Genomic DNA, 86397 nt, shown 5'->3' on the forward strand with positions numbered 1-86397 from the left:
ACGCGCCATGGAAAGGAATAGCACCACATACTTGCCGGCACTATAGGTCTCAGGCATAAAAGAGTAGAGGTTATCGATATTGGCCCAGATGCCAACGAACAACAGCAAACCCACGATCATGTTGATGATGGTGATCTGCTTATAAAGCTGCTCCATCTTCACCATGTTCTGCTCTTTCCAGTACTCAGCCACCTGCGGGAAAGCGATCTTGAAAATGGACCTTGCCGGCGCCATGATCACGCTGGTCATGAAGAAAGCCGTAGTATAAATACCGTTGTCGCTAAGGCTGTAAGAGCCGATCATAACCTGGTCTACGGTGGTGATGATTGTTACAGAGATATTGCCCAGGAAGGTGAAAAAGCCATAGTATAGCATCTCACGCAGCGGTATCAGCTTCAATCCTGACCAGTCCGGAAGTATAAATAATTGCTTCAGCCAAAAAGTATAAGCAATCAGCACCACTGCAATCACGGAGTTAACGCCGATGTACAACTGCACAAACTCATGAAAATCTACCCAGCCAAAAGCATAGACCGAGATAAGCAGCGTAGTAAGCACCCTTAGCAGAAACTCCTGTACAAACGAAGAAATAATGGTCTTGAAAAGGGATCGCAGGTAGGCTGTGAACAGGTTAAATAGCAGCGTGAACAGCGACAGCGGGATGATGTAGTAATAGTAGTCGATCAGCAGCCTGGAGCCCTCGCCGTCGTAGTAGTCCATTACCAGCGGCTTGAACAACACAAACAGCCCAGAAACCACAGCAAAGCCCACCATGGGCACAGCCAACAGCAGAAACAGAAAGCCGTGGTGCTTTTGCTCTTTATTCCGGAAATAAGGGAAATAGCGCACGCTCATGTTCACAAACCCAAGGGCCGAGAACTGGGCAAACATCATCGAAATTGAAATGAGTAAACGCGTAAGACCCACCTGCTCTTCTTCCAGGAAATTAGGGAAAAGAAGTATGGTGTTGACATACCCTATTAGAATGCCGGCATAGGAGATAACCGTGTTCCAGATGCCTTCGCGCTGTAATGTTTTACTCATTGGCTAAGTTGAAACCGCAAATAAGTAAAAAGTTTAGAGTTTTATGGGGTAAAGGCATTTGTAAAGTGTACTTTGTTTTCGAATTGAGATTGGAATTGTACTTGTCATCCCCCTGCCCCCTTCAAAGGGGGACATTCTGCACGAGTAATTTTTATTGAAATACGATTGCTGATAAAGTCCCCCTTTGAAGGGGGCAGGGGGATGATTTACATATTCACGGTCAGAACCTGAAAATAAAAATGGATACAAGTTGATTAGGCACTATATATTCATACTTTCCTTGCCCAAACTTTCAATGGCTTTTACGGTGTCAGCTGCTTCCGAGCAGGTTAAGAAGGTTGAGCCTTCTGATTGCAACTTTGCCATGATCTGTTCCAGCACTTGGCGCCAGGTAGGAGCGCCTTTAGCCACCGGGTACTCGGAGTAAGCAGAGAAATTCTCGTTGTGCCAGAGTAAAGTAAACAAACCACTAAATTTAACCACTTCATCTATTACCGGGACCACCGCCTCAAAAGCCTTATCAGATTTCAAGCCCAGGTAATTTATACTATAGAGGGTGGTGTCCATGAGTATAAGTGGCAACTCTAAAAAGCTGGCTGCTTTTCTGGTGCTGAAGTCGAAAGGGTAAAATGGGTGGCAGAACGAGTTCCGGAAGCCGAAGTGCTCTGAAAAACCGAGGCTAGAATCATACTCCAGCCTGCTTTGCTGCAGCACCTGCTCTGTATTTTCGGGTTGGTAGCATAAGTAGTGAAAACGATTGCCTTTTACCTGAACCGGTATTTTCCGCTGGTCGGCCTTAAGCTGTACCAGGTCGTTAGAAGTGCCAAAGCTGCCATGCAGGGCAACCTCATGTTCCGTTTCTGCCAGTGCTTTGATCTGCTTTTGGTATTTTGGCTTGGTAATGTCGTAGTCAGCGTTTGGGTAACCGTTGTAGTATTGGTCGCTTGGCAAGAAAAACAGTGTTGCTTTTGCCCCATACTTTTCGGCAAAGGCTCTAACCTCTGCCAGGTTATTCCAGGCATCTTTTCCCACTGCTTTCTTTGCCAGCAAAGCAGCCACTGTTTTAAAGTCAGTTTCCTTAAAAGCCTGTTTACCTGCCACACGCCATGCGCTGTGCAGCCTGTCTATGTCGCTGGTAAGGCAGGTGGCAAACCTGTGCTGTCCCCAAAGCTTTTGGCTCAGGTCGGTGTTGTATACTTTCTCCAACACCTCTTTCAGGATATCAAAGTAATAATTAACGACAGGTTTTGTGATAAAGCCATACTTTGCCTGCACGCTGGCCTTGTAAGTATAGCGCCTGAATTTGTCGCGCTCCGGGCCATAATACTCCTGCCATCCGCTAAGCAGATAAAAGGCAGAGGCTATGATGTCGTAGTTTATACTTGCCGTTCCATCGGCGTGGTACGTGATAAGTTCCAGCTCGTTATCGGCATCAAAGAAGAATGGAATTTTCTCTCCTTTCCACTCGCGCCACACCACTTGTTGTGGCCTGGGGCGCTTCTGCTCAAAGAAACCGCCATCATACTTACGAATGCTCACGCGGCTCTTATGAATAAGGTCTTCCTGGGTACTATAATGGATGGGTAATTCCGTTGCCTTCGGGTGAAGAAGGTGAAAATGCCTGAGGATGTAATTTAACTGGTACAAAGCTATTTAATGACTTCGAGCAAACCCTTGCATTAAGTTAGGGAATGGCTGCTTATAAGTAAATAAAAGTGTTAGATCGGCTGGTACATTTTTGCAACAACCGGAGAGATAACGAGCTAATTGTCAAATAGATTTTAGTTTGGCCTTAAAAATTTTGAATTAGTGCGTAATGTGAAATTGAAAAGGAGAATATCACCACTTAGGCTTCTTTCCAATCTTAAAATGTGAAGCAAACCAATTTAGAATCCGGTTTTTTTTTAAGGCTTCTCGTTGAAGATAAACGCTTTGATCAACTTCAATGCCAGCTCACCGCTTTTTCCATCATACACGGTCCCAACAGTTGCGTTAAAGTATTTGGCACGCAAGTATACTTCTGGCTTACTGTGGAGATGCTGACGAATCAATTGGTGCAGATCATCAAACGTAACAGCCTCTTCTACCAGTCCCTTGTCAATAAAGCCATAGTAATCGTGCAGCTGCTGGTTGCGGTTCATGTTGAAGTAGATAGACCAAACATTAAGCAACACGGCCTCTAGATGAATGCCGGAGTTACCGCTGAGCAGAGCGTCTATACTTTTCAGAAACTCGAAAGTAGGTTCTTGGCGGCTATCCGAAAAGGTGATGTTGGGCAAAGCTGGAAGTAATGCCTTAAAGTCGCGTGTTTCGCGCGGGTGGGGACGAAGTATAAATGCTACCTCCGGGAAATCCTGTGCCAGCTGACCAACCGTGTGTACTACCTCTTCTGTGGCATCCATCAGGTTACAGCCTATGCCAATCCGTTGTATACGTTGGTTGTGGTTTCGGAAAGGCACAAAGGCATCGGCTTTGGGCATGCCCACCAGCTCAACACGACCTGTAATCGGACCACACAATTTATACTTGTCCAGCGCATCCTGTCCCTCTAGCAGGCTCAGGTCATACTCCAGTGGCGGAAAAATAGAGCTTACGCTGGCATGTTGGATGTAAGCGGTTTTAATGCCTAAGCTTTTTGCAGCCAGCAGCATGGCACGGGCATCGGCGTTGTGGTCGTTGGCAAAAACGATGGCGGCCGGTTTATACTTTTGTAGCTTGCTGCGGTATACTTCATAAAAGCCAATGGCATCGTAAAGTATATCTGTAAAACGCTTGGTACTGGCTTTTTTATATTTCAGAAACTCAAAATAGACCGGCAGGAATTTATAGTAATACAGAATTTTACGACGCAGCGAAATACGGTTTACCGCATGCTTATACTTGCCAATGTTTTTGCTCTGGCCGGCTACGAAAACGGTATCAGGTAAACCCTCTTTCAGGAAGTGCAGGCTATCGTAATTGTTCTGGCTTACCACATACAGCCATACTTTGCCTTTAAGTTTGTCCGGCTGCTCTACCTGCTTGAACAGGTTGCCCACGAGGCGCACCAACGTATAAACCACCATTCTGAGCAGGCGCTTACCAGGCGTAGCGGGGGACACGGCGGCTTTGGCACTTTCAGGTAGCTTAAGGAAGCCTTCCGAGAAGTGCAGGTGAAGGATGTTGCTATAGATGGCGTACCATTTGCCCATAGCTTATATCATGTCCCAGCTTAATGGCGTGCCGGCCTTTATACTTTTGGAGGCAGGTATGCCCAGAATCTCCTCGTAATGCTTCGGCGCAAGGCCAAGGCCCGGACGTATGACGCGGATGTTCTCTTTGGTGAACGGCTCACCTGCGGCGATGTCTTTGGCAGCGTACACGGAGCGCTTGAACAGGCGGCTCTTTTCCTCGGCCCGCTGCACCCCGTACTGCACATGCCCCAATGCCTGCCACGCCCTTTCCGACTCCACGACCAGGGACTTCAGCTCCTGCGGCTCCAGCGAGAAGGCCGAGTCAACGCCGCCATCGGCCCTTAAAAGGGTAAAGTGCTTCTCGATAACTGTTGCGCCCAAGGCCACCGCGGCCACGGCAGCACCCACGCCCATGGTGTGGTCCGAGAGGCCCACCTGCACGCCGAACAGCTCGCGCATGTGCGGGATGGTGGCCAGGTTGGTGTTCTCCGGTGTAGAAGGGTAGGTGCTGGTGCACTTCAAAAGTATAAACTGCTCACAACCGGCCTCGCGCAGCACGCGCACGGCCTCGTCCAGTTCGGTTAAAGTTGCGGCACCTGTGCTCATGATCACGGGCTTGCCTGTTGCGGCTACCTTGCGCAGCAGCGGGTGGTCGGTGTTCTCAAAAGAGGCGATCTTATACACCGGTGCATCCAGTTTCTCCAGAAAATCCACGGCGGTTTCATCGAAAGGGGAGGAGAAGGCGATCAGGCCCCTTTCCTTTGCTCTCTCGAATATCGGCTTGTGCCACTCCCATGGGGTATAGGCCTCCTTGTAGAGGTCGTACAGCTCACGGCCCTTCCACAGTGAGTTCTCATCCTCGATGGTGAAAGCGCCGGGCAGGGTCATGGTATCGGCAGTATAGGTCTGCAGCTTGATGGCGTCGGCACCCGCGTCGGCGGCGGCATCCACGATGGCCAGGGCACGCTCCAGCGAGTGGTTGTGGTTGCCCGACATCTCTGCGATGATAAACGGTTTATGCGTGGGGCCAACCAGTCGGCCCGCGATATTGATATCTTTGATCATGGTTTCTCTCTAAAGTTTTAAACAGCCAGCACAAAGCGGTAAGCCTGCGGGAATTTCGGGGCCGGTGTGTCCAGGCTGAAGCCAGCCTTCTCAAATGCCCGGACAGAGGCGATGTTTTCCCGCTGCACCAATCCCTCAATGAGTCTAACCGTAGGTTTCTGCCGTAGCAGCTTTGCTACCCCGCGCTGCAGGATAATGTGTCCCAGTCCCTTGCCCCTGAACCCGGCACCTATCAGGTAACTGATGATGGCCTTTCCGTCCTCTATCTCGAAGCGGATATGCGCAGCCGGAACCCCGTTGCTCTCTGCAATATACAGCTTTGCCTGCTCATCTTCCAGCTTTGTATGCAGCCAGCGGGTATGGCTTTGCAACAGGATGGGGTTTTGGTTGAAGGACTGTTTTCTTACATCCGGGTCGTTTGCCCAGTCGAATAGCAGCATCAGGTCGTCGGGGGTTGCTTCACGCATGCTTATGCTTGCCGCCAGGGCCATACTTTCAAACGCCTGCCGCAGCCTTTCCCCGGACTTGCCATCGAAGTAAATACGCTGGGCCTTTACCATTGCCTTGAAGCTGCCGCTAACATCAGATTGCAACACCTCTACCAGCTGCTCATACTTATATGCCACTCCGTTTTGGGTAAGAAAAGTATAAAGCCCGGCCTGGTTATCGGCGGTTTGCAGTACGAACGGCAGGCCACCTACGGAGGCATACTCGTAAGACACCCCACTGGCGGAAGTGACGGCCACGGCGCAGTTTTTCATGAGCTTGCTCAGCGCCTCTGCATCCAGGTTCTGGTGCAGTTTATACTTCTTCTTGCCAGCCATCCAATGCTCCAGTGCCTGGGTATGCTTGTAAGCACTGCCAACAACAATCTCCACCTTGTCTATCACAACGAACTTCTCCAGCTCTTTAGCGATTCGCAAGGTATGGTTGTCTGGGTCAGCGCCCCCAAGGTTCAGGAAGAGGTGCAGGCCACTTGCCGGAAACTCCCTTTTGGCCCTTGCGGCTTTTATAAACGGAGGGCGAAGCAATGCATACTTTGGGCCCAATAGCAGTTTGGTGTAAGGCGCGGTCTCATACTTTGCGGCATCCACGCCACCGGCCTGGTTCAGTACCACGTCGGCTGCGATGGGGAAGGCCTGCAGGTCGTCGATATAAAGCAACTGGCTGCCCCTGCGTTTAATGTTTTGCTGGTATTCAGTCTTGAAGTTGTATCCGTCTAGCACCACGATCACGTCCTCTGCGATATAGGCCTCCAGTTCATGGGCGAATCTTTCCTCGTCTGGACCGCAGGCTGGCAGCACGATCACCCCGTCGCAAACCTGCCGTATCTGCTCCTGCAGCTCTGGGCTGGGTGCCTGTATGGCAAACACGCATTCGTATTGCTGGCGCAGCATCTGGGCCAGAGCAAGCGAGCGGACCACGTGCCCAAGCCCGATACGGCTGTTGCCGTCGGCCCGGAAGACGATGCGCTGGCGTGCTGTATGTGCGGTTTGCTTAGTCAAGGTGATGCAATAATTTATACTTTAGCTCGGCAAGTTTCCAGTCGGTAAGGCTGTCGATGTCCTGTACGTAAAGCTCGTCAAGCTCGTATGCCCCGGAGTTGTCTGTGAACAGGCTTTGATTCTGCTTAAAGCTCTCTACCCTGAACCAGTAAAACTGTCCGGCATCGTGGAATGCAAGTGGCAGGTCCTGTGAGCGTTTGGTGAGGTTCTCGGGCCAGATCATGCTTGCCTTGCCCTCTTCCACTTTCAGGCTCCTCCAGATGGGGTAGCTATACTTTACCACCGGAAAAACCGTGTCGTATTCCTTTTCGAGTAACAGGCTCTGTGATTCCCGCAGTGTTTCAGGGCTTACGAAAGGGGCCGTTGGGTACAGGCAGCAGCCAAGGTCAAATGATTTACCCTGCTGCTCATACATGGCCAGCACCTCTTGGATAACCGCAGCCGTGGTGGCAAAATCCCCGGCGTTGTCCTCCGACCTGAAGAACGGAACACTGGCCCCATACGCACGGCTCACCTCAGCGATCTCGGCATCATCCGTGGACACCATCACCTCGGTAAATAGGCCGGAGTTTATTGCAGCCTCAATGGTATAGGCAATAATGGGTTTACCCAGGAAGGGTTTTATGTTTTTGCGTGGAATGCGCTTGCTGCCCCCTCGGGCCGGTATGATGGCGACTGACTTCACTAGCCCACAAACTCCTTTACTTTCTCGATCACGAACTCCTGCTCCTCCTGCGTAAGGGTTGGGTACATTGGCAGGCTCAGGCAGCCGGCATAGTAGCCCTCAGCCGCAGGGTAGTCGCCTTTTTTGTAGCCCAGGTTGCGGTAGTAGGGCATAGTATGCGCCGGGATGTAATGCACCTGTGCAAAGATATTGTGCTGGCGCAGGTAATCGTACAGGCCCTTGCGGTCTGCTACTTCAATCACGTACAGGTGATAAGCGTGGCCGGTTTCGTCGTCTGCGTTAAAGGCTTCGGGGCTGGTGCCCAGCACTTTTATACCTGCGTGGTTTTCGAAAGCCTTGTCGTATACTTTGGCGATGCCTCTGCGGCGGGCCAGGCCTGCCTCGGCGCGCTTCAGCTGCGAGATGCCCAGGGCGCATAGCATGTCCGGGATGCGGTAGTTGTAGCCAAGCTCCTGCATCTCCATGTACCAGCCGCCGTGGTTCTCGTGCATCAACTCCGGGTCGCGGGTAATGCCGTGTGTGCGCAGCTTCAGCAGTTCCTGGTATAGTTTCTCGTCGTTGGTGGTCACCATGCCGCCCTCGCCGGTGGCGATGTGCTTGACGGGGTGGAAGGAGAAGATGGCCAGGTCGGCGTAATTGCCGTTGCCGCAAAGCTGCTTCTCGCCCTTGCTATCTATAAAATAGCCGCCCGGCGCGTGGCAGGCGTCCTCTATTATCCAAAGCCCGTGCTCATCGGCCAATTCCCTGAACTCCTCCAAATTAACCGGATTACCGGCAAAGTCCACTGGTATGATGCCGGAGTAGTAGCCCCTGGGCTTGCTCTCGAGCATCTGGCGTACTTTCTCTATATCCAGCAGGGCAGTGGCAGGGTCGATGTCGGCGAATTCCACGGTGCCGCCGCAGTAGCGCACGCAGTTGGCCGAGGCCACGAACGTGATGGGCGTGGTGATCACCCTCGACTCCTCATTAACGCCCAGCGCCATGGTGCACAGGTGCAGCGCCGCCGTGCCGTTGGAGCAGGCCACGGCATACTTGGCACCCACGTACTTGGCAAAGGCCTTCTCAAACTCGGCCACCTTCGGCCCCTGCGTCAGGAAATCCGACTGAAGCGTCTCCACCACCGCGGCAATGTCTTCGTCGGTGATGTGCTGGCGTCCGTAGGGGATGGGGCGATTTTGCTGTTCTTTATGCTTAGCTTCTGACACAAGCGTTTTTAGTTAAGAGTTAAAAGTTAAGAGTTATGAGTGGTGCCAATTTTGCATGAGTGATTGAGTGAATGAGTGAATTATAAATTGCTGCAACAGCAAATGTAGAAGTTGAATATTATACTACTTGTACTTTCACTTAACGATCAACGAGTAACGAACAACTAATAACAAAATTCACATATTCACTCATTCAAAATTTAAACACCAAAGTGTTTATCTACGTGCTGGCGAATCTGGTCGCGTAATTGGTCAACCGTTAGCCACTCGGTGTTGGTGCCGGAGTTATACTTGAAGCCTAGCTCGGTCATTTTGCCGTTGTGGGCTTTTAAGAACTCGTCGGTGCTCCAGATTGGCGTAGACGGAAGTATAACGTAGTACTTGTCCAGCTCTACTGTATTTAACGAGTCGGTTTCGGTGATCATCTCCTCGTGCAGTTTCTCACCCGGACGGATACCCACAATCTGCTGCTCGCAGTTTGGACCGATGGCCTCTGCCACGTCGGTAATGCGGTAAGAAGGAATCTTCGGCACGAAGATCTCACCACCCCAATGATGCTCCAGCGCATGGAAAACCAGTTCCACGCCCTCCTCTAGGGAAATGTTGAAGCGTGTCATGTCGGGGTGAGTAATCGGTAATACGCCTTCTTCGCGCTTTTTAAGGAAGAATGGCACCACAGAACCTCTTGAGCCAATCACGTTGCCGTAACGCACCACCGAGAACTTAATATCGCGCTTGCCGCGCATGTTGTTGGCCGCCACAAACAGCTTATCAGAGCAAAGTTTGGTAGCGCCGTACAGGTTTATCGGGGCAGCAGCCTTGTCCGTAGACAGCGCCACCACATCCTTCACACCACAGTCAAGGGCAGCATTGATGATGTTTTCGGCACCCAATACGTTGGTTTTGATGCACTCCATCGGGTTATATTCGGCAGCCGGCACTTGCTTCATGGCAGCAGCGTGTATAATGATGTCGATTCCCTCGCAGGCACGCTTAAAACGCTCGGCATCGCGCACATCGCCGATAAAATAACGGATAGAGTTATACTTGCTGTGCGGAAACGTCTGCGACATCTCAAACTGCTTCAGTTCGTCGCGTGAGTAAATTACCAGTCGCTTCACGTTCGGGAAACGCTGGTATACCATCTCCACAAACTTTTTACCAAACGAGCCCGTACCGCCCGTAACCAATATAGCCTTGTTGTTAAGGTCTAATGCCATTCCGAAATTTTATGCTTTATACCATAGGTGCGCATTCGTCACCCATTCTGCTGCAAGTTAAATATTATATTGTTTAATTGTTGGATTGTTAAATTGTTGATCGGTGAATGTGGGAAGTAATCTGAGATGTGATTGCAAGTGTAAACCCACCCCTAACCCCTCAAGGAGCAGGGCCGTTAAGTTCTTTATTTTGCTGGCGCGGATCTGTGATCCGTGACTTTTTATACAGTTGGATTTGCAATTAGGAGTGTTCGTAAGTTGACCTAATTTAGAATGAGTACTCTTTTAAGATGATCAATGTGAGTCTAAAAGATAAACAACTATCTACATTAAGTTACTTAGGCTCTTCTTCCGACCACTCGTAATTTGCAATCCAACTGGGCCGGAGGCCCAGCTATAGCCCGACACGAGCGAGGACGCTCGCGCCATAATCCTGTAATTTGCTAGAAAGAAACGATCCTATTCCGAGGAAGGGAATCAGAAGGTTTGAATTTGTTGGAATATTTGAGCCTGTGTACTTCTATTCTGTTGCAATGTAGTATCACCTTTGAAACTGAGCGATAGGGAAATTTTTAACAACTATACTTTCTGCTTACCCAATAAGCCAGTTACAAACTGGCATCATACTTAACCACCAGTTACCGCTGCGCTCAAACTGGCGGTATGCTCATTACAATTAAACCATTTAACAATCAACAATCAACAATCACTCATCCACTCATCCAAACTCTTTAACTTTTTAACTCAAAAACCCCTATCTTTCCGGCTATTCTTGCTTACAGAGATGCTAAAGAACTTGCTTTTTAAGCTGCTACATGGGGCTGGCTATTACTTTCGGTATACTTCGGTGCTGCACCACCCTGGCAAGCAGGTGATGGCGCCGAGCCTGGTATTGCAGTTCGATGAAAAAGAGCGGGAGTTTCTGGAGCAGTCGGCGGAGAGCTTTAACTATAGCATAGATTACAGCCTGGGCTACCGAACCAAGGCGCAGTACCTGGTGCACCTGCGCGATGTTGTGTTTTTAGGTAATTCAGGGGCGGTTGCACAAGAGGGTAAAGTTGTGGTAGAGTCGGTGTTTGATGTGAGCCGGCTGGCGAAGTCTCCGGCTTTTAAGACACCAGCCTTGCTGCTGCCAAAGTATAAAAAAGGACTTTACACGTCGGTGCTGCACCTGCCCTGGGCCGAGAATAACAATTACCACTGGTTTTTCGACTGCCTGCCGCGTTTATACTTCCTTTTAAACACGGTGCAGGAGAATTTCAAGGTGATCACACGCCCAGATCTGCCGCCATACCAGCTGCAAACACTCCAGTTTATACTTTCCGCTTACCCGCAGGCAGAGGTGGTTTTTATAGGCAAGCATAAGAAGTGGCACTTGGATGAGTTTATACTTCCATCGTTTATGTCTAACCCACAGAGCGGTTACCTGCCTCAGCCGGTTAATAACTGGTTGTGCGAAAAGATCTGGCAGGGCTATGGCATTGTTCAGGGTAATCCGAAAAAGCGTATTTACATCAGCAGGGCCAGGGCCAAAACCCGCCGTGTGCTAAACGAAGCAGAGCTATTGCCTATACTTGCCAAGTATGGTTTTGAAGTAGTTCGCCCCGAGGAAATGACTTACCAACAGCAGGTACAGCTATTTTTCGATACCGAAGCGGTTGTTGCCCCACATGGTGCCGGTTTAACCAATGTACTTTTCTCGGAGCAGTGCAAGGTATTAGAGCTGCATCCGGCCAACCTCATCAAAACGCATTATTTTCTATTGTGCAAAGGCCTTGGGTTTGAGTATGATGCGGTTATGGGTAGTGCTGGCGATAGGCTGGAAAATTATATTGTGGATGTGCAGGAGGTAGAGAGGTGGCTAGGTTATTTTGATAAATGAAATCGTATATTTAACTATAATTTGCTGGTATAGAAACAGCATTAATAACTTCGCACATAGTACTCATAACCGTATGTTTACGCTTTCCCGGTAGTTGTGGTGCATTAAAACTATAGAATGATTAGAATACTGCTGGTTTTAAGTTTGGTCATCATTGCCTTTAGTGAAGGCTATGCCCAAGAGTATAAACTAAAAGGTAAGATTGTTCATGGGCAGTATTTTGCTCCTATAGGTGGGGTTTACGTAGGCTTCGACTCTACCAGTATGACTCAAACAGATTTAAATGGTCAATTTGAAGTAGTAGCTGATAAACAGCAAATCAACGATACATTAAAAATATTCTTTTTGAGCCATAACAATATTAGGATAATTAACCTCCCTAAAGACAGGGAAATTGACTTAGGTACTATTCCAATCTATGAATACTATTTTGGAATACCTATGGTACATTTTGATTGCGGTGCTTTAGACTTAGCTTGTAAAAGGAAACAGAAGAAGTTTTGGAAAAACTATGAAAAAGAGCGGAAATCATATTTTGACAAAATGGATACTATAATCGGACATTATAGGCTGTCATTAAACGGTAAGCTTTATAAAATAGAAACACCCATTCAATTGATTGATTTAGGAAAACCTGTTGAAAAATAACAATACCACAACACAACCATTACCGTAGCTACGCCACGGCAAAGCCAAGCCCGTTACCCTCACTACCTCCCTCAAATCCCATAGTTCACTAATATCTAGAACCTCAGTACTAAATTATTCCTCCATTATTTCCTGAAAGGCCTTTCATTTAGATCGTCTTACGTAATGCTTTAATGTTTCCGTTTTATACACAGCGTAACCTTAAAGCGATATGGCCCAGAAAAAGATTATTACCGTGTTTGGCGCAACCGGTGCCCAGGGAGGCGGCGTTGCCCGTGCCATTCTAAACGACCCAAACAGTGAGTTTGCAGTGCGAGCCGTTACCAGAAACCCCGATTCTGAAAAAGCCAAAGAGCTGCAAAAATTGGGCGCAGAGGTAGTAGCCGCCGACATAGACGATAAGGAAAGTATGAAACGCGCGCTGCAAGGTGCCTATGGTGCTTACTTCGTTACGTTTTTCTGGGCGCACATGTCGCCGGAGAGAGAGTATGCCGAAGCGAAAAGTATGGCCGAGGCAGCCAAAGATGCCGGCCTGAAACACGTGATCTGGTCTACGCTGGAGGACACTCGCCAATGGGTACGGCTGGATGATGACCGCATGCCCACCCTGCAAGGCAAGTATAAAGTGCCCCACTTCGATGCCAAAGGCGAAGCAGATCATTTCTTTAAAGATCTGAACGTGCCCACCACCTTTTTAAGAGCCTCGTTTTACTGGGATAATTTTATTCATTTCGGGATGGGGCCTAAAAAAGGGGAGGACGGCAAACTATACATTACCCTCCCGCTGGACAATAAAAAAATGGCAGGCATTGCCAGCGAAGACATCGGGAAGTGCGCCTACGGTATTTTTAAGCGTGGAGAAGAAATGATAGGAGAGACGGTAGGAGTGGCAGGAGAGCAGCTTACAGGGCAGGAGATGGCCGAAAAGTTCTCCAAGGCGCTGGGCAAGGTGGTGCACTACAACAACGTATCGCCGGAGACTTTCAGAAACTTTGGCTTTCCGGGAGCAGACGACCTGGGCAACATGTTCCAGTTCTACCGCGACTTCGACGATGTATGCAACAGCATACGCGACGTAAAGCGCTCAAAAGAACTGAACCCCGAACTCAAATCCTTTGATGCATGGCTAAAGGAAAACGCGGGTAAAATACCGGTTGGGTGATAGCTAAGCAGTTGGGCTAGTTCCGTATTCCTCTTGTGGTAAATCATAAATATCTGAAATTAAGGTACATGTCGCAAGTTTAGCGTTAGCGTAACTTGTGACTGTAAATATGCCAGTTTGTAACTGGCGTAAGTATATAAATTACAGGTACGCCAGTTACAAACTGGCATCATACACAACCACCAGTTACCGCTTCGCTCAAACTGGCGGTATAAATGAAGTCAGATTAACCTTTAACAGGCTGTACCAGCTTTTCAATCACATTTACCAACTCCTCTGTTAGCGCTTTTCTTGAAAAACGGCTGTGGTTGATCAATGGCAGGTCCAGGTTCGGGTTGATCTTCCATGCCTTGCTCATCAGGTTCATGTGGTCCAGCATCAGGTCGTAAGCGGTGTAGTGGAACAACCGGCCAGCTCCGCACTCGTCAATGATATGGTCCATGGCAGAGTGTACAGGTCCCAAGGCTACAATAGGCTTGTTGGCTGCCAGGTACTCGAACAGCTTGCCAGGCACATTGGCGTGTTCGGCGTCAGCCTCCGCAATAGACAGCAGCAGCATCGTGCTCTCCATCAGGTACTTGATCGCCTCTTGGTGCGGTACGTAAGGTATAAATTCTGTAATGCCCAGCACACCGGCTTTCCCGATGCGCTTCTTCACTCCATCCGATACCTTGCCCACAAAGCGCAGTTTATAGTTTATCTCGCTATGCGTAGACAGCAAATGCGCTATCACTTTCAGGAAAACATCGATGTTGTAGTTCTCGGTAATGGTGCCGGTATAAGTAATCAGAAACGTATCTTTCGGCGGTTTGGACTCAAAAACGAAATCATCTTCATCGTACCCGTTCGGGATCACATGAATTTTATCAGGGTCTATACTTGCTGGCTTATTCAGGAACAGGCGCTTGGTGTCTTCGCTGGTAACAAGTATGGCATCGGCCTGTTCCAGCACCTGCCGCTCATACTTTTCGTCGAGGCGCTTGGCTAGGGTTGTGTGGTAGAGTTGGTCGTAGTAGTGGATGTTGGTCCAGGGGTCGCGCAGGTCGGCTATCCAGGGCAGGTTATACTTTTGCTTTAGCTTCAAGCCAATTAGCTGGGTAGAGTGTGGCGGACTGGTGGTAAGTATAACTTTATACTTGCCAGACTGCAATAATTCCTCAGCTTTGGCAATAGCATGCTTGTTCCAGCCTACCCGGGCATCGGGTATGAACAGGTTGCCGCGTACAAATTTAAATACTTTGTCCAGCAGTGTATCCTTGGATTTCTGGTTGGCAAAACCGCTGTATGGGATTTCTTTTTTACCCGATAGCTTCTTGTAATACTCGAAAGGCTCTGTGGTTGCAGTGCGGTATACTTCCAGACCTTCGGGCACCTCGTTCTCAAACGTTTTGTCCAGCAGGGGGTAGGAGGCCTGTTTTTCGTCAACGGTAAGTACGGTAGGCTGAACCCCAAACTGGGGCAGGTATTTGCAAAACTTCAGGCCACGCTGCACACCCGGCCCCCCGGATGGTGGCCAGTAATAGGAGATGTAAAGTAAGTCGGTTTTCTTCAAAGCTATTCAGGCTTTCGTTTGTCCCAAATATAGGTATATTCTTACGGTATGCAGCGTATGGGGTTGATTTGGTTGATGGTTGTTGGTTGATGATTGCTAATTATTGATTGTTAATTGTTCATTAGAGGAGTATGCATATCGTAGCCAGCTTTTCGCCTCGCCGGCTAGGCCCTACTTTTTTTCTTGACAAAAAAAGTAGGCAAAAAAGTCAAGACGCTCCAAACTCGCTGAACGCTCAAACAGTGGAGCGTCGTAATGTGCACATGGCTATGGCATTTTGCTTTCAAGTAGAGCTTCTGTAAACGATTGACACACCCCTGCCCCTCTCAAGAGGGGATTTACTTCCCCCGGCCCATCCTTTTGTCGAGGGCCCCTTTCCCCAAAACAAGAGGGGGACTTCTGCTATACCGGGTCAAACCACCCCTGCCCCTCCTTGACCAAGGAGGGGAATTTGGATACTACTGTTTTATATTTTGCTTCCAGTTTCTGAGGTCGCCAGCCAAGAAGTGTCCTTCCCAGCCTTTGCGTTGAGTGCCTTGTGAGATCCGGTGCCACGTTAGTGGCAGCGCGCAAGCGCAGGAGGGAACACAGCGCGATGCGAAAAGGCGAGGCCACGCGGCCTTGAGCGCACCAAAGCCTGAGGTGAAACTGTAGGTATGTATGACTGAGGATTAACACTCGCTAGTTAGATCAGTATAAGTATAAGTATAAGTATAAGTATAAGTATAAGTATAAGTATGGGAATTATACTTTTGCCGCTACCGTTATTCCAATAGCAAAAACCACGAATCCTATTCGTAAATCATCAGTATAATCCTTATTTTTGTAGGTAAATCCAGAAAAAGAGATGTTTGATAATTTAAGTAACAAACTCGACCGCGCGTTTAAAACGCTTAAAGGTCAGGGAAGTATAACCGAGATCAACGTTGCGCAGACCATTAAAGAGGTGCGCCGTGCACTGGTAGACGCCGACGTAAACTATAAAGTAGCTAAAACTGTAACCGACAAGATCAAAGAAGAGGCCATGGGTCGCGATGTATTGATCGCCGTGTCGCCGGGGCAGTTGATGGTGAAGATCGTGCATGAGGAGCTTACTGCCCTGATGGGTGGTGAGAAGCAGGACATCAACCTGAAAGGTGATCCGGCTGTTATCCTGATCGCGGGTCTGCAGGGTTCTGGTAAAACAACCTTTACTGGCAAGCTGGCTAACCATATTAAAAAGCAAGGCCGCCAGGTAATGGTAGCTGCCTGCGACGTGTACCGTCCTGCTGCGATTAACCAGCTTAAAGTACTTGCCGAGCAGGTAGGAGTAGAGGCTTACGCTGAAATGGAGAATAAAAATCCGGTTCAGATTGCCTTGAACGCTATTGAGCACGCCAAGAAGACAAATAAGAAAGTAGTTATCATCGATACCGCCGGTCGTTTGGCCGTTGACGAGGCGATGATGAAAGAGATAGCCGAGATCAAAGCGGCCATCAAGCCAACAGAAACACTGTTCGTAGTTGACTCCATGACGGGTCAGGATGCGGTGAACACGGCCAAGACGTTCAACGACCGTATCAACTTCGATGGCGTTGTGCTTACCAAGCTCGACGGTGACTCGCGTGGTGGTGCGGCCCTTTCTATCCGTGCGGTTGTAGAGAAGCCGATCAAGTTTATCTCTACCGGTGAGAAAATGGAGGCGCTGGACCTGTTCTACCCAGACCGTATGGCACAGCGTATCTTGGGCATGGGTGACGTGATCTCACTTGTGGAGCGTGCCCAGCAGGCTTTTGATGAGGAAGAGGCGAAGCGCATCAACAAGAAGATCCGCAAGAACCAGTTCAACTTCGACGACTTCCTGACGCAGCTGGAGCAAATCAAGAAAATGGGTGATATCAAAGACCTGGTAGGTATGATACCTGGTGTTGGCAAGGCCCTGAAAGATGTTGAAATTGACGAGAACGCTTTCAAACCAATCGAGGCGATCATTAAATCGATGACACCAGAGGAACGTGAAAACCCGGATATGATCAGCGGCAGCCGCCGTGCCCGTATTGCGAAGGGTAGCGGAACGGATATCACGCAGGTAAACAACCTGATGAAGCAGTTTAACGACATGCGTAAAATGATGCGCTCGATGAACAAGATGGCCGGCAAGCGTGGCGGACTGGGCAACCTGGCTAATATGATGAAGCGCTAAGCAAGTAGCTTTTTAGAATAAAAGAGAGGGGCCATACTTTAAAAGTGTGGCCCCTCTCTTTTATTCTGCCAACTGTGTATTAGCGTATTCCTGTTGCAATAGCTCCACTAGTTCAGCACACTCGGCTATGGCTTGCAGGGCATAATGCTTTAGCAGCAAGACATCGTTTTCCTGGAGGGCGCTTGCCATGCGTTCAAAAGTAAATTGAAGTGGCTTGGCCGAAAGCACGGAGATACTGTCATATAACTCAGATAAAGCTGTTCTGGCTTCTGAAAGGTTTTCCGTTTCAATGAGCTGGTGAAGTTTTTCAAGGGCAGAAGGCGTGCTGTCGATATACATTTTAAGTACCTCCTGCAGGAAAAGGGCATTATTACCTGCCATACCCTTCAGGGCTTTGAAGTTAACGCTTACACCTTTATACTTTCCTTCCTTGTGTATGAGCTTCACAATGGCCCTGAACAGGTCATCAGGATCAAATGGTTTGGAGATGTAGGCGTTTGCCCCAATAGCCAGGCTCTTCCTGATCTCATCCTCTGACGTGTGGGCCGTGAGGGCAATAATCGGTACAGTTGTATTGTCTGTGTTCGATAGCCGTATTGTCTCAATAGCTTCATATCCGTCCATTTCCGGCATCTGCATGTCCATCAGGATCAGATCGTAAGGTCGTGCAAAAGCCTTTTCCAAAGCCTCCAGTCCATTGTTGGCAGTGTCTGTTACGGCGCCCCAGTTGGTAAGCACGGTGCGCGTAAGCAGCTGGTTAATTTCATTGTCTTCAACCAGCAGCACCTGCAACCCCGACAAGCGGTTCAGGAACGTGTCTTCTTCTTCCTCTTCAGGGGTTGGCACCAGGTCTTCCGGCTCTGCTGTTACTTTTTTGAACGGGATGGTAAAAGTAAACGAGCTGCCAACGTTTGGCTGGCTGCGCACGGCAATTGTGCCTCCCTGCATCTCCACAATGTTTTTGGAGATGGTTAGCCCCAGGCCTGTGCCTCCAAACTTGCGGGTAGTGTCGTTGCTACCCTGGTTAAAGCTCTCGAATACGGTATGTAGTTTCTCGGAGGGGATGCCAATGCCGCTGTCCTCTACAGTAAACTCCAACACCACTTCCTCCTTCCTGTCTTCAAGCAGGTTTACCATTAGGTGTACAGTACCATTTTCGGTAAACTTAATGGCGTTGCCAATGAGGTTAAGTATAACCTGCCTTAGCCTGAGCGGGTCACCGGCAATAATGGTTGGTACGCCAGGGCTGATGGCTGTTGTCAGTTGGTTATTGCGTTCCCTGGCCTTGTTATCCATCAGGTCCACAATGTCCTGCACAAGCTCCGGAAGGTCAAACTCAAGCTCCTCAAAGGTAAACTGGCTGGCGGATATTTTAGAGAAGTCCAGCAGGTCGTTGATGATTTGCATCAGGTTGTCTGCAGACTTACGGATAGCGGACAGGTACTTCTGCTGCTCCTGGTCGAGGCGGGTCTTGCGCAATACATTGGCAAGGCCGATGATACCGTTCATCGGTGTTCTGATCTCGTGGCTGATATTGGCCAGGAACTGTTCCTTTACGCGCACCGAGTTCTCTGCCAGGTCTTTTGCCTGGATAAGCTCACGCTCGTTCTTTATTCTTTCAGTAATGTCGATCGCAAACCCGGTAACACCGGCAATATTCCCGTCTTCGTCAAACACAGGCACATAATGCGATTTGAAGAAATGTCCGTTCGTTTCATCCACAGACTGCACTACTTCGCCTTTTAGAGTCCGGTTGAAACGGTCAATGATTCTTGGAAAATCCTTGAACACCTCATAAAGGCTTTTACCAAGTATAGCGGCTGGCTTAATTCCGATGATCTCAAAACCCAGGCCGTTGGCATACATAAAGTTACCGCTGCTGTCTGTGTTCCAGAAAGCGGTTGGTGTGTTGGATACCAGGAACTCCAGCTGCGACTGGCTGGTGCGAAGCCTTTCCTCGGTTTGCAGCTTCTGAAGCTCTGCCTGTTTCAGCCTGATGGCATTGCGCACACTGTGCGAGATACCCTCGGGGCTTAGAAGGCTTTTCGGAAGATAATCGGCAGCACCAATGCGTATGGCTTGCGCGGCAATACGTTCGTCGCCGTGGGAGGTAACGATCAGTACAGGCGTGGAAATACCCATGTGACTGATCCTTTCCATCACTTCAAGGCCATCCATGTCAGGTAACCTGAAGTCGACCAGGATACAGTCAAATTTCTCGTCGGCGAGCAATTTAATACCCTCACCGGCCGAGAAAGCCGTAACAATAGTCGCGTTCAGGTTTGTTTTACCCACAGAACGCCTGATAGCCATTTGGTCTACTTCATCATCATCGATAACAAGTAACCGGAGCTGTTCGGTAGCCATCTTTATAGTTGGTAGTATGCGTGTAATGCTTGAAAGTATAAACCTGTATACGCCTGCACTAGCTATAAGCCGGCAAGCCTAGGGCCGCTCACAGAGTTTCCAGTAATTGTTAAGCGTGGATACGGAGGCAATGAACTTCTCAAATGACAGGGGCTTTAGAATATAGCCGGCCACATTAAAGTTATAGGCATTTATTTTGTCGCTGTCCTCATTTGAGGTGGTCATCACAAAAACGCTGGCGCTCTTAAAGTCTTCATCGGCGCGTAGTTCCTTCAGAAACTCGATGCCGTTCATCTTGGGCATGTTAATGTCCAGGATGATAATATGCGGGAAAGGCACCTGGCCGGAGCGTAGCATCTCCAGTGCCTCTAAACCATTGCGTGCAATAAATAATGGGTTGCTGATGTTGTTTTTCTTGAATGCCCGCCGAACATTCATAATGTCAACCTCGTCATCCTCAACCAGCAGGATGTTCACCTGTTTTTCCATAAAAGCTTAATCTTGAGATATGTTTGTGGCGCTTACATGTTTTGGCCACGTAAATCTAACTGTAAGCCCGTTTTCATTGTTGTGTTCGGCACGGATTGAACCCTGCACAAATTGGATAATTTTTTTTGAAATCGCTAATCCTGCACCAACTGTATCGTGGGCATCTTTGGCAGATACGGTGTAGTATAAGTCAAATATTTTGTCCAGTGCCCCAGCCGGTACACCCTGCCCGTTGTCTGCAACTGAAAATTCGTAAAACTCCGGATCGTCGAAGTTGCAGGTAATCAAAACAGATGAATGTTCCTTTTTACTGAAGGTGGCTGTATTGGCTACCAAATTACGGAAAACATCGTGTAATTTCTTCTTATAAGTATAAAATTCCGGCAATTTTCCGGTGGCCTGTACGTTAACCTTGCCATCAAACTCTTTTGCCAGGCTGCGTATCAGTTCATTGGTGTCGGTTTGTTCCTGTTCAATGTCGTGCCTGCCCACCCTAGAGTAGCGCAACAGCGCCTCGATCATGTGCTCCAGCCTGCTGGCCCTGTTCCGGAGCAGGCGGATATTCTCTATGACGTCCTCGTTGGTATTATCTCCCAGATCCTCCTCGATCCAACTGGAAAGGTTGGAAATAGCGCGGATAGGGGCTTTAAAATCGTGCGATACGATGTAGGCAAACTCATCGAACTCTTTTTTGAGTTGCTCTAACTGTTCCGGGCAGTTCTGCTCACGCATCATGGTAGTGGTTTTATGATACTAACTGAGTGTGGGTACTGTAACGCTGGCTGGTCTCGGTTTCTGTGCCTTTTGGCCAGCAAAAGATAAAGGTGCTGCCTTCGCCCTCACCAGACTCCAAGCGTATGTAGCCACCCTTTTCCTCCAGGATCTTCTTTACAATGGCCAGCCCAATGCCTGTGCTCTCACGCTTATCCCTGGACTCCATGGTCTGGAAAATACCGAACACCTTCTGATGATACTCCTTCGGTATACCAGGGCCGTTGTCCTTAACCCAAAACTCATTGCCAGTAGCCTGGGGGGTAAATCCAATCTCTATTACTGGCTCAGGCTTGTCGTTGTACTTAATGGCATTGCTGATAAGGTTGGCAAACACCTGGTATATCAGGATCCGCTCAGCTACTACCTCCGGCAGGTCTGGCTGAACAATAATTTTAACATGCTCTTCCGGTGACAACGAATCAATGATCTCGTGTACAAGCTGTGTTGTGGCGAAGTGGTCCTGAGGTAGTTTTTTTCGGCCAATGCGTGAGTACTCAAGTATGCCGTTTATCAGGTTCTCCATGCGTAGCACACGTCCGCGCATCAGCTCCAGGTTATGCTTTACTTCCGGGTCAATGTCAGGCAGGTCTTCTTCTATCCACTCGGCCAGGCTGTTTATTGCCCTCAGCGGAGCCTTCAGGTCATGGGAAACCACATACGCGAACTGGTCCAGCTCATGGTTTTTCTTTTGCAGCGCGGCAAAGTTGTCGTTCAGGCGCATGGCCATGATGTTTAGCGAGTCCGAAACCTGGCTGATCTCATCCTGACGGCTGTCTTTTAACGCCACATCGAAATGGCCCATGGCGACTTCGTTTGCCATTTTAGACATCTCAGAGAGCCTGCCACGGATTGTTTTGGCAAGCAGTATCACCACTATGATGCCGATAAGTATACTTATCCCCGTTAAAATGACGGACAGGTTTCTTGTGCTGGCAATAGACTGGTTAAGATTGTTCATGCGGGCCTCACGCTGCAGCAGTTCCTGGTGCTCAAATTCCATAAACTGCTTCCTGATCTGATCGGTTATGCGTTTGCCAACACCTTTGCGTACCACGTTCTCTTTAAAGTCCAGGAACTCGGGCATGTGCTCCGGCGATGCAAGCGCCCTGCGCTGTACCCGGATAGACTGCTCTGCAAAAATACGCTGCCACTTGTTAAAATCGTCGTCAATGCTGTTGATGATCCTTAACTGATCTTCGTCTGTAACGAGTTTGAGGAGTTCTTTGCGCTTTAGCTCATAGGTATGCTTACCCCGGTAATAGGGAGCCAGGAAAGCCTCGTTATCAGATATCTGGAAACCACGGACACCGGTTTCGGCATCTATCACCGCTTTGTTCATACCCTCGGCTGCACGCAATGCCTCTGATGAGGTAAGGGCCAATTTGATGTTCTCCTCTACTTTCCCGGATTGCCTGACATAAGTAAAGGTCACGAAAGAGAAGATCAGCAGGATAGAGGCAAAGGCAAGGTAAATTTTGGGTACTAGCTTCATCAGGTTAAGTATAAATGCTCACAGATCGTGTTGATCGGAACACGTTACCTGATCTTGCAAAGTGTATGCAATATAGTGCAATTGCACAGTTTAGCAGCAAACACTACTTATTTACTTTTAGTTGCCATACTTTAAAAGCTGTTTTCGCTTCCTCAGGGAGCAACTGTTGCATGGAAATGTGGCGTTGGGTCAGGGGTAATTTTAGCTCCTGGTAGATAAAATCATCGTCGAAACCAATGGCAGCGGCATCCTGGCGTGTGTTGCCAAAGTATACCTGCTTAAGTCGGGCCCAGTAAACGGCACCCAGGCACATAGGGCAAGGCTCGCAGCTGGTGTATAATTCGCAGTCGGGTAGTTCAAATCTGCCCAGGGCCTGGCAGGCCTTTCTGATGGCGTCCACTTCGGCGTGTGCGGTGGGGTCGTTTGAGGAGAATACATTGTTGTAGCCCCTTGAGATTACCTGGCCGTTGCAAACCACAACGGCTCCAAACGGACCTCCGAAACCCGCCTTCATTTTCTCTTCGGACAGACGGATAGCCTCTCGCATAAATTTCTCATTTCCCATTCTATGCCAATACAAACATGATGATGCCTTGATAGATACACGTAAAATGCCACGGGGGTTTGAATGGGAAAGCTGTAAACAGGAAAAGCCCATACTACATTTGTGCTGTCACTGCATACTCGTAGAATGGGCTATTGCTATTTTCCAGGTCTTCAGGGTGATATGTAAATATAATAAAAATTATTTTGTTTTTAATAATTACGATGTTGTTTGTTGAGGGTTATGTTGTATTGAGTTGATTATCAGTGAGTATATGTGTTTTTGTCAGGGAATGATATCTTATGCCTAGCCTATGCGTAATAGAACTTAGTTAAACCAAAAGCTATAAAACTATGAGAAAAATATCCATGTGGTTAAGTATGCTGCTCTTAGTAGCCATGTTTAGCGGATGCTCCGGCACAAAAGAAGCCGAAATGGAAACAAAAGATGAACTGGCAGACTTCAGAAGTTGGGTTCGAAACACAACCTCTAACTTAGCGCAGAAAACCGAAGAGGACTGGAAACGTGCCAAGTCGGATTTTAAGATGCGCACAGACGAACTGGACCAGGTGCAGGATAATTTTACAGCAGAGGTAAAAGAAGAGTACAAACAGCTGAAGCAAGAGTTTAACGATGCTGACACGCGCTATATGGAAGCGCGCCATGAGAGCAGTATGGTAGAGTGGCAGAGTGCACTCCTGGGGCAGTATGCAGATCTTAGCACCATAACCAACACCAACGTGCGTGAGGCTTACATTACCTTTATGGAGAATGTGCGCAAAAACAAAGGCACTTGGTCTAACCAGGACTGGAAAATGGCCAAAATGGTGCTGGAGTCTTTAAATAACCGAAGAAAAGAACTGAATGATGTTTCCACGGAATCAGAAGTGAAGATAAAGGCCTTGCAGCTGGAGTTCACAACCCTGGAAACAGCTGCTGACGTGGGAGACGACAACTAAACTATAATTCGGCCCTCCCTGGCATCACCATAAAGAACCGATGTGCCCAGCGTATGCCGGTAACCGCTCAGCCAGGCAAGCAGGCTATCAAACTGGTGCCAGTTTGCAGGCAAATGGGCCAATGGAAAAGGCAACAAGTCCTGCAGTGCTTCTGTGAAAACAGGTAGTGCTGCAGGACTTTTTTTGTAGCCTTGCAAATGGCTGAACAATAGCTTGTTTAGTTGGCTGGGGTAGGTTTCCAGGACCGCAATACCTGTCTCTGCCAATCTGGCCCTGAACTGTATGGCCCTGGCGGTGAGCCCACCAATAAACATCGGCGACATGGCCTGCACTTCTCTGTCGCAGGCTCTGTAGAAGTACGCTGCTTCAGGAGTGAAAACACCCTGGCTGTATACTTTTGGCAGGCTTAAAGGCGCATCAATATATATGGCCTTTGGATGGAGGGTAGATGCAAGTTCGAGAATCCACGCATCCGCATCCTGGCCTCGCTGTGTTTGGCTTACCTGTAGCTTCCCGTCTTTCACAAATGCGGCGGCAGTGGTTCCGGCCAGTTTAGAACCATAGTCAATCCCGATGATCTGCGCTGCATCTTGCATGCTTTAACTATTTAAAACTACCTACCATGTTCTTGTAAAGTCTTGTGGAATCCCAGTAACCACTGGCAATTATACGCCTGATTGTGTAAAGTGGATCCTGTTCATCCCGTTTTGCTGCCAACTGGAAAGCGGCCGTCAGGCCATGGTTACGGAGTTCGGGTATGGCTTGCTGGTTCCAGAGGCCGAAGGGGTAGGCAAAGTATAAAACCGGCTTACCTGTTATCTCCTCCAACACACGCTTTGGTTTTGCCACTTGCGTTTCCCAGTCGTTGCCCTCGTATTTTTTTACGTTGTGGTGGTCCCAGGTATGGCTGCCGATCACGTGTCCCTTATCCGAAAGTTCCTTTACCTGCTCTCTGGTCATGTAGCGTGGCCTGTTAAGTGATACCGTCATGATAAAGAACACAGCCTTAAAGTCATGCTTTTCCAGCTCAGGCAAGGCGGTGGTATACTGGTCCAGATTGGTGTCGTCAAAAGTAAGCATGACGGGTTTTTCGGGTAGCGGGGCACCTGTGGTTAAGTAGGCTATCAGTTGGTCGGGTAGTATGGTCTGGTAACCGCTATCTGCAAGCATTTGCATCTGCGCTTTAAACCGCTCTGTCGGCACAATATAATCCCTGGCCTGTTTGGAGTCGGAGTCGCGCCAGTCGCGTACCTGGTGGTAGCAAAGTATAGGTACCTGCGGCCTGGCAAGTATAGTGGCGGCATCTGCGTTCAGGTTTATACTTTCCTCATTGTCAGGTTCAGGTGTTGGCTCAGCATGAGAAACCGTTACGGGTTGTAAAGTATCGGGCAGTGTGTCAGGAGTAGCTGCCTGCACTGTTTTCAGCTCATTTGTGCTTGCTTGTTCGCAGGACGAAAAAAGTATGGCCGAGCAGATGGAAAGACCAAGGCAGGCAATTGTATAAAAGGTACGCATACGAATGTAGTAAGAGCATCAATTTACTTATTTATACTTTGCCTGAGAAAAGGAGGGAGGTGTTTTTTTCTAAAATTTACAGGAGCTTCCGAAGCAGTAGCATTTCCAGGTTCACCTGCATAAAGTATAACCTGACTCCAGTGCTATTAAACGTAAACAAAGTATATTTTTTGTTGGGCAATGATGTACCCCACAGTAAATGATACTTTCACCAAAATGGCAAGTTCACCTTTGTCTGGCAGCTTGTGCAGCTTGTGAAACCTCAAACGGGTAAGTCAACTCGTAACCCGAACAAAGAAAAGCTTAATCAGCAGTATACTTCCCCTCCACGTTTTCCATGTACTTTTGGCCACTGCCCGTGTTCAGCAACAGGATATGCTCCTCTTTACCGATATCCCCGCATTTGATGAGCTTGCGGGTTGCCATCCAGAGCGCAGCACCTTCCGGGGCTACAAACAGGCCTTCGTTCTTCGCTAACTCACGCAGTCCTTCCAGCATTTCCTGTTCGGTTATGCCTATTGCCAAACCCTGCGACTGCTTTATTACTCGCAGCATCATTTGCTCACCGATGGGGCGCGGCACGGCAAGGCCGTTTGCAATGGTAGGCTTACCGGTATAGGTTTTACAGTTTTCCTGGTTGCCGAGGTACGTTTCTACAAGCGGCTGGCAGTTTGCGGCCTGCACGGCTATCATGCGGGGCAGTTTTATACTTTTGTGCAGCCAGCCCAATTGCCGCATTTCCTGAAAGGCCTTCCAGATGCCGATCAGGCCGGTTCCGCCGCCGGCAGGATAAAGTATAACATCGGGCAGGTACCAGTTCAGTTGCTCTGCAATTTCATAACCCATTGTTTTTTTGCCTTCCAGCCGGTATGGTTCCTTCAGCGTGGACACATCTAGTAAACTGCCTTTAGCGTTCAACTCTTTTGCACGGGCAGCACAGTCGTTTATCAGCCCATCCACTAGCTGTACATCGGCACCGTACCAGTAGCACTCTTCTTTAAAGGCTTTCGGCGTATGTCTTGGCATCACTACAACGGCTTTCATGCCGGCCCTGGCGCAGTAGGCAGCCATGGCAACACCCGCGTTTCCGGCAGTAGGTACAATACAGCCTTTCACGCCAAATTCTTTGGCTTTGGATATAGCCATACTTAGTCCCCTGCTTTTGAAGGAACCTGTGGGGTTCTGGCCTTCGTCTTTCAATTTTAAGCGGCTAAGGCCATACTTGCCTCCAAGGTTTTGCAGGTTTAGGATAGGTGTGAACCCTTCGCCAAGGCTAACGATATTTTCATCCGAGATAACGGGCAGCATTTCGCGGTAGCGCCACATGGTGGCTGGCCTGGAGCTTAGTACACTTTTATACAGTGGGTCCGAGTAATCAAATTTTGCTTCAAGCGGCAGCTGGCAACAGGTAGATACTAACTGAGGGTCTTCGGCGGCATGTTCGGAGCCACAGGCTGAGCAGGAAAGATGGGAGATGCGGCTAAGGGTGTGTACTGACGTGATCATGGCAATGTTTTTTTACTAACCTTTACGGCAAGTAAGTCTTTTGCTATGACTAAAATAAATGCAGATTCGGAATAGGCTATTCCATTTTGGAATACTGTCTTTTGATAAAACGGATAAACTTTTTCTGCAGCACATCGCTCTCGGTGCCTTTGCGCTGCAGAAAGTAAAAGGATCGCTTTACCTGCAGCCCGGACACAGGCACTTCCACCAACTCACCAGACTGAAGCTCTTTATGCACGGCTGGCCTTGGCAAAAAGGAAAGGCAGGTGTCAGCCCTTACAAAATTCTTTAAAGCTTCGGTGCCTCCCAGTCTTATCTTTACTGGCAGGTTGCTCAGCTTTACACCTTTCCTGCGCAGGGCATCCTCCAACGACTCCAACGTGCCTGATCCATGTTCGCGGAGGGCCAGGGGGAGTTCGTACAAATCCTTTAGCTGAAGTGTTTTGCCTGCCAGCGGGCTCTGCGACGAACATACGCCGATCACCTCATCGGTCATGAAAGGGGTGTACGTCACATTGCTCACCTTTGTCAGGCCCTCGCTGATGCCAAGGTCGATCTCGTGCTCCAGTAATGCCTTCAGGATGTTTTCGCTGTTACGGTTTTTAAGCGTTATCTGCACATTGGCGTCCTGGTCAAGGTACTTCGAAAGCAGGGGAGGCAACACATACAGCGATATAGTGGTGCTGGACCCGATAACCATGCGTGACTGTGGGCTGAAGTCTGAACTGACGCTTTTAATGTCTTCGTAGAGTTCGTGCTGCAGTTGGCGGGCCTTCAGAAGTTTCTGGTAAAGCAGTTTGCCGGCAGGCGTAAGGCTTACGGTGTTTCCGTGCCGCTCAAACAGGCCCACTTTATAGTGCTCTTCCAGTGCCTTAACATGCTTGCTTATGGCGGACTGGCTGATATACAGGCTTTGGCTGGCCCTGGTGAAGCTCAGCTCCCGGGCAACCTCAAAAAATATGTCATGGCGATGGGACAGCATGCGGTATTGGGAGTATAAAAGGGTTAGAGGCCTTATTGTACTAATTTACAAACTGTTTCCGGTTATAAGTTATACTTTCCTGGGTTTTTAGTTTTCTTTCTTATGATTACATCCCTTTGGTGCCGCTGTCCAAAAACCTCTGCAGGGGAGGGGCGTACCTAATAAAGTAGACCTGTGAGATTGCAGGTATAAAATCAAGGAATTAAAAGTATAAAGCTATGTCTGACAACAAGAATAAAAACAAGGAGCAAAAAGGAAACAAACCAGCAAGCAATGCCAACGCCACGCACGTGCCTAAAAACGCCTCAAACACGGCAAACTATAAAGGCGCCGTAGATTTGGGCACAAAAGGCACCAAGGCAACTGCCAGCCAACAGCAGGGGCAGGGCGCCTGGAACGCTAAAAACAAAGGCGAGCAAACCGACAAATAAGTATAACCATAAATAAACAGAAGCGGCGCTACAGTTAACTGCAGCGCCGCTTCTGTTTTTAAGATGTCAGCCTTAATCGTTGAAATGGTACAGGAACGTTACCACCCCTGTAAACGCAGGCTTTTTGTTGTCCTTTATCTCCATGGTAACCTCTATCTGGGCCTTGGCTATGCCGCGCAGGTTTTTAAGCGAAACCAGTTTGGCTTTTAACCTGATGGCACCGTCCACGATAACAGGCTGGTTAAAGCGCAGTTCTTCGATCCCATAGTTTACCTGCATTTTCAGGTTTTTGATCTCGATGATTTGAGACCACAGGTAAGGCAGCAGTGATACAGTTAAGTAGCCGTGGGCTATGGTGTTGCCAAAAGGCGATTCTGTTTTGGCGCGTTCCTGGTCCAGGTGTATCCACTGGTGGTCCAGGGTGGCATCGGCAAACTTCTGGATTTGCTCCTGGGTTATGGTATGGTATTCCGAAACGCCCAGTTCTTCCCCTTCATACTTCGCAAAATCGTCGAAGCTTGTGATGGTTAATTTATTCATACGTTAGTTCGTTTGTTGTTTGTGGCAGTGTAGATGGTACTATACTTGAATTAAAGTATAGGGTTTAAGCTATTTTGTAAAGTTAATGGCTTTTTGCTTTTCAGGAAGAGAAATTTAGGAATTATAAATGCACCCGGCGTTTTGGCCAGAACAAAGTCAGTCAGCTTCTTTGGTGTCCGGAAGTATAAAGTATAAACTTTTGAAAATTGGATATGCCACTGCAGCATGTGCCCGGGCATCGATGCACGAAATAGTATTTCTGTGTTAAGTGTAAGCCACTAAAGTATAGCTCAGCACTATGCTTACAGCGGTTAGATCAAACTGATTCAGGCTTATACTTTATGGCTATACTTACGAGGGGTTATTTCAGAAGCGATCTTCGGATTTGCTGTATCTGCCGTTCGTGGTGGTCGAAGTGGTCCTGCAGGAAGCTCAGCGTTTGGGTAAGTGATAAAGGGCCAACATAAGGATGCTTGAAAAGGCACTTGTCCATCAAGTGTGCCGGCACTTCGTTAAGTACATCCTCGAGTTTATAGCGGTTTGTGTCCCACTGCTGGCGAAGCTTGTGCAGCTGCACTTTATCAGGCACGGTGGCCACAGCAGCCGGGGCTTTATACTTTCTGCCAGAACGCAGGGCCAGTTTAAGCATCAAAGACTTTATCGTATTGGACAGGCCCGAAGCGCCAAGCGTTTCTTCTTTCTGAAGTTTGGATTGTATGTACGAGGTGGTCAGCTTTTCCGATTCTACCAGGTGGTACACGATCTGGTTGATGGACCATTTATCTGTGGCAGGAGCTGTGTTCAACAGTTCATCGTCGAGGCCCTCCAACTCATCAAGCAAGCGGTTCCGGGATTTTTCCAGGCTAAGGTACTTAATTTCCAGTTTCGGATTCATAAGTTCAATATGGCTGTAAGCTGCTGTATTCATGGGCACTTGGTTTACATACTACGGCTAAAGCTACTCATTTTTTCGATTAATGCAACAATGTTTAAAGTTGTTTTTATTGTAAGTGGTTGATATGTAAGGTTATTTGCAAGTATATAGTTTTAATAATAATTGGTTTTGTTCAAAATGGTATTTCTTAATACACAATTTGTGCGTTACTTTGCATTCAGAATTACCTAACAATATGAAAAATAACGATCCGATTGGGCTGGCAGTATCTGATTACATGGCAGGTGAGCAAAATGCAGTGATTATTGTAGAAAGTAACCTGGCAGAAGATGACCATATACCTGTAAACTATCTGTTTAGAGTACCTTCAGAAATGCCGGAAATGGAACAAGTGGCACTTGATAATTGTAAGGGCAGGGTGCTGGACATCGGGGCAGGCGCGGGCTGCCATGCGCTTGCTTTACAAGCGTTAGGCTTTGATGTTACGGCATTGGATATCTCAGAAGGCGCAGTTGCGGCCATGAAAGAGCAGGGAGTGAAACAGGTAGTCCGTCAGGATGTGTATGAGGTATCAGGATCTTACGACACACTTCTATTAATGATGAACGGCATTGGGGTTGCCGGCACCCTAAGTGGGTTGGATCGCTTTCTGGAGCACGCCAAAAAATTGCTGAACTCCTCCGGGCAAATTTTGCTGGAGTCATCTGATATCCTGTACATGTATGAAGATGAAGATGGCTCTGTAGTACTGGACCTGAATGCCGGCTATTATGGCGAGGTAAAGTATAACATGAAGTATAAAACGCAGGAAAGCGGCTGGTTCGACTGGTTGTTCATAGACCCCGCCATACTGGAAGATTATGCGGTTAAGCATGGCTATACGTTTGAAGTGCTGTTTGAAGGCGATGCAGGAAACTACCTGGCAAAACTTACCCTGACATAAGCAAAAGATGCAAATTCGCTATACTTTTAGTAGCTTTAGAAAGACTAAAAGTATAGCGAATGGCCACCACGTCTTACCCTTTTGTGCCTTACCACCCCAAACAGGTTTCTGAGGCAGAAAGCAAAGCAAATGCAACCTCTTTCTACGAGGCTATGGACATGCGCCGTTCTGTGCGCGATTTTTCTGACAAGCCTGTAAGCCGCGAGGTAATCGAAAAGCTTGTGCTCACGGCCTCCACTGCGCCCTCCGGGGCACACAAGCAACCCTGGACCTTTTGCATTGTGTCTAACCCGGAGCTAAAGAAACAGATACGCGAAGCCGCCGAAAAAGAGGAGTATGACAGCTACCATGGCCGCATGACGCCGGAGTGGCTCGAGGACCTGGCACCCTTGGGCACCGACTGGCAGAAACCATTCCTGGAAACGGCTCCCTGGCTTATCATCGTGTTTAAGAAGATTTACGATGTGAAGGAAGACGGCAGCAAGCGCAACAATTATTACGTGTCTGAGTCGGTAGGAATTGCCTGTGGTTTCCTGATCGCTGCCATTCACCAGGCCGGCCTGGCTACATTAACCCATACCCCAAGCCCCATGAATTTCCTGGCAAAGCTGCTGAACCGGCCCGCCAACGAACGCCCTTACCTGCTTCTACCGGTAGGGCACCCGGCTGAAGATGCGCAGGTGCCCGACCTGAAGCGAAAGCCTTTGGATGAGGTAGCTGTCTGGTATACCTGATCAATAGAACCCGAAAGCTTACTTAGTGCATATATCGCTAGCTGGGTATGTATCGTATGAAGGCAATGTAAAGGTTGGCACCGGATGGTAGCTAACTCTGACGCACGCTAAAACACGATATAGATGAATGCCAAACTGAGCTATACCTGGACGCTGACGAAGCGCACCTTTAAAGAATTCATTGCAGATAATCCCCTCGATTACGCGGCCATTATCGGTTTCTATACCATTTTCTCGCTACCAGCCGTACTTATCATCACCATCCGGATAGCTGGAGCCGTGTTTGGGCAGGATGCGGTACGCGGCGAACTGGTGAACCAGATAGGGGGAGTAATCGGTCGCAGCAGTGCAGTACAGATCCAGAACATCATCGAAAACGCAAGCCAGTCGCCAGCCACTACTATTGGCACGCTGGTAGGGGTGGCCACCATGATCTTTACGGCTACAACGGTTTTTGTGGCTTTACAGGATTCGCTTAACGCCATGTGGGAGGTAAAGGCAAAACCAGAGAAAGCCTGGTTGAACCTGATCATAGCCAGGGTTTTGTCGCTGGCTATGGTGGTGAGCCTGGGTTTCCTGCTGCTGGTTTCGCTTTCTATTGATGTGGTGCTCGGAGTCATATACGATTACCTGCGGCAGGAACTTTCGGGGGTTGCCGTATACTTTGTAACCGTTGGCAACATGCTGGTTTCTATCTTGATCAGCATTATCATTTTTGCCGCCATTTTTAAAGTACTACCGGATGCCAAGATCAAGTGGCACAATGTATGGGTGGGTGCTTCGGTTACAGCTATACTTTTCGTTATCGGTAAGTATATACTCACATTATACTTTCAGCACGATCCGCTTGCCGATACCTATGGTGCCGCCGGTTCGCTGGTGCTCATACTTGTCTGGGTGTATTATACATCCATAATTTTTTTGTTGGGGGCAGAATTTACACAGGTATATTCCCGCGCTCACGACAAGGGGATTTTGCCGGAAGAGCATGCTGTTAAAGTTAAAAAGAAAGAAGTGGAGATGGACCCTGATACCGGGGAAGTGGTGGAGAAGGAAAAAGAAAAAGGCGACTCTCTGTGAGCCGCCTTTTTGTATAGGGTTCAAAGCAACGCTTAAGCGTTCTTGTACATTACTTTTTTAACCGCATCAATGGTACGCTCTACGTTTGGCAGCGAAGCCTCGATAAGCGTTGGCGCATACGGAAGCGGCACGTCGCGGCAGGTTACGCGTTTCACAGGAGCATCCATGTAATCGAAGGCATTGCTCTGGATGTGATAAGCGATCTCAGAAGAGATAGAGGCCAGTGGCCATGCTTCCTCAACCACTACCATGCGGTTAGTCTTTTTAACAGACTCTATCAGTGTTTTATAGTCGATAGGGCGAACAGTGCGCAGGTCGATCACTTCCGCGTTGATGCCGTCTTTTGCCAGTTCTTCAGCTGCAGCAAGCACCACCTTCATCATCTTGCCAAAAGAAACGATGGTTACGTCAGTTCCTTCGCGCTTGATGTCAGCAACACCGATCGGGATCAGGTATTCCTCCTCAGGCACCTCGCCTTTGTCGCCGTACATCTGCTCAGACTCCATGAAGATTACAGGGTCATTGTCGCGGATGGCAGACTTCATCAGGCCTTTAGCGTCGTAAGGGTTAGATGGCACCACAACTTTAAGACCTGGCGTGTTTGCGTACCAGTTCTCGAAGTTCTGGGAGTGCTGCGAAGACAACATACCCGCGCTACCGGTAGGTCCACGGAAAACGATAGGGCAGGAGTACTGTCCACCTGACATCGACATCATTTTAGCAGCTGAGTTGATCACCTGGTCAATGGCTACCAAAGAGAAGTTGAATGTCATGAACTCTACGATAGGGCGCAGGCCGTTCATAGATGCACCCACACCGATACCGGCAAAACCAAGCTCGGCAATTGGTGTATCAATCACACGCTCCGGACCAAACTCGTCCAGCATGCCCTGGCTCACTTTATAGGCACCGTTGTACTCTGCTACTTCTTCACCCATCAGAAACACGCTCTCATCACGGCGCATTTCCTCCGACATAGCTTCGCGCAGGGCCTCTCTAAACTGTATACTTCGCATATAAGATGTTTAATTCTCTGTTCAGAGGGTAAAATTAAAAGAAGTCTGTCAATTTACAATGTACTCGTAAGTTTTTAGCATCTGCATTTACCTGATCAGCGCATCTTTATAGGCTGGCTTGTTGCGGTAAGGCTTAAACTCGAGGCTGTTTATGGCTTTTTCGGTGTAGGCAGGATCCGATTTCACTGCTTTTCGCAGGTTCTCTTCCAGCATTTGCCCGTTCTGCGTTCTTGCCCCGATAATTGCCAGGCTGTAATAGGCCAGGGCGTCGTTTGGCTTTTGTTGCAGTGCCGAAGTATAGAACTGCTGCGCCCCTTCGTAATTTTCCTTCAGTAGGTAGCTCAGGCCAAGGTTAATGTTGGTCTGGTAACTGTCGCCGGCATAGCGCAGGTTTTCAATGGCATCGTCGTACTGCCCAACCTCTATTTCCAGGGCAGCCTTGTCGGCGAAAATGCGTTGCAGCTCCTCCTGGGTGCCGCCCAGCTTTATGGCATAGTCGTAATACTGCAAAGCCTCCAGGAAGTCGTTGCGTTGGTGATAGGCACTTGCCAGGCTATAGTATACTTTGGCAGTCGGGTTACGGAAGCCGGCAAACGTAAGGTTGTGGATGGCTTTTGCCAGCAGGGCCTGCTTTGCCTTTGGGCGGTATTCTTTTCGTGCCATCTCGGTATATACCACACCCAGGTTATAATATGCAGGCCATTTGTCAGTGGATCTTACGGCAGCCTCGTAAAATTTACGCTTCTCGTTAAGCAGTGGAGTCAGGTTGGCCGCATATTGCAGTTCTTCCTCCGTAAGCGCGTCTGCAGAAATTTTATCTTCGGCGATCTGCTTTGCCAGCAGGTATAGTTCATAATCCGCTTTGCGGTCGCGGTTATAGTTAAAGCTTACCTCTGCATGGCGCATTACAGGGTACACATACTGCTGCAGGTATTCATAAGACTTTGTCTGCTCCAAGGCCTTAATTTTTTCACTGTCATTTTTTGAGCTGTCAAGTATGGCAAGTAAGTCCTGTTTTTCTTTTTTGGGTAAGGCAGATGCCGCAATTCTGTCTTTTAAAAGGCTGAGCGTATTTGGCCGGGTGGCTGTTTTTATACTTACCTTTTTGTTGCTGTAGTCGTTTGCCTGCAGTTGCTGTCGGTAGTAGTTCTCCAGTTCTTTGGCTCTTGCCTGGGCAATATTTGTCCCGATCTCATCCGGGGACTGGCCTGCGGTGATGCTTATACTTTGCTGCGCGACGTTATCGGAAATATACTTGTCCAGTACTTCCAGGTTAGAGCCTATGTAACTTCTCAGCTTAGCCTTATTCTGCTCAAAATAAAAGGTAAGGGTGGCTGGTTTTTCGGCTTCCTCCCTGTAATTGTCCGGGATAAAGTCGTAGGTGTTGTTGCGTACCAGCAGCAGCGGTGTTGTGTTCAGACCAACGGCAACCTGTTTTGGGTCGGCATACTTCACATCCCCGCTTTCTTTGTCAATGGCCATGCCCTGTACCATTAACCGGCCGTCTTCTTTTTTAGGGGCATACGGGAACGACATCACCTTGGAAATTGTGGGGGTGCCGCGTTCATAGATAAACTCTCCGAATTCAAAATTAAGGGAACCGACATTTTCGCGCACCTGCTGGTCGTACTCGTAATAAACATCCAGCTTGTACCGCTGTTTGTCTCTGATGAGCTTTTCTGGAACCTGTGCCTTAACCTCGAAGGTTACCAGTTGCCCATTGGCCATAATGGGGTTAGGCTCTACTGTAATGCGTTGTTCTTTTTCGGCGGTTTTTAGCATACGCGAAAGCGTGCAACCAGAGCAAAAGAGTGCAAAAAGTATGGAAGAGAGTAAAAGTCTATTTTTCAAAAATAGGTGTAGTGGCATATCCCGAAATTAGCATTAACCGTAAACATGTACACCATAACTACTGTATTTTGCGTTATGGTTTATACTTGCCACAGCTCAAATAATTTTGACAAAAGTATAATTAGCGATAATTTTATACCATACTTAACAATACATTAATGAAACGGCTACAGTACTTTATCGAATCGCAGGCATTTGGTGTTTGTACGATGCTGGGTGAAAAACTTGGCTTTGCTACGAGCAGCATCCGCCTCACTTTCATCTATGTTTCATTCCTCACTATGGGTTCGCCGGTGCTTATTTACCTGATGCTGGCCTTCTGGATGAATGTACGCAAGCACCTGCGCCGTGAGCGAAGCACCGTCTGGGATCTATAGTTCGGTTACCGTGCGTTTTTGCCGCACAAAATACTCCCACACAATACTGCCCCTGAAAACGCCTGTCTGCTCAGGGAAATTGCCTTTCAGGGTTAGCTTTTTACGCTGTCTGCCCCAATAGCCACTGTTGCGTAGGAGGTTGGCATGGGCATCCAGCACGGCCCTGGCATCTTTGGTCTGGCCGGCCATCAGCATTCTTAATGCAGCAATCCAATCCAGTATCAACCTGATGGTTAAGGTAGGTACAAGCTCTTTTGCAGGCAGGTTTTTATACAGCAGCGCAAACCCGTTCCGGAAGTTAAGAAAGGTTTTGCGCGGGTTCGATTTATGCAGTGTGCCGCCGCCAACATGGTATACTTTGCTGTGGCCATTGTACATCACTTTATAGCCGGCGTTCTTGGCGCGCCAGCAAAAGTCTATCTCCTCCATGTGTGCAAAAAAGGCTGGCTCCAAACCTCCCAGTCCATGGAAAACGTTTGACCGCACAAACATACAGGCCCCGGTTGCCCAGAAGATCTCCTGCACGTCGTCGTACTGCCCCTTGTCTTCTTCCAGCGTCTCGAACAGGCGGCCACGGCAGAATGGGTAGCCTAACGTATCCAGCATGCCGCCACCTGCTCCGGCATATTCAAAAAAGCCCGGGTGCTGTTGAGAAAGTATCTTGGGCTGGCACACGGCTATACTTTCGTCGGATTCCATCAACTCAAGAATAGGCTCCGTCCAGCCCTGCGGCACCTCTACATCAGAGTTTAGCAGCACGTAGTATTTGGCATCCACCTGCTGCAGCGCCTTGTTGTAGCCCTCACAAAAGCCGTAGTTCTGGTCTAAAAGTATAAGCCTTACCAACGGGAACTGCTCCTGTAAAAAAGCAACAGAGCCATCGGTAGAGGCATTGTCGGCAACGATTACCTCGCAATTGCCGCTATGCGCCACCACCGATGGCAGAAACTCTTGCAAAAACCGTAGTCCGTTCCAGTTAAGTATAACTACGGCCGTGTGAGCCGGATTATAAGCCAAAACTGCCTAAGTCTAAGCCGGGTATGTTCGGGAGTAAGCCCTCAGTGCTTTTCTTCAGTTCCTCCTGGGCACGCTCGCCGGCAGTGAGCATGGCGTTGTTCACGGCAGCCACTACCAGGTCGTTCACCATGTCCTGGTCTTTATCATTAAGTATAGAGGGGTCGATCTCGATCTTTAACAGTTTACGCTGCCCGTTTACAGTAGCTTTTACAAGACCTGCGCCCGACTCTGCTGTAACGGTTATGTCTTTTAATTTCTCCTGTGCTTCTTTCATCTTGGCCTGGACTTCTTTCATTTTGCCCATCATGCCGAACATATCAAACATAGTTTCTTCTTAATTGATGTGGAATGGCGCACTGCTATACTTGTGCGCACCTCTGCAAATATACGAGCATTCTAGTTACCATGCTTGCTGCTTGTATATAAAGCACAGACAGTAGCATATTCTCCTACAGGTCATAAACATCTTTCTACTAACTACTGAGCTATCTTCACTATTTCCTTAAACTTTAAATTGGTATTAAATTTATACTTTATAGTATATTATTTTAATAAGCGCCCGATGCTTCTCGTCCATTTCCGCTGTGGCCTTGAACCCTGCCAATGATCGGAATTATAGCTCTCAGGCTATATCTAAATTTATGCTCAATTTATCTTACTCTCTATGAAAACAATTTTATTTAGCCGCACCAGGCTTAAGTTACTTGCCTGTACAATTCTCTTTTGTTTTAGTAGTAGCCCAGACTACGCGCAAACTCCCAGTAAAGAATGGTCGCGAAAGTATAGTGGTTTCCTGCCAGTTAGTGCAGTAGAAGCAACCCAGAACGGAAGCCAGGTACAAGTGCATGGCACCGCTGTTTCCGCGGTGGAGCCAGCCTACGATTCACCGGTGGTTATTAAAGCAGATGCCGAAGGCAATGTTGTGATAGCTGGGAGAAGCACTTCAAGAACAGGTGACATTGCCTCTGCATTCATGATAAAGTACGCTGCAACAGGGGAAACAATGTGGTTGAATAAATTGGAGGCTGGTAGAAGGAATGAGATAGTAGGCATGGCTGTAGACGGCAAGGGCCATGTATATGTGCTGGGCACGAACGTTGGAAGTGATTCCAGACCGGACATTATCCTGCGCAAATATGATGGCGTTACGGGTAACCTGATCTGGGACGCTGCACAAGGCATGGGGCAGGCTAACTTCGGTGGTGAACTAAAGCTTGACGGTAAAGGAAACGTTTATATCTCAGGGTTGGCAAACTCAATGTTTGATGTGCGCTCCATGGAGTTTATATCAAAGGTTAACGCCGAGACAGGTGAAACTATCTGGCAGAAAATCTACAGCAGTGAAATTGCAAATTCAGAATTGCATGACCTTGTAACCTTTACGCCAGACAAGGAAGGTAATGTGTATGTTACGGGCATAAGGGCAAGCACATCAACAAACAACGACGTTATTACCCTAAAGTATGGCATAGACGGAAGTATGATCTGGCGCAGCGTATTAGATAAGACTGTAAACGATGCCGTCAGATTTATGGATGTTGACCATGCCGGAGGGGTGTACCTGGCTGGTTACAGTTACGTTGACCAAACTCAAAATCAACTCGTTGACCCGTTCCTTTTAAAGTATAATTCATCGGACGGGGCACAGGTCTGGCTAAAGACGCTGCTCTCTGCAGGCAGTTCTAAATTGTTCGTGGCCCAAGTACTGGCAAGCGATGATGGCCGTGTATACGTTCGAGGCACTGATTTGTCAGAGCAGGTTTTCGCCTTCAAGTCATCTACAGGTAAGCAGGAGTGGAGCCTCGTAATGGGCGGCTTTGTCTCGGATATGGTAATTGACGGTTCGGGGGGCTTGTACATCTCGAAAACAATAACCACTAACGAGATCCAGAAATATAATGCCGTAAACGGCCAGAAAGTATGGAGCATTGCGACAGAGCAGGAACCACGTAAGCTAACCCTCGATAACCAACGGAGCATTTTTGTAGCCGGCGTGGTAACTGACCCTGTCACGCACTGGGATATGCTTACTACCAAGTATAGTCAAACTCAAGCCAGTTGCCATATTCCGGTACAGGTGCGGCTTTACCTTCCGCCTGTGGCCAAGTGGGTGGGCTGGCAGGTGCGTACCACCGCCGACTTTCGGCCATACATCCTGGGAGCCGACCACGGCGTGCGCTGGACCTGGGGCGACGGCACTGCGTCTACGATAGCCTACACGGCACACGGCACTTCCCGCATCACCGGCGAACATACTTACTCAAGTGCGGGCATTTACCCGATTGGCCTTGACTTCTCGCAGAGCTGCTTAAGCCCGACCAACGAAGGCTACGAGCAGTGGATGCCGGTCTTTGATCCGGAAGCAGGCTTCGTGACGGGTGCGGGGCAGGCGACAGCAAACGGACAGCGGCTGGGCTTTAACTTCAGTGTGCGCTACAGCGGTAAGTATGCCGTAACACCAACTGGGCAAACCCACCTGCAAATTACTGGCCTTGGCATGTTCCGAAGCAGTTCCCTGGATTGGCTGGTCGTAACTGGCGACAAGGCGGCCTGGAGAGGCGAGGGCACGATCGACGGCAAAGGGCGCTACGGCTTCATCGCCTCGGTAATGGATGCAGGCAACCCAGGCCAGGATGACCCCGGCGACAGGCTGCGCGTGTTGGTGTGGGACATGGATCGCCACAACCGCATGGTCTACAACAGCTTCATCCAGGGCGACGAGATACTGAACCTTTCCAATCAGGGGCCGGCCATAGATAGAGGCAACATCGTCATACATGGAAAAAACACCGGAAGTATTACCGCTAAAGGCGGCAGTAAAGTAAGCGCAGATGCCCAAGAGCTTTTGCTGGCCTACCCGAACACATTCTCTGAAAGTACTACTATTTCCTTCTCTGTGGAACGGGGACAAGCTTATACTTTGGAAGTGTATGACACAAAAGGTAGGCTGGTGAGAGAATTAGCTACTGGCACTGCAGAGGCCGGAGGCATGCAAAAGTTTGAGTTGCGTGGAGAAAGCTTAAGCGAGGGGCTCTACATCGCAAGACTAGTTACCAGTGCAGGCTCGCAAAGTATAAAAGTGCTGCTGAAACGGTAACAGAGGACATTAGAAGGAGAGGGCCGTAACAGCTCTCTCTTTTTATACTTTGTTTACCTGAGCAAGGTCACAGTGCCCGTTCTGCGCTTAGTGGTGCCAAACTCAGTTTTTACCGTTATTTCGTAAGCGTAGGCGCCGGCAGGTAATAGCTTGCCCTGGTGAGTGCCGTCCCAGTTTTTGGCCGCATCAGACGACTCAAACACTACACTGCCCAGGCTGTTGTATACTTTTAAAGTATAACTGTTTATGAAACGCCCTTTGATCTCGAGCACGTCATTCAGACCATCTCCGTTGGGTGTAAAAGCGCTGGGGATGAACAGTTTCAGGTCCTGTTCGATCTTCTCCGTGTTAGAGTAAGATACCTCCGTGCCACTATTTGGCGTAGCTTTGATGCGATAGCGAAGCACTTGCTGGTCGTTACTCAGGATCCTGTCAGTGTAGGTGGTGCCGGTTACTGGGAAGGAGGTTACCACGTTACCGTTTGCGTCCAAAAGTTCTGCGGTGTATGACCGTACGCCACCCGGGAAGCCTGTGTAGGGTGTCCAGTTAAGTTGAACTGCACCATCCGATTGCTGCGCCGCCTGCAACACAACAGGGCAGGCAATGTTGCTGAGAGGAGAGGTGTTATTGCAGGGGTCTGTGAAGGAGGCTCTGTAACAGGTGGGTTCCGGTTTGGTAACTACATCGGTATACTTTGTCTGAGAAATACTGGCCAGTGCACCATAGGCAGCCCCGTTTATACTTTTCTGCAGCTCAATTTTCTGAGCGGTTTTATCCTGTGGTAAAGTTATACTTACCTCTACCTGGTTATTCAAATTATAGGAAGCCAATAAGTATGGCGCAGCTGGCGTGGCCATTGAAGTTACCTGTACCGTTTTAGTGGCGGAAGTGGAGGTGCTGCCATCAGCCGTAACTCCTCTGACGAAAAATGAATAGGTTTGTCCGCAACTCAGCCCTGCATCTGTGTAACTTTTGGTGTTACTGTCCAGTGTTGTAACCAGGGTGTTGTTGCGGTATACTTCATACTTTTCAGCGCTTGGCATACTTTGCCAAGTAAGCAGCGCCTGCTCGTTTCCTGACCTAGCCTCCAGGGAAATAGAGCTTATTATCCTGGAATTGCTGTTGCTGATAATACTACCGCACTGGTCCGCAATTCTAACCAAATACCAAACCCCTTCAGTAGTATTCACATTGCGCAAAGTATGGCTAATACTGCTTTGGGTAACGTTTTTGATCGTGTCTATTTTCTGAAAATTTATTCTGGGGTCCTGCCAGCGCTCCACAATATACCTATATCCCGGCTGCAGATCCTGTATGTCAAGCTGTATCTCCCCTGAGTTTGCCTGTTGCCTGACCGTAAGGCCACGCAGGGTCGGGGTCGTAGCCTGCGGAAGCGTAGTGACTTCTTTAAAGCCACTGCCTATGCAAGATGCCCCATTATAAGCCCCAATGACAGTGATATTATAAGTGCCATTCGAAAAATAAGTATACGTTGGGTTTACGCCTCTCTGTGCCTGTCCAGGTGCGCCTCCTCCATTGTAGTCTATGGTATAGCTGTCGTAGTTGGTGTCGGTGATGTTAACCTGCACACTGTTGTTGGCACAGGCGGTAACGGTAAAAGTTGGTTGTGGAGTAGCCTTTACCTCAAATACCCTCGAAACGGTGTCGGTAAGGGTGGCGCCACCATAGTTGGCAATCTGCAGTACCCTATACTTGCCGGGAGTGGTGTAGGTATGTTTTTTCTCCAGCGTGGCATTTGTAACCTGAGTTCCGGATTTGTAGTCGAATACATAATACTCCTGGTCATCGGGCACTACATTGCCGCAATCCTGAAAAGTTACCTCCTGGTTTACGCAAAGTGTGGTTATTTCTGCTCCGCCTGGGGCATAGGCTTTAAAGCACCTGTTGCCCTGAGCAAAGGATGACAGAGATGCAAAAAGAAACGCTATGTATAGTATAGCCCTGATCAAATTATTACCGGAAAGCTTTACCGAATTTACCTAAATAAAGCACATCAGCCACTTTTATTGTCTATAAAATTAAAAAGACCTTGCCAAAGTATACTTTAAACAAGGTCTTTCGGGTGTTGGTTTATACTTGCTGGCTTTGCCTTTGCCTGCGCAGGAAATCTATACTTTTTATGATGTCGTCGTGCAGTATCCTGTCGGTGGCTACAAATGGCACGGCTACCTTAAATTCGGCTGCTAATTCTTCCAGTATGGCAGAGGTTTTGCCCGGCCTCCTGAAATACAGGGCCTGGGTGGCGTTCATCAGTTCAATGGCCAGTATGCGCTCCAGGTTATGCACAACTTTATAAAGCTTGGTAGCGGCGTTGGCTCCCATACTTACATGGTCTTCCTGGTTATGCGACGAAGGTATGGAGTCTACGGATGCAGGCGTGCACAGCTGTTTACTCTGGCTTACAATAGAAGCGGCGGTATACTGGCTGATCATGAAGCCTGAATTAAGTCCGGGCTCGGCAACCAGAAAAGCTGGCAAGCCACGCTGCCCGGAAATAAGCTGGTAGGTTCTGCGCTCAGAGATACTGCCCAGTTCTGCCAGTGCTATCGCCAGAAAATCCAGCGCCAGGGCCAAAGGCTGCCCATGGAAATTGCCCCCAGAGATGATCTCGTCAGCATCCGGGAAGATGTTTGGGTTATCGGTAACAGCGTTAATCTCCGTCAGAAACACCTGCTCTGCGTAGGCAATGGCATCCTTAGAGGCACCATGCACCTGTGGTATGCAACGGAAAGAATAAGGGTCCTGCACGTGCTGTTTTTCACGAGTTATCAGCTCACTGCCATCCAGTAACTCCCTGAACCTCGCGGCTGTCTCCAGTTGTCCTTTATGTGGCCTTATCAGGTGAATGAGTTCGTTAAATGGCTCGATCCTGCCATCAAACGCATCCAGCGACAGCGCACCGATCAGGTCTGCCTGCCGTGAAAGGCGCTTGGCCATTAACAGTACATACACGCCATAGGCAGCCATAAACTGTGTGCCGTTCAGCAAGGCCAGGCCTTCCTTTGCTTTCAGGGCAATCGGCTCCCAGCTAAACATCTCCAACACATGCTCACTGGCCAGTTTATACCCCTGGTAGTGAACTTCACCCATACCTATCAGGGGCAGGCATAAATGAGCCAGAGGGGCTAGATCGCCGCTGGCACCCAGCGAGCCCTGCTGGTAAACCACCGGGTATATATCACGGTTGTAAAAATCAATAAGGCGCTTTACCGTTTGCAGCTGCACACCGCTATGGCCATAGGCCAACGACTGTATCTTAAGCAGGAGCATCAGCTTCACTACGCCGGCCGGTACCTCTGGGCCGGTGCCACATGCATGCGACATCACTAAGTTACTTTGCAGCTGCTCCAGGTCGGCAGGGGAAATCTTTTTACTGTACAAAGACCCAAAGCCGGTATTGATGCCATAAATACTGCGGTCAGAATCTTTGATCTTCTGTTGCAGGTAATTATAGCAGCTGGTAATGCGCTGCTCGGCATCTTCAGAAAGCGCTAAAGTATACTTTTCGTTGATGATCGTTTCTATCGTCTCCAGGCTTAAATGATCGCTGGAGATGTAATGCACGTGGCTCATTTAGTTTGTTATTTGTTTAATATGCTGATGATTTCTCCAATGGTCAGGTCCTGCTGCTCGCCTAGCTGCATGTTGCGCAGTTTCAGCTTGCCACTTGCCATTTCCTCGGAGCCGATAAGTATAACATAAGGGATGTTTTTCTGGTCAGCGTAGCCCATCTGCTTTTTAAGTTTTGCTGGTTCCGGGTATAATTCAGCGGCAATGCCGGCATCGCGCAACTGCTGCAATACTGGAAGGGCATACATTTCAGATTCCTTGTCAAACTGCACCAACAGGGCTTTGGTGCCCACCTGGCTGCTTGTAGGGAATAGCTGCAGCTCTTCCATTACATCATAGATCCTGTCAACACCAAACGAGAAGCCAACACCTGAAACACCAGGCATGCCGAACATGCCCGTCAGGTTGTCGTAGCGGCCACCGCCGCTAATGCTGCCCATGCTCACGTTGTTCACTTTTACCTCAAAAATACAGCCGGTGTAGTAGGAGAGTCCCCTGGCAAGTGTAACATCCAGCATCAGGCGCGGATTGCCAGACTCATTTGCAGCAGTTAATGCTTCACTCTGAAGCGCGGACAGGTACATCCATACTTCGCGCAGGTCATTCAAGCCGCGTTCACCTTCAGAAGTGTTGCCCAGTACACTTTGCAACTGCCTCATGATCTCTTCGTTATTGCCCTCCAAAGTATAAAGCGGCTCCAGCTTTGAAACAGCAGACTCGGAAATGCCTCTTTCCAGCAGTTCTTTCCGCACGCCTTCTTTCCCAACCTTATCCAGTTTATCGATGGCCACGCAAATATCCCCTTCACGTCCTTTTTCACCGATCGCCTCTGCAATACCGGCAAGTATGCCTCTGTGGTTTATCTTGATAGTAAAATCCGTCAGGCCAAGGTTGGTAAGCACCTCGTTTATCATCTGCACGATCTCAGCCTCACAAAGCAGGGAGTTGGTGCCCACCACATCGGCGTCGCACTGGTAAAACTCACGATAACGTCCTTTTTGTGGTCTGTCGGCACGCCAGACAGGTTGTATCTGGTAGCGCTTAAACGGAAACGTGATTTCGTTGCGGTTCATCACCACGAAGCGCGCAAAAGGCACGGTCAAGTCGTATCGCAGGCCCTTCTCAGATACTTTTCGGGTCAGGTGCTTATACCCTTGCTCAATATCCTCGGGTCTGGTTTTGGCCATAAAATCACCGGAATTCAGTATCTTGAAAAGCAACTGGTCGCCTTCATCGCCATACTTGCCGGTGAGCACCGAAAGCTGCTCCATGGCGGGTGTTTCGAGTGGCAGGTAGCCAAATTTCTCGAATGTCTGCTTTATCGTCTGGAAGATATAGTTTCTCTTGACCACAACTGCGGGGCCAAAATCGCGGGTTCCTTTAGGTATAGATGGTTTCTCTTTGCTCATACTTCTGCAACTTTGCCGGCGAAGTTACTAAAAGCTGGGGAAAGGAGGGAATAGAGCTTAAGCTATTTAAAAAGCATATTTAATTAACCGCAGCAAAATTTACTATGAAGCTAAAATTGTAGTGATTCACAGTCTATTTAACAAAGTATAGTTTTTCGCAAGAAGAAAATCACCGATCCTGATATACTACATTATATTGTTATATCCGTTCTATTTGTAATGCCAATTAAATAAGCTAATTTCGTGCGCTATTTGAGAAGCACTTAGCAAAAAATAAATCTGAATATACTTGCAACCCTATGTTGTGATTTTGGGTCTTCTTGTCGGAATTCAGAAATTATTATTAAATGACATTAACTATTTAGTGATGAGTATTAGCGCTACCAAACTTAAGGAAACAAACTTTACAACTAATTTACCTAACTCTAGGTTATTATCTTTTCTTGTCGACAAAAGGCTATTCTCTTTTGAGGTTTCTGATAGGAAATACCTTCTTTTTACACTGGATCTGGCTTTAGTATTTCTAGCTACATTTGTGTATTGCCTTGGTATTTTACCCGGTATGTCCACAGGTCAGATTTTCGAAAGCCATTATGCTTATTTTGTAACTGTAGCTTTATTATGGAGCTTCTTCTCCTATGTATTTGATCTGTATAATTTAGAGAACATCAACAACTTTTATTCTACAGTTAAATATTTATTTATAGCTGTTACATTAACTGTAGGTTCATATGTTTTGTTGCCTTGGTATACTCCTCCTTTACCTTCCCGATTATTGATATTTCTGTTTTATTTTAATGTGTCGGCCTCATTAATTATTTGGAGGTATATCTATTCTCGTTTTCTTGACCGGCCTCTTTTCTTAAAACGTATCTTAATTGTTGGTTCAGGCTGGTCCAGCAAATCATTGATTGATGTATTTGCAAACGGAGATATTTTTAACTATCATCTTGGCTATAAAGTGGTTGGGGTAATTGATGAGAATAACAGCCAGTCAGTGTATAAAGGTATTCGAATAGTTAGTGGAACATCAAATATTGCCAAACTTGCCAAGCGCCTGAAAATTGATGAAATAATTGTTGACGAATCTAGCCATCAGGAAAATGATACGATCTCGTTAAGAGAATTAACCAATTGCCGGAAAAATGGGATCGCTGTTACTTCTCTTACAGACTTTTATGAAAATCTTACTGGCAGAGTTTTAGTTCATAATACAGCAAGGGACTTTAGCCTGGCATTTCCGTATAACAGGAACCACTTCAAAACCGCTTACCTTGTTTTCTCAAGATCATTAGATATAATTTTTGGTGTTGTTGGAGTAACTGTATGTGCGCTATTTATACCATTTGTATACCTGGCTAACTTTTTTGGAAGTAAAGGGCCGCTCTTTTATAGTCAGGAACGCGTAGGCTTGTACGGCAGGACTTTCAAAATTACAAAGTTCCGGTCTATGGTAGTTGATGCTGAGAAAAATGGGGCCGCCTGGGCTCAAAAGAATGATGCCAGAATCACTAAAGTAGGTAAACTGCTACGCAGATCCAGAATCGATGAATTACCTCAGGCCTGGAGTGTTCTTAAAGGTGATATGAGCCTAATTGGACCTAGACCAGAACGCCCGGTATTTGTTGAGCAGTTGAAAAAGGAGATACCTTTTTATGATACCCGTCATTTGGCAAAACCTGGAATTACCGGGTGGGCACAGGCAATTTACAAGTATGGGTCTAATGCTGAAGATGCTTTAATGAAAGTACAGTATGATCTATATTACTTGAAGAACCGCTCTATAATGATGGATGTAAAAGTGCTGCTAAAGACAATCAGTGTTGTTGTAAGATTTAAAGGTATGTAGTCTGTCAAACAAAACAGTTTAAATAGAAAAGCCCTGGTAAAGTCAGGGCTTTTCTATTTGTGTGATATTACTATTAAACTTCCTCTTAGTGTATCCTGAAAATAAGAGGCAATAGAAAAAACCGAAAAAAACCAAGCCTTTGTTCGTCTGTAGTATAGCCTCAGTTGAACTTGATATTATAATGAGAAGCAGGAATATTGCACGAAGTGCATCTCTGTTTAATAGCGAAAGGTATAATGGGTAAAAGAGCAAGGCAACAAGAATGATAAAACCTAATATACCAGTGCCAAGTAATGTTTGCAAAAACTGGTTATGGGCATTTAGACCTATTAATTCAGGATGGTTTTTCAAACTATAATTTTGATCCAAATGGTGGCTGATATCTCCGATCCCAACGCCAAAAAATAGGTTGTCCTTGGCAATTGTTGAGGCTGTGTCCCAAATGAGAGATCTTTGACTGACCCCACTTTCCGTTGTAGGTTTTCTTTGCTCGAAAAGCTCGGTAGTTTCAGTGATCAATCGGTAGCGTGTAACAGGTAATGCAAGCAACAGGAAAGAGATACTTGCAAAGCCAAATAAAATAAAAACTACATGCTTTTTTTTGAGACCATAGGTCCAGGTGTGCAAAACAAAATATACAATCAGCGAAATTAGAAACCCCAATATAACTATGCGTGAGGATAGTAAAAGCGTAAAAAAAAGGAGGAAAATTATCAATGTAATAAGGCTCACTCTCTGCCAAATTACTAATGTACTTTTTGTTATAAGCTGCTGTATAAGTAAGAAGACGGTAAAAACTGTAAACAAGGAGAAATATGTAGGGTGCAGTTTTAATGGTTTTGCCAATTCACTGTATGAAAAGTAGTCCCAATATATTCCCAGGCTGTTCTTCAGCCCAAAGTTCTCAGAAAATGAATAGGGTAAAGCAGCTGGATCGCCTTCTGTAAAGTTCCTGTAAAAGGCATACCCCAAGCAATATAAACACGCTGCAGCAACGGTTGCGATAAATGCATTACTGATAATGCGCCACTCCCTGCCCTCCAATTTAATAACCTGACCCGTAAGTATAAATGGGAATAACAGTAGAGACAGTTTTTTCTCAAGGTCAAAAGCTGCTGCTCCTTTGTCTGATGAATATACAAGACTTATAACATGTAGTAAGAAGAAGCATACTAGTAATAACAAATGAGTGTCTTTCAGAACTGTCTTTAATCTGATTTTAAAGTTACGCTCAATAATCGTTATCAAGACCAGAAGTATGGTAGCAATGCCTGTGATAGTAATTGACCACGGTATGGAAACTACTAATACCGTAAACAGGTAAAGTTTATACTTCGCTAGATTCATGCTTCAAGTCTCTTAGCACCTTGGCATTTATTTTCTTTCGAGCTTTGTCCCAAAACCACCCCCATTTAGTAAAATACACTACATTGCCATGTATAGCATACAAAAGCAATTTCAGGCTTTTGTGCGAGCCTTTGGCAAAGTGGTGGTAAATCTGAACCTCTGGTAAAAACATTGTCTTGTACTTCATATGTATTCTTCTGGACAAATCTGCATCCTCGGAATACATAAAGATGCGCTCATCAAAAAGGCCTATATCTTCTAACACAGAGTTTCTTATAAACATGAAACAACCGGATAAGTATGGCACATTCATCTTTTGTTCGTACCCAGTAAATCTTAACTCAAACGTTTCGTTCAGCTTCCGGAGTTTAGCTTCATCCTTTATAAACCTTCTTGTAAAGAAATCTGAGGGGGAGGGAAGAAGTTTGCACAGGTATTGTACGCTACCATCCGGATAAAGAACTTTTGGCATTACTTGACCTGTCGTAGGATTAGTCTGCATGAAAGTGTAGAGGTCTTCTATCACTCCAGCCTCAAAGTATACATCTGGATTAAGCACCAAATGGTAAGGTACTTTAGCTGCGATGGACTTCCGGATAGCTATATTATGCGCTTTACCAAAACCCAGGTTCTTACCATTAAAAATATACTCTATCCGGTCATCAAGACATAAGGTCTTCAGATTATCTGTCGGTGAATTATCAACGATGTAAAGCTTTGAAGGAAGCGTTGTTTTCAAAAAACTGGATATAGCCTCGGATAGCACCTGAACATTATTGTTGTAGGTTACAATAGAGGCGGTAACAAGTATACTCATGATAAGACTCTGTGCTTATTTAAAAGTAAGTGGAACAGTTCTTCCCAATTACGGGTAAAAGGATCCTTAACAGGTTTTGCATAAACCGGGGAAAAAACAAGTGTGCCTTCAATAATGCCTTGCATCAATCTGGCTAGGTCTTCGGAGCTTTCAGGGTTAAAAAATGCAACTCTATCATAAGTACCTGCGGTTTCAACTGCATAAGGCAGGTCTGCGAGTAACATTGGTTTTTTATATGGCTTGTATTCTGATATTGGTAAGCCCCAGGTTTCCAGTTTAGACGGGAAGATCAGACAATCGCTGGTGTGATAGTAGTTCTCTACTTCTTCTCTAGTAAGTGAGCCTACAAATTTAATTTCAGGTATGCACTTATACTTTGATAAAGTATTAATAGCATATGGGTTTTCTGCGGCATCAGTAGTTAAAACAACTTCAAAACTGGTTATGCCCCTTGCTTTGAGAATACTGACTGCTTCACATATTACCTCAAAGTTTTTAAAAACCCTCGGAAAAGATGGATAGAAAAATACTGTCATGGAACTAGCAGCATAGGTATCCTGAGGTGTAACTGGCAGCTGGATCACATTGGGGTAAGCTACCACTACTTTTGAATGGGGTAAATCAAAACTCTTTTTAAAGAAATCTCTAATCCAGTCCTGTTGTACAATAACATAGGTATTGGAACTGATATTCATTCTGTAGAGGTACTTGTACAAAAATGTAAATGCTGCAAAAACTTTGTCCTGTAACCCTTCCTTTAATGATATATTATAAGTCGGACTTGCATTATGACAGTAGACTGCTTTTACATCAGCATGTACCGCTGGCGAAATATCATGTAAAGAAAACCATAAATAAGGCTTTAGTTCTTTACTTAGTTTTCTAAAATGAATATATTCATATCCTAGCCGTTTTAGCCATGAACTACGCGAATCTTGATATTCTATATAGTTTATGTTTGTGAAAGGGTATAAATCTTTATTATGAACCAGTGCAATTACTTCATACTCTTCTGACGCATTTTCTGACAGCCAACGTAACGCATCTTTTACTATAGAAAGTGTTCCACCGTAGTGTATATTAATGGCGGAAATAACTATTTTCTTTTTCATTTAACTTCTTAGATATCTCGCCAAACTTAAGAAAGCCATAGCTTATAACTATGATTGGAACTACAAAGATAAGCAAATCAAAAACTTGCGAGATAAATAAGTTTGACTCAATGGCATAGGTAAAGGCTAAAACAACAAGTGAGTAAGCAAAGGCGAATTTAATCAAAGAAAATGTCTTAGAAATGAAGAAATTCTTTCTTAGAAACCCGATAACAAGTCCTACAAATAAGCTATAGATAACTCCACCAATAAAGCCGAAAAAAATGTGCCCTTTTATGAAGAATTGAGTATTAGGCCCTATCGGTATCTCTGGTACTTGTTCACCCGTATTTTCAATATGTAGCTTTACCATTTCAAAACCTAAAGGGAACTCATACTCTGTAATTCTGAAAAGTCCGAGTACGCTGTTTAGTTCATGCGATAGAAAATCTAGCGCAGAATAACTTTCTTTAAAATATGTATAAATATGTGTTTGATAGTAGTAAAGTATAATGTCACCGGAAAGTAGCAATCTGTTATAAAGCCCATAAAAAGCGCTTGTAACTGAGCCTCTCTCCTGATACAGTACAGTAATTGCTACAACAACACCCGCGATTAGGATATACTTCAAGTTGTTTTTATACTTGTGGAAGGTGCTGAAATCAATATTAACCTGAAATCCTGGACGCTTAAGAATGTAAGCCAGCATAAACAGAAAACTTAACAACCCTCCTTTAGAACCACTGAGGCTAGTAAATAATACCTGGCAGAACAGGATGAATAAGAAAGTGCTTTTTCGCTTACTGATGAAAAGCATTATAAAACAGGAACAGGAGAGAAAAACACTTGCACCCCAATTTATACGCCGGACAATACCTAGGCCTCCAACATAGATCCCGCTTTTTGCTCCTGTCGGATCATCACTAAAGATTGGGAATCCTACGCGCATGCCCGCATAAATATTGGCGATCATGTATACAGCGAACAAAGCGTAAATAACCGATTTCAATAATTTAATATTGAAACTGCTGAAATGAATTACTTCTGTTTGTTCTATTCTGTACCGAAAGATGGTAATACCTACCCACAAAGCTAGTTGGCACAAAATAAAATAAACCAATTGCTGAATCTCCTTGACTTGCATAAACATCAGCAAAGTGGTAAATGTGTTTGTTATCAGGAAAAACAGGAGAGGATCGTAAATAGAGAATATGTGCTTTCTGTAAAGCAGGACATAAATCCCCATTATACAGATAGTCCAGAGCGTTATTTGAATAAAATCGCTAACGTTTGTAATCATAAACAAATCTAAGACTTTTAAAACGCACTGCCTGCAGTATAGAAAACCCTACCAAATAAACCTCAGTAATTACACGTGCCAATAAAGGTCGTTCATTCAACAAAGCTGTTGATCGTTTGATTTCGTGAAAGCGTTGTAGTTTGGAATCTAATTCCTCCTTCTCAAAATAATTGAGCTGATGTTTTATACTTGTGTCCAAAACATAAAAATATTGGTTTTGACTGGCATAACAGTTCATAAAATATGTGTCTGTACCATAAAACCTGAGGCGTTCATCGTAACCCAGAAACCTTTTGGATAAATAAGTAGACCTTATGATCATGCCACTATTAATGGCTGCTTTCCATTTCGTTGACATGATACCTCTCTGCGGTTTTTTCCAGCGAATTCCCTTGAAAAGGTACAGATTAGCCGGGCTCACAATTTCGTTGTTCGACTCAACGATCGGTAGAAACAAGTTGATGTCGGGATACTGAGCTATACGCGTTTTGGCTTCTTCAAAAAAATTGTCAGCAAGAACAGAATCATGATCTAACAGCACCAACGCTGTATATGCATCTAATTCAGGTCTTTGGATTACTCTATTATATATTGTTGAAAGGGCAAGGTTTTCCGGAGAAGCTATATATTCAATCTGTTCCAACTTGCTTTCAATGACACTCATTTCATCTGCAGTAATAAGCGATTTAGGACTATTATCCCAAATAAGCAGTTTCGCTCCCTGCAGCTGATCCTTCAACTTAAGTAGAGAGGTAAGCGTCTCAGAAGTTTGAAGAGATTTATTGTACAGGACAACCAAAAGAAAAAGCTTTATCTCTGTTTTATCCATTTTTTTAGCCCTAATACTTTAAAGTTAAGGAAAGCAATGAACTTATGCACTTTTCCGAAATTGCTTCCGATAATATCATACACCTCCCAGAAATGTTTTTGATTATGCGATATACCCCCAATATCATGTTTACAAACCGGTTTAGGATATATTCTGGTCTTTATCCCTTTCCTGTATAATTGTTGGTTCAGATTAAAATCAGCGAAAACTTTGTATTTCAGGTTATACCTCTCATTTAGGGCCCTTTTATAAAATGTGCCCTGATGATGCAGTGTGTTGTTGATCTGCAACTTTAATCCCACTGTTGGTTTGAAAACGGTATTGTTACTTAATATTACAGGGAATGAGATTAAATCCAGGTCAAGTCCCTTTGCCTCCAACAATTCTTTTTCTGGAAGGTGTAAAAGTTCATCACCTAGATTAATATTAAGAATATAATAGCCTGAAGCAAGATCCCATGCTTTGTTCATGGCATCATATATTCCTCTGTCAGGCTCAGATACAAGTTTATCTATCGAATCAGCGTACTTGCGTAATTCTATCAGGGTGCCATCAGTAGATCCGCCGTCAACTACAATGTACTCTACAGCAGGGCTTTTGTGCTTTAAAACACTTTCGACAGTTTTTTCAACAGCATCGACGCCATTGTATACAACAGTAACTATACTTACTAAGGGTGTAGTTTTTGTCACAGATAAAGTTCGGCAAAGTGCCTAAATAACTTGTTTATAAACTTGGTGAGTTAATAATGCCGTCTTTTCCCAAGAGAACTCTGCAGCACGTTTAAATCCTTTTTCAATGAGTGTATTACGAAGTGTAGAATCGGTTAATATCTTTTCTACTGCTTCTTTGATAGAGTCCTTATCATTAGGACTGAAATATAAAGCCGCATCCGCCCCAACTTCTGGTAATGAACTTACATTGCTGGCTAATACAGGACAGCCACAACTCATGGCCTCAATAGTAGGAATGCCAAATCCCTCATACAGAGACGGAAATACAAAAGCCATTGCATTGGCATAAAGTTGTGCCAATTTATTATCATCGATTGAAACCTGCTCAACTTGCTGCTTAATGCCAAGTTGACTCAGTTTTTGATCTTCCTGCAGGGTAAATTTACCTCCTCCGGCACATATCAGTCTCAAGTTTTTATACTTTTCCAGTATTGGTGTAATGGATTCAGCAAAAAAAATAAAATTTTTATACAGACTCCGATTGCCTACATACAAAAGATAATAGTCCTCAGCTATGCCTTTAGCTATGTTTGAAGATACCTGAAGTGAACTAGCCAATGGGATGACCTTAATTTTGTCTTCAGGTATATCATATAAAGAAAGAATATCTCGTTTTGTACTTTCAGAAACGGAGATAACAGCGGCACTTTTCTCTAAAAGTCGCTTCTTATGTGCAATCAAGGGTGTATTTAACTCCGGATATAATCCATGGAAACGCTCATGTATCATATCATGAAATGTGATAACAAAGGGCTTCTTTTTAATGGAACGGGAGCGTAAAAAATAAGGATCGTAGTATGTTGGATGAAATACATCATAGTTTCCAGTAGCCATTGAGATCATGCTTATGACATTGTTAGTATGTCGCATGATATTCTGGTTTCTGATGCTATGGTCAGTATTTAGAAACTGTTTACTAAATATGCCACTGTACTGGCTTAAATACAGGTTATTAGAGAACTGCGGAGTATGCCCCAGCTTGATTTCAGGATCAGAGCAAAACTTATTAAATAATTCTACAAAGTATCGGGAAATACCTCCGAAATTTTGGATAGTGAATGCCTGGTGGTCGTACAATACCTGCATTAAAGGAAGCTTTAAATAAGTGGAAAAATATAATGTGTCTTTATTTAATTAAAGCTTATGAACTTTGCGCAGTCTCTCGAAATCGGATTGTAGTAAACTTTGAGGTTTTTTACTTAAAAAGGCTAAGAGCTTGGCTATTTTCGAATTAGTTGCCAGCTTATATTTAAATTCATTTATATTTTTATGAGTCAAGAGATGTAGATTTCTGTTATTAGTATAAAGTCTTAAGTTAAATTTAGAAGCAATAAACTGCAGGGTCTTGTGCGAATAAAATGCTATGTGCTGCCCTGTCTCGGGTACGAAGTACCACCAATTATCAGGGTTTGCATTTTGATGAGGTATTAATTCAGTTGAAAAGAAAATACTATCACTATAAGTGAGCATTTTTTCAATCTCATCCATTGGATTAACTAAGTGTTCAAATACTTCGAATGCCGTTATTAATTCAAAGCCAGACAGACCAACATTATTTCCTATATCAAAGCCTTCAGCAAAAAGGTTTTCACAATATATATCCTGTCTATAGAAATCATAGCCTGCATCCCGCATCATTCTGACTAACACACCATAACCACCTCCGTAATCAATAAATTGGGCTGTATTAGTAAAAAAGCTATTAATTACCGTCATTAGTATTGGCTGGACATACATGTTGCGGCTTAACAAACCAATATCCATATTAGAGATGGCACTGCTGTAAGCTTCCCCTAGCCAATGCGGTTCTGATGTTTGAATGAAATCGCAATTAGGGCAGCTGTAATAACTGCCTTCATATTTATTTAATATTGTTGTTGTAAAAGCTTGTTTTGTAGTGTGTCCGCAGATCTTGCATTCCATAAGTATGTTTTTAGCTTGAGTGTATGTGGTATGTAGATTCCCTTCTTATTTTTTTATAAAAAATTAAATAAAGTAAGGCAAAACATAATACTATTGCTACAACTTTAATAATAATGTTTGAGGCTACAATAAAAATTACCGCGGCAAAGCTAGGCAATAGTATCTTCAACCCTGCAGTAGCCTCACTATCGTTTAATACACGCCTGTGAAGCAAATTATAAAGAAGGGGGGATGTTAAAGCAATAGTCAATATTTTACCCCAGATTAACCCGTTTTCACCTAAGTATTTGAATAATATAAACATTGCTGCAGCAGTTACTGCTGTGTTGGTGGCCATGATAACAGTATTTAATTTTATGTTGCCAGAGCCTATCAGGTAGTAATAAGGTATAACAGATGTTACAAGTAGTGCTTCAAAACAAAGGAAGAGATTAATAAAGTCTTTAGCCATTAAATAATCTTTGGATCCAAGCCATAGTGTAAATATCGGATCTTCAAACAACACCAGTGTGATGATGCTAATCAATGCCATGCTAATTACAATTAGCTGCATTTTTGAATAAATATGTGAAACCTCTTCCTTGCTTTCTATTTTCTTCGAAATTAGTGGAAAAATAAAACTTGAGCCTGCTGAGAAAACGTTATGAATTTGGGTGGCTACAAGAAATCCAATAGAGTAATAGGCAAGTGTTTCCATTCCAACTGCTGCGGCCACAATGTAACGATCGATCTGAGCTGCGAACACTCCAATTATAGTCTGAACCCATGCCCATGCACTGAAACTAAACACTTCGGCAATAGCTGATTTATTAAATACTGGTATGAATGACTTAAGTCCAAGATCTTTCGATATTAAAAAGATTTGTAAGACCAATGACCCAGAAGTTGCAAATACATTACAGAAAAGAATTGCAGAAAGGGAATAGCCAGACAAAATTAGGCCTGTTCCTGATAAAAGAGCTAACGTGCGTGTGATGATTGAAATTTTTGAATAAATATCAAATCGTTCAAAGGCTTTGAAGTAAGAAAAGAAAATTTGTTCTATTAGGCGCAACGAAAAAGCAAGTGAGGCGATTTGGAGAGCATAAACTGCTTCCGTTCTGAACTCAGTACTTATTTTAAATAATCCAGAGTAGATGATCCAATCAGCTGTAAAGTAAATGGTAACAACAACCAGCAGAAAAACTGAAAAAGTAAGACTGTAAGTAGCTTTAAATATATCTTTTATCTTTTGATCATTTTCTAAAGCTCTGTACTTTGATATAAAGTTTATTGTAGCCTCGCCTAATCCAGCATTTAAAACCCCAATGCTGGCAATAATAGAGTTTACAAGCATCCAAACACCATAAAGCTCAGGCCCCAGTTCCCTTAAAAAAATTGGAGTTGTAATTAGTAGTAATGCCGGATAAACAATTACATCAGCAACACTCCAATAAGCATTTTTAAAGTTTTTAGATTTTATAACTCTATCACTATTTTTCTTATACTTTTGGAGTAATGGTAACATCAAAATGGAAAGTAATAATAGGTGGTGGTAAAGGGAATTCTAACGTAAATAGCAAGCACAAAAATACATAATTTATAGAGAATCTTACCAATTGGAATACCAATAGTTAAACTATGGCTTGATAAGAGTATTCAACTAGAATAAAGTTAAAATTCAAATAATTGTAGTTGATGAGATATAGTATAACTAAGGAATTTGACTAGATTTGTAATTTAATTTCCTAGTTATATGAAAACACAACAGGAACGTCAGCGCCAATTGGAGGATGAGGAGCTTGATTTAAGCTTTATTTACCGGAAGGCCTATAACTTCTTCAGTTCGCTTTTTAGAGTTTTTAAATATATAATAGACGTTACGGTTCGACGCATCTATTTAATTATGGCATTTGCTGTAGTGGGCATGTTGATTGGTTATTTTGCATTTAAATCAACTAAACCCTACTACTCTTCTACAATGACTTTAGTGCTGTCTGAAATTAGGAATGAATTTGTAGAGGACCAGTTGGGCAAGCTAGTTGAAATGATAAATGATGACAACTTTGCTGCCATTTCAAGTAGACTCGATATAACAGAAGAGTCTGCAAAGCAAATTAAAGGTATGAAATTCTCTAATCTAGATGATGAAAGGATTTCGGAAGATAGTGTACTTACAGGATCTCCCTTCAGAATTGAGTTAATGCTGTATGACAACGGTTTGTTCAGTACTATGGAGCCTGCTTTGTCAAACTATCTGGAGAACAACAGGTATTTTTATAAGCAAAAGCTTATTAAGCAACGTCATGTGGAAAACATCATTACGAAACTTAAAAGCGAAATTAAATCGATAGATAGTTTAAAAGTTTCAGTATCAAATCCGAGAGGACCTGTAAACGGTTTTGTATTTGGTGAAGCATTAGACCCTACTAATCTGTTCCGTGAAGGTATTGGGATGTATAAAGAACAGGCCCAACTAGAGGCAGAGCTTGAAAGATTGGATAATATCCAGGTGGTTACAGGATTTTCGCCAAGAAGTAAACCAACAGGCCCTAATTTGCTTAAATTCTTATTATTGGGTGGTGCTTCTTTCTTTTTAATAGGATTGATTTTCGCGCTTCGTAAAGAAAGATTGAGCAAGTCGTATTTAAAGTAAGTATCCAATGATACACAAAAAAGCCGCTGCACCTAAATGCAGCGGCTTTTTTCATGCTCAAGCTTTTTTACTCTTCCTTCCTGGTTACCCAGTTCAGGCTATACAGGTCTTTGCGTCTGTCGCGCAGGTTACGTACGCTGCCTGCTGTGTTCAGGTCCTTCAGTAGGTCCAGGTCCAGGTCGGCGATCAGTGTCATCTCTGTGTTTGGGGTGGCTTCGGCTACCACAGCATCGTGCGGGAAGGCGAAGTCTGAAGGGGAGAAGACGGCTGACTGTGAGTACTGGATGTCCATGTTTTCGACGCGGGGCAGGTTTCCCACGCTGCCTGTAATAGCCACATAGCACTCGTTCTCGATGGCACGGGCCTGGGCACAGCGGCGCACGCGCAGGTAGGCGTTCTTGGTGTCGGTCCAGTATGGTACGAACAGAATTTTCATGTCCATGTCGGAGAGCATACGCGCCAGTTCCGGGAATTCTACGTCGTAGCAGATCAGGATACCAATCTTGCCGATATCTGTGTCAAAAATCTTGAGCTTGTGGCCCCCGCGCATGCCCCAGTAGTGCGATTCGTCAGGGGTTACGTGTAGTTTATACTGTGCATCATAGGTGCCATCGCGGCGGCAAAGGTAACTCACGTTATAGAGCTTGTTATCGTAGTACTCCGGCATGCTGCCCGCAATGATGTTGATATTGTACGATAATGCCAGCTGCACCATGCGCTCCCTGATCTCTTCGGTATACTCTGCCATACTTCGGATAGCCTCTGAAGGAGATTCTTCGTTGGTTAGCGCCATAAGCGGTGCGTTGAAGAACTCCGGGAAGACCACCATGTCCGATTTGTAGGAACTAACTGTGTCCACGAAGAACTCTATTTGTTGCATCATGTCATCCAGGGACTTTACGGCGCGCATCTGCCATTGAACGATACCAATGCGCACTACAGTTTTCTTGCCCCCGATCAGTTTTTCCTTCTCCTCATAGTACACATTTATCCACTCCAGTAAGGTGGCGTATGCCCTAGAGTCTCTGTCGTCGGGCAGGTAACCTTTTAAGATCCTGCGCACATGGAAGTCGTTGCTGAGCTGGAATGATAGCACCGGGTCTGAAAGCTCCTTATTGCGCACCATCTCGATATACTTGGCCGGCGTAAGCTTATCAGCGTAATTTTTATACCCAGGTATACGGCCGCCGGCTATAATGCCCCTTAGGTTCAGTTTCTCGCAAATCTCTTTTCGGGCATCGTAGAGGCGGCGGCCCAGGCGAAGGTTGCGGTACTCAGGGTGCACAAACACATCTATACCATACAATGTATCGCCATCAGGGTCATGCGACTTAAAAGTGCCTTTGTCGATGATCTGGTCATAGGTATGCTTGTCACCGTACTCATCATAGTCCACTATCAGGCTGAGGGCGGCAGCTACCACTGTTCCATTGTCCTCGATGCATATCTGGCCTTCCGGAAACTTCTTCAGCAGGTTCGAAAACTCTTTCCGAGTCCAGGCGCCATCAATATTAGAGTACACCAGATCCATGATCTGTTTTACTTCTTTATAATCCTTCAGCTCAAGTTGGCGCAGTAAAAGCCTATGTTCAAAACTAGTCTCGTTTCTTTCGCTCATGTGTTTGTCTGTCGCAATTTATACTTGCTCCTTGTATACGTGTAGTAAGTAGGGTTTTGATATAATGTAAAGAAAGCCCCGATTAGTACATGCCTTTGTCAGGTAAAAAGGCATAGTTTCAGGGCTATACTTTATTAAATACTGCTATGTGCTATAGCTGGATTTCGGGAATATCACCTTCCACTATCAGGGTGCCTTCAGTGGCAGCTTTAATGTCTTCAACTGTTATACCCGGTGCACGCTCAAGCAGTTTAAAGCCTCCCTCAACCACTTCTAAAACCGCCAAATCAGTAACAATTTTCTTTACACACTGCACACCCGTTATTGGCAATGAACACTCCTTCAGGAGCTTAGAGGAACCGTCGCGGGCAGTGTGCTGCATTGCAACGATAATGTTTTTTGCAGAGGCCACCAGGTCCATAGCCCCACCCATGCCTTTCACCATCTTGCCCGGAATCTTCCAGTTGGCGATATCGCCGTTCTCAGCCACTTCCATGGCGCCAAGTATGGTCAGGTCTACGTGTTCGCCGCGAATCATGGCGAAGCTCTCAGCAGAACTGAAAATAGAAGAACCTGGCAGGGTTGTAATTGTCTGCTTACCTGCGTTTATCAGATCGGCGTCTACTTCTTCCTCAGTAGGGAAGGGGCCCATGCCCAGTAAGCCGTTTTCCGATTGCAGTACTACTTCAACACCTTTGGGCAGGTAGTTGGCTACCAGCGTCGGAATGCCGATGCCTAAGTTAACGTACATCCCATTTTTAACTTCTTTTGCGATTCTTTTCGCTATACCGTGTTTATCGAGACTCATTCTATTCGTGATTTGAAGATTTGAAAATTTTAAGATGTGAAGATTAAGGTTTAATCCTTTCCCATGCTTTTACTTTTCGAACTGATAATGATTTTGGAAATTACCTTTTTTATAGAATCCAACTTCTCTTGAAGATGTGTCGGATTTGGGTATGAAGGAACCCGTTGGCAGAGTAGAAACCAATATTAAGTTTCTTCTACTTCCTTTGCAGCAATTTTGAATTTATGGATAAAGTCAGCTTTGCTCTCGGCATTTTGAGCTTCTCTAACATTAGCCCCAATCGATGTACCGCTTTTTAAAATTTGGTTAGCGATAACAAACTTTCTTTTAGACTCTAACTCCTCTGTAAATAGAATTACATCAACAGCAAAGTCCAGTGTAAGAGTTAATATTAAATTGTCCTTTTGCATATCCATAAATTAAAATTTTCACATCTTCAAATTTCCAAATCAAATATTTCGCACAGTACGCTGTTCGATGCGTTTCTCATACTTCTCGCCCTGGAAGATGCGCTGCACATAAATGCCTGGCGTGTGGATCATGTTCGGGTCTAACTCTCCTGCAGGAACCAGTTCTTCCACTTCCGCTACTGTGATTTTTCCAGCTGTGGCCATCATCGGGTTAAAGTTTCTGGCCGTTCCTTTATAGATCAGGTTGCCGGCTGTGTCGCCTTTCCAGGCCTTCACAAATGCGAAATCAGCTTTCAGCCATTCTTCCATCAGGTACATTTTGCCATTAAACTCACGACTCTCTTTGCCTTCGCCAACTTCGGTGCCATAGCCTGCCGGAGTAAAGAAAGCTGGTATACCAGCGCCACCAGCACGAATACGCTCAGCCAGTGTGCCCTGCGGTATCAGTTCTACTTCCAGTTCACCGCTCAGCAACTGGCGTTCGAATTCGGCATTTTCACCAACGTAGCTGGAGATCATTTTCTTTACCTGGCGTTTTTGTAGCAGCAGGCCAATACCAAAATCATCCACGCCCGCATTGTTCGAGATACAGGTAAGGTCTTTTACACCCAGGCGCAGCAGTTCTGAAATGGCGTTTTCAGGGATACCGCAAAGTCCAAAGCCACCCAGCATCAGGGTCATGCCGTCTTTTACGCCCTGCAGCGCCTCCTGTGCGTTCTTAACCGTTTTATTGATCATAGTTAGATAAATGTGTTAATAAAATAATGTGCTGATGTATAAATGCCAGTAAAGTATAAGTCTGTAATACTGCGCATCTATCAGAGCACGCGCTAAAGTCAAAAAATTTATATAGGGGTAAGTTAGATAGAAAAAAAGCCATATACAATGTATGGCTTTTCGTTTTTGGGTGGAATAGGTTTTAATTGAGGTGAAAATTGTCAGAGCCAGGATCAATACGAGTCATTACATCACTATAAAAAATTAGGAGTGACAGGGTACTAATTTGCTCAAGTTGCGAATAACCAATCCCAAAAGAGCTGCGCTCGCTAGCTCAAAACGCTCGTGTCGGCAAGTTCAGAGGAGGGGAATTTGCTCGAGCATGTAATTCCCCTCCTTGGACAATCGAGAACGAGAGTTCGAAGATTGCGAGCGTAGCTCTGAGGGGCAGGGGTGGTTTGACCCGGCAAAATAAGAATCCCCCTCTTGTTTTTTGGAAAGGCCCTCGACAAAAGGAGGGCCTAGGGGCAATGCCGTCAATTTAAGAATTATAAAAAGCTACTTACATGTCATGATGATGCTGTAAACTCTTAAGAGTGGCAAGGGCCGTATACTTTATATTAAATAAAAAGAGACGCAAAATGTTGCGTCTCTACGTTCTAAAGGAATTCAGTTGATCCAGTTTGATCCTGCTGAACAATGATTTATACATGCAGCACTTTTCGTGTCTCTGCTTCGTCTTTTGCCAATTGCTCTTTTAATTCTGAAAGGCCATTGAACATACGCTCGTTTCGGAGATGCTCCACAAACTCCACTTTTATACTTTTGCCGTAAATGTCCTGGTTAAAGTTGAGGATGTGTACCTCCAGCGTAAGTGCTTTGCTGGCTACTGTAGGGCGTAAGCCAATGTTCATCATGGCAGGGTATTCCTTGCCGTCAACATAGGCGCGTACTGCGTAAACTCCGTTGGCAGGTATAAGCTTTGGTGCCTCCGGCATGGCCAGGTTGGCAGTAGGAAAACCAATGGTCCTGCCTATCTTATCTCCTTCTACAACCGTTGAGGTGATGCTATACTTCCGACCCAGGTATGCATTAGCCGTTTCAATGTCGCCGCTCTCCAGGGCCTTCCGGATCTTGGTAGAGCTAACGCCTACGTCGTCTATGTCCTGGCGGGGAATTTCCTCCACCTCAAAGCCATACTGCTGTGAGCGGGCCTTCAAGTTCTCAAAGCTGCCCTCGCGGTTTTTACCAAAACGATGGTCGTACCCGATCACAAGAAGCTTTGTGTTCAGTGCCTTCACCAGGATATCGGAAATAAACGTGCGTGAACTGGTGCGCGAGAATTCCTTCGTGAATGGGATAATGAGAAGGTAATCGATGCCAAAGCTGCGCAACTGCTCAATGCGTTCTTCGATGGTGGAGAGCAGCTTGAGTTTGTTATCCTCCGGAAACAGCACCAAACGGGGGTGAGGCCAATAGGTAATCACCACGCTTTGGCCATTCTTTTCTTTTGCACGCTCTATTACGCGCCTCAGAATTTTCTGGTGGCCAATGTGAACACCATCAAAAGTACCGCTGGTAACAACGGGGTAGCTTAATTGCGGAAAAGACGCTATATCACGAATTACTTCCATTCGCCTCAAGCTGCTTTTTTCTTATTTCCTGGATGTCTTCTATCGTAAGGGCATCTTCCAGTTTATACTCACCAATGCGCGTACGCACCAGCGATGAAAGGTGTGCACCACAGCCCAGCTTTTGTCCAAGGTCATGTGCCAGGCTTCTGATGTAGGTGCCTTTGGTGCATATTACCCTGAAGTATAACTCTGCGCCTTCTACCTTTGTGATGTCAAATGCCTTGATGGTGATGGTGCGGGGTTTTAGTTCGGCGGACTTTCCTTTGCGGGCCAGGTCGTAGGCGCGTTTGCCATCTACCATCACAGCAGAGTAAATCGGAGGAACCTGCTCGATGGTACCCACGAAGCTCTGCGCGGCTGCATTGATGTCTTCCAGTGTCAGGTGAGTGATGTCGCAGGTTTCGGTTACCTCCGTCTCACGGTCGTAGGAGGGGGTTATCTCACCCAAACGAATGGAACCGGTATATTCCTTCTCCTGTGCCTGTATCTCGTCGATGCGTTTGGTATACTTGCCGGTGCAAAGTATAAGCAAACCGGAAGCCAAAGGGTCTAAAGTGCCGGCATGGCCTACTTTCTTTACCCGGATGGTGTTGCGCACTTTCTTTACCACATCAAACGAGGTCCAGTCGAGTGGTTTGTTTATGAGTAATATTTCGCCTTCGGCAAAGTTGTATTCCATTTCTATATTACCTGTAAGTCTACGCCCATCGCCAGCAAGGCCAGCAACAACACGCCTAAAGCAATTCTGTAATAGCCAAACAGCTTAAAGCCATACTTTGTAAGGAAGCTGATGAAGAAGCTGATGGCAAGCATGGCAACGATAAAGGCCACAAAATTACCTATTAAGAGCAGCTGTATATCAGCCGCTGTTATTACATCAAAGCTGTTCTCTATTTTAACGAGGTCAAACTTGATAATGTCTGAAATTTCCAGGCCAAGCAAATCTGTGATCAGCTTGTAAGTAGACGCGGCCAGCATGGTAGGCACGGCTAGGAAGAACGAGAACTCGGCGGCGGCCTTGCGGTTTATACCCTGTGCCAGGCCACCCACGATAGAGGCAGCAGACCTTGAAACACCAGGTACCATCGCAATGCACTGTGCCAGACCGATGATAAATGCGTTTTTATAGCTGATGTGTTCTTTAGCGGCGTTTCGGAACCACTTGTCCACGAACAAAAGTATAACACCGCCAACCAGCAGCATAATGGCCGTTACCAGTACACTCTCCAGCAAGGCATCGATGGCTTTATTGAAGGCAAAGCCAAATATGGCCGCCGGTATAAACGCCACCAGCAGTTTCAGGTAAAAATCGAACCCCTGCACAAAACGGCGCCAGTAAAGCACTACCACCGAAAGTATGGCCCCGAACTGAATGTTTACGGTAAAGATCTTGGTAATCGGCAACTCGCTGATGCCCATCAGGCTCGAGGCGATAATCATGTGGCCGGTAGAGGAAATAGGTAAGAACTCGGTGAGTCCTTCCACGATGGCTAAAATAATAGCCTGCCAGATGCTCATTTATTCGTGTGATTTATCTTTAACCATAATAGCATACAGCTCAATTACAAAGCCTGCCATTACCACCAGTGGGCCTAGCGTGATGCCCAGAAAGCCAAGTCCGTAAGGCTCTGTATCCAGTGTCATGATGAAAAAGCCAAGGGCAAGCACCACGATGCCGATCAGCATAAAAATGTAGTTCTTTCTGCCAAAGGCAAGTCTGTTTTTATTTTCTTCCATGTTAGTAAAGTTCATCAAGAGATAAGCCCAGGTATTTACGAACGGCCCTGTAAGAGCTCAGAAACCCGATCACAATACCGATTACTACAAGAGCGCCCATCAGAATATAGGTCTGCTCATCGTTGCGCAGCAATTTCAGTTCCTCCACCTCGTGGTAAGCGTATTGCATCAGTCCAAACAACAGGATAGAGGCTACCACACCACTGATCATGCCCTGCAGGGCAGCGCGGTTAAGGAAAGGCCGCTGTATAAAATAGGAGGTGGCGCCCACCAGCTGCATACTTCTGATAAGGAAGCGCTGCGAGAAAAGGGCCAGTTTAACCGTATTGTTTATCAATATGATCACCACAAGTATAAGTATGGCGGCAAAACCCAGCAGGATCATGCTTATTTTTTCGATGTTGGAGTTGATGGACTCGATCAGGCTTTCCACATACTGCACCTCGTACACGCCACTAACATCCTCCAGGTCCAGTTTTATACTTTTAAGCTCCGGTGAGCTGGAATGGTTTGCATCAATTCTGAGCACGTAGGCATCACGCAAGGGGTTATCACCCAGAAACTCCATAAAATCTTCGCCAGTCTCGTCCAGGAAAGCTTTTGCACCTTCTTCTTTGGAAATGAAGCGCACCTGTGCTGTGTCGTTCTTAAAGGCTACGTATTCTTTGGCGGCAAAGGTCTTCTGCAAGCGGGTAAGCTGCACCTCGGTCAGGTTGCGGTCCAGGTACACCTGCATTTCTATACTTTCCTTCACCTTTTCAGAAAGCTTGCCGGCATGTATCAGCAGCAAACCGAACAACCCTATTACAAACAGGGCAAGGGAGATGCTGAACACCACCATCAGGTGCGGGTAACTTCCTAATTTCTTTTTCTTGACGTGTTTAATGTTTTGTGCCATACTACTAGCTTCCTCACAAAAATAGAAATATTATTTAGAAATGTAGCGGCCGTTGGCACAGGAAAGCAAAAAGGCCCGGATTTATACTTTCCGGGCCTCCTTTTCTTATAGATTCAAACGTGGGTCAGAGTCGAGGATGATGCGCTCACGTTGCATTTCGCGTTCACGTTGCTTGCGTTCACGCCGGTTGCTGCCAAAGAGTTCGTCCAGGGTGTCGAAGCGCTTGGTATGCAGCAAGCTTAGCCTTTGCCTCGACGATACGGAGGTTCTGTTATCGAAATAGGTGCGTGGAGTGGTGCTATACTCCAGCCTTAACCTAAGCTCCCCGGATTGTGTGATGTAGTATTCCAGGAACCAGTCTCCGATGTAGTTGTTGCCACTGTTCAGGCCGCTCACGTCGTTATTTCCAAAGCCGGTCTGGTTGGTTACGCGCAGCCTGCCCTGGAAGAAAGTATAACTCAGACGCAATTGCAGCGTGGAAAGCGACTCCTGGTTGATGCCTGACAGGCCGATATCGATCTCCAGGTTGCTGTCGAGGCTGTTGAAGAAGCTGTTAAGCTGCCCTGAAAGCAGGCTACCCAAACTGCCACCCACCGCGCTGGCTCCAGCGCCGCTGTCGAAGGCCAGTGAACCGGGAGGGGTAAGACGCTGCAGCACCAGTAAGCTGAATACCTGCCGGTTTAGCTCTGCCTCATCGTTGTTTATACTACTTAATAAGTATGCATCGCTTTGCTCGGCCCTCAGGTCAAGGTTAACCTGCGGTGTAAGCAGCGGACCAGTCAGGTTGATCTCAACGGTTACCGGCTCACGCCTTCCGGCATACAGCGATGGGTTTAAAGGCTCCAGCGATACCAACTGAGTATACTCTGCGGTAATATTCATTATCCCGGCCGTAGGGTCGCCGTTCCAGGTTATGGTGCCACCCGGCACGATCTTGAATTCGCGTGTTACCAGTCCTTCCAACAGGTTCAGGTTATAAGCACCGTTAGTTATCTCAAAAGTGCCATACATGTTAAACTCACCGCGCGTATCAATGGTCATGCGTATGTCGCCGTTACCTGAGCCCCGGATCACGTCGCCGGTTGTCCTGTCGATGATGATCTCGAAGTATGCGTTGTCGGTCACGTCCAGGTTAAAGTCCAGGTTAATGCCCGAGAGGTCAACTTTTCGTTCTTCTACGGCTAGTCCCATACCTGTTGTGTCGGCGCCAGCTTTCTCTACAAAGCTGATGAAGTCTTTTCGGGCTACGTCGGTCTGGTAATCCAGGGGTAGCACGATGCGGGTGTTCTCGTTACTGGTGGCATCAACTTTTACCTGCAGGTTATCTGTAGGGCCAAGTACGCTGGCTGTACCGGTGGCAAAGGCAGTACCATAAAACAATTCGTTCTGCGCCTCGGTGGTGTTCAGTATCATGAAATTGCGGTAGCGGGCCTCAATATCAAGTACCATATCCTGGAAACCATCATGCGCTATACCCCCGGAAACTGTAGCCCTGTTGCCAAAAATATCCCTGAGCTGTGCATTTCTGAAACTGATGCTGTTGGCGTCGAGATAAATCCGGTCAGAGAAAGTATAGGTAGTGTTCAGGTAGTCAAACGTAAACCTGCCGTTGGTCACCATCACGGAGCCTTTCAGAACCGGATAGCCTAATCTGCCCAGTACGCGCACGCGGCCTTCCATTTCACCCTCCAGGTCAGACATGATGTCTTTGAGCACCGGTTCCACCAGTTTCAGGTTAGCCTGGTCCAGCACGGCCAGCAGGTCCAGTTGCTCGTCTTCGGCAAAAGGATTGTAATTACCCGTTACCGTCAGCACCTTTTTGTTGTTGCGCTCAATACCAAGGTCTACAATGGCCTGCTTCAGCCTGTTGTTCCAGTTGGTTTTGCCCACCACGTTGCCAATGTATACTTCATCCAGGTTGAAAGAGTCCACGCGCATGCTGCCATCAAGCTTCATGTCCTGGTACACATCCTGGGTCACCACTCTGCCCGTTAGTCTGCCGGCAATTGGCATGGCAAGTAGTGGGTTTAGGTTGCCAAGGTCGAAATTAGCCACGTTTACCTCCAGCCTGCTATCCGGTGAGTCTGATATCTCGCCTTCGGCGCGTATTACCTGGTTTTTGTTAGATATGGAGAAATTCTCAAACACAAGCTTTTTGCCTGCTTCGCTTATATATAAGGTGTTGCCCGGGTTAAAGGCCCAGGCATTTTGCTGCAGCGTGATGTTCGACTTATCAAAAACGATCTGCACCTGGTCCTGTAAGAAATTAAGGTCGCCGGTAATGGTGGCGCGGTTATTTTGCTCCGGTTGCCGGATGCTGGTCGAGAAGTCGATGGTACGTTCACTCCAGATGCCTTCCAGGTAAAAGTCCTGCGTCTGGCCTGCGGCAGGCAGTTGCTGGCGCTCCGAGGTGAACAAGGCTGATGCCAGTACGTCCGGGTTATACTGTATTTTAGAGGTGTTCAGTTCGACGGCATTCTTGTATAGCTCATAGTCCTGGTAGATCAGGGTGTCAATCTCGCTGAAAAGCGTCAGGATAACGGTGTTCTCGTGCCGGAAGGCGCCTTCTACTTTTGTATCCGGCGAAATGGTAAGGTCAGGCACGAAGAGGTTGAGAAGCGGCTGCGGGTTTTTCAGGTTGATAGTATAATTTAAGGCATACTTCTCGCTTGGTTGCCTTGATTTCCGGGCGTAGTATGCGTTGGTTGCAGCATCGTTGCTTTCAAAATTAAGCTCATACTCGTGCACCAAAGTTTTAAGGTCCTCAATTAAAGTAGTGTAATCGAAATTGCCATTCACTTTCAAGGCCAGCAAATCCGAGTTAAGGCTAAGGCTGCGCATGCCGTTTGCTATCTCTGAGTTAACAGAGATGGTATCCAGGGAAAGGTCTTTTCCTTTGTAGCTTATAAAAGCACTGTCCAGTCGCGCTGTGCCCTCAAAGGCATCAAGTTTAAGCCCCCGGAAATTCAGGTCGGCATTGGCCCTGATCGTAAACGGCGCATCAGACAGACCAATGGCCTGCAGGTCAACACGCCTGAAACTGGCAAGCAGGTTAAAAGCTTGTTCCTGCTGTGCGAGGTCTACTTCACCGTTGGCGGTAAAAATCAGGTTGGGGTCGTTTGCCGAGATGCGGCCCACGAAAGTCTGGTTGTTCAGGGTGCCATCGGCTTTAATGTTCTGGTAATTGTAGCCCAGCATCTGGATCTGGCTCACGGTGGCATCCATACGCACATTGGCATCCTGCAAGGTAAAGCCGCTTCCCTCCAGGCGTCCGCTCATACTTATCGTTTTGATCTGATCCTCGATGTTGAGGAGCCTGCCCAGGTTAAAGCTGTTCGTGGTCAGGAAGCCGCTGTAAGAAGAACGGCGGGTATTGTCGTCAATCTTCAGGTTAATGTCGGACTGCACACTGCCAAGGGCTGTAGAAAAAGAGCCGTTTGATACAAAGTCATTGTAAAAACCCAGAAAGCGGCCTTCGAGTCTAACGGTGCCCAGCCGTGCGGCTATCTCGTATGCATCCTGCGGCAAGAAGCGCTTTATATCACGGGCATTGATGGTAGAGGACTTGAGGCGCATGTTGGCAAAGGTTTCCTCTATGTTTGGCAGTCCGTCTGCGCTTATACTTCCTACAATGCGGGTATCGTTGCCATACTCCAGGTCTACGTTTGTGGCTGTAAAGTTCTTTACCTTACCCTTAAAGTCTACGGTGTTTACCTGTATTACCTCGTTGCTGTACTCTTTTATCTGCGGCGCGAAAACAACGATGTCCTTAAAGTATACTTTGGAGTCCTGCAGTCGCACCGTCATATCTATACTGTCGTTATACTCTGCAAAATTGCCAAACGTCTCGTAATCGAAGCGCACATAGTCCTTCAGGTTACTTTCATTCACCTGCAGGTCCAGCTGGTCCCACTCCCAGAAAGTAGGGGCATAGGTCATGCGGGTATCCAGGTTGCGCAGTCTGGTGTTGGAGCGCGTCTCTACAGTACTGAAATTTGTGATGGTTGCCTTTAGCGTGTCTTCCAGTTGGAGTTCGGTAAACCTGCCGTTTATGTTGGCAAAGGTCATGTGGGCATAGTCCATACCTTCAGGGGCCGGGGCTTTCCGGAAGTCATCGTATATAAAGCGGCCGTCCTTTAATACCAGTTCGTTCAGGCTAAAATTGAAAGGCTCGGAGGGTTTGGTGGTGTCTTTTACAAAAAGGTCGCCTACGGCCGACAGGAACCTGCTCAGGTTAAGCGAGTCGGTTTTCTCGTATACTATAAAGCTGGCACGCGGTTCTTCCAGGGTAAGGGTGCCGATGTACAGGGTGTTGGGGTTAAAGACGGACCAGGTGTCTATCTCGGCCTCGGCTTTGCCAATGTAAAAGAGTTCGTTGCCTTTGTAGTCTTTTACCAGCACATCCTTCAGCACCACGTTGCTGAAGAAAGAGATGTCTACGCCACCAATGGTTACCTCGTGGTTAAGACGCTCCGAGAAGTATGCGGCCACCTTTTGCACTACTTTGGTTTGCACTCCCGGAAAGCGAATAGCCACAAAAACACCCGCAAACAGCAACAAAAGGAACAGGATTAGCCCTAAAACTATTTTTAGAATAGCTTTTCCTATAACTTTGAAGTAATTTATGGACTGTTCTTTTTCCAAAAAATGACTGAACCTACAATTTTAGCAATCGAATCTTCCTGCGACGATACCTCTGCAGCCGTTATACGTGGCGGAAAGGTATTGTCTAACATAGTAACAACGCAGGCCGTGCACGAGCAGTATGGCGGTGTTGTGCCTGAATTAGCTTCCAGAGCACACCAGCAAAACATCATTCCGGTGGTACACCAGGCATTGCGTGTAGCAAATGTAAATAAAAGTGAGTTAAATGCAGTTGCTTTTACGCGTGGCCCCGGCCTTTTAGGCGCCTTATTGGTGGGTTGCTCCTTTGCCAAGTCCTTTGCCATGGGCCTGGGCATCCCTCTAATTGAGGTAAACCACATGCAGGCACACATCCTTGCTCACTTCATCGATGAACCTAAACCGCAATTTCCGTTCCTATGTTTAACGGTAAGCGGTGGCCACACGCAAATAGTGCTGGTTAAAGACCACCTGGACATGGAGATCCTGGGCCAGACCACCGACGATGCCGTGGGCGAGGCCTTCGACAAAACGGCCAAAATGCTTGGATTACCGTACCCTGGCGGACCTATGCTGGATAAAATGGCAGCAAAGGGAAACCCCGATGCGTTTGAGTTCCCGGTGGGCAACATGCCGGAGTATAACTTCTCTTTCAGCGGCATCAAGACCTCGGTTTTATACTTCCTGCGCGACAGGGTAAAAGAGAACCCGAATTTTGTGGAGGAGAATATTGATGATATCTGTGCCAGCGTACAGAAAACCCTTATCAAGACCTTGATGAAGAAACTGAAGCTGGCCGCCAAAGACCTGGGTATAAAAGAGATTGCCATCGCAGGTGGGGTGTCGGCTAACTCCAGTTTAAGGCAAACCATGCAGGACTACGCCCAAAAGTATAACTGGAACGTATACATCCCGGCATTCCAGTACTGCACCGACAATGCCGGCATGATCGCCATGGCAGCGCACTATCAGTACCTGAAAGGCGATTTCACAGACCAGTACGTAAGCCCAGAGCCGAGGCTACGCTTTTAGTTATTCGTTGTTCGTTAATCGTCTTAACCACAGATTAAGGGGGATTTAAATGATTAAATCGGATTCTCTAATTTATGATTGGTTATTATTAGATTAATAAACTCAAGTTGCGAAATATGATACACCAAGCAGGTGTGAACACACCCCTGCGCCCCCTCAAGAGGGGAATTACCTACACGAGCAAAATTCCCCTCCTCGGAGGGGTTAGGGGTGGGTTAATCGAATTGAGTTAACAAGTATAAAGTTTAAAAACAGATCGTACCGGAGCATGTATTTTACCCGTTATTGGAAAAAAACAATATGCAAGCTTACTTGTGCTTGCGTAAAGTATAAATTTTAAAAAGACCTAAATCATACTTAATCCATCAAATCAATTTTAATCTGTGGTTAAGACGAACAACGATAAACGAACAACGATTATCAAACCCGGTGACACTCGTACCTACATCAAGCACGTTACCGTAGCAGATTTTGCCCGTTTTGAGGATGGTCTGGTGCATGCGGTTTGCTCTACTTTTTCGCTGGCGCAGGCTGCTGAGTGGGCTGGTAGGTTGTTTGTTTTGGAGATGAAAGGAGAAGATGAAGAGGGGATAGGTACCAGCCTGACGATCAATCATAAATCACCGGCATTTGAGGGGGATGAAATTGCCATTGTGGCCACGCTGGAAAAGTATGATGGGCATGAAGTGATCTGCAGTTACAAGGCAACCGTAGGAGACAGGCTGGTGGCAGATGGGCAAACGGGGCAGAAGATTTTGAAGAAAGAAAAATTAGCCAGAATTTTGGCGCCGAAGAAAGTATAAATGGCAAAAGACAAAGACAGAATTCAGAAGCACGTTAACATCGTTAACCGTAAAGCATCTTTCGAGTACCAGTTCCTGGACAAGTATACCGCCGGCATCATGCTGAAGGGTACGGAGATCAAATCCATCCGGGAGGGTAAGGTGAATATGCAGGACGGTTACGGTGTGTTTACGAACGGGGAGCTTTGGCTGCATAACCTGCACATTTCCACTTATACCGAGGGCACGCACTATAACCACGAGCCCATGCGCCCACGCAAGCTGCTTTTAAACAAGCGTGAACTGCGCAAACTGGAGTCCGGGGCAGAGGAACAGGGTGTAACCATTATTCCAACACGCATTTTCATTAACGACCGTGGCTTTGCCAAAGTGGAAATAGCCCTTGCCCGTGGCAAAAAGCTTTACGACAAACGCCAGGACATAAAGGAAAAAGACGTTAAACGCGAAATGGACAGGGCAGGGTATTAGAATCTTGAATGTGCGAATGAGTGAATGAGTGAGTTTTTTCTGCAGAAATTTAATGAGGTTATACTTTCATTTTTTGCGAATCGCTCTTTTAATAAATAACTTATTCTTTACATCGCACATATTCACACATTCACTCAATCACTCATTCAAAATTTAAAAAATCGTGGAATACGGAATTTGTTTGCTTAGTGTGGTGCCAATGCGCGCCGAGGTTTCTGATAAGGCTGAGATCGTAACACAGATGCTTTTTGGCGAATGCTACGAGGTGGTAGCCAGGGATGGCAACTGGGTGCGCATACAGTTGGCCGCTGACGGTTACCAGGGCTGGATCGACCATAAGCAACACCATCCCGTTTCCAACTTATACTTCCAGGACTGGGCCAATACCAGCCACCCGAGGGTGATGGACCTGCTGCAGTTTGTGACCTACGGCGATACTCGAATTCCGGTGGGTATTGGCAGCTATTTACCATTCTTTAATGGGCAGAATATTCGTGCCGGGGAGCTTGAGATGACGTATCAAGGTGGTAATTCAAGCATTTCAGGATCAGTTGGTTCAGATGCTTTGGTTAAAGTTGCTTCTAACTTTTTGAAGGCGCCATACTTGTGGGGTGGTAAATCTATTTTTGGGATTGACTGCTCTGGCTTTACGCAGCAGGTTTTTGGCATTTGTGGTTATCAGTTACCCCGCGATGCGTACCAGCAGGTGTCGCATGGCGATGAGGTGCATTTCGTAACGCAGACTCAACCCGGCGACCTGGCGTTCTTCTCTAACGACGAAGGCCGCATTATACATGTAGGTATCGTGCTGGAGGGGCAGCGCATCATGCATGCCCATGGCGAGGTGCGTATCGATACCTTAGACCACAACGGCATATACAATGCAGACAGGAAACGTTATTCGCATAACCTTCGCATTATCAAGCGTATCTCTTTTTAGGCCTTCAGCGCATTTATCTAAAACTTATCTTATACCTGGCCGGTTTTTTCCGTAAAAGCTTATCATAAGCTACGGAATTGGCCATGAAAGATAAAGTTCTCATCCTTAACCAAGATTTTAGTGCCATTGCTGTATGTTCTGTGCACAAAGCCTTTCTGCTGGTATACCTGAATAAAGCAGAAACTGTATCCAAGTCAAATGGCGCCTTCCTGCGCACCGTAAGCCACGCTTATCCTGTTCCTTCGGTTATTCGATTGCAAAATTATGTTCGGGTGCCATACTACGGTATTGCGCTCAGCAGGCACAACGTTATGCGCCGGGATAACTACAGTTGCCAGTATTGCGGCTCAGCCAAGAACCTTACCCTGGATCACCTGATGCCCCGCAGCAGGGGAGGGGAGACCAACTGGCTAAACCTGGTTACGGCCTGCATGCGTTGCAATACCCGCAAAGGCGACCGCACCCCCGAAGAGGCAGGGCTTAAGCTTAACCGCAAACCCATCAAACCATCGCTTCAGTATTTCCTTCAAATGCACGTAAATACCTGTAACCAGGACTGGGAAGTATACCTTGGTAAGGTTAAATAATTGTACTGTATATATGTTAAAAAATTTAGTTGTAAATATATAAATATAATACAATCAGGCATAAGTGTGTATTTATATAAGGCTTAAGTATAAGTATAAAATTGGATTAAGGTAAATGCTTTAAGCATCTGTTTAAGCACAGGTTTCAAGCTTTATGCGGTTGTTTATACTTGATACAACCGGTGCTGTAAGGCATGATTTAAAAGGTTGGGCTGATGGTGAACCTGACCTTGTCTGCCCTCTCTTAAAGCTAGTCCGGGGTCGTAGGCTTATCTGAGTTGGGGAGTTTTCAGAACACGATTGATACACCCATACGCCCTTCTCAAAGAGTGGAGTTTTGCATATCCGGGTCAAACCACCCCTTTATCCCCTCAGAGCTACGCTCGCAATCTTCGAACTCTCGTTCTCGATTGTCCAAGGAGGGGAGTTACGCAGGTGTAAACATCCCCCTACCCCCTTCAAAGGGGGACTTTCCGCCTTTTTTAAATTGAAGTATAAGCTTCGTAGTACAGCCATCAAGCGGACAGGTCACGACCTGTCCCTACAAATCAGATTTATACTTTGTTTCCAGTTGCAAAAACCACTAGCTAAGAAGTGTCCATCCCAGCCTTTGCGTTGAGCGCCTCGAGAGGTTCCGGTGACGAGCGCAAGCGAGGCATTGCGACGCAAGGAGCAAAGGAAGCGAAAGCAGCGCGATGCGCAAAGGCGAGGCCGCCCGGCCTTGAGGGCACCAAAGCCAAAGGTGAAACGATAGGCTAGTTATAATAAGGATGCACAGTAACTAGATATAAAAGTATAGAAAAGCCAGCACTAAGGACGACAGTTGCAATTCCCTCCAGATCTACCGTATCGAATGTAATAACATCGTAAGACTTGAACCCCTTCACTGATTATCATCTATCCTATACTTCTTTATACCTCCCCTCACCAAAAACCATACTTGCAAAAGCAATCATTATTAGTATTTTATAAGAGAATTTATTACTTTTGCGGCTCATTCAAGTGAATGGCTCTTTGGCTTGCCAGGGGGAAATGTATAACCTAAACCAAACCAGCGGATTGCTCTACGCTGGTGGCTACTCCAGAGCAGTAAAACAATATGAGTAATTCTCCAGAAAATTTCGATTGGGACAAGTTTGAGTCTCAAGGTTTCGGTGCCGGATACAGCAAAGCTGAGAAAGCCGAAATGGAAAAAATGTATGACGACACCCTGACTACTGTACAGGAGCAGGAGGTTGTTAAAGGAACAGTTGTTGGTATCACTGATCGTGACGTGATCCTGAACATCGGTTTCAAATCTGACGGCTTGGTTCCGGTTTCAGAATTCAGAGATCTACCTGAGCTGAAAGTTGGTGACGAAGTTGAAGTATTTATCGAAGACCAGGAAGATCCAAACGGTCAGCTTATCTTGTCTCGCAAGAAAGCGAAAATCGTTTCTGCCTGGGCTAGCATCTACGATGCGCTTGAGAATGATAACATTCTTGAGGGTGTTGTTAAGAGAAGAACGAAAGGTGGTCTTATCATGGATATCCATGGTGTGGAGGCCTTCTTGCCAGGTTCTCAGATCGACGTTAAGCCGATCCGCGACTTCGACGTGTTCGTAGGCAAGAAAATGGAAGTGAAGGTTGTGAAAATCAACGCCGCTTTCGACAACGTAGTTGTTTCTCACAAAGTACTTATCGAGAAAGACCTGGAGCAGCAGCGTGCAGCTATCCTGAACAACCTGGAAAAAGGTCAGGTTCTGGAAGGTGTTATCAAGAACATGACAAACTTCGGTGTGTTCATCGACCTTGGTGGCGTAGACGGCCTGCTTCACATCACAGATATTTCTTGGGGTCGTATCAACCACCCGGAGGAAGTATTGCAGCTTGACCAGAAAGTACAGATCGTTGTGCTTGACTTCGACGAAGACAAGAAGCGTATCTCTCTTGGTATGAAGCAGCTTACACCACATCCGTGGGATGCACTTCCTGCTGACATCGAGGTTGGCTCTAAAGTTAAAGGCAAGATCGTAAACGTAGCTGACTACGGCGCATTCCTTGAGCTGATGCCAGGCGTTGAAGGCCTTATCCACGTTTCTGAAATGTCATGGTCTCAGCACCTGCGCAACCCACAAGACTTCATTAAGCAAGGCGACGAGGTTGAGGCAGTTGTATTGACGCTTGACCGCGAAGAGCGTAAGATGTCTCTTGGTATCAAGCAGCTTACTGAAGATCCATGGACGAAAGAGGATGTGTTAACGAAGTATGCAGTAGGCACGAAGCACACTGGCGTAGTTCGTAACCTGACTAACTTCGGTCTGTTCCTGGAGCTTGAAGAAGGTGTTGACGGTCTGGTACACGTATCTGACCTGTCTTGGACTAAGAAGATCAAGCACCCATCTGAGTTCGTTAAAGTTGGTGAAAACCTTGACGTAGTTGTTCTGGAGCTTGACGTTCCTAACAGAAGACTTGCGTTAGGCCACAAGCAGCTTGAGGAGAACCCTTGGGATACTTTCGAAACTGTATTCAACATCGGATCAGTACACAAAGCTACTGTTCTTGAGAAATCAGACAGAGGCGCTACGCTAGAGTTACCTTACGGTATCGAAGGTTTCGCTTTCCCTAAAGGCTTGACTAAAGAGGATGGTTCTCAGGTTGAAGCAGGCGAGAGCCTTGACTTTAAAGTAACTGAGTTCTCTAAAGAAGATCGTAAGATCATCCTTTCTCACACGGCAACGCACACTGAGACTGCTGATGCTGCAAGAATAGCAAAAGCTACGAAGAAGCCTGCTGGCGAGAAGAAAGAGAAAGCTCCTAAGGCTCCAAAAGAAGTAGAGAACAAGTCTACACTTGGCGACCTTGATGCATTATCTGCCCTGAAAGAGCAAATGATGGAGAGCGAGAAAGAAGCTGGCGTTAAGAAGTTAGAAGCTGCTGCTGCTAAAAAAGCAAAAGAGTCTAACGAAGGCGAAACTTCTGAAGAAGAGAACAACGCTTAATTTTAAGCTTGTTACATAATGAAAAGCCCCGGAGCAATCCGGGGCTTTTTTATTTTGCCTCCATATATGACTGCCAGTTCACTATCAACACCTTCTCCTCGGGCAGCAGCAGGTAGCCGTAGTCGTAGCAGAAGTGATAGGTGTTGCCGTTTTTGGTGCGGTAGAGGTGGGTGAAGTGGCGGAAGTCGAAGCCGGCCATCTCCAGCACCTCCCGGTAGGTGGTGGTTTTCCCCTGTGGGCTGGCTTGTTTGAGGAGCGTGCGGTTGCGGCGCAGGATGGAGTTGATGCTGAGCATGAGTTGCTCACCGCTGTTCTGCCGCCTGTTCGCGTTGTGGGCCTGCGCCCGGCACTGGTTGGAGCAGAAGCGCTTGTCTAGCCTCCCGCTCAATTTGTTGCCGCACTGCGGACACTGTTTTTCCTCCTTCATTAGAACATCCGTTTTTTGAAACGTATAGTTGCGTTTATAAACGTACTTATGTGTTTCAAAAAACGGATGAGTTGTCCGTGGGGTTTACATTTGGGCAAAATTAACAGCAGACCCTATGCAGCAGACTTACCACACAGCCCCCGTCCTGTACCTGAACACGCTTGAGCACGAGGGGAAGCAGTTCATTCGCCTGTGGTACAAGCCAGACCACCGGATCACCAAGCTTTTGAAAGGCAGCAACATTGTGAAATACAGCAAGACGTACAAGTGCTTTGTGACGCACAAAACGCCGGAGGCCATTGAACTGTTGCACAGGCACTTCCAGGGGGTGGCGTTTGTAGATGTGCGATACCTTAACAGGCCCAAGAGGCTGAGGCCGGCCTTGGGCGCTGTGGTAACCTCGGGCAGCCTGCAGTCGGAGCCGCTCATAAAATTACCTGAGCTTCCGGTCATCCGACTGCAGCCGCTCGAGTACGATGGCAAGGCGCTCATACAGATCTCGTTCCCTTACAACGAGCGCATTTACAGGTTATTACGGTCAAGCAGCAGCTGCCGCTGGCTTGCAGAGTCCCGCTGCTTTGCCCTGGACACAGCGTCAGTTGACCTGCACCAACTGCTGGACCTGGTTCAGGACACGGCGCAGGTATGGCTTTCTGGCACGCTGAAGATAAATGACATGACCATCATGCGCAGGCTTTGGGAGCAGACCTACAGAAAAGACACAGACTACATCACTTGCCCTTTGCCGTACCTGGAGAAGCTTTTCCTGCTCAACTACTCCCTGACCACGATCCGCACCTATCACTCCCTGTTGCTGCGCTTCTTTAACGGACACAGGGAGAAAGGCCTTGATAAGATCAACGGTTTCGACACGGCAGAGATAAACTCCTACCATCGGCAAATGGTGCAGGCCGGAACCTACTCCTACTCCTTTGTGAACCAGAGCATCAATGCGGTTAAGTTCTACTTCCACCGCATTCTGGGCAGGCACACGCTTGACCTGAGCCAGGTGGAGCGGCCCGAGAAGGCCGACCGGCTTCCCACGGTGCTCAGCAGGCAGGAGGTGCAGAAGATTCTCTCGGCCACTAACAACCTGAAACACCGCTGCCTGCTGCAGCTGCTCTACGCCGGGGGGCTGCGGATCGGGGAGGTGATCAACCTGAGAATCACCGATGTACAGTCTGACAGGAACCTGCTGCTTATCCGCGGGGGCAAGGGCAAGAAGGACCGCACCACACTGCTTTCGCAGAAACTGCTGGAGAGCCTCAGGGCCTACTACCGGGAGTATAGGCCGCAAGTGTGGCTGTTTGAGGGACAGTACGGGGGCCAGTACACCACCGACAGCATCCGCAACGTGTTCAGGGACTGCGTGAAAAAAGCGGGCTTGCAGAAGAAGGTGACGCCCCACTCGCTCCGGCACTCCTTTGCCACGCACCTTTTGGAGCAGGGCACGAATCTGCGCTACATCCAGTCGCTGCTGGGGCACAAGAGCAGCAAGACCACTGAAATCTACACCCACATCACCAGCCACGGACTGGAAAATATTGTCAGCCCGCTTGACAATTTATAGGAATGTTCTATATTTAGCTTTAAATTGTATAGAAGATGAAGCCGGACCCTTACCTGATGTCAAAAACCCTTGAAGAGCAGGTTCTCAGCACTCCAGCTAAAGGGCCAATAACCGGAACTCCTCCTTATACACGATAGTTGGCCGTGATTGGGATTATTTTCAAATTTTAAAGTGGCGTGTCTTTCAGGCTTTTAAGGGGCTGGAGGGCATCAAAGGCCACTAAAGCGGGCAACGATCAGAAAAGAGCCAAAGGAAGAAATTTAGTTTCTGACTGGAAGTCTTGCTTCGGCGAAGCCGGGAGAAAGCTGGCTTTCGGACGGAAGCGTCCAGGCAAGACTTTGAGCGGGCGAAGTTATAGTTGGGAAATGACAAAGTCAAGCGCATAACTTCGCCTAGTGGCTCTTTTACAGAGGGTTGCCGGCAATAGAGAGGCCAATGATTGATTTGTTTTTCTTTTGATTGTGAGCCAGGCCGGGGCCTGACGCCTGTGGCAACGTCGCCAATAGCACATTAACGTCATTGCCTGCGGCTAAAGCGCCACTTAGAAGGAATTTAAAAGGTGAAAATAACCCAACCATTCAGGTTGTTTTCCCTAAAAAATAAAAAGAAAAAGTTCGCATTAATCCGGGGTAAAGTTCGCATAACCCGGGAGAAAAAAGGGAAAACAACCTCGACCAACACCGTCTAGATGCCATTGGAGGAACCTTGCCGAGCACAGCGACCCTCCAACGAGACGCCACCTAGACTAACGTTGAGCTTAATTAAAATTAAGAGAAAAGAGTTATGAAGGTAGTCTTTCTGTTTGCTCTATACTTGTTCTTTTATCTGGACAATTCTTCTACATTGAAGGAAAGTTTGGCGAAGGACAGGGCCATTCTTAAGGAAGCTCACAATGTCTTGCCTGATAACGTCAAGCTAGAGAAAGATTTAAAATACTTTGATTCTCTTTCAAACACAGACTTAGCTAAATTTAAACAAACAACGTCAAGTACAGGAGCTAAAGTTTGCACATCATGGTCAAGCAGCACAGGAGAAATAAGTAAGATTGAGCAAGTATCTACAACTATTCAAATAGATACACTCATGCATTTAGGCGACCTAGGAAAAAGAAAAGTGGTAGGTGAATTTCCTTTTACATTCTACAAATTCACTTTCTCGGACGGTAAAACCTCTACCTACCTGACACAGGAGAAGCAGGGACTCATTGAGTACTCAATCGGAGCAGAAAAGACTTCTATCGGCTATGAAACAGTTGACGTTGCCTTTGGGATAGCCTATCTGGAAGCGGTGAAGGAAATCAGTCTTAAGTGTAAAAAAGAAAAATAACTTAGCTCAACAAAGTATAGCAGGTATACTTCGGCTTTGCCTCACCACCCGCTATACCAGCACGTTATGTGTAAAATAATCTAAGAAATGAAGCTGTTATTTGTTCATCTACTACTTGCACTCTTTACATCTGGTGCAGAACCAAACTTTGAGCAATTGGCAGCTAATTATTATTTCAAGAATATCATAACTGACAAGTACCCAGAGATAAAAATAGCAGAGTTTGCCACTAAAACCGACACATCAAATTACTCTGGAATATTGATGACTTGTAAACAATGGGACGAAGAAACAAGGAAAGCAATCTTTTCTCAGCCTATCGAACAACCTAAAGTTTTACAACTCCCGAAGTCAAATATTCAGGTAAAAAAGATTAGAAAAAGGTCAAATAGAATTAAAGTGTTCGTGCTTCCTAGAAAACTTATTGGAGAAAGCTATTTTGTAGAAGTTGTGGCATATAGGAGACATAGGTCAATTGACTACTACTTTCTTGAATTTGACCAGCAGGGGCAACTAATTCAGCTTTGCGAAAAAAATGAAATAATTTAAACAAGAACTTCTTCACATAACAAGGCACAGCTTTTATGCTCGGCTACGCCTCGCACATAGGCTGTACTAAACGTTGCCCGTCATAGAAATTTATGAAAAAAATAATCTTTAGGTTCTGGAATGACATCTTAGATGAAGACTATGTGGAAAGAGTTTGGGCTGAACCTATAGATGAAGAAAAGGGCTATTACAAGATTGACAACATTCCGTACTTTGTCACGAGCTATTCGGACGGAGACGTTGTGAGAGTTGAAAAAGAAGATGATGAATTGGTAGTAAAGGAATTAGTAGAACCTTCTGGAAACACTACTATAAATATTATCTTCTTTGAGCATGCGGACAAGAAGGAAGTCTTAGATAAGCTTACCTCTTTTGGATGCGAATATGAAGGAATGGAAAACGTTATTAAAGGTTATTATTCTGTTAGTGTACCAGAGCAAGTTAACTACCAGCCGATTTACAGTTTACTAAACGAATTTGAGTTGGCAGAGCAGCTAAGTTTTAGAGAAGCATGTCTTTGTCACGATAGTAAATAAAAGGAAAACCACGTCGGGCAACAAGGTTTATACCTTATGCTTCGGCTGATGGCCTCGCACAAGGTATACACGAACCGTTGGCACAAATAAAAGTTATGAAAACTTTAATATTGACCTTTAGTTTATGTCTTTTCTGCTTCACTTTGTATGCCCAGAAGGTAGAAAAGGTCTATTATAATTCAAGATTAAATAGTTTGGGGATTATGGGTAGAACTGAAACCTTGCTTATCCCTAATGGCCAAATTTTCATTCTCAAACGGATAGATTACGGCAAGTTTGCAGGAATAACTATTGATACCTTGATTTTGAATAATGGAACATATGAAGGGAAAAAATGGAAAGTATCTTTTACTGAAAACAAAATGGTCCTAAGCCATCTGGGAAACTATGAATGGACCCAAAAGTTGAGGTTTAGAGAATATGCCAAAAGCAACCCTTTGATTAATCAAAAGCTGAATTTAAGTAAATAAAGAAATTTACTTAAGAATAGAGGAATTTAAAAGACAATCCGTAAAATTAAATGCGCCAACATTGCGTAAACAACATCCTTCGGCCGGCGGCCTCGCACGCTGTTTACACAAACCGTTAGCGGTCAGGCAAAAGACGACACCGATGATAAGAACATTTTTAATAATGGGAATAATATCAACAATTTTAAACTTGTTCGGCTGTTCGGGACGGACTAAGAACAATGACAGTACAAAAACAAATGATATGGACGACCAGATTGCCCAATCAATAGAAGCGTTTAAAAACAGACCAATTCACGAAGAATTGACGAATGAAATTATTGACTCTAATTCTGATGATGAGTTATTGCAGGTGGTTTTTGATAACCTCACGACAAAACTTCCAGACAACTACGAAAAAGAATATGAAACCGTAATGACTTGGAATAAGTCAAGACAAGCAATCTATTTGATTTGGCTGTTAGAAGCAGAAGTAAATAACGGTGGATACAATCAATTCTACTTCAACTCAAGTGGACAGTTTTACAATGAACTACCAGCAGCATTAAAACTTGTCGGTGCGAACAAATTTGCCAACCTGACTGAACGAGCGAATAAGATTTATGAAAAAGAAAACCAAGAAATCACAAAACATCAAGACGGAACAATTGAAGGATTTAGCAAATCATATGAAGACAATCCATTAAACGACTTAGACGATGAATTCTATGAACTTTATCAGACTGAGAACCTGCAACAAATTCAGGTAAATTACATTCGACAGAATAAAAATGACTTTACCGACAAATAAAAAAAGCCCGAACCGCTAATTGAGTAGACGGCCCCGCCAGATTTAGCTGACGGGGTGCGCCTCTCACACCACTGTACGTACGGGTCTCGTATACAGCGGTTCGTTAAGTTGTGGAGCTACTTTCCTGTAGTAGTCAAGCAGTGATTCATACCCTCTACGGACCAGCCTTTTCACCGTAACCGTCGTCACCAGAATAGGGCTCTGAGCCACAGCCCAGCCTCCTTTCCTGGTCCTGCTCCAGGCATACGCCTGCCATTTGGGAACGCCCAGCCGAATCAGGTTCTTCCTTTTCCGTTCCGGTCTTTTCCAGTCATGCCAGATGCAATGCCGGAGCCGGTTCCGTATCCAGCTGTCCACTTCTTTGAGCTTGCCTTGAATACTGGCCAACCGGAAGTAGCGAACCCAGCCTCGCTGGGCCTCTTTCAGCTGCCCGATACGCTCATCAAAAGAGCAGGGCATCGTTTTACGGGTGATACCCTTTAGCTTCTGCTTTAACCTGTCCCAGCCTTTCTTGGCCACTACCAGCTGATATTTACCCTTGTCTCCTTTCTTGTAGGTGGGCACGAAGCCGTAGCCCAGGATTTGGAAATCCACCGGTCTGCGGACACCGCTCTTCTCCCTGTTGACAGGCAGCTTTAGCCTGTCCCTGAGGAAAAGGAACACGGCGTTGCCTACCTTGCGGGCCGTATCTGCACGCTCGGTATAGACACTGAAGTCGTCGGCATAGCGCACGTAGCGCAGTCCCTGCCGCTCCAGCTCCCTATCCAGCTCATGAAGCAGGATGTTGGAGAGCAGCGGCGAGAGCGGGCTTCCCTGCGGCACACCTTTGCGGCGTTTGACCAACCTCCCTCCCATAAGCATGGGAGCGCGAAGCCACTTGCGGACCAGGCGAAGGGTCAGAGGGCACTTTACCTTGCGGTAAAGCAGTTGCAGGAGCAGGCAGTGGTCCACCTCGTCAAAGAAGTTGGCAAGGTCAATATCCACGATGTGCTGATAGCCCTCGTGGATGTAGCGGTGTGACTGCTGCACGGCCTGGTGGGCGTTGCGGCCCGGACGAAAGCCGTAGCTGTGCTCAGTGAACCCGGGCTCAAAGAGCGGAGTGAGCACCTGGCTTACGGCCTGTTGCAGCACCCGGTCGGTGACGGTGGGAATGCCCAGCAGGCGACTCTTGCCGTTGCTTTTGGGTATGGCTACCCCAAGGATAGGCTGGGGCAGATACCTGCCGTGGCAGATGTCAGTGGCGATTACGTCCCTGTTTTGTTTCAGGTGCTGCGCCAGCTGCTCCACAGGCATACCGTCCACACCGGCCGAACCTTTATTGGCCACAACGTGCCTGTATGCCCGGAGCATGTTCCCCCGGTGAAGTACCTTCTCTACCATCTTTACTACTTTGCTTGTAATCTCTGCCCCGCTTAAGGCAAGGCTGGCTAAAGCCTCCCTGCCGAATTTGGAGCAACTGAACGTTCAGCCCTTCATTGGTTTGTGAGACCTCTGCCTCTCTCTGGCAGCTCGTGTCCTCCAACTACTATGGCCTCTGCTGACTCCTTGGCGCATAGAAACCGAATCTATTCCAAGGCCTCCCCAGGTAAGAGCACATTCCTTCCTCCGATTCCCGGCACATCTACATACCAGCGCTTGTTGGTCAGGGGCGTTGCAAAGGTGTGCTTGCTTACCCGCGCTACTATGCCTCTTATGTACTTTCTGTTCGTCAGTACCGGATTTTGCAGTCCCGCTTTCTTCACTGCATGCCTCGCGGCCAGCCAGCTTGCGGCTTGCTAACAGGCTTCACCAACTTGCCTGTAAGGGACTTGCACCCTCTGGAATAATATGATACCTTTAGTATCAGGTGCCCATACTGGGCGCACACACAGCATATAGCTTATGGCGGGTAAACGGCTGCCAGCAAGGTTTTCGCTTCGTAGCCAGCTTTGGTTTCGGTGGACAGGAAAGTACTTCGAAACCGCCACAAGCCATATGCAAAACGTTAGTCTTAATTCTTAGAGATGAATAGAAGCGCATCAATAGCTATTACTTCGTTGAATGTATTTATCAGCTTAGCTACTTTAAGTGCGTATCTTGTTAAAACATTTTGGTATGAAGGGACAATCTCTGCTTTGTGGATTTGGGTCGGCTATTTATATATTTATTCCCTTGTCTTATTTGTTGCGCCGAGTCTGTTAGTTTGGGCCAGCATACTGTTGTTCAAAGCGAAGCGCATAAAGAAAGATTCTGTTTGGGGCTTCTCTGCCAAGCTCTTTGCATTTACGCTTATATTTAATCTAGTAGTTTTCTACTCTGTAAGAATACACTCAAATAAGGTTGAGTTATCTGTTGCAAACTATTCTAAGTATAAAGTTTCTGAACTCAAAATTGTAGCAAGAAACAATAAAAGTTTTAAGGTTTCTAAATTAGAGCCAAGTGGTGTCGCAACTTTTCATTGTTACTGTTCCCGCATTGAATACCCAGATGATACAGGAATAAGATTATCATTTGAAATCAATGGAAAGAATATCGAAGGCTTTATTACGGGAAGGTACTCTCCTGTCAATGATAAAAGAATTGAGATTAGGATACTGAACGACTCTTCTGTCTATAAGAGCTCTCAATACGGTTCAGAAGACGAATGGACTGAATTTAATCAATACTCAAGTGCTGTTAGAAAGTGGGAAGAAATTATAAAATAAAAATTAGACTAACCACACCCATAAGCCAGCTACGCCGCCTTATGGTCAAGTACGTTATAGCCTATTTTAAAAAAGACGACAATGAAGAAAATTTACATTATCATTTTGACAGTTTTGACTTTCAATGTTTACGGACAAGACACTACGAAGAACTTGAATTCAGAAATGGCACGACTAAAAACGGAAACAGTTTTAATTGTACAGTCTCAAGCTATTGACGAATATCCATTATGGTCGCCAAACTCAGATTTTGTTGCCTGTAATATTGAAGGAAAGTGGTATAAGTTTAGATTAACAAATATTGACTTAGTTGATGCTAAATGGCGTGGACAAATAATTGGCGTTTTGACAACAAAAGACGCATATTCAGAACTGACAGATAAGGAGCAAAAAGAATTTGAAAAAGTATCTAAATTTAATCCACGTGAAGTCAAAACAAAAAACGGGACAAAGGTTGAACTTAAAATGGAAGGAATGGCTGTTTCTCTTATAGTGTCTAAGAAGGGAGAAAAAGCAAAGAAACTTTGGACAAGCGGTGGAGAAAATTGCCATAGTCTTGTTCTTTCTCCTGACGAAAAATATGTTGCCTACTTGTGTGAGTTGAATGGACTTTTAATAATGAAATTAGAGTAAAAACTGGCTATAACAGCGGTTTGGCGTCAGTCGGGGTGTCGTGCAAGGCGAAAGGTAAGTGCAATTAATAAAATTTATAGCGGTTTGAAAGTTGGGTGCTCCGAAACCCCGCCCGAACGCCAAGCCGCAAAACGTTAGGCACAATTTGAATGAAAAATAGAATTGAAAACATATTGGCTTTTCTGATTTTAGTTATTTCACTTAACTCTTGCTGTATTGGCGCAAAAGAAGATTACTTGGGGAATAACATCTACCTATCCGAATATGATAATGTTGACCGAAGAATTCTTTATCAAACGGAAAGTTGTGCCACTTCAGGAGATGAAATTGTACCAATGACTGTTTTGGAGATTGCAGATAATGACAAATGGATTATTGCAAAAACAGGAAACGGCAGAAAACGAACAGAAGACAGATTTTTTAAATATTGGGTAATAAAGAATGATTATGAAAGCTTACCTGATTCGGAAACTGTAAAAAGAAATACGACAGAATTTGATAACCGACAAGATTTTGACAAGTTTCTGAATGAAAATAAAATTTCGTTAGAACTGAATAAAATTGAATAAAAAAGTGCCTAATCGAGTAGACGGCCCCGCCAGTGTTAACTGACGGGGTGCGCCTCTCACACCACCGTACGTACGGGTCGCGTATACGGCGGTTCGTCAAGGATAGCACAGCCGCTCTTTACACCAGCTGT

The 86397-nt window shown here is 46.2% G+C and carries 77 protein-coding genes (1 of these 77 cut by a window edge); 28 read left to right on the top strand and 49 right to left on the bottom strand.

The genetic code is table 11. The features are described 5' to 3' along the window. The 8 genes from AC4BAP_RS07035 to pseB form a co-directional block, all read right to left on the bottom strand. Nucleotides 1-1044: the 5' portion of a lipopolysaccharide biosynthesis protein gene (locus AC4BAP_RS07035; protein WP_490581913.1), read on the bottom strand. The gene continues 447 nt to the left of window position 1, outside the view; the window shows 1044 of its 1491 coding nt (coding positions 1-1044); it begins with the start codon at nucleotides 1042-1044; its stop codon lies beyond the left edge, outside the window. 261 nt (nucleotides 1045-1305) lie between these two features. Further along, nucleotides 1306-2691, bottom strand: coding sequence for a polysaccharide deacetylase family protein (locus AC4BAP_RS07040; protein ID WP_490581914.1), 1386 nt, complete (start codon nucleotides 2689-2691; stop codon nucleotides 1306-1308). A gap of 257 nt (nucleotides 2692-2948) precedes the next feature. Continuing rightward, on the bottom strand, nucleotides 2949-4235 hold the full coding sequence (locus AC4BAP_RS07045) for a hypothetical protein (protein ID WP_490581915.1): 1287 nt from the start codon (nucleotides 4233-4235) through the stop codon (nucleotides 2949-2951). A 3-nt stretch (nucleotides 4236-4238) separates the two neighbouring features. Continuing rightward, nucleotides 4239-5282, bottom strand: a complete 1044-nt coding sequence (gene pseI, locus AC4BAP_RS07050) for a pseudaminic acid synthase (protein WP_490581916.1) — start codon at nucleotides 5280-5282, stop codon at nucleotides 4239-4241. A gap of 17 nt (nucleotides 5283-5299) precedes the next feature. Then, entirely contained in the window at nucleotides 5300-6787 is a 1488-nt protein-coding gene (gene pseG, locus AC4BAP_RS07055) for a UDP-2,4-diacetamido-2,4,6-trideoxy-beta-L-altropyranose hydrolase (protein ID WP_490581917.1), read from the bottom strand. Next, nucleotides 6780-7472 carry a pseudaminic acid cytidylyltransferase gene (gene pseF / locus AC4BAP_RS07060; RefSeq protein WP_490581918.1) on the bottom strand — a complete coding sequence of 231 codons (693 nt, stop codon included), beginning with the start codon at nucleotides 7470-7472 and terminating at the stop codon, nucleotides 6780-6782. The genes pseG and pseF overlap by 8 nt, the downstream gene beginning before the upstream one ends. Further along, a complete protein-coding gene (gene pseC, locus AC4BAP_RS07065) occupies nucleotides 7472-8677 on the bottom strand; it encodes a UDP-4-amino-4,6-dideoxy-N-acetyl-beta-L-altrosamine transaminase (RefSeq protein WP_490581919.1) in 1206 nt (401 codons plus the stop codon). The genes pseF and pseC overlap by 1 nt, the downstream gene beginning before the upstream one ends. 200 nt (nucleotides 8678-8877) lie before the next feature. After that, entirely contained in the window at nucleotides 8878-9897 is a 1020-nt protein-coding gene (pseB, locus tag AC4BAP_RS07070; protein ID WP_490581920.1) for a UDP-N-acetylglucosamine 4,6-dehydratase (inverting), read from the bottom strand. Between the two features lie 784 nt (nucleotides 9898-10681). Between pseB and AC4BAP_RS07075 the strand changes: the two genes are divergently transcribed. The 3 genes from AC4BAP_RS07075 to AC4BAP_RS07085 all read left to right on the top strand — a co-directional run bounded on the left by AC4BAP_RS07075 (nucleotide 10682) and on the right by AC4BAP_RS07085 (nucleotide 13589). Beyond that, a complete protein-coding gene (locus AC4BAP_RS07075) occupies nucleotides 10682-11779 on the top strand; it encodes a glycosyltransferase family 61 protein (protein ID WP_490581921.1) in 1098 nt (365 codons plus the stop codon). 117 nt (nucleotides 11780-11896) lie between these two features. Beyond that, entirely contained in the window at nucleotides 11897-12427 is a 531-nt protein-coding gene (locus AC4BAP_RS07080) for a hypothetical protein (RefSeq protein ID WP_490581922.1), read from the top strand. A 211-nt stretch (nucleotides 12428-12638) separates the two neighbouring features. After that, nucleotides 12639-13589, top strand: coding sequence for an NmrA/HSCARG family protein (locus AC4BAP_RS07085; RefSeq protein ID WP_490581923.1), 951 nt, complete (start codon nucleotides 12639-12641; stop codon nucleotides 13587-13589). Nucleotides 13590-13815: 226 nt separating this feature from the next. On the opposite strand, the gene AC4BAP_RS07090 is transcribed toward AC4BAP_RS07085, so the two are convergent. Continuing rightward, entirely contained in the window at nucleotides 13816-15141 is a 1326-nt protein-coding gene (locus AC4BAP_RS07090; RefSeq protein ID WP_490581924.1) for a glycosyltransferase family 4 protein, read from the bottom strand. An 847-nt stretch (nucleotides 15142-15988) separates the two neighbouring features. Between AC4BAP_RS07090 and ffh the strand changes: the two genes are divergently transcribed. Then, the gene (gene ffh, locus AC4BAP_RS07095; protein WP_490581925.1) at nucleotides 15989-17323 is read left to right on the top strand and encodes a signal recognition particle protein; all 1335 of its coding nucleotides are present in this window, start codon (nucleotides 15989-15991) and stop codon (nucleotides 17321-17323) included. Between the two features lie 60 nt (nucleotides 17324-17383). Here ffh and AC4BAP_RS07100 read toward each other — a convergent pair whose 3' ends face one another. The 5 genes from AC4BAP_RS07100 to AC4BAP_RS07120 all read right to left on the bottom strand — a co-directional run bounded on the left by AC4BAP_RS07100 (nucleotide 17384) and on the right by AC4BAP_RS07120 (nucleotide 23010). Next, nucleotides 17384-19690, bottom strand: coding sequence for a response regulator (locus AC4BAP_RS07100; protein ID WP_490581926.1), 2307 nt, complete (start codon nucleotides 19688-19690; stop codon nucleotides 17384-17386). 78 nt (nucleotides 19691-19768) lie between these two features. Beyond that, nucleotides 19769-20179: a response regulator gene (locus tag AC4BAP_RS07105; protein ID WP_490581927.1), complete on the bottom strand. Its 411-nt coding sequence runs from the start codon at nucleotides 20177-20179 to the stop codon at nucleotides 19769-19771. 6 nt (nucleotides 20180-20185) lie between these two features. Continuing rightward, nucleotides 20186-20914, bottom strand: coding sequence for a sensor histidine kinase (locus AC4BAP_RS07110; RefSeq protein WP_490581928.1), 729 nt, complete (start codon nucleotides 20912-20914; stop codon nucleotides 20186-20188). A 10-nt stretch (nucleotides 20915-20924) separates the two neighbouring features. Beyond that, nucleotides 20925-22445, bottom strand: coding sequence for a sensor histidine kinase (locus AC4BAP_RS07115; RefSeq protein ID WP_490581929.1), 1521 nt, complete (start codon nucleotides 22443-22445; stop codon nucleotides 20925-20927). A 103-nt stretch (nucleotides 22446-22548) separates the two neighbouring features. After that, entirely contained in the window at nucleotides 22549-23010 is a 462-nt protein-coding gene (locus tag AC4BAP_RS07120) for a nucleoside deaminase (protein WP_490581930.1), read from the bottom strand. A gap of 332 nt (nucleotides 23011-23342) precedes the next feature. Between AC4BAP_RS07120 and AC4BAP_RS07125 the strand changes: the two genes are divergently transcribed. After that, nucleotides 23343-23948: a hypothetical protein gene (locus tag AC4BAP_RS07125; protein ID WP_490581931.1), complete on the top strand. Its 606-nt coding sequence runs from the start codon at nucleotides 23343-23345 to the stop codon at nucleotides 23946-23948. Here the strand turns inward: AC4BAP_RS07125 and AC4BAP_RS07130 are convergent. From AC4BAP_RS07130 to AC4BAP_RS07145, 4 genes are all read right to left on the bottom strand, one after another. Further along, nucleotides 23945-24544 carry a DUF429 domain-containing protein gene (locus tag AC4BAP_RS07130; RefSeq protein ID WP_490581932.1) on the bottom strand — a complete coding sequence of 200 codons (600 nt, stop codon included), beginning with the start codon at nucleotides 24542-24544 and terminating at the stop codon, nucleotides 23945-23947. The two genes, AC4BAP_RS07125 and AC4BAP_RS07130, sit on opposite strands and share 4 nt — an antisense overlap. A 7-nt stretch (nucleotides 24545-24551) precedes the next feature. Next, nucleotides 24552-25463, bottom strand: a complete 912-nt coding sequence (locus tag AC4BAP_RS07135) for a polysaccharide deacetylase family protein (RefSeq protein ID WP_490581933.1) — start codon at nucleotides 25461-25463, stop codon at nucleotides 24552-24554. Between the two features lie 303 nt (nucleotides 25464-25766). Beyond that, on the bottom strand, nucleotides 25767-26969 hold the full coding sequence (locus AC4BAP_RS07140) for a threonine synthase (RefSeq protein WP_490581934.1): 1203 nt from the start codon (nucleotides 26967-26969) through the stop codon (nucleotides 25767-25769). A gap of 76 nt (nucleotides 26970-27045) precedes the next feature. Further along, nucleotides 27046-27951, bottom strand: coding sequence for a LysR family transcriptional regulator (locus AC4BAP_RS07145; RefSeq protein WP_490581935.1), 906 nt, complete (start codon nucleotides 27949-27951; stop codon nucleotides 27046-27048). A 218-nt stretch (nucleotides 27952-28169) separates the two neighbouring features. Between AC4BAP_RS07145 and AC4BAP_RS07150 the strand changes: the two genes are divergently transcribed. After that, the gene (locus AC4BAP_RS07150) at nucleotides 28170-28382 is read left to right on the top strand and encodes a hypothetical protein (protein WP_490581936.1); all 213 of its coding nucleotides are present in this window, start codon (nucleotides 28170-28172) and stop codon (nucleotides 28380-28382) included. A gap of 72 nt (nucleotides 28383-28454) precedes the next feature. Here the strand turns inward: AC4BAP_RS07150 and AC4BAP_RS07155 are convergent, their stop codons facing one another. Continuing rightward, the gene (locus AC4BAP_RS07155) at nucleotides 28455-28922 is read right to left on the bottom strand and encodes a MaoC family dehydratase (RefSeq protein ID WP_490581937.1); all 468 of its coding nucleotides are present in this window, start codon (nucleotides 28920-28922) and stop codon (nucleotides 28455-28457) included. A 361-nt stretch (nucleotides 28923-29283) separates the two neighbouring features. After that, complete coding sequence (locus AC4BAP_RS07160; protein WP_490581938.1) at nucleotides 29284-29850, bottom strand: DinB family protein; 567 nt, start codon at nucleotides 29848-29850, stop codon at nucleotides 29284-29286. A gap of 202 nt (nucleotides 29851-30052) precedes the next feature. On the opposite strand from AC4BAP_RS07160, the gene AC4BAP_RS07165 reads away from it, so the two are divergent. The 3 genes from AC4BAP_RS07165 to AC4BAP_RS07175 all read left to right on the top strand — a co-directional run bounded on the left by AC4BAP_RS07165 (nucleotide 30053) and on the right by AC4BAP_RS07175 (nucleotide 32574). After that, nucleotides 30053-30760 (top strand): class I SAM-dependent methyltransferase, encoded by a 708-nt coding sequence (locus tag AC4BAP_RS07165; RefSeq protein ID WP_490581939.1) that lies wholly within the window; start codon nucleotides 30053-30055, stop codon nucleotides 30758-30760. 59 nt (nucleotides 30761-30819) lie between these two features. Next, nucleotides 30820-31494, top strand: a complete 675-nt coding sequence (locus AC4BAP_RS07170) for a nitroreductase family protein (protein ID WP_490581940.1) — start codon at nucleotides 30820-30822, stop codon at nucleotides 31492-31494. 123 nt (nucleotides 31495-31617) lie between these two features. Continuing rightward, nucleotides 31618-32574: a YihY/virulence factor BrkB family protein gene (locus AC4BAP_RS07175; RefSeq protein ID WP_490581941.1), complete on the top strand. Its 957-nt coding sequence runs from the start codon at nucleotides 31618-31620 to the stop codon at nucleotides 32572-32574. A 32-nt stretch (nucleotides 32575-32606) separates the two neighbouring features. Here AC4BAP_RS07175 and AC4BAP_RS07180 read toward each other — a convergent pair whose 3' ends face one another. Continuing rightward, nucleotides 32607-33590, bottom strand: a complete 984-nt coding sequence (locus tag AC4BAP_RS07180; RefSeq protein WP_490581942.1) for a pyruvate dehydrogenase complex E1 component subunit beta — start codon at nucleotides 33588-33590, stop codon at nucleotides 32607-32609. Nucleotides 33591-33677: 87 nt separating this feature from the next. Continuing rightward, a complete protein-coding gene (locus tag AC4BAP_RS07185; protein WP_490581943.1) occupies nucleotides 33678-35441 on the bottom strand; it encodes a hypothetical protein in 1764 nt (587 codons plus the stop codon). Between the two features lie 158 nt (nucleotides 35442-35599). On the opposite strand from AC4BAP_RS07185, the gene AC4BAP_RS07190 reads away from it, so the two are divergent. Then, a complete protein-coding gene (locus AC4BAP_RS07190) occupies nucleotides 35600-35818 on the top strand; it encodes a PspC domain-containing protein (RefSeq protein WP_187066083.1) in 219 nt (72 codons plus the stop codon). On the opposite strand, the gene AC4BAP_RS07195 is transcribed toward AC4BAP_RS07190, so the two are convergent. Both AC4BAP_RS07195 and AC4BAP_RS07200 read right to left on the bottom strand, forming a co-directional pair. Further along, nucleotides 35813-36835, bottom strand: a complete 1023-nt coding sequence (locus tag AC4BAP_RS07195) for a glycosyltransferase family 2 protein (RefSeq protein ID WP_490581944.1) — start codon at nucleotides 36833-36835, stop codon at nucleotides 35813-35815. The two genes, AC4BAP_RS07190 and AC4BAP_RS07195, sit on opposite strands and share 6 nt — an antisense overlap. After that, complete coding sequence (locus AC4BAP_RS07200; RefSeq protein WP_490581945.1) at nucleotides 36825-37160, bottom strand: YbaB/EbfC family nucleoid-associated protein; 336 nt, start codon at nucleotides 37158-37160, stop codon at nucleotides 36825-36827. Before AC4BAP_RS07200 ends, AC4BAP_RS07195 begins: the two co-directional genes overlap by 11 nt. A 339-nt stretch (nucleotides 37161-37499) precedes the next feature. Between AC4BAP_RS07200 and AC4BAP_RS07205 the strand changes: the two genes are divergently transcribed. Continuing rightward, nucleotides 37500-39932 (top strand): outer membrane protein assembly factor BamB family protein, encoded by a 2433-nt coding sequence (locus AC4BAP_RS07205; protein WP_490581946.1) that lies wholly within the window; start codon nucleotides 37500-37502, stop codon nucleotides 39930-39932. A 53-nt stretch (nucleotides 39933-39985) separates the two neighbouring features. Here the strand turns inward: AC4BAP_RS07205 and AC4BAP_RS07210 are convergent, their stop codons facing one another. The 3 genes from AC4BAP_RS07210 to hisS form a co-directional block, all read right to left on the bottom strand. Further along, nucleotides 39986-41902 carry a T9SS type B sorting domain-containing protein gene (locus tag AC4BAP_RS07210; RefSeq protein WP_490581947.1) on the bottom strand — a complete coding sequence of 639 codons (1917 nt, stop codon included), beginning with the start codon at nucleotides 41900-41902 and terminating at the stop codon, nucleotides 39986-39988. Nucleotides 41903-42023: 121 nt separating this feature from the next. After that, nucleotides 42024-43526 (bottom strand): histidine ammonia-lyase, encoded by a 1503-nt coding sequence (hutH, locus tag AC4BAP_RS07215; RefSeq protein WP_490581948.1) that lies wholly within the window; start codon nucleotides 43524-43526, stop codon nucleotides 42024-42026. A gap of 8 nt (nucleotides 43527-43534) precedes the next feature. After that, complete coding sequence (hisS, locus tag AC4BAP_RS07220) at nucleotides 43535-44932, bottom strand: histidine--tRNA ligase (protein ID WP_490581949.1); 1398 nt, start codon at nucleotides 44930-44932, stop codon at nucleotides 43535-43537. 367 nt (nucleotides 44933-45299) lie between these two features. Here hisS and AC4BAP_RS07225 point away from each other — a divergent pair, with 367 nt between their 5' ends. After that, nucleotides 45300-46781, top strand: a complete 1482-nt coding sequence (locus tag AC4BAP_RS07225; RefSeq protein ID WP_490581950.1) for a sugar transferase — start codon at nucleotides 45300-45302, stop codon at nucleotides 46779-46781. A gap of 42 nt (nucleotides 46782-46823) precedes the next feature. On the opposite strand, the gene AC4BAP_RS07230 is transcribed toward AC4BAP_RS07225, so the two are convergent. The 9 genes from AC4BAP_RS07230 to AC4BAP_RS07270 form a co-directional block, all read right to left on the bottom strand. Beyond that, the gene (locus AC4BAP_RS07230; RefSeq protein ID WP_490581951.1) at nucleotides 46824-48128 is read right to left on the bottom strand and encodes an O-antigen ligase family protein; all 1305 of its coding nucleotides are present in this window, start codon (nucleotides 48126-48128) and stop codon (nucleotides 46824-46826) included. Continuing rightward, entirely contained in the window at nucleotides 48109-48945 is an 837-nt protein-coding gene (locus AC4BAP_RS07235; protein ID WP_490581952.1) for a glycosyltransferase family 2 protein, read from the bottom strand. The genes AC4BAP_RS07230 and AC4BAP_RS07235 overlap by 20 nt, the downstream gene beginning before the upstream one ends. After that, on the bottom strand, nucleotides 48942-50057 hold the full coding sequence (locus AC4BAP_RS07240) for a glycosyltransferase (RefSeq protein ID WP_490581953.1): 1116 nt from the start codon (nucleotides 50055-50057) through the stop codon (nucleotides 48942-48944). The genes AC4BAP_RS07235 and AC4BAP_RS07240 overlap by 4 nt, the downstream gene beginning before the upstream one ends. Beyond that, nucleotides 50026-51180, bottom strand: coding sequence for a hypothetical protein (locus AC4BAP_RS07245; protein ID WP_490581954.1), 1155 nt, complete (start codon nucleotides 51178-51180; stop codon nucleotides 50026-50028). The genes AC4BAP_RS07240 and AC4BAP_RS07245 overlap by 32 nt, the downstream gene beginning before the upstream one ends. Before the next feature lie 139 nt (nucleotides 51181-51319). Continuing rightward, nucleotides 51320-52165, bottom strand: a complete 846-nt coding sequence (locus AC4BAP_RS07250; protein ID WP_490581955.1) for a glycosyltransferase family protein — start codon at nucleotides 52163-52165, stop codon at nucleotides 51320-51322. Further along, a complete protein-coding gene (locus AC4BAP_RS07255) occupies nucleotides 52147-52857 on the bottom strand; it encodes a glycosyltransferase (protein ID WP_490581956.1) in 711 nt (236 codons plus the stop codon). Before AC4BAP_RS07255 ends, AC4BAP_RS07250 begins: the two co-directional genes overlap by 19 nt. Nucleotides 52858-52878: 21 nt before the next feature. Then, entirely contained in the window at nucleotides 52879-53733 is an 855-nt protein-coding gene (locus AC4BAP_RS07260) for a glycosyltransferase family 4 protein (RefSeq protein WP_490581957.1), read from the bottom strand. Nucleotides 53734-54033: 300 nt separating this feature from the next. After that, entirely contained in the window at nucleotides 54034-54822 is a 789-nt protein-coding gene (locus AC4BAP_RS07265; protein WP_490581958.1) for a class I SAM-dependent methyltransferase, read from the bottom strand. A gap of 10 nt (nucleotides 54823-54832) precedes the next feature. After that, entirely contained in the window at nucleotides 54833-56329 is a 1497-nt protein-coding gene (locus AC4BAP_RS07270) for an oligosaccharide flippase family protein (protein ID WP_490581959.1), read from the bottom strand. Between the two features lie 228 nt (nucleotides 56330-56557). On the opposite strand from AC4BAP_RS07270, the gene AC4BAP_RS07275 reads away from it, so the two are divergent. Beyond that, a complete protein-coding gene (locus AC4BAP_RS07275; RefSeq protein ID WP_490581960.1) occupies nucleotides 56558-57457 on the top strand; it encodes a YveK family protein in 900 nt (299 codons plus the stop codon). Between the two features lie 67 nt (nucleotides 57458-57524). Here the strand turns inward: AC4BAP_RS07275 and AC4BAP_RS07280 are convergent, their stop codons facing one another. The 10 genes from AC4BAP_RS07280 to AC4BAP_RS07325 all read right to left on the bottom strand — a co-directional run bounded on the left by AC4BAP_RS07280 (nucleotide 57525) and on the right by AC4BAP_RS07325 (nucleotide 69839). Next, nucleotides 57525-59075, bottom strand: a complete 1551-nt coding sequence (locus AC4BAP_RS07280; RefSeq protein ID WP_490581961.1) for a GNAT family N-acetyltransferase — start codon at nucleotides 59073-59075, stop codon at nucleotides 57525-57527. Nucleotides 59076-59226: 151 nt separating this feature from the next. Next, the gene (locus tag AC4BAP_RS07285; RefSeq protein ID WP_490581962.1) at nucleotides 59227-59883 is read right to left on the bottom strand and encodes a 3-oxoacid CoA-transferase subunit B; all 657 of its coding nucleotides are present in this window, start codon (nucleotides 59881-59883) and stop codon (nucleotides 59227-59229) included. A gap of 185 nt (nucleotides 59884-60068) precedes the next feature. Then, nucleotides 60069-60299, bottom strand: a complete 231-nt coding sequence (locus AC4BAP_RS07290; RefSeq protein WP_490581963.1) for a four helix bundle protein — start codon at nucleotides 60297-60299, stop codon at nucleotides 60069-60071. Between the two features lie 33 nt (nucleotides 60300-60332). Further along, the gene (locus AC4BAP_RS07295) at nucleotides 60333-61031 is read right to left on the bottom strand and encodes a CoA transferase subunit A (protein WP_490581964.1); all 699 of its coding nucleotides are present in this window, start codon (nucleotides 61029-61031) and stop codon (nucleotides 60333-60335) included. Between the two features lie 683 nt (nucleotides 61032-61714). Then, nucleotides 61715-62644 (bottom strand): bifunctional riboflavin kinase/FAD synthetase, encoded by a 930-nt coding sequence (locus tag AC4BAP_RS07300; protein WP_490581965.1) that lies wholly within the window; start codon nucleotides 62642-62644, stop codon nucleotides 61715-61717. Then, complete coding sequence (gene truB / locus AC4BAP_RS07305; protein ID WP_490581966.1) at nucleotides 62628-63323, bottom strand: tRNA pseudouridine(55) synthase TruB; 696 nt, start codon at nucleotides 63321-63323, stop codon at nucleotides 62628-62630. Before truB ends, AC4BAP_RS07300 begins: the two co-directional genes overlap by 17 nt. Before the next feature lie 2 nt (nucleotides 63324-63325). Next, the gene (locus tag AC4BAP_RS07310) at nucleotides 63326-64162 is read right to left on the bottom strand and encodes an undecaprenyl-diphosphate phosphatase (protein ID WP_490581967.1); all 837 of its coding nucleotides are present in this window, start codon (nucleotides 64160-64162) and stop codon (nucleotides 63326-63328) included. Then, nucleotides 64163-64381 carry a DUF3098 domain-containing protein gene (locus AC4BAP_RS07315; RefSeq protein WP_490581968.1) on the bottom strand — a complete coding sequence of 73 codons (219 nt, stop codon included), beginning with the start codon at nucleotides 64379-64381 and terminating at the stop codon, nucleotides 64163-64165. 1 nt (nucleotide 64382) lies between these two features. Next, the gene (locus AC4BAP_RS07320) at nucleotides 64383-65279 is read right to left on the bottom strand and encodes a cell division protein FtsX (RefSeq protein ID WP_490581969.1); all 897 of its coding nucleotides are present in this window, start codon (nucleotides 65277-65279) and stop codon (nucleotides 64383-64385) included. Between the two features lie 105 nt (nucleotides 65280-65384). Continuing rightward, the gene (locus tag AC4BAP_RS07325; protein WP_490581970.1) at nucleotides 65385-69839 is read right to left on the bottom strand and encodes a translocation/assembly module TamB domain-containing protein; all 4455 of its coding nucleotides are present in this window, start codon (nucleotides 69837-69839) and stop codon (nucleotides 65385-65387) included. 87 nt (nucleotides 69840-69926) lie between these two features. Here AC4BAP_RS07325 and tsaD point away from each other — a divergent pair, with 87 nt between their 5' ends. The 6 genes from tsaD (at nucleotide 69927) to rpsA (ending at nucleotide 76712) form a co-directional block, all read left to right on the top strand. Further along, the gene (gene tsaD / locus AC4BAP_RS07330; protein WP_490581971.1) at nucleotides 69927-70934 is read left to right on the top strand and encodes a tRNA (adenosine(37)-N6)-threonylcarbamoyltransferase complex transferase subunit TsaD; all 1008 of its coding nucleotides are present in this window, start codon (nucleotides 69927-69929) and stop codon (nucleotides 70932-70934) included. Nucleotides 70935-71317: 383 nt separating this feature from the next. Then, nucleotides 71318-71737 (top strand): thioesterase family protein, encoded by a 420-nt coding sequence (locus AC4BAP_RS07335; RefSeq protein WP_490581972.1) that lies wholly within the window; start codon nucleotides 71318-71320, stop codon nucleotides 71735-71737. Then, nucleotides 71738-72205 (top strand): SsrA-binding protein SmpB, encoded by a 468-nt coding sequence (smpB, locus tag AC4BAP_RS07340; RefSeq protein WP_490581973.1) that lies wholly within the window; start codon nucleotides 71738-71740, stop codon nucleotides 72203-72205. A 163-nt stretch (nucleotides 72206-72368) separates the two neighbouring features. Further along, nucleotides 72369-73145: a C40 family peptidase gene (locus tag AC4BAP_RS07345; RefSeq protein ID WP_490581974.1), complete on the top strand. Its 777-nt coding sequence runs from the start codon at nucleotides 72369-72371 to the stop codon at nucleotides 73143-73145. An 83-nt stretch (nucleotides 73146-73228) separates the two neighbouring features. Then, a complete protein-coding gene (locus tag AC4BAP_RS07350) occupies nucleotides 73229-73732 on the top strand; it encodes an HNH endonuclease (protein ID WP_490581975.1) in 504 nt (167 codons plus the stop codon). A 1099-nt stretch (nucleotides 73733-74831) separates the two neighbouring features. Then, nucleotides 74832-76712 (top strand): 30S ribosomal protein S1, encoded by a 1881-nt coding sequence (gene rpsA / locus AC4BAP_RS07355; RefSeq protein ID WP_490581976.1) that lies wholly within the window; start codon nucleotides 74832-74834, stop codon nucleotides 76710-76712. A gap of 49 nt (nucleotides 76713-76761) precedes the next feature. Here the strand turns inward: rpsA and AC4BAP_RS07360 are convergent, their stop codons facing one another. Further along, entirely contained in the window at nucleotides 76762-77139 is a 378-nt protein-coding gene (locus AC4BAP_RS07360) for a hypothetical protein (RefSeq protein ID WP_490581977.1), read from the bottom strand. Nucleotides 77140-77254: 115 nt separating this feature from the next. Between AC4BAP_RS07360 and AC4BAP_RS07365 the strand changes: the two genes are divergently transcribed. The 6 genes from AC4BAP_RS07365 (at nucleotide 77255) to AC4BAP_RS07390 (ending at nucleotide 82380) form a co-directional block, all read left to right on the top strand. Beyond that, on the top strand, nucleotides 77255-78709 hold the full coding sequence (locus AC4BAP_RS07365; RefSeq protein WP_490581978.1) for a tyrosine-type recombinase/integrase: 1455 nt from the start codon (nucleotides 77255-77257) through the stop codon (nucleotides 78707-78709). 783 nt (nucleotides 78710-79492) lie between these two features. After that, nucleotides 79493-80035, top strand: coding sequence for a hypothetical protein (locus AC4BAP_RS07370; RefSeq protein WP_490581979.1), 543 nt, complete (start codon nucleotides 79493-79495; stop codon nucleotides 80033-80035). Between the two features lie 87 nt (nucleotides 80036-80122). Beyond that, nucleotides 80123-80584, top strand: a complete 462-nt coding sequence (locus AC4BAP_RS07375; protein ID WP_490581980.1) for a hypothetical protein — start codon at nucleotides 80123-80125, stop codon at nucleotides 80582-80584. Between the two features lie 92 nt (nucleotides 80585-80676). After that, nucleotides 80677-81120, top strand: coding sequence for a DUF4265 domain-containing protein (locus AC4BAP_RS07380; RefSeq protein WP_490581981.1), 444 nt, complete (start codon nucleotides 80677-80679; stop codon nucleotides 81118-81120). A 95-nt stretch (nucleotides 81121-81215) separates the two neighbouring features. Next, nucleotides 81216-81590, top strand: coding sequence for a hypothetical protein (locus AC4BAP_RS07385; RefSeq protein ID WP_490581982.1), 375 nt, complete (start codon nucleotides 81216-81218; stop codon nucleotides 81588-81590). A 244-nt stretch (nucleotides 81591-81834) separates the two neighbouring features. After that, complete coding sequence (locus tag AC4BAP_RS07390) at nucleotides 81835-82380, top strand: DMP19 family protein (protein WP_490581983.1); 546 nt, start codon at nucleotides 81835-81837, stop codon at nucleotides 82378-82380. Between the two features lie 63 nt (nucleotides 82381-82443). Here the strand turns inward: AC4BAP_RS07390 and ltrA are convergent, their stop codons facing one another. Next, entirely contained in the window at nucleotides 82444-83760 is a 1317-nt protein-coding gene (ltrA, locus tag AC4BAP_RS07395) for a group II intron reverse transcriptase/maturase (protein WP_490581984.1), read from the bottom strand. 185 nt (nucleotides 83761-83945) lie between these two features. Further along, the gene (locus AC4BAP_RS07400) at nucleotides 83946-84122 is read right to left on the bottom strand and encodes a hypothetical protein (RefSeq protein ID WP_490581985.1); all 177 of its coding nucleotides are present in this window, start codon (nucleotides 84120-84122) and stop codon (nucleotides 83946-83948) included. A gap of 261 nt (nucleotides 84123-84383) precedes the next feature. On the opposite strand from AC4BAP_RS07400, the gene AC4BAP_RS07405 reads away from it, so the two are divergent. From AC4BAP_RS07405 to AC4BAP_RS07415, 3 genes are all read left to right on the top strand, one after another. After that, entirely contained in the window at nucleotides 84384-85064 is a 681-nt protein-coding gene (locus AC4BAP_RS07405; RefSeq protein WP_490581986.1) for a hypothetical protein, read from the top strand. Between the two features lie 81 nt (nucleotides 85065-85145). After that, the gene (locus AC4BAP_RS07410) at nucleotides 85146-85697 is read left to right on the top strand and encodes a hypothetical protein (protein ID WP_490581987.1); all 552 of its coding nucleotides are present in this window, start codon (nucleotides 85146-85148) and stop codon (nucleotides 85695-85697) included. A gap of 149 nt (nucleotides 85698-85846) precedes the next feature. Beyond that, nucleotides 85847-86266 (top strand): DUF3997 domain-containing protein, encoded by a 420-nt coding sequence (locus AC4BAP_RS07415; protein WP_490581988.1) that lies wholly within the window; start codon nucleotides 85847-85849, stop codon nucleotides 86264-86266. Nucleotides 86267-86397: the final 131 nt, after the last annotated feature.

The sequence above is a fragment of the Pontibacter sp. GD7 genome, from assembly GCF_058216375.1.

Bases quoted from the DNA above. Each gene is read 5' to 3' on its own strand.
- AC4BAP_RS07045 (WP_490581915.1), bottom strand. From the start codon at position 4,235: ATGGGCAAATGGTACGCCATCTATAGCAACATCCTTCACCTGCACTTC.
- pseI (WP_490581916.1), bottom strand. From the start codon at position 5,282: ATGATCAAAGATATCAATATCGCGGGCCGACTGGTTGGCCCCACGCAT.
- pseB (WP_490581920.1), bottom strand. From the start codon at position 9,897: ATGGCATTAGACCTTAACAACAAGGCTATATTGGTTACGGGCGGTACG.
- AC4BAP_RS07075 (WP_490581921.1), top strand. From the start codon at position 10,682: ATGCTAAAGAACTTGCTTTTTAAGCTGCTACATGGGGCTGGCTATTAC.
- AC4BAP_RS07080 (WP_490581922.1), top strand. From the start codon at position 11,897: ATGATTAGAATACTGCTGGTTTTAAGTTTGGTCATCATTGCCTTTAGT.
- AC4BAP_RS07085 (WP_490581923.1), top strand. From the start codon at position 12,639: ATGGCCCAGAAAAAGATTATTACCGTGTTTGGCGCAACCGGTGCCCAG.
- ffh (WP_490581925.1), top strand. From the start codon at position 15,989: ATGTTTGATAATTTAAGTAACAAACTCGACCGCGCGTTTAAAACGCTT.
- AC4BAP_RS07100 (WP_490581926.1), bottom strand. From the start codon at position 19,690: ATGGCTACCGAACAGCTCCGGTTACTTGTTATCGATGATGATGAAGTA.
- AC4BAP_RS07105 (WP_490581927.1), bottom strand. From the start codon at position 20,179: ATGGAAAAACAGGTGAACATCCTGCTGGTTGAGGATGACGAGGTTGAC.
- AC4BAP_RS07110 (WP_490581928.1), bottom strand. From the start codon at position 20,914: ATGATGCGTGAGCAGAACTGCCCGGAACAGTTAGAGCAACTCAAAAAA.
- AC4BAP_RS07115 (WP_490581929.1), bottom strand. From the start codon at position 22,445: ATGAAGCTAGTACCCAAAATTTACCTTGCCTTTGCCTCTATCCTGCTG.
- AC4BAP_RS07120 (WP_490581930.1), bottom strand. From the start codon at position 23,010: ATGGGAAATGAGAAATTTATGCGAGAGGCTATCCGTCTGTCCGAAGAG.
- AC4BAP_RS07125 (WP_490581931.1), top strand. From the start codon at position 23,343: ATGAGAAAAATATCCATGTGGTTAAGTATGCTGCTCTTAGTAGCCATG.
- AC4BAP_RS07130 (WP_490581932.1), bottom strand. From the start codon at position 24,544: ATGCAAGATGCAGCGCAGATCATCGGGATTGACTATGGTTCTAAACTG.
- AC4BAP_RS07135 (WP_490581933.1), bottom strand. From the start codon at position 25,463: ATGCGTACCTTTTATACAATTGCCTGCCTTGGTCTTTCCATCTGCTCG.
- AC4BAP_RS07140 (WP_490581934.1), bottom strand. From the start codon at position 26,969: ATGATCACGTCAGTACACACCCTTAGCCGCATCTCCCATCTTTCCTGC.
- AC4BAP_RS07145 (WP_490581935.1), bottom strand. From the start codon at position 27,951: ATGCTGTCCCATCGCCATGACATATTTTTTGAGGTTGCCCGGGAGCTG.
- AC4BAP_RS07150 (WP_490581936.1), top strand. From the start codon at position 28,170: ATGTCTGACAACAAGAATAAAAACAAGGAGCAAAAAGGAAACAAACCA.
- AC4BAP_RS07155 (WP_490581937.1), bottom strand. From the start codon at position 28,922: ATGAATAAATTAACCATCACAAGCTTCGACGATTTTGCGAAGTATGAA.
- AC4BAP_RS07160 (WP_490581938.1), bottom strand. From the start codon at position 29,850: ATGAATACAGCAGCTTACAGCCATATTGAACTTATGAATCCGAAACTG.
- AC4BAP_RS07165 (WP_490581939.1), top strand. From the start codon at position 30,053: ATGAAAAATAACGATCCGATTGGGCTGGCAGTATCTGATTACATGGCA.
- AC4BAP_RS07170 (WP_490581940.1), top strand. From the start codon at position 30,820: ATGGCCACCACGTCTTACCCTTTTGTGCCTTACCACCCCAAACAGGTT.
- AC4BAP_RS07175 (WP_490581941.1), top strand. From the start codon at position 31,618: ATGAATGCCAAACTGAGCTATACCTGGACGCTGACGAAGCGCACCTTT.
- AC4BAP_RS07180 (WP_490581942.1), bottom strand. From the start codon at position 33,590: ATGCGAAGTATACAGTTTAGAGAGGCCCTGCGCGAAGCTATGTCGGAG.
- AC4BAP_RS07190 (WP_187066083.1), top strand. From the start codon at position 35,600: ATGAAACGGCTACAGTACTTTATCGAATCGCAGGCATTTGGTGTTTGT.
- AC4BAP_RS07200 (WP_490581945.1), bottom strand. From the start codon at position 37,160: ATGTTTGATATGTTCGGCATGATGGGCAAAATGAAAGAAGTCCAGGCC.
- AC4BAP_RS07205 (WP_490581946.1), top strand. From the start codon at position 37,500: ATGAAAACAATTTTATTTAGCCGCACCAGGCTTAAGTTACTTGCCTGT.
- hutH (WP_490581948.1), bottom strand. From the start codon at position 43,526: ATGAGCCACGTGCATTACATCTCCAGCGATCATTTAAGCCTGGAGACG.
- hisS (WP_490581949.1), bottom strand. From the start codon at position 44,932: ATGAGCAAAGAGAAACCATCTATACCTAAAGGAACCCGCGATTTTGGC.
- AC4BAP_RS07225 (WP_490581950.1), top strand. From the start codon at position 45,300: ATGAGTATTAGCGCTACCAAACTTAAGGAAACAAACTTTACAACTAAT.
- AC4BAP_RS07230 (WP_490581951.1), bottom strand. From the start codon at position 48,128: ATGAATCTAGCGAAGTATAAACTTTACCTGTTTACGGTATTAGTAGTT.
- AC4BAP_RS07235 (WP_490581952.1), bottom strand. From the start codon at position 48,945: ATGAGTATACTTGTTACCGCCTCTATTGTAACCTACAACAATAATGTT.
- AC4BAP_RS07240 (WP_490581953.1), bottom strand. From the start codon at position 50,057: ATGAAAAAGAAAATAGTTATTTCCGCCATTAATATACACTACGGTGGA.
- AC4BAP_RS07245 (WP_490581954.1), bottom strand. From the start codon at position 51,180: ATGCAAGTCAAGGAGATTCAGCAATTGGTTTATTTTATTTTGTGCCAA.
- AC4BAP_RS07250 (WP_490581955.1), bottom strand. From the start codon at position 52,165: ATGGATAAAACAGAGATAAAGCTTTTTCTTTTGGTTGTCCTGTACAAT.
- AC4BAP_RS07260 (WP_490581957.1), bottom strand. From the start codon at position 53,733: ATGGCTACTGGAAACTATGATGTATTTCATCCAACATACTACGATCCT.
- AC4BAP_RS07265 (WP_490581958.1), bottom strand. From the start codon at position 54,822: ATGGAATGCAAGATCTGCGGACACACTACAAAACAAGCTTTTACAACA.
- AC4BAP_RS07270 (WP_490581959.1), bottom strand. From the start codon at position 56,329: ATGTTACCATTACTCCAAAAGTATAAGAAAAATAGTGATAGAGTTATA.
- AC4BAP_RS07275 (WP_490581960.1), top strand. From the start codon at position 56,558: ATGAAAACACAACAGGAACGTCAGCGCCAATTGGAGGATGAGGAGCTT.
- AC4BAP_RS07280 (WP_490581961.1), bottom strand. From the start codon at position 59,075: ATGAGCGAAAGAAACGAGACTAGTTTTGAACATAGGCTTTTACTGCGC.
- AC4BAP_RS07285 (WP_490581962.1), bottom strand. From the start codon at position 59,883: ATGAGTCTCGATAAACACGGTATAGCGAAAAGAATCGCAAAAGAAGTT.
- AC4BAP_RS07290 (WP_490581963.1), bottom strand. From the start codon at position 60,299: ATGGATATGCAAAAGGACAATTTAATATTAACTCTTACACTGGACTTT.
- AC4BAP_RS07295 (WP_490581964.1), bottom strand. From the start codon at position 61,031: ATGATCAATAAAACGGTTAAGAACGCACAGGAGGCGCTGCAGGGCGTA.
- AC4BAP_RS07300 (WP_490581965.1), bottom strand. From the start codon at position 62,644: ATGGAAGTAATTCGTGATATAGCGTCTTTTCCGCAATTAAGCTACCCC.
- truB (WP_490581966.1), bottom strand. From the start codon at position 63,323: ATGGAATACAACTTTGCCGAAGGCGAAATATTACTCATAAACAAACCA.
- AC4BAP_RS07310 (WP_490581967.1), bottom strand. From the start codon at position 64,162: ATGAGCATCTGGCAGGCTATTATTTTAGCCATCGTGGAAGGACTCACC.
- AC4BAP_RS07315 (WP_490581968.1), bottom strand. From the start codon at position 64,381: ATGGAAGAAAATAAAAACAGACTTGCCTTTGGCAGAAAGAACTACATT.
- AC4BAP_RS07320 (WP_490581969.1), bottom strand. From the start codon at position 65,279: ATGGCACAAAACATTAAACACGTCAAGAAAAAGAAATTAGGAAGTTAC.
- tsaD (WP_490581971.1), top strand. From the start codon at position 69,927: ATGACTGAACCTACAATTTTAGCAATCGAATCTTCCTGCGACGATACC.
- smpB (WP_490581973.1), top strand. From the start codon at position 71,738: ATGGCAAAAGACAAAGACAGAATTCAGAAGCACGTTAACATCGTTAAC.
- AC4BAP_RS07350 (WP_490581975.1), top strand. From the start codon at position 73,229: ATGAAAGATAAAGTTCTCATCCTTAACCAAGATTTTAGTGCCATTGCT.
- rpsA (WP_490581976.1), top strand. From the start codon at position 74,832: ATGAGTAATTCTCCAGAAAATTTCGATTGGGACAAGTTTGAGTCTCAA.
- AC4BAP_RS07360 (WP_490581977.1), bottom strand. From the start codon at position 77,139: ATGAAGGAGGAAAAACAGTGTCCGCAGTGCGGCAACAAATTGAGCGGG.
- AC4BAP_RS07365 (WP_490581978.1), top strand. From the start codon at position 77,255: ATGCAGCAGACTTACCACACAGCCCCCGTCCTGTACCTGAACACGCTT.
- AC4BAP_RS07370 (WP_490581979.1), top strand. From the start codon at position 79,493: ATGAAGGTAGTCTTTCTGTTTGCTCTATACTTGTTCTTTTATCTGGAC.
- AC4BAP_RS07375 (WP_490581980.1), top strand. From the start codon at position 80,123: ATGAAGCTGTTATTTGTTCATCTACTACTTGCACTCTTTACATCTGGT.
- AC4BAP_RS07380 (WP_490581981.1), top strand. From the start codon at position 80,677: ATGAAAAAAATAATCTTTAGGTTCTGGAATGACATCTTAGATGAAGAC.
- AC4BAP_RS07385 (WP_490581982.1), top strand. From the start codon at position 81,216: ATGAAAACTTTAATATTGACCTTTAGTTTATGTCTTTTCTGCTTCACT.
- AC4BAP_RS07390 (WP_490581983.1), top strand. From the start codon at position 81,835: ATGGACGACCAGATTGCCCAATCAATAGAAGCGTTTAAAAACAGACCA.
- ltrA (WP_490581984.1), bottom strand. From the start codon at position 83,760: ATGGTAGAGAAGGTACTTCACCGGGGGAACATGCTCCGGGCATACAGG.
- AC4BAP_RS07405 (WP_490581986.1), top strand. From the start codon at position 84,384: ATGAATAGAAGCGCATCAATAGCTATTACTTCGTTGAATGTATTTATC.
- AC4BAP_RS07410 (WP_490581987.1), top strand. From the start codon at position 85,146: ATGAAGAAAATTTACATTATCATTTTGACAGTTTTGACTTTCAATGTT.
- AC4BAP_RS07415 (WP_490581988.1), top strand. From the start codon at position 85,847: ATGAAAAATAGAATTGAAAACATATTGGCTTTTCTGATTTTAGTTATT.